This window comes from Phytoactinopolyspora mesophila, from assembly GCF_010122465.1.
Lineage (GTDB): Bacteria > Actinomycetota > Actinomycetes > Jiangellales > Jiangellaceae > Phytoactinopolyspora > Phytoactinopolyspora mesophila.
In genome coordinates this window covers 110,380-225,722 of sequence record NZ_WLZY01000005.1, presented here as the reverse complement: position 1 = coordinate 225,722, position 115,343 = coordinate 110,380, and the positions used below count along the sequence as shown (strand labels likewise).

The 115,343-nt window shown below is 66.2% G+C and carries 94 protein-coding genes, 1 tRNA gene, 1 pseudogene and 1 riboswitch (1 of these 97 running past the window's edge); of the genes and pseudogenes, 37 read left to right on the top strand and 59 right to left on the bottom strand.

The window, feature by feature from the left end; genetic code table 11:
• Both F7O44_RS15910 and F7O44_RS15905 read left to right on the top strand, forming a co-directional pair.
• Window positions 1–259, top strand: the final stretch of a protein-coding gene (locus F7O44_RS15910; protein ID WP_162451246.1) for a hypothetical protein. It extends 749 nt beyond the left edge of the window; 259 of the gene's 1,008 nt are visible here — the last part of the coding sequence; its start codon lies off the left edge, out of view; its stop codon occupies window positions 257–259.
• A 376-nt stretch (window positions 260–635) separates the two neighbouring features.
• Complete coding sequence (locus F7O44_RS15905) at window positions 636–1,421, top strand: hypothetical protein (protein ID WP_222851414.1); 786 nt, start codon at window positions 636–638, stop codon at window positions 1,419–1,421.
• Between the two features lie 135 nt (window positions 1,422–1,556).
• On the opposite strand, the gene F7O44_RS15900 is transcribed toward F7O44_RS15905, so the two are convergent.
• A complete protein-coding gene (locus F7O44_RS15900; RefSeq protein ID WP_162451245.1) occupies window positions 1,557–2,132 on the bottom strand; it encodes a hypothetical protein in 576 nt (191 codons plus the stop codon).
• A gap of 486 nt (window positions 2,133–2,618) precedes the next feature.
• On the opposite strand from F7O44_RS15900, the gene sdhC reads away from it, so the two are divergent.
• The 5 genes from sdhC (at window position 2,619) to guaA (ending at window position 7,681) form a co-directional block, all read left to right on the top strand.
• Window positions 2,619–2,996 carry a succinate dehydrogenase, cytochrome b556 subunit gene (sdhC, locus tag F7O44_RS15895; RefSeq protein ID WP_162451244.1) on the top strand — a complete coding sequence of 126 codons (378 nt, stop codon included), beginning with the start codon at window positions 2,619–2,621 and terminating at the stop codon, window positions 2,994–2,996.
• Window positions 2,997–3,000: 4 nt separating this feature from the next.
• Window positions 3,001–3,459 carry a succinate dehydrogenase hydrophobic membrane anchor subunit gene (locus tag F7O44_RS15890; RefSeq protein WP_162451243.1) on the top strand — a complete coding sequence of 153 codons (459 nt, stop codon included), beginning with the start codon at window positions 3,001–3,003 and terminating at the stop codon, window positions 3,457–3,459.
• A gap of 33 nt (window positions 3,460–3,492) precedes the next feature.
• A complete protein-coding gene (gene sdhA / locus F7O44_RS15885; protein ID WP_162451242.1) occupies window positions 3,493–5,247 on the top strand; it encodes a succinate dehydrogenase flavoprotein subunit in 1,755 nt (584 codons plus the stop codon).
• Window positions 5,247–6,011 (top strand): succinate dehydrogenase iron-sulfur subunit, encoded by a 765-nt coding sequence (locus F7O44_RS15880; RefSeq protein WP_162451241.1) that lies wholly within the window; start codon window positions 5,247–5,249, stop codon window positions 6,009–6,011. The genes sdhA and F7O44_RS15880 overlap by 1 nt, the downstream gene beginning before the upstream one ends.
• Before the next feature lie 98 nt (window positions 6,012–6,109).
• On the top strand, window positions 6,110–7,681 hold the full coding sequence (guaA, locus tag F7O44_RS15875; RefSeq protein WP_174255939.1) for a glutamine-hydrolyzing GMP synthase: 1,572 nt from the start codon (window positions 6,110–6,112) through the stop codon (window positions 7,679–7,681).
• A gap of 518 nt (window positions 7,682–8,199) precedes the next feature.
• Here guaA and F7O44_RS15870 read toward each other — a convergent pair.
• A complete protein-coding gene (locus F7O44_RS15870; RefSeq protein WP_162451239.1) occupies window positions 8,200–8,400 on the bottom strand; it encodes a hypothetical protein in 201 nt (66 codons plus the stop codon).
• The gene (locus tag F7O44_RS15865) at window positions 8,397–9,875 is read right to left on the bottom strand and encodes a PspC domain-containing protein (protein ID WP_162451238.1); all 1,479 of its coding nucleotides are present in this window, start codon (window positions 9,873–9,875) and stop codon (window positions 8,397–8,399) included. Before F7O44_RS15865 ends, F7O44_RS15870 begins: the two co-directional genes overlap by 4 nt.
• Before the next feature lie 119 nt (window positions 9,876–9,994).
• On the opposite strand from F7O44_RS15865, the gene F7O44_RS29675 reads away from it, so the two are divergent.
• The 3 genes from F7O44_RS29675 (at window position 9,995) to pcrA (ending at window position 14,530) form a co-directional block, all read left to right on the top strand.
• The gene (locus tag F7O44_RS29675) at window positions 9,995–11,338 is read left to right on the top strand and encodes a PspC domain-containing protein (RefSeq protein ID WP_162451237.1); all 1,344 of its coding nucleotides are present in this window, start codon (window positions 9,995–9,997) and stop codon (window positions 11,336–11,338) included.
• Window positions 11,339–11,390: 52 nt separating this feature from the next.
• Window positions 11,391–12,077, top strand: a complete 687-nt coding sequence (locus F7O44_RS15855; RefSeq protein WP_343073886.1) for a response regulator — start codon at window positions 11,391–11,393, stop codon at window positions 12,075–12,077.
• 98 nt (window positions 12,078–12,175) lie between these two features.
• Entirely contained in the window at window positions 12,176–14,530 is a 2,355-nt protein-coding gene (pcrA, locus tag F7O44_RS15850) for a DNA helicase PcrA (protein ID WP_162451235.1), read from the top strand.
• Between the two features lie 85 nt (window positions 14,531–14,615).
• Here pcrA and F7O44_RS15845 read toward each other — a convergent pair whose 3' ends face one another.
• The 5 genes from F7O44_RS15845 to F7O44_RS15825 form a co-directional block, all read right to left on the bottom strand.
• Complete coding sequence (locus F7O44_RS15845; protein ID WP_222851413.1) at window positions 14,616–15,545, bottom strand: ROK family protein; 930 nt, start codon at window positions 15,543–15,545, stop codon at window positions 14,616–14,618.
• Window positions 15,546–16,481 (bottom strand): carbohydrate ABC transporter permease, encoded by a 936-nt coding sequence (locus tag F7O44_RS15840; RefSeq protein ID WP_162451234.1) that lies wholly within the window; start codon window positions 16,479–16,481, stop codon window positions 15,546–15,548. It lies immediately after the preceding gene.
• Window positions 16,471–17,385, bottom strand: a complete 915-nt coding sequence (locus tag F7O44_RS15835; protein ID WP_222851412.1) for a carbohydrate ABC transporter permease — start codon at window positions 17,383–17,385, stop codon at window positions 16,471–16,473. The genes F7O44_RS15840 and F7O44_RS15835 overlap by 11 nt, the downstream gene beginning before the upstream one ends.
• 389 nt (window positions 17,386–17,774) lie before the next feature.
• On the bottom strand, window positions 17,775–19,055 hold the full coding sequence (locus F7O44_RS15830) for an ABC transporter substrate-binding protein (RefSeq protein ID WP_162451233.1): 1,281 nt from the start codon (window positions 19,053–19,055) through the stop codon (window positions 17,775–17,777).
• A gap of 67 nt (window positions 19,056–19,122) precedes the next feature.
• Window positions 19,123–20,457 carry an alpha-L-fucosidase gene (locus F7O44_RS15825; protein ID WP_281353581.1) on the bottom strand — a complete coding sequence of 445 codons (1,335 nt, stop codon included), beginning with the start codon at window positions 20,455–20,457 and terminating at the stop codon, window positions 19,123–19,125.
• A 185-nt stretch (window positions 20,458–20,642) separates the two neighbouring features.
• Between F7O44_RS15825 and F7O44_RS15820 the strand changes: the two genes are divergently transcribed.
• Window positions 20,643–21,824, top strand: coding sequence for an ROK family transcriptional regulator (locus tag F7O44_RS15820; RefSeq protein ID WP_222851411.1), 1,182 nt, complete (start codon window positions 20,643–20,645; stop codon window positions 21,822–21,824).
• Here the strand turns inward: F7O44_RS15820 and F7O44_RS15815 are convergent, their stop codons facing one another.
• Window positions 21,825–23,342: a M81 family metallopeptidase gene (locus tag F7O44_RS15815; protein ID WP_162451484.1), complete on the bottom strand. Its 1,518-nt coding sequence runs from the start codon at window positions 23,340–23,342 to the stop codon at window positions 21,825–21,827.
• Window positions 23,343–23,661: 319 nt separating this feature from the next.
• Here F7O44_RS15815 and F7O44_RS15810 point away from each other — a divergent pair, with 319 nt between their 5' ends.
• Together F7O44_RS15810 and F7O44_RS15805 are read left to right on the top strand one after the other, a co-directional pair.
• Window positions 23,662–25,395: an ABC transporter transmembrane domain-containing protein gene (locus F7O44_RS15810; RefSeq protein WP_162451231.1), complete on the top strand. Its 1,734-nt coding sequence runs from the start codon at window positions 23,662–23,664 to the stop codon at window positions 25,393–25,395.
• Window positions 25,392–27,155, top strand: a complete 1,764-nt coding sequence (locus F7O44_RS15805; protein ID WP_162451230.1) for an ABC transporter ATP-binding protein — start codon at window positions 25,392–25,394, stop codon at window positions 27,153–27,155. The genes F7O44_RS15810 and F7O44_RS15805 overlap by 4 nt, the downstream gene beginning before the upstream one ends.
• Before the next feature lie 35 nt (window positions 27,156–27,190).
• Here the strand turns inward: F7O44_RS15805 and F7O44_RS29670 are convergent.
• The 5 genes and pseudogenes from F7O44_RS29670 to F7O44_RS15780 all read right to left on the bottom strand — a co-directional run.
• Window positions 27,191–27,760: pseudogene (locus F7O44_RS29670) on the bottom strand (nucleotidyl transferase AbiEii/AbiGii toxin family protein); the annotation flags it as partial.
• 200 nt (window positions 27,761–27,960) lie between these two features.
• Complete coding sequence (locus F7O44_RS15795; RefSeq protein ID WP_162451229.1) at window positions 27,961–28,758, bottom strand: type IV toxin-antitoxin system AbiEi family antitoxin; 798 nt, start codon at window positions 28,756–28,758, stop codon at window positions 27,961–27,963.
• Window positions 28,759–28,865: 107 nt separating this feature from the next.
• Window positions 28,866–29,534, bottom strand: coding sequence for a nucleoside triphosphate pyrophosphohydrolase (locus F7O44_RS15790; RefSeq protein WP_222851408.1), 669 nt, complete (start codon window positions 29,532–29,534; stop codon window positions 28,866–28,868).
• A complete protein-coding gene (locus tag F7O44_RS15785) occupies window positions 29,518–30,153 on the bottom strand; it encodes a SurA N-terminal domain-containing protein (protein WP_162451227.1) in 636 nt (211 codons plus the stop codon). The genes F7O44_RS15790 and F7O44_RS15785 overlap by 17 nt, the downstream gene beginning before the upstream one ends.
• Before the next feature lie 104 nt (window positions 30,154–30,257).
• Window positions 30,258–31,544 (bottom strand): MFS transporter, encoded by a 1,287-nt coding sequence (locus F7O44_RS15780; protein WP_162451226.1) that lies wholly within the window; start codon window positions 31,542–31,544, stop codon window positions 30,258–30,260.
• A 116-nt stretch (window positions 31,545–31,660) separates the two neighbouring features.
• Between F7O44_RS15780 and F7O44_RS15775 the strand changes: the two genes are divergently transcribed.
• The gene (locus tag F7O44_RS15775; protein WP_162451225.1) at window positions 31,661–32,638 is read left to right on the top strand and encodes an ArsR/SmtB family transcription factor; all 978 of its coding nucleotides are present in this window, start codon (window positions 31,661–31,663) and stop codon (window positions 32,636–32,638) included.
• A gap of 4 nt (window positions 32,639–32,642) precedes the next feature.
• Here F7O44_RS15775 and mfd read toward each other — a convergent pair whose 3' ends face one another.
• Entirely contained in the window at window positions 32,643–36,266 is a 3,624-nt protein-coding gene (gene mfd / locus F7O44_RS15770) for a transcription-repair coupling factor (protein ID WP_162451224.1), read from the bottom strand.
• A gap of 137 nt (window positions 36,267–36,403) precedes the next feature.
• On the opposite strand from mfd, the gene F7O44_RS15765 reads away from it, so the two are divergent.
• From F7O44_RS15765 to F7O44_RS15740, 6 genes are all read left to right on the top strand, one after another.
• Window positions 36,404–37,210 carry an SDR family NAD(P)-dependent oxidoreductase gene (locus tag F7O44_RS15765; RefSeq protein ID WP_162451223.1) on the top strand — a complete coding sequence of 269 codons (807 nt, stop codon included), beginning with the start codon at window positions 36,404–36,406 and terminating at the stop codon, window positions 37,208–37,210.
• A 49-nt stretch (window positions 37,211–37,259) separates the two neighbouring features.
• The gene (locus tag F7O44_RS15760) at window positions 37,260–37,913 is read left to right on the top strand and encodes an SDR family oxidoreductase (RefSeq protein WP_162451222.1); all 654 of its coding nucleotides are present in this window, start codon (window positions 37,260–37,262) and stop codon (window positions 37,911–37,913) included.
• A gap of 24 nt (window positions 37,914–37,937) precedes the next feature.
• Window positions 37,938–39,230 carry an adenylyl-sulfate kinase gene (cysC, locus tag F7O44_RS31915; protein WP_162451221.1) on the top strand — a complete coding sequence of 431 codons (1,293 nt, stop codon included), beginning with the start codon at window positions 37,938–37,940 and terminating at the stop codon, window positions 39,228–39,230.
• A 214-nt stretch (window positions 39,231–39,444) separates the two neighbouring features.
• Entirely contained in the window at window positions 39,445–40,821 is a 1,377-nt protein-coding gene (locus F7O44_RS15750; RefSeq protein ID WP_162451220.1) for a Wzz/FepE/Etk N-terminal domain-containing protein, read from the top strand.
• Window positions 40,822–40,824: 3 nt separating this feature from the next.
• Window positions 40,825–41,274 (top strand): PssD/Cps14F family polysaccharide biosynthesis glycosyltransferase, encoded by a 450-nt coding sequence (pssD, locus tag F7O44_RS15745; protein WP_162451219.1) that lies wholly within the window; start codon window positions 40,825–40,827, stop codon window positions 41,272–41,274.
• Window positions 41,271–41,825: a glycosyltransferase gene (locus tag F7O44_RS15740; protein ID WP_162451218.1), complete on the top strand. Its 555-nt coding sequence runs from the start codon at window positions 41,271–41,273 to the stop codon at window positions 41,823–41,825. The genes pssD and F7O44_RS15740 overlap by 4 nt, the downstream gene beginning before the upstream one ends.
• On the opposite strand, the gene F7O44_RS15735 is transcribed toward F7O44_RS15740, so the two are convergent.
• Window positions 41,791–42,762: a GDP-L-fucose synthase family protein gene (locus F7O44_RS15735; protein ID WP_162451217.1), complete on the bottom strand. Its 972-nt coding sequence runs from the start codon at window positions 42,760–42,762 to the stop codon at window positions 41,791–41,793. The genes F7O44_RS15740 and F7O44_RS15735 overlap by 35 nt on opposite strands.
• Before the next feature lie 109 nt (window positions 42,763–42,871).
• Here F7O44_RS15735 and gmd point away from each other — a divergent pair, with 109 nt between their 5' ends.
• The gene (gene gmd, locus F7O44_RS15730) at window positions 42,872–43,885 is read left to right on the top strand and encodes a GDP-mannose 4,6-dehydratase (protein WP_162451216.1); all 1,014 of its coding nucleotides are present in this window, start codon (window positions 42,872–42,874) and stop codon (window positions 43,883–43,885) included.
• 78 nt (window positions 43,886–43,963) lie between these two features.
• Here gmd and galE (F7O44_RS15725) read toward each other — a convergent pair whose 3' ends face one another.
• From galE (F7O44_RS15725) to eat, 11 genes are all read right to left on the bottom strand, one after another.
• Window positions 43,964–44,947, bottom strand: coding sequence for a UDP-glucose 4-epimerase GalE (galE, locus tag F7O44_RS15725; protein ID WP_162451215.1), 984 nt, complete (start codon window positions 44,945–44,947; stop codon window positions 43,964–43,966).
• Between the two features lie 21 nt (window positions 44,948–44,968).
• The gene (locus F7O44_RS15720) at window positions 44,969–46,495 is read right to left on the bottom strand and encodes an oligosaccharide flippase family protein (RefSeq protein WP_162451214.1); all 1,527 of its coding nucleotides are present in this window, start codon (window positions 46,493–46,495) and stop codon (window positions 44,969–44,971) included.
• Window positions 46,492–47,742, bottom strand: a complete 1,251-nt coding sequence (locus F7O44_RS15715) for an O-antigen ligase family protein (RefSeq protein ID WP_162451213.1) — start codon at window positions 47,740–47,742, stop codon at window positions 46,492–46,494. The genes F7O44_RS15720 and F7O44_RS15715 overlap by 4 nt, the downstream gene beginning before the upstream one ends.
• Before the next feature lie 81 nt (window positions 47,743–47,823).
• Window positions 47,824–48,756 carry a glycosyltransferase family 2 protein gene (locus F7O44_RS15710; protein WP_162451212.1) on the bottom strand — a complete coding sequence of 311 codons (933 nt, stop codon included), beginning with the start codon at window positions 48,754–48,756 and terminating at the stop codon, window positions 47,824–47,826.
• A complete protein-coding gene (locus tag F7O44_RS15705; RefSeq protein ID WP_222851407.1) occupies window positions 48,756–49,199 on the bottom strand; it encodes an FAD synthase family protein in 444 nt (147 codons plus the stop codon). The genes F7O44_RS15710 and F7O44_RS15705 overlap by 1 nt, the downstream gene beginning before the upstream one ends.
• Entirely contained in the window at window positions 49,196–49,996 is an 801-nt protein-coding gene (locus F7O44_RS31910; RefSeq protein WP_162451211.1) for a CDP-alcohol phosphatidyltransferase family protein, read from the bottom strand. The genes F7O44_RS15705 and F7O44_RS31910 overlap by 4 nt, the downstream gene beginning before the upstream one ends.
• Window positions 49,993–53,610, bottom strand: a complete 3,618-nt coding sequence (locus F7O44_RS15695; RefSeq protein WP_162451210.1) for a fibrinogen-like YCDxxxxGGGW domain-containing protein — start codon at window positions 53,608–53,610, stop codon at window positions 49,993–49,995. The genes F7O44_RS31910 and F7O44_RS15695 overlap by 4 nt, the downstream gene beginning before the upstream one ends.
• A 221-nt stretch (window positions 53,611–53,831) precedes the next feature.
• Window positions 53,832–54,623, bottom strand: coding sequence for a superantigen-like protein SSL4 (locus F7O44_RS15690; protein ID WP_162451209.1), 792 nt, complete (start codon window positions 54,621–54,623; stop codon window positions 53,832–53,834).
• A 109-nt stretch (window positions 54,624–54,732) separates the two neighbouring features.
• Window positions 54,733–55,608 (bottom strand): alpha-1,2-fucosyltransferase, encoded by an 876-nt coding sequence (locus F7O44_RS31905; protein WP_162451208.1) that lies wholly within the window; start codon window positions 55,606–55,608, stop codon window positions 54,733–54,735.
• Window positions 55,609–55,718: 110 nt separating this feature from the next.
• On the bottom strand, window positions 55,719–56,507 hold the full coding sequence (locus F7O44_RS15680) for an alpha/beta fold hydrolase (protein ID WP_162451207.1): 789 nt from the start codon (window positions 56,505–56,507) through the stop codon (window positions 55,719–55,721).
• Between the two features lie 80 nt (window positions 56,508–56,587).
• Complete coding sequence (gene eat, locus F7O44_RS15675) at window positions 56,588–58,093, bottom strand: ethanolamine permease (protein WP_162451206.1); 1,506 nt, start codon at window positions 58,091–58,093, stop codon at window positions 56,588–56,590.
• A gap of 337 nt (window positions 58,094–58,430) precedes the next feature.
• On the opposite strand from eat, the gene F7O44_RS15670 reads away from it, so the two are divergent.
• The 5 genes from F7O44_RS15670 to F7O44_RS15650 are packed head-to-tail and all read left to right on the top strand — an operon-like array spanning window position 58,431 to window position 63,560.
• The gene (locus tag F7O44_RS15670) at window positions 58,431–59,795 is read left to right on the top strand and encodes a glutamine synthetase family protein (protein ID WP_162451205.1); all 1,365 of its coding nucleotides are present in this window, start codon (window positions 58,431–58,433) and stop codon (window positions 59,793–59,795) included.
• Window positions 59,776–60,564: a gamma-glutamyl-gamma-aminobutyrate hydrolase family protein gene (locus tag F7O44_RS15665; RefSeq protein WP_162451204.1), complete on the top strand. Its 789-nt coding sequence runs from the start codon at window positions 59,776–59,778 to the stop codon at window positions 60,562–60,564. The genes F7O44_RS15670 and F7O44_RS15665 overlap by 20 nt, the downstream gene beginning before the upstream one ends.
• Before the next feature lie 50 nt (window positions 60,565–60,614).
• On the top strand, window positions 60,615–61,985 hold the full coding sequence (locus F7O44_RS15660) for an aldehyde dehydrogenase family protein (protein ID WP_222851406.1): 1,371 nt from the start codon (window positions 60,615–60,617) through the stop codon (window positions 61,983–61,985).
• A complete protein-coding gene (locus F7O44_RS15655) occupies window positions 61,985–62,752 on the top strand; it encodes a 3-oxoacyl-ACP reductase (RefSeq protein WP_162451202.1) in 768 nt (255 codons plus the stop codon). Before F7O44_RS15660 ends, F7O44_RS15655 begins: the two co-directional genes overlap by 1 nt.
• A gap of 58 nt (window positions 62,753–62,810) precedes the next feature.
• Window positions 62,811–63,560: a FadR/GntR family transcriptional regulator gene (locus F7O44_RS15650; protein ID WP_162451201.1), complete on the top strand. Its 750-nt coding sequence runs from the start codon at window positions 62,811–62,813 to the stop codon at window positions 63,558–63,560.
• Between the two features lie 54 nt (window positions 63,561–63,614).
• Here F7O44_RS15650 and cysN read toward each other — a convergent pair whose 3' ends face one another.
• The 11 genes from cysN to F7O44_RS15595 all read right to left on the bottom strand — a co-directional run bounded on the left by cysN (window position 63,615) and on the right by F7O44_RS15595 (window position 74,711).
• Complete coding sequence (cysN, locus tag F7O44_RS15645; protein ID WP_162451200.1) at window positions 63,615–64,904, bottom strand: sulfate adenylyltransferase subunit CysN; 1,290 nt, start codon at window positions 64,902–64,904, stop codon at window positions 63,615–63,617.
• Window positions 64,904–65,812: a sulfate adenylyltransferase subunit CysD gene (gene cysD, locus F7O44_RS15640; RefSeq protein ID WP_162451199.1), complete on the bottom strand. Its 909-nt coding sequence runs from the start codon at window positions 65,810–65,812 to the stop codon at window positions 64,904–64,906. Before cysD ends, cysN begins: the two co-directional genes overlap by 1 nt.
• On the bottom strand, window positions 65,809–66,621 hold the full coding sequence (locus F7O44_RS15635) for a 3'(2'),5'-bisphosphate nucleotidase CysQ (RefSeq protein WP_162451198.1): 813 nt from the start codon (window positions 66,619–66,621) through the stop codon (window positions 65,809–65,811). Before F7O44_RS15635 ends, cysD begins: the two co-directional genes overlap by 4 nt.
• A gap of 252 nt (window positions 66,622–66,873) precedes the next feature.
• A complete protein-coding gene (locus F7O44_RS15630) occupies window positions 66,874–67,662 on the bottom strand; it encodes a DeoR/GlpR family DNA-binding transcription regulator (RefSeq protein WP_162451197.1) in 789 nt (262 codons plus the stop codon).
• Between the two features lie 408 nt (window positions 67,663–68,070).
• Window positions 68,071–69,297, bottom strand: coding sequence for an exopolysaccharide biosynthesis polyprenyl glycosylphosphotransferase (locus F7O44_RS15625; protein ID WP_162451196.1), 1,227 nt, complete (start codon window positions 69,295–69,297; stop codon window positions 68,071–68,073).
• Window positions 69,298–69,608: 311 nt separating this feature from the next.
• Window positions 69,609–70,196, bottom strand: a complete 588-nt coding sequence (gene pth, locus F7O44_RS15620; protein ID WP_162451195.1) for an aminoacyl-tRNA hydrolase — start codon at window positions 70,194–70,196, stop codon at window positions 69,609–69,611.
• A 24-nt stretch (window positions 70,197–70,220) separates the two neighbouring features.
• Window positions 70,221–70,853 carry a 50S ribosomal protein L25/general stress protein Ctc gene (locus tag F7O44_RS15615; protein WP_162451194.1) on the bottom strand — a complete coding sequence of 211 codons (633 nt, stop codon included), beginning with the start codon at window positions 70,851–70,853 and terminating at the stop codon, window positions 70,221–70,223.
• Between the two features lie 352 nt (window positions 70,854–71,205).
• Window positions 71,206–72,183: a ribose-phosphate diphosphokinase gene (locus F7O44_RS15610; protein ID WP_162451193.1), complete on the bottom strand. Its 978-nt coding sequence runs from the start codon at window positions 72,181–72,183 to the stop codon at window positions 71,206–71,208.
• Window positions 72,180–73,640 carry a bifunctional UDP-N-acetylglucosamine diphosphorylase/glucosamine-1-phosphate N-acetyltransferase GlmU gene (glmU, locus tag F7O44_RS15605; RefSeq protein WP_162451192.1) on the bottom strand — a complete coding sequence of 487 codons (1,461 nt, stop codon included), beginning with the start codon at window positions 73,638–73,640 and terminating at the stop codon, window positions 72,180–72,182. The genes F7O44_RS15610 and glmU overlap by 4 nt, the downstream gene beginning before the upstream one ends.
• Window positions 73,641–73,748: 108 nt before the next feature.
• Window positions 73,749–73,820 (bottom strand) — tRNA-Gln (locus tag F7O44_RS15600).
• A 48-nt stretch (window positions 73,821–73,868) separates the two neighbouring features.
• Window positions 73,869–74,711, bottom strand: coding sequence for a helix-turn-helix domain-containing protein (locus F7O44_RS15595; protein ID WP_162451191.1), 843 nt, complete (start codon window positions 74,709–74,711; stop codon window positions 73,869–73,871).
• Between the two features lie 212 nt (window positions 74,712–74,923).
• Between F7O44_RS15595 and F7O44_RS15590 the strand changes: the two genes are divergently transcribed.
• Window positions 74,924–75,961 (top strand): acyl-CoA desaturase, encoded by a 1,038-nt coding sequence (locus tag F7O44_RS15590; protein ID WP_162451190.1) that lies wholly within the window; start codon window positions 74,924–74,926, stop codon window positions 75,959–75,961.
• A gap of 185 nt (window positions 75,962–76,146) precedes the next feature.
• Here the strand turns inward: F7O44_RS15590 and F7O44_RS15585 are convergent, their stop codons facing one another.
• Together F7O44_RS15585 and mgtE are read right to left on the bottom strand one after the other, a co-directional pair.
• Complete coding sequence (locus tag F7O44_RS15585) at window positions 76,147–78,522, bottom strand: beta-galactosidase (RefSeq protein WP_162451189.1); 2,376 nt, start codon at window positions 78,520–78,522, stop codon at window positions 76,147–76,149.
• 116 nt (window positions 78,523–78,638) lie between these two features.
• Complete coding sequence (mgtE, locus tag F7O44_RS15580) at window positions 78,639–79,946, bottom strand: magnesium transporter (protein ID WP_162451482.1); 1,308 nt, start codon at window positions 79,944–79,946, stop codon at window positions 78,639–78,641.
• 353 nt (window positions 79,947–80,299) lie between these two features.
• Here mgtE and F7O44_RS15575 point away from each other — a divergent pair, with 353 nt between their 5' ends.
• A complete protein-coding gene (locus F7O44_RS15575; protein WP_162451188.1) occupies window positions 80,300–80,905 on the top strand; it encodes a TetR/AcrR family transcriptional regulator in 606 nt (201 codons plus the stop codon).
• Between the two features lie 15 nt (window positions 80,906–80,920).
• Here the strand turns inward: F7O44_RS15575 and F7O44_RS15570 are convergent, their stop codons facing one another.
• Complete coding sequence (locus F7O44_RS15570) at window positions 80,921–81,730, bottom strand: methyltransferase domain-containing protein (RefSeq protein WP_222851404.1); 810 nt, start codon at window positions 81,728–81,730, stop codon at window positions 80,921–80,923.
• Between the two features lie 153 nt (window positions 81,731–81,883).
• On the opposite strand from F7O44_RS15570, the gene F7O44_RS15565 reads away from it, so the two are divergent.
• Window positions 81,884–82,378 (top strand): MarR family winged helix-turn-helix transcriptional regulator, encoded by a 495-nt coding sequence (locus tag F7O44_RS15565; RefSeq protein ID WP_162451187.1) that lies wholly within the window; start codon window positions 81,884–81,886, stop codon window positions 82,376–82,378.
• A gap of 147 nt (window positions 82,379–82,525) precedes the next feature.
• Here the strand turns inward: F7O44_RS15565 and F7O44_RS15560 are convergent, their stop codons facing one another.
• From F7O44_RS15560 to trpS, 3 genes are read right to left on the bottom strand one after another with little or no spacing between them, the layout of a single operon-like run.
• Entirely contained in the window at window positions 82,526–83,593 is a 1,068-nt protein-coding gene (locus tag F7O44_RS15560; protein WP_162451186.1) for a YhjD/YihY/BrkB family envelope integrity protein, read from the bottom strand.
• Window positions 83,590–84,231, bottom strand: coding sequence for a 2'-5' RNA ligase family protein (locus F7O44_RS15555; protein ID WP_162451185.1), 642 nt, complete (start codon window positions 84,229–84,231; stop codon window positions 83,590–83,592). The genes F7O44_RS15560 and F7O44_RS15555 overlap by 4 nt, the downstream gene beginning before the upstream one ends.
• Before the next feature lie 4 nt (window positions 84,232–84,235).
• Window positions 84,236–85,255, bottom strand: a complete 1,020-nt coding sequence (gene trpS, locus F7O44_RS15550; protein WP_162451184.1) for a tryptophan--tRNA ligase — start codon at window positions 85,253–85,255, stop codon at window positions 84,236–84,238.
• 69 nt (window positions 85,256–85,324) lie between these two features.
• Here trpS and pgm point away from each other — a divergent pair, with 69 nt between their 5' ends.
• The 5 genes from pgm (at window position 85,325) to F7O44_RS15525 (ending at window position 91,428) form a co-directional block, all read left to right on the top strand.
• On the top strand, window positions 85,325–86,983 hold the full coding sequence (gene pgm / locus F7O44_RS15545; protein WP_162451183.1) for a phosphoglucomutase (alpha-D-glucose-1,6-bisphosphate-dependent): 1,659 nt from the start codon (window positions 85,325–85,327) through the stop codon (window positions 86,981–86,983).
• A 156-nt stretch (window positions 86,984–87,139) separates the two neighbouring features.
• Complete coding sequence (galT, locus tag F7O44_RS15540; protein WP_162451182.1) at window positions 87,140–88,210, top strand: galactose-1-phosphate uridylyltransferase; 1,071 nt, start codon at window positions 87,140–87,142, stop codon at window positions 88,208–88,210.
• A gap of 37 nt (window positions 88,211–88,247) precedes the next feature.
• Entirely contained in the window at window positions 88,248–89,213 is a 966-nt protein-coding gene (galE, locus tag F7O44_RS15535; protein WP_162451181.1) for a UDP-glucose 4-epimerase GalE, read from the top strand.
• Complete coding sequence (gene galK / locus F7O44_RS15530; protein ID WP_162451180.1) at window positions 89,210–90,313, top strand: galactokinase; 1,104 nt, start codon at window positions 89,210–89,212, stop codon at window positions 90,311–90,313. Before galE (F7O44_RS15535) ends, galK begins: the two co-directional genes overlap by 4 nt.
• Window positions 90,314–90,444: 131 nt before the next feature.
• Window positions 90,445–91,428, top strand: coding sequence for a siderophore-interacting protein (locus tag F7O44_RS15525; protein ID WP_162451179.1), 984 nt, complete (start codon window positions 90,445–90,447; stop codon window positions 91,426–91,428).
• A 49-nt stretch (window positions 91,429–91,477) separates the two neighbouring features.
• Here the strand turns inward: F7O44_RS15525 and F7O44_RS15520 are convergent, their stop codons facing one another.
• The 10 genes from F7O44_RS15520 to F7O44_RS15475 all read right to left on the bottom strand — a co-directional run bounded on the left by F7O44_RS15520 (window position 91,478) and on the right by F7O44_RS15475 (window position 103,454).
• A complete protein-coding gene (locus F7O44_RS15520; protein ID WP_162451178.1) occupies window positions 91,478–92,344 on the bottom strand; it encodes a hypothetical protein in 867 nt (288 codons plus the stop codon).
• A gap of 136 nt (window positions 92,345–92,480) precedes the next feature.
• Window positions 92,481–93,701, bottom strand: a complete 1,221-nt coding sequence (locus F7O44_RS15515; protein ID WP_162451177.1) for an NADP-dependent isocitrate dehydrogenase — start codon at window positions 93,699–93,701, stop codon at window positions 92,481–92,483.
• Between the two features lie 204 nt (window positions 93,702–93,905).
• Window positions 93,906–94,895, bottom strand: coding sequence for a malate dehydrogenase (locus tag F7O44_RS15510; RefSeq protein WP_162451176.1), 990 nt, complete (start codon window positions 94,893–94,895; stop codon window positions 93,906–93,908).
• Window positions 94,896–94,929: 34 nt separating this feature from the next.
• Window positions 94,930–95,271: a DUF3017 domain-containing protein gene (locus tag F7O44_RS15505; protein ID WP_222851402.1), complete on the bottom strand. Its 342-nt coding sequence runs from the start codon at window positions 95,269–95,271 to the stop codon at window positions 94,930–94,932.
• A gap of 2 nt (window positions 95,272–95,273) precedes the next feature.
• Window positions 95,274–96,401: a citrate/2-methylcitrate synthase gene (locus tag F7O44_RS15500; protein WP_162451175.1), complete on the bottom strand. Its 1,128-nt coding sequence runs from the start codon at window positions 96,399–96,401 to the stop codon at window positions 95,274–95,276.
• A 93-nt stretch (window positions 96,402–96,494) separates the two neighbouring features.
• Entirely contained in the window at window positions 96,495–97,379 is an 885-nt protein-coding gene (locus F7O44_RS15495; RefSeq protein ID WP_162451174.1) for a bifunctional methylenetetrahydrofolate dehydrogenase/methenyltetrahydrofolate cyclohydrolase, read from the bottom strand.
• A gap of 82 nt (window positions 97,380–97,461) precedes the next feature.
• Window positions 97,462–99,054 (bottom strand): bifunctional phosphoribosylaminoimidazolecarboxamide formyltransferase/IMP cyclohydrolase, encoded by a 1,593-nt coding sequence (purH, locus tag F7O44_RS15490; RefSeq protein WP_162451173.1) that lies wholly within the window; start codon window positions 99,052–99,054, stop codon window positions 97,462–97,464.
• A gap of 57 nt (window positions 99,055–99,111) precedes the next feature.
• Window positions 99,112–99,198: riboswitch (ZMP/ZTP riboswitch) on the bottom strand.
• A gap of 74 nt (window positions 99,199–99,272) precedes the next feature.
• Window positions 99,273–101,354, bottom strand: coding sequence for an alpha-glucuronidase (locus F7O44_RS15485; RefSeq protein ID WP_162451172.1), 2,082 nt, complete (start codon window positions 101,352–101,354; stop codon window positions 99,273–99,275).
• A gap of 149 nt (window positions 101,355–101,503) precedes the next feature.
• Window positions 101,504–102,133 (bottom strand): phosphoribosylglycinamide formyltransferase, encoded by a 630-nt coding sequence (purN, locus tag F7O44_RS15480; protein ID WP_162451171.1) that lies wholly within the window; start codon window positions 102,131–102,133, stop codon window positions 101,504–101,506.
• Between the two features lie 109 nt (window positions 102,134–102,242).
• A complete protein-coding gene (locus F7O44_RS15475; RefSeq protein WP_162451170.1) occupies window positions 102,243–103,454 on the bottom strand; it encodes a cell division protein PerM in 1,212 nt (403 codons plus the stop codon).
• Window positions 103,455–103,673: 219 nt separating this feature from the next.
• On the opposite strand from F7O44_RS15475, the gene F7O44_RS15470 reads away from it, so the two are divergent.
• Together F7O44_RS15470 and F7O44_RS15465 are read left to right on the top strand one after the other, a co-directional pair.
• On the top strand, window positions 103,674–104,189 hold the full coding sequence (locus tag F7O44_RS15470; RefSeq protein WP_162451169.1) for a SigE family RNA polymerase sigma factor: 516 nt from the start codon (window positions 103,674–103,676) through the stop codon (window positions 104,187–104,189).
• Window positions 104,176–105,603 (top strand): hypothetical protein, encoded by a 1,428-nt coding sequence (locus F7O44_RS15465; RefSeq protein WP_162451168.1) that lies wholly within the window; start codon window positions 104,176–104,178, stop codon window positions 105,601–105,603. Before F7O44_RS15470 ends, F7O44_RS15465 begins: the two co-directional genes overlap by 14 nt.
• 96 nt (window positions 105,604–105,699) lie before the next feature.
• On the opposite strand, the gene sucD is transcribed toward F7O44_RS15465, so the two are convergent.
• The 4 genes from sucD to icmB form a co-directional block, all read right to left on the bottom strand.
• Window positions 105,700–106,599, bottom strand: coding sequence for a succinate--CoA ligase subunit alpha (sucD, locus tag F7O44_RS15460; protein ID WP_162451167.1), 900 nt, complete (start codon window positions 106,597–106,599; stop codon window positions 105,700–105,702).
• 15 nt (window positions 106,600–106,614) lie between these two features.
• Window positions 106,615–107,790 (bottom strand): ADP-forming succinate--CoA ligase subunit beta, encoded by a 1,176-nt coding sequence (sucC, locus tag F7O44_RS15455; RefSeq protein ID WP_162451166.1) that lies wholly within the window; start codon window positions 107,788–107,790, stop codon window positions 106,615–106,617.
• A 247-nt stretch (window positions 107,791–108,037) separates the two neighbouring features.
• On the bottom strand, window positions 108,038–111,376 hold the full coding sequence (locus F7O44_RS15450) for a phosphodiester glycosidase family protein (protein WP_162451165.1): 3,339 nt from the start codon (window positions 111,374–111,376) through the stop codon (window positions 108,038–108,040).
• A 415-nt stretch (window positions 111,377–111,791) separates the two neighbouring features.
• On the bottom strand, window positions 111,792–112,202 hold the full coding sequence (gene icmB / locus F7O44_RS15445) for a coenzyme B12-dependent isobutyryl CoA mutase small subunit (RefSeq protein WP_162451479.1): 411 nt from the start codon (window positions 112,200–112,202) through the stop codon (window positions 111,792–111,794).
• Window positions 112,203–112,591: 389 nt separating this feature from the next.
• On the opposite strand from icmB, the gene F7O44_RS15440 reads away from it, so the two are divergent.
• Window positions 112,592–113,248: a M23 family metallopeptidase gene (locus tag F7O44_RS15440; protein WP_162451164.1), complete on the top strand. Its 657-nt coding sequence runs from the start codon at window positions 112,592–112,594 to the stop codon at window positions 113,246–113,248.
• Window positions 113,249–113,338: 90 nt separating this feature from the next.
• Here F7O44_RS15440 and F7O44_RS15435 read toward each other — a convergent pair whose 3' ends face one another.
• On the bottom strand, window positions 113,339–115,135 hold the full coding sequence (locus F7O44_RS15435) for an ABC-F family ATP-binding cassette domain-containing protein (protein WP_162451163.1): 1,797 nt from the start codon (window positions 115,133–115,135) through the stop codon (window positions 113,339–113,341).
• Window positions 115,136–115,343 lie beyond the last annotated feature (208 nt).

Here is a 115,343-nt window from a genome sequence, read left to right as displayed (position 1 = left end):
GGTAGGCAGCACCACATGCTCGCCGGCCGAAGCGGTCACAGCCTGGACAGAGGGCACAGACCCAGCGTGCGCAGTTGTCTACGAGCGGGCCTCCACCCAGTATCCCGACGGTTTCCCGGTCACCGCCGAAACCATTTGGCAGACCGGCTGGCACGGCGGGATCGGCGACGCCGAGACAGACAGCGGCGATCTCGATCCGATCTCCACCGAGGAGACGTTCACTGTCCCGGTAGCCGAGGTCCAGACCATCGTCCGCTGAGTCCACATGATTCGGTCACCGTCGGCGAGTCCCACGAGGAGCCCGCCGCGGCGGCCGCGCATGATGGCTCGCAACCGATGAAGGCCGCTCGCGAGCGGTTATCGCCTACGGTCGCACCGGCCGTTGAAGCCCCTTGATCTCGGGTACGACCCGCCGGCGGCCGGCAGCGCGAAAAAAAACGCGAGCGTACCACCCGCCGTCGCTCATCGATTCACCTACCACCCACGTTTAGCCAGGGTAGCGGCATCTACACTTGTAGCGGGTCGCATGGGATCGCGCCGTGAACACGTTCGCGGGTGTCCTTGACCTGACCCAGCCGCGGCATTAGCGCCGTAGCTGCATATCTCATGGTGAATCAATCGAAAGGAAACCTGTCATGCGTATGACGCCAACGCGTCGCATGGCCACCGCCGCGGCCGGCGCGATTCTCGCGTTCGGTCTGGTCGCGTGCGGGTCGGATGATGACGCATCCGACGACGCCACAGCAGAAGAGAGCAACGACAGCGCCAGCGAAACGGAGGAGGACGCGCCTGAGGACGACGCGCCCGAGGACGACGCCGACGCGGATGACGCAGATGAGGACGACGCTGACGTCGACGAGGCCGCCGACAGCCCGAACGGTGCCGGCGACGGCGACGCCCCCGAGTGGGCGGCGCCCGTCACCACCCCTGGTGAGCTGATCGCGACCCTCGAGGGTGACAACTTCGAGGTCGAGGTCTACCAGGTCGGCGTCACCGAGTCGCCAAAGGACGGCATGCTCGTCGACCCGGATGACAACGAGCCGGTCCTGGCCGAGGGCGACGACATCGTGTTCGTCAACTATGTCGTCACCAACACCTCGGACGAGCCCATCAACCTCAGCGCCAGCCTGGTCTCCATGAAGGCTACGTACGAGGACTGGCCGTACCTGCAGGGAATGGACAGCATCACCGACTTCGATCTCTACGATGAGATGGAGGTCAACAACAGCGGCACGGCCGACCACCACGAGGACGGCATTTACCCGCTCGGACCGGGACAGACGCTCTCCTACGGGGAGAACTTCATGTACAAGACCGACGCCGCGGTGGTCTTCGAAGCCACGCTGACGCCGGTCGATGACGACGGTGAGCTTCTCAGCGACGAACGCCAGGAAGTCGCCGCCGAGGTCACGCTGTCCTGACGTCGAACTGAGCTGTACCGGACCACCCTGCCGGTCGCTCAGCGCAGCGAAGCAACGAGCCGGGTTGATGACGCCCTATCGCCATCAACCCGGCTCGTCTTCGTGCACCGCCATACGCGGGCGGAACCGCTCACCTCAGTTCACTTGATGAACCGTTGTTTCCTGGTCAGCACGCACGACAAGGAAGCGTTCGCCACGCCCTATCTTGCGGCCAATCGGAATATTCTGCCGCCCATCACCAAGCCGCCCCGCGAATATCGGCGTTTGGTGAATTCGGTAAAGCGGATCGAGGCGGTGCAGCATTATACCAACCTCCGCCGATCGGCGCATTATCAGAACAACACGATTAATTCCTTGTTCATAAGTCGCGCTCCCAACAATTCGCGTATCACTCGGCGGAGTACTCACCGCCTCCTGAACTTGAGCGACCAACAAGGGTGGTATGGGCGCCAGCCCGTCAACCACCTTGAGCCGCGGATTCTGCGCCCGCAGCGCGACCACCAGCTCTTCTCGCTTGGCACCGCGCACCGCTCGGCCGAGCGCCAAGACGTCGACCATTGAGCCGTCGATAACATCCCGCGCCCTGGCTAAATCCGTTTCCTGGACCACTTCCATACCGAGGTGCTGAAGCGAACGGCCGAGCTCTTCGAGCACTCGGGCACGCTTTCCCACCAGCAAAACTCGTGCGACATGTACCGATTCAGCCGTCATAGGCAACCCCTGAGCGCCCTATACTCCGCCAACCCTTGACATCGATCATCGGTGTTCGTCTCTCAAAAAGTCACGACCCCATCTCTCATGCTGAGATTTCGAATCATTAACGCCGCCTTCGCCGCACTGACGCTGCTCGACATGCGCGGGTAGTGATCATCACAGAATCCCCCCGCGCCAAGATCATCGGGGTGCGGTCGGCAACTGCGGCGCGCGGCTACGCGGACAGCCTGGAGGTCCCGGCAGGAGATCACCGCCGGGCCGTAGTTTGACTCATGTCACACCGCGATGGTGACTTCCGCCACGGAAACCGCGGTGGACACACGGCTACGATGTACGCCGGTCGGAGCCCGAATGCTCCGGCTGGGCCGCAGGTGCACGAGACGGGCCGGCCGCTCCCGCGGGGCGGACTGCCATGAACGCGGATCGGATCCGCGAGCTCACTGCGCGCCCGGTTCTTAAAATTCGTGAGAAAGGTGACCTCCCGTGCCCAAGGCGCCGGCAGGCACGATCTATCGCGGCCGAGAAGGCATGTGGTCGTGGGTGGCCCATCGGGTCACCGGCATCGGTATCTTCTTCTTCCTTCTCGTCCATGTCCTGGACACGGCGCTGGTGCGCGTGTCGCCGGAGGCCTACAACGAGGTCATCGCCACCTACAAGACGACGATCGTCGGGCTGATGGAGGCCGCGCTCGTCGGCGCGATCATCTTCCACGCCTTCAACGGGGTCCGGATCATCCTGGTCGATTTCTGGGGCAAGGGCCCGAGGTACCAGCGCCAGATGCTGGCCGGCGTCGGTGTCCTGTGGCTGGTACTCATGGTCCCGTTCCTGATCCGCCACCTATCTCACGTGTTCGGGGGCTGAGTAGATGACAACCACGACTTCCATCGCCGCCCCTCGGTCGCCTCGGTCTCCACGCCGGCTCCGCGGACGAACCAACACCGAGCTCTACGCCTGGCTGTTCATGCGGGTCTCCGGCCTGTTGCTGATCGTCCTCGTCTTCGGGCACCTGTTCGTCAACCTAATGGTCGGCGAGGGCATCAACGCACTCGACTTCGCCTTCGTGGCAGGGAAGTGGGCCGATCCGTTCTGGCAGATCTGGGACCTTCTCATGCTGTGGCTGGCCATGATCCACGGCTCCAACGGGATGCGCACTGTCATCAACGACTACGCCGAACGTGACCAGTTGCGGATGTGGCTCAAGGTCGGGCTCTACACCGCGGCGGCCATCACAATCGTGCTCGGCACGCTGGTGATCTTCACGTTCGATCCATGCCCGGTCGAGGCGGCTGCGGACTTGTTGCCGTCGTTCTGCCCCGGCGCTTAGAACGACCACAAGACCGGAAGAGAGATTCAACTCATGCAGACTCACCAGTACGACGTGGTGATCATCGGCGCCGGCGGCGCTGGAATGCGGGCGGCGCTGGAAGCCGGCCAGCGAGCACGGACCGCCGTCATCACCAAGCTCTATCCCACCCGCTCGCACACCGGCGCCGCCCAGGGCGGCATGTGCGCGGCACTGGCCAACGTCGAGGACGACAACTGGGAATGGCACACCTTCGACACCGTCAAGGGCGGTGACTTCCTCGTTGACCAGGACGCGGCGGAGATCATGGCGAAGGAAGCCATCGACGCGGTGCTCGACCTCGAGAAGATGGGCCTGCCGTTCAACCGGACCGAGGACGGCACCATCGACCAGCGACGTTTCGGTGGGCACACCCGGAACCACGGTGAGGCCGCGGTGCGACGCGCATGCTACTCCGCCGACCGCACCGGTCACATGATCCTGCAGACGCTGTACCAGCAGTGCCTCAAGCACGACGTCGAGTTCTTCAGCGAGTACTACGTCCTCGACGTCATCCTCAACGAGGTGGACGGCGAGCAGCGCACCGCCGGCGTCGTGGCCTACGACCTCGCCAGCGGTGAGATCCACATCTTCCGGGCCAAGTCCGTGGTGTTCGCCACCGGTGGCGCCGGCAAGGTGTACAAGACCACGTCCAACGCGCACACCCTCACCGGCGACGGCATGGCCATCGCCTACCGCCGTGGCCTGCCGCTGGAGGACATGGAGTTCTTCCAGTTCCATCCGACGGGCCTGGCCGGCCTAGGCATCCTGCTCTCCGAAGCGGCCCGCGGCGAAGGCGCCATCCTGCGCAACTCCGAGGGTGAGCGATTCATGGAGCGCTACGCGCCGACGCTGAAGGACCTGGCCCCACGTGACGTCGTCGCCCGCGCCATGGCCAACGAAGTACGGGCGGGCCGCGGCGCCGGGCCGAACAAGGACTACGTCCTGCTCGATCTCACCCACCTCGAACCGGCGCACATCGACGCAAAACTGCCCGACATCACCGAGTTCGCCCGCACGTACCTCGGAATCGAGCCGTACACCGAGCCGGTCCCGGTCTATCCCACCGCGCACTACGCCATGGGCGGCATCCCCACCAACGTGGAGACGGAGGTTCTGGCCGACAACAAGCGGGTGCTTCCGGGCATGTTCGCCGCCGGCGAGGTCGCCTGCGTCAGTGTGCACGGCGCGAACCGGCTCGGGACGAACTCGCTGCTCGACATCAACGTCTTCGGTCGCCGCGCGGGAATCGCCGCGGCCGAATTCGCCGCGAAGGCCCCCTGGGTCGAGCTTCCGGACTCACCGGAAGCCGACACCGTGGCTTTGCTGGAAGGCATGCGCGCGAGAGAGGACGGCGAGCGCATCGCCGACGTCCGGCGGGCTCTGCAGGAAACGATGGACGCCAACGCCCAGGTGTTCCGCTCCGAGGCGACCCTCAAGCAAGCGCTGGCCGACATCGCGGACCTGCGTGAGCGCTACGCCCGGGTCTCTGTGCAAGACAAGGGAAAGCGGTTCAATACCGACCTCTTGGAAGCCGTCGAGCTGGGTTTCCTGCTCGACTTGGCCGAGGTGATCGTCGCTGGTGCCCTCGAGCGCAAGGAATCACGCGGCGGGCATTTCCGTGAGGACTACCAGAACCGCGATGACGTCAATTACATGCGCCACACCATGGCGTACCGAGTCGCAGGTGACGACGGCACCGCCCAAGTCCGGCTGGACTACAAGCCCGTCGTCATCACCCGTTACCAGCCGATGGAGCGTAAGTTCTGATGACGTTGACCACCGAGGCTCCCGTCAAGGAAACACCTGACGCGGGCGCCATCCCGTCGTTCCAGGTCACCATGCGGATCCGGCGCTTCAACCCGGAGCTCGACACGGAGCCGCGCTGGGAGAACCACACCCTGACCATGCACGGCACCGACCGGGTGCTCGACGCACTTCACAAGATCAAGTGGGAGATCGACGGTTCCCTGACCTTCCGCCGCTCGTGCGCGCATGGCATCTGTGGCTCCGACGCGATGCGGATCAACGGGCGCAACCGGCTCGCGTGCAAGACGCTGCTCAAGGACCTGCCGCTCAAAAAGCCGGTGACGGTGGAGCCGATCAAGGGCCTGGCTGTGCAGAAGGACCTTGTGGTCGACATGGAGCCGTTTTACGAGGCCTACAAGTCGATCATGCCGTTCTTGGTCACGAGCGGGAACGAACCGACGCGGGAGCGGCGCCAGTCGCCCGCGGAACGCGAGCGGTTCGACGACACCACCAAGTGCATCCTCTGCGCCGCCTGCACAACGTCGTGCCCGGTGTATTGGTCCGACGGTCAGTACTTCGGGCCGCAGGCAATCGTCGGCGCGCACCGGTTCATCTTCGACAGCCGGGACGAAGGATCCGAGCAGCGCCTCGAGATCCTCAACGATCGCGAGGGCGTGTGGCGCTGCCGCACCACGTTCAACTGCACCGACGCCTGCCCCCGCGGCATCGAGGTCACCAAGGCGATCCAAGAGGTCAAGCAGGCTCTGCTGTTCCGCCGCGTCTAACCACCCGTAGCTTGCGTCCCTGCATCCCGAGGCCTCTGGCGCTCGCTTTGCAGGACGCTACCGGCGGCGACACAGACCGGTCGGATAGGCTCGGGCAAGTGAGTGAGACCACGCATGACACCGTGCTCGTTGTCGACTTCGGGGCGCAGTATGCGCAACTGATCGCCCGCCGGGTGCGCGAAGCCCGGGTGTACTCCGAGATCGTCCCGCACACCATGCCGGTGCAGGAGATGATCGCGAAACAACCGAAGGCCATCATCCTTTCGGGCGGGCCGTCCAGCGTCTACGCCGACGACGCCCCGTCGATCGACTCCTCCCTGTTCGACTCGGGCATCGCCACGTTCGGCATTTGTTACGGCTTCCAGGCGATGACTGTCGCGCTCGGCGGCCGGGTGGCGCGCACCGGCCTGTCAGAATTCGGCCGTACCCACATCGACATCGCCAACCCCGGCGCCCTGCTGCACGGCGTCGACACGGGGTCGTCAGTGTGGATGAGCCACAACGACTCCGTCACCCAAGCCCCGCCCGGGTTCGACGTCTTGGCCACGTCCGGAGCCACCCCGGTGGCGGCGTTCGAGGACACCGACCGTGGCTTGGCGGGCGTGCAATGGCATCCGGAGGTGCTGCACACCGAGTACGGCCAGGTGGTGCTCGAGCATTTCCTCTTCGACATCGCGGGCATCCGTCCTACCTGGACCATGGTCAACATCGTCGACGACGCCGTGGAGACCGTACGCGCCCAGGTCGGCGACAAACAGGTCATCTGCGCGCTATCCGGCGGCGTCGATTCCTCGGTGGCGGCCGCGCTGGTCCAACGTGCCATCGGCGATCGGCTGACCTGTGTCTTCGTCGACCACGGGCTGCTCCGCGCTGGCGAAGCCGAACAGGTCGAGCGTGATTTCGTCGCAGCTACCGGCGTCGACCTGCACGTGGTGCATGCCGAGGACCGCTTCTTGAATGCGCTCAAGGGGGTCGACGATCCCGAGGAGAAGCGCAAGATCATCGGCCGGGAATTCATCCGCGTCTTCGAGGACGCCGCACGGGAGATCGTCGCCAAGGCGGGTGCCGAGGGCGGCGAGGTCGAGTTCCTCGTCCAGGGCACGCTCTATCCGGACGTCGTCGAATCCGGCGGCGGCGAGGGCGCCGCGAACATCAAGAGTCACCACAACGTTGGCGGGCTCCCGGATGATCTGCAGTTCACGCTGGTGGAGCCGCTGCGCTGGCTGTTCAAGGACGAAGTCCGCGCGGTCGGCGAACAGCTCGGCATCCCGGCCGACATTGTCTGGCGGCACCCGTTTCCCGGCCCTGGCCTGGCAATCCGGATCATCGGCTCGGTCGACCACGAACGGCTGGAGATCCTGCGTAAGGCCGATGCCATCGCGCGGGCGGAGGTCACCGACGCCGGCCTGGACCGCGACGTCTGGCAGTTCCCGGTGGTGCTACTGGCCGACGTTCGCTCGGTGGGAGTGCAGGGAGACGGCCGCACCTACGGGCATCCCATCGTCCTTCGCCCCGTGAGCAGCGAAGACGCGATGACGGCCGACTGGTCGCGGCTCCCGTATGAACTACTCGAGCGGATCTCCACCCGGATCACCAACGAGGTCCCCGAGGTCAACCGGGTCACACTCGACATCACGAGTAAGCCACCCGGCACCATTGAATGGGAGTAGCACTCCGCCGCCCCGCAAACCTCACCATGTCTTCAGCGCTCCCCCATGCCTTCAGCGCACCGCCATGCCTTCAGCGCTCCTCCATGCCTTCAGCGCACCCCCATGCCTTCAGCGCTTCGCCATCGTCCACCCCGCCACTTTTCGCCCTCACCCTTCGGTGATCGTCAGTGGGTTGTGGTCGCTGTCGGAACCTATTTGTCCGATTTACCGGACGGGATAGCGACCACAACCCACTGACGATCACCGAAGGTTCCCCATGGGGAATACGACGAACGCCCGCCGCGAGCGGGACTCGACGCTGCTGCGGGGATGCGGCGGTTGAATCAGGGCGTGCCGGGTTCGGACGGGCATCGGCGAGACCCCGCTGCGTAAACCAGGCAGCCCCGCCGCGACCAAGGTGCGACGAGGCCGCCGGGGAGCAGCCAGAGACTTCCTCAGGCGCTTTACGAGCCTCCCGTGGCATGCTTTTCCGCCACGGGTTGTGAGGCATGAGGAAGTCTCTGGCTGCTCCCCGGCCCCTATTCGGACCGGTCGCGCCGGAGCTTGCCGATCGACGCCATCAGCCCAGCCAGGCCGATAGATACGAGCAGGACAGGGGCGGCCACTTCGAGCCCATCAAGCCCCATGACGTCCAGCTCAACCAGCGACCACACGATGAACACTCCAAGGAAGAACAGGCCGAATACGAGGGACGAGACGTCGGTGTCGTGGCGTTTCATGGGGCCGGCTCCAGTTCCGCGCGGGTGACTTCGATATTCCCGACGCCCACCTCGAGGGTGAGTTCTATCTGGCCGCCGCCGACGCCGTCCGGGCCGAAGTCCGTGTACGTTTCGGTTCGGCCGAAGCCCGATGTGGATGTGTCGAAGATATCTTGTGCGCCCAAACCCAGTGAGCTGGTGACGACGACGTCAGCCTCCGGCGGCACGATGACGCCCACAGGACCCACACCGAGTTGCACCGTGATGCTCACGACATCCCCGTCGTCGAGCTCCAGCTCAGAGAGGTCGTAGTCGACGGGGCCCGCACCGTGTTCCACGTTCGTTGCCGGCAGGGCCGCCAGATCCGCGGACGCGACCAGCTCCACCGGCCCGGTCGCGAGGCTCCATTGGTTGGCCAGGGAGGCCGGGATCAACGCGAGAGTCAAGAGAATGCCCAGCCAGATGAGTCCGCGGGAACGGCCGTACCAGGTGCCGACCAGCAGTCCGAGACCAACGACGGCCAACGGCACCGCAACGTACATCGGGCCTGGACTCAGGCCGAAGATCACACTGGACAGGGCCACACCGCCAACGGAGATCAACGCCGCGCAGAACGTCAGGAATCCGAGTACTGAACGCTCTTTGACCACCGGCTCAGCCGCGGGTGGCGCGACTGGTTCCGGAGGCTGGTCCTGGAGGTAATAGAGGTCGCTGTAGCGCGAGGACGACGAAGCATCTCCTGCGCCCCAGTCTGGCCCTTCCGGCCACCCCTGCGAAACCGAGCCTGACGTGCTCGGCACCGGCCCGAGATCTGACGCGACGGCAGCATCCGGCGCGGTGGCGTCGTCCACCGGCGTGGTCGACTCCGGCGTTTCCGGTGCAGAGGCGCCAGCGGTGGACCTGGAGGGGACGCCGGCGTCCGGGTCGGCCACATTCGGCGGTGCATACCCGGCGGCGTGGGGCGGGGTCCAACCGCCGGTGCCGGTGGCGGCGTCATACACGTACGGCACGTCGCTGGGCATCCGGGGCGGGTGCTCGGCTTCGGGCTCCTCGGCGCCTCGTTTCAGCAAGGTGTACACCCCGATCGCCGCGAGGATCAGCAGCACTGGGCCGAACGGCGCGGAGCTGATCACGATGCCGGACGAGATCAGGGTGACCGACCCCAGGGCCAGCGCCAGCGGGATGGCGCTGGTGTCACGGACCTCGCGGCGCCCGATCGCCTGGTCGAGTATCGAGGCCGGCTCGTCTTCGGCCGGAAGCAACAGCCACGCCGCCGCGTAGAAGAGGACACCGGCACCGCCGAAGAGAACGAGCACAGCCGTGACCACCCGCAGGATCACCGGATCGATACCGAGGCGTCGACCGAGACCGCCGAGCACGCCGGCGACGACACGATCGGTGCGGCTGCGCCGCAGCATACGCAGCTCCTCGTGCATCCCTGGTGAACTTGTGTAGGTGTGCCCACCATCCGGCGGGCTCGACGGGTTTTCGGTCATATACCGATCGTGCCCTCTCGCCGGCGCCGTCACCATCGGGGAAGACCCTGAATCAACCCCCGGCACGTCGTCGGTGCATTCCAAGGGGCTTCCCGCATGGCGGGGATGAGCTCGCACGTGTGACTATCAATGTCATGGACGTCGTGCCGAAGCCGCAGTCTGCCCACCGTACGGGTGGCACAGGCACACACACGTCTGCTGATCCGCCGAAGTTTGCGCGCAGCCCGGACGGGCGCCTGGTTGCGGGGGTAGCGTCCGGGCTGGCCCGCCACCTCGGTTTGCAGCCGCTCACGGTGCGCATCGCGTTCAGCGTGCTGACCGGCCTTTCCGGGTTCGGGATCGTGCTGTATCTGGCCTTGTGGATCTTCACCCCGACGGAGCAGGACCTCGCCCGGCGAGCGGAGCAGAACGCCCCGGCAGGAATCGCCGCGGCGAGCCGGGCCGGGATGCGACGCCGTCGCCAGCTGGTAGCCCGCACCGGGGACCTCGGCCAGCTAGCTGCCCTGGTTGCTCTGGGCGCGGGCGCCACACTGATCTTCGGCCAGACCCCGCTCGGCATCAGCGAGGGCTACGTCCTGCCGATGGTGCTCGCCGCCGCCGGTTTGACGCTGATGTGGCGCAGCGCCGACTCCGAGCAGCGCGAACGCATGGCTACACTCTCTCCGCGCGTGCCGTGGCTGGGCGTCGTCGCCGCCGGTGGTGGCTGGTCGGCGATGGTGCGAATCGTGGCCGGAATACTCGTCGTCGTCATCGGCGGTGTCGTCTTCCTGGCAGGGCAGGGGCAGCTGGACGCCACTCTGGACGCGTTGACCGGAATCGCCGTGTTGCTGGTCGGGATCGGGCTCATTCTGGGGCCGTGGTTGTGGCAGCTGTGGCGCACCGCCGAGTCGGAACGACGCGAGCGTATCGTCTCTCAAGAGCGCGCCGACATGGCCGCCCACCTGCACGATTCCGTGTTGCAGACCCTGGCCTTGATCCAGAAGCAGGCCAACGATCCCCGTGCCGTGATCAAGCTCGCCCGGAGCCAGGAACGCGATCTTCGGAACTGGCTGTACGACGGCCAGAATCCCGACGACGAGTCCTCGCTCGCTGCGGCCCTGGTGCAGGCCGGCGCAGAAGTCGAAGACGCCTTCGAGATCCCGGTGGAAGTCGTCACGGTGGGCGACGCTCCCGTGGACGATCTCGGCCGGGCCCTGCTCAACGCCGCCCGCGAGGCCACTGTCAACGCCGCCAAGCACTCCGGCGCCAGCAAGATCGACATCTTTCTCGAGGCGGATGATGAGAGCATCGAGCTTTTCGTCCGAGACCGCGGCTCCGGGTTCGATCCGGACGACGTGGCGGAGGATCGGCTCGGGGTCAGGCGCTCGATCATCGACCGGATGCAGCGCCACGGCGGCTCCGCTCGAGTCCGCTCCGCGCCGGGCGAAGGTACCGAGGTCAAACTGTCGGCCAAACGTGCATGAGATCCTGAGCTGGCAGACTGGAATCACCAATGGGAAGACAGGTGGAGACGACGTGAGCGAATCGAACAGTGCCGACGGCGGCCGGCCGCGGACCACGCCGGTCCGGGTGTTGCTGGTCGACGATCACGCGATGTTCCGGACCGGCGTGCGCGCCGAACTGGCCCAGGCGTCCAACGCTGTGGACGTTGTCGGCGAGGCCGCGGACACTCAGGAAGCGATCAAGATCATCTCCGAGCTGCGGCCCGAGGTGGTCCTGCTCGACGTCCACCTGCCCGGCGGTGGAGGCGTCGAAGTGCTGCGCCAGCTGCACCCGAAGTTGCCCGATGTCCGATTTCTCGCGCTGTCGGTGTCCGACGCGGCTGAGGATGTCATCGGCACCATCCGCGGCGGCGCTCGCGGTTACGTGACGAAGACCATCACCGGCGACGATCTCGTCGACGCGATCGTCCGGGTCGCCGACGACGACGCCGTCTTCTCACCCAGACTCGCCGGATTCGTGCTGGACGCCTTCGCGGGTTCGGAAGCTCCCAGCGTCGACGACGACCTCGACCGGCTGACCCGGCGCGAACGGGAGGTTCTCCGGCTGATCGCCCGCGGATACGCGTACAAGGAGATCGCGAAGGAGCTGTTCATCTCCGTCAAGACCGTGGAGACACATGTCTCCGCGGTGCTGCGCAAGCTTCAGTTGTCGAACCGCTACGAACTCACGAGGTGGGCCACCGATCGCCGCCTGATCTAATCCGCCAACGATCACCGATTGTTGCGGCAGCCGCAGAGCCCGCCGAGTGAGTCCGGGCAGTCGAGCATGTCGGTGCAACCGCATAGGCTTGTCCCACGATGAGCGCATCCATAGAACAGCCCACATTGCTGCCCCCAGCGGCCTCCGTTCCACTGCCCGGGAAAGCGAAGGCTTCTGAAGCCCAACCGCACCCAGATGAGCGGGAAGAGCGTCGCCGTGGCGACGTCGAAGACATCTTGGACGGCTTGAACCCGCAGCAGCGGGAAGCCGTCACCCATGAGGGGCCGCCCCTGCTCATCGTCGCCGGTGCCGGCTCCGGCAAGACCCGGGTTCTCACCAGCCGCATCGCGCATCTGCTGGCGGCGCGCAATGTCCATCCCGGCTCTGTCCTCGCCATCACCTTCACCAACAAGGCCGCTGGCGAGATGAAGGAGCGGGTTGCCGATCTCATCGGGCGCCGAGCCGGCATCATGTGGGTGTCCACGTTCCACTCAGCGTGTGTGCGCATTCTGCGCCGCGAGGCCAAGCGCTTCGGCTTCACCTCGTCGTTCACCATCTATGACCAGGCCGACTCGCAACGGCTGATGACCCTGGTGTGCCGCGATCTCGACCTCGACCCCCGGCGGCACCCACCGCGCGCGTTCAGCTACGCGGTCAGCAACTTCAAGAACGAACTCATCGATCACGAGACCGCCGCGGCGCGCGCCAACAGCCCACACGAGAAGACCGTCGCCGAAGCCTACGCGATGTACCAGCAGCGGCTGACCAGCGCCAACGCGTTCGACTTCGACGACCTCATCATGACCACGGTCAACCTGTTCCAGGCCTTTCCCGACGTCGCGGAGAACTACCGCAGACGGTTCCGGCACGTGCTCGTCGATGAGTACCAGGACACCAATCATGCCCAGTACGTCCTGATCCGGGAGCTGGTCGGACGCACCGACGAAGCCTCGGGCGACACCCCTTCGGTTCAGCCTGCGGAGCTATGCGTCGTTGGCGATGCCGACCAATCGATCTACGCCTTCCGCGGCGCAACCATCCGCAACATCGAGGAATTCGAGAAGGACTACCCAGACGCCCGTGTGGTGCTGCTCGAACAGAACTATCGCTCTACCCAGACCATCCTGTCCGCGGCCAATGCGGTGATCTCTCGCAACGAAGGCCGCAAGCCGAAGCGGCTGTGGAGCGAGAGCGGCGACGGCGAAAAGATCGTCGGCTATGTCGCGGACGACGAGCACAGCGAGGCGCAGTTCATCGCCGAGGAGATCGACCGCCTCGCCGACGAGGGGCACGCCTCGACCGGCGACGTCGCCATCTTCTACCGCACCAACGCTCAGTCTCGCGTCATGGAGGAGATCCTGATCCGGGTCGGCCTGCCGTATCGCGTCGTCGGCGGAGTGCGCTTCTATGAGCGCCGCGAGATCAAGGACGCGCTGGCCTACCTTCGTTTCCTGGCCAACCCGGAAGACACGGTATCCCTGCGACGTATCCTCAACGTCCCCAAGCGCGGCATCGGTGACCGCGCCGAGACGATGGTGGACGCTCTGGCTCAGCGTGAGCGCATCACCTTCTGGCAGGCATTACGCCGTGCAGCCGATGCCCCTGGGATCGCGACCCGTTCGGTCAAGGCAATCGAGGCATTCGTCGAACTCACCGACGAGCTCCGGCTCCTGGCCGAGGACGACGCCGATCCCGCCGCGATCCTGGAGGCGGTGCTGGAACGCACCGGTTACATGGCCGAGCTCGCCGGATCCGACGACCCCCAGGATGAGACCCGCGTCGACAACCTCCGTGAACTCGTCGCAGTCGCCACCGAATACGACGTCAGCCAGGCCGAGGAAGACACCGGCGGCACACTGACCGGATTCCTCGAACGAGTCAGCTTGGTGGCCGACGCCGACGAGATCCCCGAAGGGGAAGACCACGAGGGCGTCATCACCCTGATGACCCTGCACACCGCCAAGGGTCTGGAGTTTCCCGTCGTCTTCCTGACCGGATTGGAGGACGGCGTGTTTCCTCATCAACGCTCCTTGTCCGATCCGCGTGAGCTTGAAGAGGAACGTCGGCTGGCTTACGTGGGCATCACCCGGGCGCGCGAGCGGCTGTATCTTTCCCGGGCCACCGTCCGCAGCGCCTGGGGCGCGCCCAGCCACAATCCCGCCTCCCGGTTCCTCGCCGAGATCCCGGAAGAACTCATCGACTGGCGGCGCACCGAGGCGGATCAGACGCGTTGGACCACACCGCGTGCGCCTCGGCTTGGGGGCGGGAACCGGACAGGATCGCGGCCGGTCCCCTCGCTTTCTGCCGGCGACCGGGTCACACATGATGCATTCGGCCTGGGCACGGTTGTGGCAACATCGGGCTCCGGCGACCAAGCGCAGGTCACTGTCGACTTCGGTGACGACGGACTGAAGACGCTCATGTTGCGCTACGCCCCGGTCGAGAAGCTGTGACTCCGCATCCCCTTCGAGGGCTCGACGCCGGTGGTGTCACCAGGTCTTCGAATGAGGATCCGACCACCAGGTGACAGAGCTCGGCTCAGGGGTAGACCGCTGCGGCGCGCGCTGCCGCGCCGATCGCTACGGCTCTCTCGCCGAGCATGCTCGGCATCACCGACAGCGGCTGATCGGAGACAGGAGGTTCAGCGGCGATCTCTGCCTTGATCGCAGGCTCCAGCAGATCCCACGCCCTCGCGACACCACCGCCGACCACCACCGACGTCACGTCCACGAGGGTCGCCACCATCACCGCCGCCCGGCCGACGCCACGTCCGGCCTCCTCGAACACCGCTGCCGCTATGGGGTCGCCTGCGCGAGCACGCGCGGCAATAGCTGTGGCGGACAACGGCGCGCCCGTGGCGACGCCGCGCTCGCGGTAGCGCGAGACGATCGCGCGCCCGGAAGCCAGCGTCTCCAGGTGCCCGGTCCTCCCGCACGTACACGGGCGGTCCCCGAACCCAGGAACGTGGCCTATCTCTCCGGCCGCCCCGTGCGGCCCGGTGTGGAGTTCTCCACCCAGAACCAACGCTCCCCCGACGCCCGTGCCGAGCATGATGCCCAGGACGTCGTCGAGTCCATGGGCTGCGCCGAAGCGGTGCTCACTCTCAACGAACGCGTTCACGTCGTTCTCGACGACCACCGGAACGTGCAACGCCATACGAAGGTCGCTGGCCAGCGGGTATCCCTCCCAGTCGTGGAAGGAGTCCGACGCCGCGATGATCGAGCCGTCTACCGGATCTATCACTCCGGCAGCGCCCACGCCCACAGCTGTCAATTGGAACGGGCCCGTACCAAGCGCCTGCTCGACGGCGCGCAGGGCAGCCCCGCACATTGCCGTACCGCCTGACCGGGCGGGGGTGCGGGTAGTCGCCTCGGCGGCGACCGTTCCGTCAGGTTCGACCAATACCACCGAGGTTGTGGTCCCGCCGATATCGATCCCGGCAGCCACCGGCCGCGTCGCCTGCCGCACTCAACGTCCCCCGAGGCCGGCGGTCGCGATCCCTTTGACCAGGTGTTTCTGGAGCGCGATGACAATGATCGTCGTCGGAATCATCGAGATGATCGCCGCCGCCATCTGCAGGTCCCAGCGGGTTCCGTGCTGTCCGGAGAACGACGCCAGACCGATCGGCAACGTGCCGTGCGACTGGTAATCGACGACGGTGATCAGCGGCCAGAGGTAGCTGTTCCAGAACGCCAGGAAGGTGAAGACGGCAAGGACGGCCACCGCGGACTTGGCCAACGGCAGGATGATCTGCAAGAAGGTGCGAACGGCGCTGGCCCCATCCACCTTGGCGGCTTCGTCCAGTTCGTATGGGATCCCCCGGAAGAACTGGCGCATCAGGAAAGTGCCGAACGCGGTGAAGGCGAACGGGAAGATCAGCGACTGGTACGTGTCGACCCAGCCGAACCACTGCATCACGATGAACATGGGGACGACGACGACCTCTTGCGGCACCATGAGCGTGGCCAGGAAGAGCACGAAGACGACGTCGCGTCCGGGCCAGCGCAGTCGCCCGAACGCGTAGCCAGCAGTTGTCGACACCACGAGCACCACCAACGTGCCGGCGGTAGCGACGAAGAACGAGTTGAAGATGTACTTGGCGAATGGCCCGTAGGCGAACACTTCAGCGAAGTTGCTCCACCTGAGCTCGGAACCGATGAGCCGCGGAGGCATGGAGAAGACCTCGGTGTTCGGCTTGAGCGCGGTGAAGAACGCATAGACGATCGGCGTCGCGAATATCGCGGCCGCCAGCACGACGGCCGCGTGGGCGAGTACGGTCCGCAGCCGGCCGTGTTTGGTCCCCGGCAGTCCTTCCGGGCGGGTGTTCCTGGCGCGACGGTTCCCGCGTTTAACCTGGCCAGCGCCGCCGCCCGGCAATGTCGCGGCCCCTGTCTCAGTGCTCATAATGCACCCACCGTTTCTGCGCTTTGAACTGCATGGCGGTGATCAGGATGATCAAGACGAACAGCACCCACGCCGCGGCGGCCGCCAGACCGAGATTCTGGAACTGGAAGCCCTGGTTGTAGATGAACTGGACCAGCGGCATGGTGGCGTTGCCCGGGCCACCGCCGGTCAATAGCTGCGGCTGCGCGAACACTTGCAAGGACGTGATGATCGTCATCACCGTCGCGAAGAAGATGGCCGGTGAGAGCATCGGGATGACAACGCTGCGGATCATGCGCGCTCCTTGAGCACCATCGATCCGGGCGGCTTCCATCACCGATGCCGGCAGTTGTTCCAGGGCCGCGGAGAAGATCAGCATGTTGTAGCCCATCCCCTGCCAGACGGACATCATCACGACCATGATCATGGCCCAGTGCCGGTCGGCCAGGAAGTTCGGCAACTCGACACCGAACACGGAGGTGGACACCCCGTTGAACAGTCCTTGCGGCTGCAGCATCATCTTCCAGACCAGGGCGTTCGCGACGATCGGCGTCACGACCGGAATGAAGAAGAGCACCCGGAACGCGCCGCGCCCACGGATCCGCGGCGAGAGCGCCAGCGCCAAAGACAATGCGACGATCAGATTCATCGGCACGAACAGCAGCGTGAAGACCGCTGAGTTCCGCAACGCCGGCCAGAAATCCGGATGCCGGGTGAACAGGTCGACGTAGTTTCCGAAGCCGGCAAAGGAGCGCTCACCGAAGGCGGGCCAGTTGTACAAACTCATCACGATCGACAGAACGACCGGAACGATCGTGAACACGGCGAGACCCGCCAGGGCCGGGCTGATGAAGCCCAGCGCCTGGCGCGTCTCGGCCTTGGCCAGTTCGCTCCGGCGTCGCTGTCTTCGCGTCAACGTCGGCATCACATTCCCCTATCTGGCATGAACCGCTCCCGCATTTGCGCTGCCCCAGCCCGACGCGCGCAGCCTGTGCCGACAAGCAGTTCGGCCTGGAGGCGTCGGCGGGGCAGGAGGACGGTGACGGTGTTGTCGGCCGACCGTCCGGAGGCGCCCGGCGGGCAGGAGGGTGCTGAAAGGATTCGTCGGCCGACCGTCCCACCCTCTTGCGTGTCCTCTCTCCGACGCGCACAGCCTGTGCCGACAAGCAGTTCGACCTGCGTCGGCGGGATAGGAGGACGGTGACGGTGTTCTTGGCCGACCGTCCGGAGGCGAAGGCATAAGCGCGCAAGCGCGAATGCCGCCGCCGGAGGCCAGGGAGGCCAAGAACACCGTCACCGTCCGATCCCGAAGCCTCAGTTGCCGAACTGCGCCTGCGCCTGGTCGAGCACGTCGGCCATCGATGTTTGGCCGGAGTAGACGCTGACCAGCTGCGGCTGCAGAGCGGTGTTGACCTGGTCCCAGTTCGTGGTGGAGCGCTGCCCTTCCACCTCGGCGAACGCGGCGTCGAATGCCGCCTTGACTTCGTCACGCACGTCGTCGTCGAGCGACTCGAAGTACAGCGGCTGCGAGCCGGCCCGGGCGGGGTAGCTGCGGCCGGACGCTGCCATCGCGTCCTGGGCGGCCTCGCCTACCAGCGATCCGAGCACAGCAAGGGCGGCGTCCTTGTCTTCGCAGTCCTTGGCGATGCCGTAGCCGGAACCGAGGATCAGCGCGGTGCTGCCGTTGTCCCCCGCCGGCAGGTTCACCATGCCCGCAGCGAAGCCCGTGTCGTTGCCGAGGTAGCTGACCGCGTTCCAGGTACCGTCGACGGCCATCGCCGCGTTCCCGCCGGAGTACTCGTTCTCGCCCCATCCGGTATCGGAGGCCGACGGGACCTCCGCCGCCACCGATGCCTCAGTGACAAGTTCCGCGTACCAGGTGGCTGCCTGCACGAAGTCCGGATCGGTGAGCGCGAGCTCTCCGTTCTCATCCACCGGTTGCTTGCCGGACAACGCGATCGGCAACGACATCCACTGGAATTCGCCCATACCGACCGCGAAGCCCTTGTTGGCATCGGTCGTGGCGGCTTGCGCCGCGGCTTCGAAGTCGTCGAACGTCCATCCCAGCTCTGGCTCGGCCGCACCGGCCTCGGCGAAGAGGTCCTTGTTGTAGTAGACGAGCATCGTCGCGACGTCGAACGGCAACCCATACAGCTGACCGTCGTGGGACATGATGTCGAACGCTCCTGGCGAGAAGTCGTCCTCGGATACCCCCGCCTGTTCCAGGTCCTCGGCCGTGAGCGGGTGGAACGCCTCGGCGTAGGTCGACAGCCGCTGCCCGTTCATCGACGTCACGCAGGCGACGTTCCCTGACGAGAGATTGGTGGTGAGCTTGGTGAAATAGTCGTTCCACGGCGCTGTCTGCAGGTTGACCGTGAGGTCCGGGTTCTCCTCCCGCACGATTTCGAGGGTCTCTTCGAGAGCGTCGATGTCGGACTGGCTGCCGGCCCACATGTCCCAGACGATCGTCGCGCCCGCACCGCTACCACCGTCGCCAGAACTCGTGGCTGGCCCGTCGTCGCCGGAACCACACGCAGCGAGCGACAAGCCCACAACCGAGGCGGTGCCGATGGCCAAACTCCTGGTAAAACGCATGATCGTTTCCTCTCCGTTCGTCGTGATGCTGATGTGGAGCAGCGGGGCTGAGTGTGGTGCCTTTCCGTCAGGCGCCTGGCTCGAGGAAGACCTCGACGACCGGAACCTCGACGTCCGGCCGTACGGTCGGCAGGGTCAGGGTGAGAGTTCCGGGTGGCTGCCCGCCTGGTGTGGTGTTCCACGCCGCCTGGGTGGGGTCGATCTGGGTCCGCTGAATCTCGGACCCGTCGTTGAGCAGTTGCGCGTACCGGACCTTGCCGGCCATGTCCTTCAGGTGAACGTGGCCGAAAGGCCAGGCCAGCAGATGCAGGTAGAGCCGGTCGCCGCGCCGGGTGACAACCGTTCCGGGCGGAGCTTCGACGTCGGCCGGTCCCGCGCCGTGAACGGCCCGCGCGTGCAGCCGCATCCATCGGCCGATCGCCGCCAGCGTCTCCACGTCCCGGCCGCTGATCGCCCCACGACCGTCAGGTCCGATGTTGAGCAGGAGATTCCCGTCTTTGGCGACGGTGTCGACGAGCATCCGCACCAACAGGTCCGGCGTCTTGTAGTCGAAGTTGTCGCGGTCGTATCCCCAGCTGCCGTTCAGGGTCTGGCAGGCTTCCCACACCACCCGCTCGCCGTCGACCTGCATAGGCGCGTCCGGTTGATACTGCTCTGGGGTGACGAGGTCGGCTCCGATGCCGAGCCGGTCGTTGACGATGATGCCGGGCTGCAAACGCCGGGTCAGGGCCAGTAGCTCGTCTGCGTTCCAGTCCTCGGGGTATTTCCCCTGCCAGCCGTCCCGCTCCTCGGCGTAGGTGAAGTCGTAGAACAGGTAGTCGATGGTGCCGTACCGGGTGAGCAGTTCGGTGACCTGAGCGTGCAGGTGGGCCCGGTAATTGTTCATGTCTTTTGACTCGTTCGCCACGCGAGCATCCGCGTCGTCACGGCGCGGGTGGTGATAGTCGATCGTGAAGTCCGGGTGATGCCAGTCGATGAGCGAGTGGTAGAAGCCGACACGCAGCCCTTCGCCGCGAACAGCCTCGACGAACTCTGCGACCAGGTCCCGCCCACATGCTGTCCAGGCGTTGTAGTCGCTGACCTCGCTATGCCACAGGGCGAACCCCTCGTGGTGTTTGGTGGTGAGCACCACGTACTTCATGCCGGCGTCCTTGGCCGCCCGCGCGATCCGGCGCGCATCGAATAGGTCCGGATCGAAAACCTCCGCGTAGCGCTCGTAGTCTTCGACGCTCGTGCGTTCGTGCGTCATCACCCATTCGTGCCGGCCAGCCAGGCTGTACAGGCCGAAGTGCACGAAGAGCCCAAATCGCGCTTCGGTGAACCATGCGGTGGCCGGTTCCGCGGTGGCGGAGCCGGAACTCTGCTCGGACATTCCACTCCTCGTGGCGCTCGCGTCGACCAATGTCGACCGGACATTCGCTTCACTTCATTCGCACCGGCGCCCAATGTGATTGGCCGTCGATTGAAGTTATCGAAGTAAGTGGATTGAACGGTAGAGGGGTCGGATGTTTTTCGCAAGCCCTTGCCACATCCGAAACCTTCGGAGATGATGGAGTTCGCCCTTTGTTCGATCTCGAAGGAAGTAATATGGCGCCCGACAGCATGGCCTCCAACGGTGCACCTGACCGCTCGGTCGCCTCCCGGATCATCGGCCTCATCTCGGCCGGCACGGCGACCTCGCGGGCCGACCTGGCACGCACCTTGGGAGTGTCGCCGTCGACGGTATCGCTGCACGTCCAAGAGCTGATCGAGTCTGGCGTCGTGACCGAGAGCGGGTCCGGGGACTCACGTGGAGGGCGCAAGCCACGGCTGTTGCAGATCCGCGACGACGGCGGCCACGTCCTCGTCGCCGATCTCGGCGGCACCCACGCCCGCATCGCCGTCATCTCACTCGCCAGCGAGGTCCGGGCAGTTCGGGAAATCGAGCTCGACGTGTCGGAAGGCCCGGAGCAATCACTGGACACAGTACTGGGCCAGTGGTCGGATCTTTCTGAGCCGTGGTTGCCATCCTCGCCGCTGCACGGTGTCGCGCTCGGGTTGCCCGGACCGGTTGATTTCGCCACCGGCCGCGTCGAATCCCCGGCCCGGATGCCCGGCTGGCACGATTTCGGGGTGGCGGACTACATCCGCCACCATCTCGACGTCCCTACGCTGGTGGACAACGACGTCAATCTGATGGCACTCGGTGAGCATTTCGCCCATGACGGCCATCTCGAGCACAGCGTCACGGTCAAGGCCGGCAGCGGCATCGGATGCGGGCTGATCGCCTCGGGACAGTTGCACCGCGGCGCCACGGGCGCCGCCGGAGACATCACCCACTCGAGAGTGTCCGCCGCGGGCTCCACGCCCTGCTCATGTGGCAAGCTCGGCTGCCTCGAGACCATCGCTTCCGGAGCCGCGATCACCCGTCAGCTACGTGATCGCGGAGTCGACGTCCAGTCCACCGCGGACATCGTTCGCCGCACCCGCGATGCCGAACCCGAGGTCACCGCCATGGTGCGGGAAGCCGGCCGGCATCTGGGCGAAGTCCTCGGCACTGTGGTCAACTTCGTCAACCCGGACGCGGTGTTTCTCGGTGGTGCACTGTCCACTCTCGAACCGTTCGTGGCCATGGTTCGCAGCCAGCTCTACGACGGCTGCCATCCGCTCGTCACCCAGAAGCTCCTCATCACCCGTGCTTCCACCGGTCCGGAGGCAGGCATCACCGGCGCCGGCCGGCTGATCCTCCAGCACGTACTGCCGGAGCGAGCGGTGCACTCGCTCCGGTAACTACGCGAGACGCTCCTCGTCGCCCCGCCGCCGTAGCACCGGCCGCAGGTCAGGGTCGGGCATGTCCGGGTCGAAGGGGAACATCGGCCGCTGGATGTGCGCGTGGCCCAGGCGCAACAGGTCTTGGTCGACGCCCCCCGGTGTGAGCGCAAGCAGCCAATCCGCGGCCATCTTGTAGAGCTCCGGTTCCAGGTAGCCGATCTTCACGACGACGATGTCCGCTGCGTGCGGGTCGAGCCCAAGATCGGTGAAGTCGGAAACCAGGTGATACGGCTTTCGCCGTTCGGTGATGATCGCGTGCACGGATCCGCTGCGGATGACCACAACCGTGCCCGCCACCGGGTCGCCTTCAGTAATCGAGAAGACCTCGCCGCTCAGCCGCACCGGGCCGCGTGGCCGCCCGTCGACCCGGCCACCAACCTGCACGTCGACTGCCCCGCCGACGCCGGCCCGCACGGCAGCGGCCACCGCGTCCGGGTCGAAGATCGACGCATGAATCACCGTGCGTTCCGGGTCACGGAGCTCCGGCCGGGCTAGAAGCTCGCCGAGCGTCCACGACACATCCCCGGCACCGCCGGCCGTGGGATTGTCCCCCGAGTCGGAAATCACGAACGGGGTGGCGGCATCCGGCCCGCGGCTCAGCGCTTGGTCCAGGCACTCGGCGAGGGTGCCGGTCGGTGCCACGAATGCGAAGTCTCGCCGCGCCTGCCAGATCGCGGCGGCGAACTCATGTGCCTGGCTCCCGGCGAGTACGTCGTCGTCACCGGTGACGACGACGGCAGCCTGGCAACGCGGCTCGTCGGCCCAGGCGTAGCCGATCCAGAAGGCGGCGTCGAGGACGCCGTCGAGCGCCTCGATGTCCGGGATGCGGTTGTAGAGACTGTGTGCGGGCTCGAGCCGCGTGCTGGTCTTCTCGCCTGGCAGCAGAACCGGGATCTGAACCCATGCCTGCCAGGGGCGGCGTGCGTGCGGGGCCCGGCCGTGTGGCCCGCGCAGCCGTTCGAGCAGGTTGTGCACGGCCCGTTCGCGCGTGTTCCAGGCGTCCTCGTGCGGTGCCATCCGATAGCACGTGATGAGGTCGACCGCTCTCGACAGGTCGGCCGAGACGTTGCCGTGCAGATCCATCGACGCCGAGATGAGTGTGTCCTCGCCGACCGCCGCCCGGACAGAGCCGGCGAGATCGGCCTCCGCGTCTTGCCGGCCGACCACACTCATCGCGCCGTGGATATCGAGGAAGAGCCCGTCGAACGGGCCTTCGGCGGCCAGCCGCTGCGCGATCTCATCTCGCATCGACTCGTAGACGGCGGCGTCGACGGCGCCGCCCGGCAGCGAAAGCCCGTGCAGGATGGGTACCCATTCGGCCGCGTCGCCGCGTTCAGTGCCCTCGGCGAGGAATGGGTAACGTTCACGCAGCTCCCGGCCGCGCCGGACGGCGAAGGCCTCCCAGCCGCTGATGTGCGGGGAGAACGTGGAGGACTCGATCGCGATCCCGGCGATCGCGATACGGGGTCGGGCGATCCCGCCTGGATGGACCGGTTTGAGTGGTGGCGACCAGATCGTCGACGCAGTCACAGGCACCTTCTTCGATGTCAAATAAAGTTCATTCGAATGTGCGATCAGCGCCCATGCTACTCGACCGGTGGACAAGGGGAACGGACCCGGCAGACCGTGCAGCGAGCTCAGCTACTGCCTGCGGGCAGGGTCGTCAGGGTGGACGGGCTGTGTCGTACGCGGGTCGAACGCGAACGTGGCGCCGCCCGCCGCGCGCGTTCTCAACGGCCTTCAGCGGGGGAAATTCAGGTGCGAGTGTCAGTGGTCGACCGTAGCGTGTGACAACGTGCGCACGCTCCCCTACGCCGATCCCGGCAATCCGGATACCCGATCTCCGCTGCGGTTCCTCACCTGGCTGGCCCGCAAGCAGCTCGGGGTCATCACGCTCGGCTCCATCCTCGGAACCATCTGGATGATTGCTCAGGCGGTCATGCCGTGGGCCATCGGTCAGGGCATCGACGGCATCGCCAGCGGCGACACCGGAGTGGCGATGCGCTGGGTCGCGGTGATCGCCGGGCTCGGTCTGGTGCAGGCGTTGGTGGGTATCGCCCGGCACCGGGCTGCCGTGGCCAACTGGCTGTACTCAGCGTTTCGGACCATCCAGGTCGTCACCCGGCACGCGGCGCGCACCGGGCCGGCCGTTCCCGCCAAGATGCCCACCGGTGAAGTCGCCGCCACCGCGTCCAGCGACGCCGCGCATATCGGTCACGCCTTCGAGGTCATCTCCCGGTTCGCGGGCGCCATCGCGTCGTACATCGTCGTGTCGATCATCGTGCTGACCACATCGGTACCCCTCGGGCTCATCGTGCTGATAGGAGTTCCGTTACTGGTGGCCGGGGTCACGCCGATCCTTCGTCCATTGCAGCGCCGCCAGCGACAGCAACGGGAGGCGTTGGGGAAGCTGACCGCACTCGGGGCCGACACCGTCGCCGGGCTGCGGGTCCTGCGCGGGATCGGCGGCGAAAGCGTGTTCCTCGGCCGCTACACCGAGCGCTCGGCGAAGGTCCGCAGCGCGGGGAACCGGCTGGCCGGCACCCACTCCTTGCTCGGCGGCATCATGGTGCTTCTGCCGGGGATCTTCCTCGTGCTGCTCACGTGGGTCGGCGCCCGGATGGTCCTGGACGGATCGATCCGCCCGGGTGCACTCGTCGCTATGTACGGCTTCGCGTTCTTCCTCGTCATTCCCGTGCGCACCGCTGGTGAAATGGCTTTCGTCGCGGCCCGGGCGATGGTTGCGGCCCGGCGGGTGCTCAACCTGCTCGAGATCGATCGCGACGTGCGCAGCGGAGGCGCCGAGGCCGACGGGCCCGCGGACGGCAGCACCGACGCCGGCCCGGACTGGGGCAGACTCGCCGACACCGAGACCGGTCTGGACGTCACCCCAGGCACAATGACCATGCTGGTCGCCGACGATCCCTCGTTCACCGCCTCGGTGGCCGACCGGCTCGGCCGTCTCGTCCCTGAGACCGGGGTCGCCGTGGAGGGCCGGCCGCTGGACGAGCTGCCCCTGGCCGAAATGCGCCGCCGGATCGTCGTCAGCGACCCGGAGCCGGCCTTGTTCACCGGAACGCTACGCACCAGCCTCGATCCACATGGGCGGCACGACGATGCCACGCTGACCCACGCGTTGTCGGTCGCCTCCGGTGATGACATCCTCGAGACTCTGCGCGACGGCTTGGATTCCGTCGTCGAGGAACGCGGCAGGTCCCTCTCCGGTGGACAACGCCAACGGGTCGCCCTGGCGCGCGTGCTGGTCAAGGATCCAGAGGTCTTGGTGCTGGTGGAGCCCACCAGCGCGGTCGACGCACACACCGAGGCCGCGATCGCGGGCAGGCTGCGAGAGGCCCGCGCCGGGCGAACCACCGTCGCCGCGACCGCAAGTCCGCTGATGCTCGCCCAGGCCGACGTCGTCGTCTGGTTCACCAACGGAAAGGTCGCCGCCACAGGCACCCACGAAGAACTACTGCGGACGGCGCCTGACTACCGCTGGACCGTGACCCGAGAGGAAGAGTACGTATGAGCACGCAACTACCAGTTGCGTCCGCGCGGGATGTCCGGGCCCAGGCCGGTCAGCTCTTCCGCGAGCACCGGCGCCCGCTGAGCGCGACGTTGAGCCTGCATGTGCTGGCCGCGGCCCTCGGGCTGGCCGGCCCGTACCTGCTCGGGATGATGGTCGACGGCGTCGTCGAGGGCACCACCGCCGGGCGAATCAACCTGCTGGCCGGCCTGCTCGGAGCCTTCATCGTCGCGCAGGCGCTCATCACCCGCGCGGCTATTCGTCGCTCGCTGATCCTGGGTGAGACGGTCTTCGCCCAATTGCGCGAGTCATTTATCAAACGGGTGCTCGGGCTGCCACTATCCACCGTCGAGCGCGCCGGTACTGGCGATCTCGTGGCGCGCACCACCGGAGACGTCGACGCGGTGTCGCGCACCGTCCGGTTCGCCGTGCCGGAAATCCTGGTGTCGTTGGTCACCACCGTGCTGACGCTCGCGGCGGCGGTCATCGCCGGGCCTTTGGTGGCGGCCGGAGCGATCGTCGGCGTGCCACTCCTGTACGTCGGCACCCGGTGGTACCTGAACCGGGCCCGTGAAGCCTACCTGTGGGAGCGGGCGGCCTATGCGACTCTGAACGGCGCCGTCACCGAAACCGTCGACGGTGCCCGCACCATCGAGACGCTGAACCTGGCCGACGTCCGGATCCGCCGCACGGAGGAGGATCTCAAGGACGCCTTCGCAGCCGAGCGTCGCACGTTGTTCCTGCGTAGCGTCTGGTTCCCCACCGCTGAGCTGTCCTACGTACTGCCCGTGGCGGCAACCCTCGCCTGGGGCGCCTGGCTGGTGGGCGAAGGCCATGCCACCATCGGCCAGGTCACCGCCGTCGTGCTGTACATGGTGCAGATCGTCGACCCCGTCGACCGGCTCGTGTCATGGTTGGACGAACTCCAGGTGGGTACCTCATCGCTGGCCCGCATCTTCGGCATCTCGCGGGTGCCAAACGATCGCGAGGCGAGCGGGGAAACTCCTGATGGCGAAGACATCAGCGCAGATGAGGTCCGTTATGCGTACGTCGATGGGCAGGACGTGTTGCACGGAATCTCGCTCGACCTGCGGCACGGCGAGCGCCTCGCCATGGTCGGGCCGTCCGGCGCCGGAAAGTCCACCTTGGGCCGCCTGCTCGCCGGGATCCACCCGACTCGCGCTGGACGGGTCGACGTCGGGGGCGTGCGTCTCGTCGATCTCGAGCTGGAACGGCTGCGCCGCGAGGTGGTCCTCGTGACGCAGGAGCACCACGTCTTCGTCGGCACCATGCGGGACAACCTCGCGTTGGCGGCACCAGCGGCGCCCGACGACGAATTGCGGCGGGCCCTCGAAGCGGTCGACGCACTCGACTGGGTCGACGCGCTTCCGGAAGGGCTCGACACCGTCGTCGGCTCCGGCGGCCACCCCATCGGACCGGCACAGGCACAACAGATCGCGCTCGCGCGTATCGTGCTCGCCGATCCGCACACCCTGGTGCTCGACGAAGCCACGTCCTTGCTCGACCCCCGGGCCGCGCGGCATCTGGAACGTTCCCTGTCCGCGGTGCTCGAGGACCGGACTGTCATCGCCATCGCGCATCGGCTGCACACCGCACACGACGCCGATCGCGTTGCCGTGGTCGAGGACGGCCGGATCAGCGAACTCGGTAGCCACGACGAGCTCGTCGAGCACGGCGACGCCTACGCGGCGCTCTGGGAGTCCTGGCACGGCCGCCCGGCCAAGCCCGACCACGCCCCCTAACTACATGCGCCTACCGTCACGTGTCCCTGAGCCGTCTACAGCCGGCGGAGCAATTCTTCGGTCACCAACTGCCCAGCGACATCGATGTCGTACCCGTCAGGCACAGCCACGAGGAGAGGATGCAGATCGTGGCGGAATTCAGCGTCATCGAGCTTCGCTTGTAGATTCCTCTCCGCGACCGCGGATGAGAGCCCTGGCGGACGGTAGACGGCGAAAACTCTCACGATCTCGGCCGGGCTCAACTCCAGTTCGGTCAGCGCAAGCCAGAGATCGAACAGATCACGACCCTTGGAGCGCTGATACAGTGCTCGGATCTTCGTCGCCATGAGCTCAGTCGGATCGCAGGTGAGGACATCCGCACCACCGGCCCACCATCCGGACTCCACCTCGTGACGGACCCGGAGCGGGGCCAGTTGAGGTTCACGCTCGCGCGTGTTGACCTCGATTTTGATTCGCACTGGGCTTCCGTCGATGGCATCCGCCCGCCACAGCACTTTGGGATAGGTGCCGATCTTGGTCGACACTTTGAACTCCATCGCATTGCCAAGCTCTGTTAGCGCTTGGGTTAGCTTCCCGATTCCGCCATCGCTACAGCGAACATAGTCGAGGTCTTCGCTCTAGCGCCACGGCCGGTCAATGTGCAACTTGTGTAAGGCAGTTCCTCCGCGAAATACGAGTTCCTTGCCCAGGTATGGATGCTCGGCGATAGCGCAAATTGCACGCGACAGCAGGAGATCCTGCTCAATCTGGGCCTGCTGCGGCCACGGATGATCAACCGACCACGCCGTGACGAAAACCTCCGGAATCACAAGTCCGGCTCCACTTCTGTATTCATGCGGACGTGCCAACGGGTGTCGACCGCACCTCGTGCGGGTCGGTCTGGCCTGAGCAGGCTCGGCGTTCCGGACCGGTTCTGCAGGGCATCAGCCAGCGGGTCGGTGTCCAAGTGAGGGGCAACCAGGTCCAGCAGCCAGCCCGCCCGCCGCCCCGTGGCAGCCGGGAAGACTTGGCTGACACGCCCGAGCTCGTGCACATCTAGCTGATCGTCCTCAGCCAACTCCGCCAAAACGGTCGCGGCGTTCGACAAGCCAGCAGCCCGAGGTAACTCGTCGCATAGATCAAGTACGGTCAGTTCACGCGTAGCCACCCGCACGAACCCGGTAGGCACCGGATGCCGTACCCGCGGCAGGTTGGCTACGCCGGCCCGTAAGGCGAAGTCGAACCGCGTGCGACCCACTGTCCGGTTGCCGACTCGGCCATCGACCGCCACCTGAAACGCCTGTGGCCGTTGGTGAGCAGCGCCATGGATCTCGGCAGCTGAGAGCCAGCCTACGTAGTATTCACGGCTCAGATGCCGCATCAGGTCATCAACGAATTGAACCCCTGGTGGGGCACCCCAAGTCCGGTATTGAGCCGGGACGGGGATCCACAGCCCGCGAGCCGCGCTCACCAACTCATGGCGTTGCGCCACCGCATATAGCCGAGTCCGCACTTGGCCGCGTGGGACGCCAAGCAACTGTGCAGCTTCGTCCGTGTCGACCGAGGTCCGGCCATGCGCAAGCAGCCAGTCGGCCAACGCGTTGGCGGGAACCCGATCTGCCACCACCTATCCTGACCTTCGATGCTGCTAAAGTTACGAATTTCGTAACTTTAGCAGCACCAGAGCCATTCCAGTCGCAACAACCGACCTTCGTTCAATTCACGAACCGGTCAGGTGGTGGTTTCGGCCTCGTGGACGGCGGCGATGTAACGGCGGCTGGCGTCACGCAGCGCTTGCTCCGGGTCCACACCGGCAGAACGGGAGGCGGCCACCACCGCCATCAGGTGGTCGCCGACCTCGTCGGCATTGGTCAGCTCCGGCACATCGGCCGCGGGCAGGGCGACATCGACGCCGGAGCGTTCCACCCGATTGATGAGCTTGGCCGCCAACGACAGCGCCGGCTGGGCCAACGGCACTCCATCGACCGCGGACGTGCGTTGCTTTTCGACGCGCTTCATCGCTTCCCAGCGACCCTCGACGTGCGCCGCGGTCGGGGCGTCGACGTCGCCGAACACGTGCGGGTGGCGCCGGATCAGTTTCTCGGCGATACCACCGGCGACGTCGTCGATCGACCACGGATCGGTCTCACGTTCCTCGGCGATCCGGGCATGGAAGATCACCTGGAGCAGCAGGTCGCCAAGCTCCTCACGCAGGTCGGTGTCATCGCCGGATTCGATCGCCTCCAGCGTTTCGTAGGTCTCCTCGACCAGATATGTGGCGAGACTACGGTGGGTCTGCTCGGCATCCCATGGGCAGCCGCCCGGAGAGCGGAGCCGGTCCATGACGGCTACCAGCTCCAGCAACCTGCTGCCCGCCGGGACGCTAGTGGGAGTGTCCAATGTCTGCCAAGGGGTCGTCCTCGAACGGGTGGGAGACCGAACCGCTGGCAGCCACCAGCCCTTCGGCATCGGCCCACGTACCGTATCTCGGGTTGATGTCCACGCCGGCCTCCTGCGCCGCCTCACCGAGAGCGACGCTCAACGCCTCCGGCCCCTCGGTGGCAGCCACCTGCTGGTTGATCAACCCGAGACGGACTTCATCGCGGAGCATGTCCTCGGTCCATCCCTCTTCGACAAGGAGAGGAGTAAGGTCGCCATCCGGCAATTGGGTCGCGTATTGCTCGAGGAAATCGTCGATCTCCGCTTCGCTGATGTGGATGCCGAGATCCCGCGCGGCTCGCTCGCCCAGTCGATGGATGACCCAGCTGTTCAGCACGTCTCGCTGCAGGCCGGAAACGTCACGGCCGGGGTCAACCGGCGGCATCGGCAATTCGAGCGTCTCGATGGCATCGTTGCGGAACTCGACGATCTCGGTGACCTGATCTTGCAGTTCCGACACGCTCAGGCGGTCGTCGCCGACCGTCGCGGCGGTGCCGATCTGGTCAGGGTCGCACGCAGTCAGCATGGCAACGGCCGCCGCTGCGGCGGACACGGCGAGGATGCGCTGGTAGACCGACACAGGTGTTCCTTTTCGACATCGATGACAGACCATCCGCATCCTACCGGCCGCCGCGCTGCACATTCCGCCCGCCTCCGGCGTCGCACGCCGCGCCGGCCGTGAACTCATCCGCGTTCTGGGCCTGCTTCAACAGCCGTCACGTCGGAAGCCGCCGGCAACGTCCGCAGGTTACGGATAGGTGAGAAGAAGAGCGGAATCCAGGCCAAGGCGAGAATGACGGTGCCGGTCCACAATGCCGCCCGCGCCGAGACCAGCTCACCCACCACACCGGCCAGCGCCGCACCTACCGCCAAGGCACCTGTCAGCAGGAATCGCATGGTGGCGTTCTGGCGGCCCAGCAGCCCGTCCGGGGTGACTCGCTGCCGGAAACTGACCAGGACGACGTTATCCACACCGATCTTGAAAGCCACGATGCCCCAGCCCGCCATCGCCAGCCAGAACCCGGCCCCCCGGTCGAGCATCGGCACCAGGAACGCCGCGGGTGCCACCACCAGGCCCAAGACCCACAACATGCGCCCCATGCCCAGCACACCCCCGAGACGCTTCGCCGTCAGCGCGCCGACCAGCGCGCCAACACCGCCGGCGGCCAGGAACAAGCCCAGCCTGCTCTCCGGAAGCGCCAGCCCGGCGATCATCACCACCGGCAACATGGTGAGGCTGAGCTGCATGCCAAGGTTCGTCGCCGCGCCTGCCAGGGCGGCAGGACGCAGTATGCGATGCCGGAGGACGAAACCGAGTCCTTCCCTGATCTGTGGCCACAGCCTGCGCTCTCCCGGCCGTGGCGCCTCAGGCTCCCGGCGGCGGATGCCGGACAAGCACAGACCCGATATGAGATACCCGCCAGCGGTCACGAGCAAGGCGACAGGCGCCGTGACCCATTGGATGAGATATCCGGCACCACTACGACCGGCGATGTTGGCGATCGCATCGAAGCTGTGCAGTGCCGAGTTGGCCTCGACCAGACGCTTCCGGCCGACGACGTGCGGCACGTAGCTGAGCCCGGCGACGTCGAAGAACACTGTCGCGAACCCGGCCAGGAAGACGACCACGTACAGCTGCGTCAGAGTCAGCGCGTCGACGGCCCACGCCATCGGAACCGACCCCAGCAACGCGGCCCGGACCACGTCCGCGGCCACCATCACACCCCGGCGCCGCATCCGATCGATCCAGGCTCCGGCCGGAAGGCCGATCAGCAAGAAGGCGACAGTGCTCAATGCCGCCAGCAATCCGACCTGGCCGGGCGATGCGTCCAAGGCGGAGACGGCCACCAGTGGAATAGCCAGGTAGCCGACCTGGACGCCGAGCTTGCTCACCGCGGTGGCAGCGAAGAGCAGCCGGAATTCTGCATGCCGGAGTAACTTCGGCTGCACCGTGGTATTGACGTCGACCATGGGTCTTACCTTGCGTGGCGGTGCAGCTTAGCGACATTGATTTAGACTCAGCTAAATCCTCACCCACGGTTCTCGATGCTTACGGCCGGTTCGACTCTCTCCTCGCCTGGATTCCGATGCTCCAACTCGCGTTCTCGCCGCAGGACGTGGCTCTGACCCGTCTGGCGTTCTCGCCTCTATGGGAGGCGGTGGCCAGCGTGCGCGTACTGCAAAATCCCGCCGCGCACACCCTCCATCTGCCGTGGGTAAAACGAGTGCGCCCGCTCTTGGACGACGCCCGTGCCGACCTGTCGTTGTTCACCGGGCTCACATCGCCCTATCCGCAGTACCTACCGGGCTTTCTGGCACCCACACCGACGACGCCCACTCCGGACCTGGCGACCGAGCTTGCCTCGCTCCGGGAAACCGACCCGCATGACGTGCGCCAGGCCGTCGCGTCGCTGCGCAACGTGCCGGCCGCAGCCACCCTCCTCGATGATCCTGCCGCCGGACTCAGGCGGCTCAGCACCGCCATCGAGTCCTATTGGGAGCTCGTGCTGGAGCCCTGGTGGCCAAGGATCCGCAACCTTCTCGAAGGCGACGTGCTGTATCGAGCGCGTTCGATCGCCGACGGCGGCGCACACGGCCTGCTCGACGATCTTGATCCGGCCATCCGCTGGCGGGAGGGCGTTCTCTCGGTCGCCCACGCGTCGGTCGCCGACACCCGTCAGCTCGCGGGACGAGGGCTGGTACTGGTGCCCTCGGTGTTCGTGTGGCCTCGGGTGGCCTCCAAGACCAGCCCGCCGTGGCAGCCGGTGCTGCGATATCCGGCGCGTGGTATCGCCACCTTGTGGGAGAACGGCACGGGCACGCCCGGCTCGTTGTCGGCGGTTGTCGGCCGGACCCGCGCGACGCTGCTCACCGAACTAGCCGCTCCCGCCTCCACCACCGAGCTCGCGCAGCGCACCAGCCTGTCGGCCGGCGGCGTGTCGCAGCATCTGAGCGCGCTTCGGGCTGCCGGCCTCGTGGCCGGGCACCGGGTCGGGCGCACAGTCCTCTACGTCCGCACCCCACTGGGTGACGGCCTCGCCCGGCCCGGCGACGCCATGCCGTAGCGAATCAGGCAGGTTGAGGCTCGTGGGCCAGGACCTCATCCACGACGGTGTTCACCCAGGCCAGCAGCTCCATGCCCCGCACCGGCTGGCCTCCGATGGTGGCCGGAACAGGACGCGGCACCAGGATGCTCTGCACAGCATCCTTGATCAGCGACTTCGGGTACAGCCGCTGAAGCCGGACGCGCTGCCAATCCGCCAGCTCGATCTGCGCGAACCGGACGTAGTTGCCCTGCATGGTGACCTCGGTCAGCCCCACCCGGCGCGCCTTCGCCCGGAATCGCGCGATCGCCAGCAGATTCTCCACCGGCTCAGGCGGCATACCGTAGCGATCCTCCAGCTCCGCACGCACGGCGGTCACAGCGTCGTCGTCGGTGGCCTCCGACAACCTGCGATACGCCTCGAGTCGCAGCCGCTCACTGGCGACGTAGTCATGCGGGACGTGTGCATCCACCGGCAGGTCGATCCGCACCTCGGCCGGTCCCGAATCGGTGTCACCGCGGAACTCCGCCACGGCCTCGCCGACCAGCCGGACGTAGAGGTCGAATCCGACGTTGGCGATGTGCCCGGACTGTTCTCCTCCAAGCAAGTTGCCGGCGCCGCGGATCTCGAGATCCTTCATCGCCACCTGCATACCGGAGCCCAGGTCAGCGTGCTGGGCGATGGTGGCCAGGCGCTCGTGTGCCTCCTCGGTCAGCGGCGACTCACGGGGGTAGAAGAAGTACGCGTAGGCGCGCTCGCGCCCGCGGCCGACGCGCCCGCGCAACTGGTGCAGCTGGGACAGGCCGAGCCGTTCGGCGCGGTCGACGATCAAGGTGTTCGCGTTGGAGATGTCCAGTCCGGTTTCGACGATGGTGGTGCAGACCAGGACATCGATCTCGCGCTGCCAGAACGCAGCGATCACTCTTTCGAGGGCGTGCTCGCCCATCTGGCCGTGGGCGGCCTCCACCCGCGCCTCAGGTACCAGCTCGCGCAGGTGGGCGGTCACCTTTTCGATGGTGTCCACCCGGTTGTGGACGAAGAACACCTGGCCTTCACGCATCAGCTCTCGCCTGATCGCCGCGCCGACCTGTTTCTCGTCGTACCCGCCGACGTAAGTGAGTACCGGGTGCCGCTCCTCCGGCGGGGTGGCGATGACGGACATGTCGCGGATGCCGGTGATGGACATCTCGAGTGTTCGTGGGATAGGTGTCGCGGACATGGTGAGCACATCGACGTTGGCGCGCAGGTGCTTGAGCTTCTCCTTGTGTTCCACACCGAAGCGCTGTTCCTCGTCGACGATCAGCAGCCCGAGGTCCTTGAACCGCACGTCGCCGGTGATGAGCCGGTGGGTGCCGATGACGACGTCGACAGTGCCCTCGGCAAGCCCGCGGATGATCTCCGCCGCCTCCTGATCCGTCTGGAACCTCGACAGCGCCTTCACATTGACCGGGAACTGGGCGTAGCGCTCGGCGAAGGTCGCATGATGCTGCTGAACCAGCAGCGTGGTCGGCACGAGGACACCTACTTGCTTACCCTCCTGAACCGCCTTGAACGCCGCCCGGACCGCGATCTCGGTCTTGCCGTACCCGACGTCGCCGCAGATCACCCGGTCCATCGGCACGGAACGCTCCATGTCCGCCTTGACCTCGTTGACGGTGGAAAGCTGGTCTACGGTCTCGACGTAGGGGAACGCGTCCTCGAGTTCACGCTGCCACGGCGTGTCTGGCCCGAACGTGTGCCCGGGCGCGGCTTGCCGGGCCGCATACAGTTTGATCAACTCCGCCGCGATCTCCTTGACCGCCTTACGCGCCCGCCCCTTGCGCTTGGCCCAGTCCGAGCCGCCGATCCGGTCGAGGCCCGGGGCGTCGCCGCCGACGTACTTGGTGACCTGTTCCAGCTGGTCGGTGGGGACGTAGAGCCGGTCCGGCGGCTGGCCCCGTTTGCTCGGCGCGTACTCGACGACGAGATACTCGCGCATCGCACCCTGCACGGTGCGGCTGGTCATCTCGATGTAGCGGCCGACGCCATGTTGGTCGTGCACGATGTAGTCGCCGGGCTTGAGCTGGAGCGGATCGACCTGGTTGCGCCGACGGCTCGGCATCCGCGCCGCGTGCTTCTCCGACGCCCGCTGGCCGGTGAGATCGTCCTCGGTGAGCACCGCCACGGCCGCGTCGTCGGCGATGAACCCGTGCTGCAAGGTGGCTGTGGTGACATGAACGACGCCCGGGTCCAGCCGTGCTGCCAGGTCCTCGACCAGCCTGGCCGGCACCTCGGATTCCCCGAGCAACTCCACAGTGCGCTCCGCGGTGCCGTGTCCACCGGTGACGACGACGGCCCGCCCGCCCGTTCCCACCCAAGCTCCGAGATCGGCGGCCGCACGAGCAGTGTCTCCGCGATAGGCCTGAGCCGGGCGAGCAGCGATCTCACGTGTCTCCACCGCGCCGGAAGAGACGATCTCGTCGCCGAGATCCACGGCGTACAGCGCAGCATCCAGATCCTCGCCGTCACGCTCGGGCGGTTCTGTCTCGCTCCCGAGACCGAACGAGCTGATGCTCCACCACGGCAGCCCGAGTTTGATCGCATACTCCCGGATCTCGGCCAGTGTGCGGTAGGCGGCCGAGCCGAGATCGATCGGAGCGGTCCCTCCGCCGGCTGCCGCGGCCCACGAGGCGTCGAGGAACTCCTGGCTTGTGGCCACGAGGTCGTGGGCACGCGAGCGGATGCGCTCGGGGTCGCAGGCCAGCACGTGGGTGCCCTCCGGAAGCAGATCGACGAGGAGCTCCATCTCGTCCACCAGCACCGGCGCGAGCGACTCCATGCCTTCGACGGCAACCCCGGAGGCGATCTTGTCGAGCATCTCCGCGAGTTCGGGATGGGCTACCGCCAGCTCCGCGGCCCGCTGCCGTACCGCTTCGGTGAGCAGCAGCTCACGGCAAGGCGGCGCCCACAACCCCTGCTCGGCGATGCCGGCGGAGCGCTGATCGGCCACCATGAAATGACGGATCTCTTCGACGGTGTCACCCCAGAACTCCACCCGCAGCGGGTGTTCCTCAGTGGGTGGGAAGATGTCCACGATGCCTCCGCGCACCGCGAACTCACCGCGACGCTCCACCAGATCCACCCTGGTGTAAGCGGCGGCGGCCAGCTGCTCGACGAGATCGTCCAGCGCGATGTCGTCGCCGACGTGCAACCGAACCGGGCGCAGCTCCGCCAGCCCCGCCACCTGTGGCTGCAGGACACTGCGGACCGGCGCCACCACGACTTTGATCTGCTCGTCGCCCTCGGCCGGGTGCACCAACCGGCGCAGGACGGCCAGCCGCCGGCCGACGGTGTCGCTGCGCGGCGAGAGCCGTTCATGCGGCAGCGTCTCCCACGCCGGGTATTCGGCTACGGAGTCCGCCGGCAGCAGGCAGCGAAGTGCCTCTACCAGGTCCTCTGCCTCCCGTCCGGTAGCCGTCACGGCCAGCAACGGGCGTCCCGCACCGAGAGTCTCATCAGCCAGCGCGGCGGCCACGAACGGACGCATGGACGGCGGTGCGGTGAGATCCAGCGCAGTGACCGAACCCGCTCGCGCGTCGGAGACAGCTGAGCGCAATGCCGCATCGCCGTCGTCGTCAAGCAAGGTATGGAGGAGACCGGTGAGCGACATGATCCTCTTCCATCGCAGAAAACACCTGATGAAGCGGGTGCGCGAAACACGCGCACACGCAAGTTCGCCCCCAACCGCGCCGCGGAGGGGGTGACCCGTCCTATCCTACGCGCGCAGTTGTAGGTGGAGAATGCAGTATGCAGCGATTCGACGGCAGGGTGGCGCTCGTCACCGGGGGTGCGCACGGGATCGGCCGGGCAACGGCCGCTCGGCTGGCGAGTGAAGGGGCTTCGGTGGCGATCGCCGACCTCGACACCGAAGCCGCTCAGAAAACCGCCGACGAGCTCACCAGCGCAGACCAGATCATGGCGTTACCGTGTGACGTCACCGATCGCGAGTCGGTCGATGCCGCCATGGCAGCGGTGGTCGAACGCTTCGGTGGTCTCGATGTGCTGGTGAACAACGTCGGCATCAACGGCGGTCCCCAGTTCGAGGACATGGACGAAGCCGAGTGGTACCGGCAGCTCGATCCAACCCTGTACGGCGCGGTGCGATGCATCAAAGCGGCGCTTCCGATGCTGCTGGCCGCGCGCGACGGCGCGTCGGTGGTGTCGATCGGATCGGTCAACGGCATCGCCGCCTTCGGTAATGAGGCTTACTCCGCGGCCAAGGCCGGCCTGGTCAACCTGACCGAGAACCTCGCACTGCGATATGGCCGGCACGGCGTGCGGTTCAACCTCGTCGCGCCCGCGACCATTCACACCCGGCACTGGCACCAGCAGTTCCGAGACGATCCCGAACTACTCGAGATGCTCGGCGATCTCTACCCGCTCGGCAGGATCGGGCAGCCGGAGGACATCGCCGCCGCGGTGGCTTACCTGGCCTCCGACGACGCCGCCTGGGTGACCGGCACCGTATTGCGGGTTGACGGCGGGATCCTCGCGGGCGCGCCGTCGTTCCTGGCCGCCATGCGCGGACACGCCGAACGCCGGAACGGCCGCTGAGTACTCTGCCGGGAAGCGCTGATCGCCACGGTGTCATACGGTATTGCGCATGCGAGTTGTGATTGCCGGTGGACACGGTCAGATAGCGCTGCGGCTCGAACGGCTGCTCACGCTCCAAGGCGACGAAGCGATCGGCCTCGTACGCAACCCAGACCATGCGGCGGACCTGGCCGACGTAGGGGCCACGGCCGTCGTTCTCGACCTCGAGTACGCGACGGCTGCCGATCTCGCCTCCGAGCTGCACAGCGTTGACGCCGTGGTGTTCGCGGCCGGCGCCGGGCCGGGCAGCGGCGCTGAACGCAAGGACACGGTGGATCGCGCCGCAGCCGCGCTGCTGGCGGACGCCGCCGAGCGCGCCCGCGTCCGCCGCTACATCATGATTTCCAGCATGGGAGCCGGCGCCGAACCACCGGCTGGCACCGACGATGTCTTCGCCGCCTATCTGCGCGCCAAGGGGGCAAGCGAGGAAGACCTGCGCGCCCGCACTCTGGACTGGACCATCCTGCGCCCCGGCCGGCTCACCAACGATCCAGGTACCGGGCTGGTCCGGCTCGACCCCTCGGTAGAACGCGGCGCTGTCCCCCGAGACGACGTCGCGAGCGTCGTGCTCGGGCTGCTACACGAGCCGCGAACCGCCGGTTCGACTCTGGAACTGGTCTCCGGCGACACCCCGATCGTCGAGGCCATCGCCTCGGTGGCGTGACATGCCGGACACTAGGCTGACGTCGTGACCCATTCGCCGTCGCCACAGCCACCCCGTTTCACACCTGACGCTGTGACGCTGGCTGAAGTGGAACTGGCTCGGCTGGGCATCGGCCCGGCCGAGATCTCGATCAACGTGCCGGCAGACATCGGTTCGAAGGCCCGCGCAGCAGGCCGGCTCGTGGTGACCGACCGCGAAGGCGCCCCTGCCGGCACCCTGGACATCCACGGCAGCACAGCCGAGGCCACCGGTGATGACCACGGAACCGTGGCGGTCAGGGGAACGGTGGGCACCGGGGACGCCGACGAGCCACGCGGGCCGCATTCGTCCTTGCGGGCGCATCCCGGCAAGACACGTTTCGACGGCTGGTCGGCGATCGTCAGCCACGACCCCCCGGACACGTATACCCTGCGAGCCGCCGGCACCGATCGCCCGCTGCTGTTCATCGTGCTCGACGGCCCACGGGAACGTCCGGGCCCCGAGACAGCCGTCACCATTCGCGCCGTGCTCACCCTGCGCGAAGAGCTGCGCGACACCGGACAAGTGGCCGACGTCGTCCTGGTTCCCGCACCGCACTACGGCGATCACCGCGACGACGCACTGGCTGTCGCGATAGCCGAATCGTTCGGCGCCGATTTGGTGCGGCCGGCTCTGCGGGCCGATCATGCCGCCTTACAGGAAGGCCTCGACGGCGGCGGCCAGCTACCTGCGGCCGAGTGGCCGGCTCCCAGTCTCGAAGCGTGGCGGCGCTGGCGGCCACCGCGGCATGAACGCGGGCTGGTGGTGTTCTTCACCGGGCTGTCCGGCTCGGGGAAGTCCACTGTCGCCCGGGCCGTCGTCGACCGCCTGAACGAAACCACCGACCGTACGGTCACGTTGCTCGACGGCGATCTGGTCCGTCGCAATCTCTCCGCGGGACTGGGGTTCTCGCGAGCTGACCGGGACCGCAACGTGGAGCGCATCGGCTTCGTGGCGGCCGAGATCGCCCGTCACGGCGGGCTCGTCGTCTGCGCACCGATCGCGCCGTTCGCCGCGACCCGCGCGCGGGTACGGCAGATGGTGTCAGCGACCGGGGACTTCGTCTTGATTCATGTCGCGACGCCGGTCGAAGAATGTGAACGACGGGATCGCAAAGGTCTCTATGCGAGGGCGCGGGCGGGCGAGCTCCCTGACTTCACCGGCATCTCCAGCCCGTACGAGACACCACGCGACGCCGATCTCGTCCTCGACACCACCCACGTGAGCGTCGACGAGGCCCGCGACGCCGTTCTCGGCCTGCTGACCGAAGGCGGCTGGCTCCCTCCCCACCCCACCTAGATGATCATGTTTGGTGGGTTTCCTCGCGCCTCAACAGGGCTGCAGTCATGGTGGCGCAAGGGAAAACCCACCAAACATGATCATCTAGGGAAGGTGGGTCCGGCGCTGAACTGACCGTTTCTCGACAAATGTGCGACCATTTAGACTCCTAGGTACACACGGTGCTCTGACTCAGCAGGGGGGCTTCGGGCTCATGGCGCCTTCTCAACCGCCTATGCGTTTGACAGAGGTGGGCGAAACCATCCGGCGGCGATGGCGGGTAGTCGTCGCCTCAGTTCTGGTTGCCCTCATGGGCGCAGCCGGGCTGAGCTCCCTCTGGCCGGATGAGTACACAGCCACTGCCATCGTCTCGGTCTCCCCCATCACACCCAACCCGTTCGGTGGCACGTCCGCTCCGCAGCAGCTCAATATGAATACCGAGCAACAGGTCGTGCGCTCCACCGAAGTGGCCACGGCGGCCGCGGAACTGCTCGGCAGCACCAGGTACACGCCGCGGGAGCTCACCACCCGGGTGTCGGTGACCTCGCCGTCGGACTCTCAGATCCTGCAGATCGCCTTCACGGCCAACACCGGGGCCAGGGCCGCCGCGGGCGCCAACGCCTTCGCCGCCGCCTACCTCGACTCTCGCGTCGCGGGCGCCGACGAGCTCGCGGAACGCCTCATCAGCGCCCTCGAAGATCGCATCAACGAGCTCATCGAGCAGCAGGACGACGACGCCTCGGAGTCGCTGACCGCCGTTGCCGTCCAGCAGCAGATCATCGAATTACGCCAGCAGCAGAGCAGCCTGGTGACCGTGGCCCTCAATCCCGGCCGGATCATCGAGTCGGCCACCGCTCCCGGTTCGCCGTCTTCGCCCGGGCTGCCGGTGACGCTCATCGGGGGCCTGGTGGGTGGTTTACTGGCGGGCATCGCGCTCGCCCTGTTCCGCGACCGTCACGACCGGCGGATAACACACGCGGCACGGCTGCGAGATCTGCTCGGCGGCAGCTTGGTCATCGACGGAACGGTCGAATCCGATCGCGATGAGCCGTATCGGCACGCACTGCTGGAGCTGACCCGTTTGCATCCCCGGTCCGGCACCGACGGGCCCGTACTGGTCGCGTTGGCCGGCCCGGCCGACGGCCAGGTTTACGAAGCTGCCACCTGCCTGGTCGAAGTCGCACATAGCCACCGGATGCGGGCCCGTTTGATCGATTCCGATCGGATGGACATGTCAGCCGTCGACGCCGGCTGGCCCGGTTCCGCCGATGTGCTGTCGGATTGGGCGAGCGACGACCTCGTCGTCCTCGACCTCACCATGATCACCAGCCGGACGCGCCGGATCGCGCTGGCCCGGCGCTGCCACGCGATCATGGTCGCGGCCACGAAGCGCAGCCGGAGGAAACCCGTCCAAGAGTTCGTCGGTCAGCTCGCCGTCGCCGAGCGGGAGATCGACCTCGGAATCCTGCTTCCCGCCGAACGTCGTACGTCAGCTCGTGAATTCTCCGGGCCGAAAGCGGGCAGCGACGGCATGCACGCCCGGCGCCCCGTACCCGGCGACGCAGCAGAACGTTCCACCGGCTGGCCGGCAACCATCCGCCCCGGGCGCTGACCGGTGAAGCTACTGCTGATCGCCTCGACCGGCGGGCACCTCGCCCAACTAGTGGCGCTGCGGGATTGGTGGCAGGCCCACGAGCGGCGCTGGGTGACGTTCCGCAAACCGGACGCCCTAGGTGCGCTGGCCGACGAAGACGTCACGTGGGCTTACCATCCGACAACCCGGCACATCGGCAATGCCGTCCGTAACCTCGGATTGGCCATCGTCACGCTGCTTCGGCATCGCCCTGATGTCGTGGTCTCCACCGGCGCCGGAGTGGCACTGCCATTCTTCGTCGTCGCGCGGCTGCTGCGCATCCGCACGGTCTACCTGGAGGTGTTCGACCGCATCGAACAGCCCACCTTGACCGGCCGGCTCTGCTACCCGCTGGCCGATGCGTTCTGCCTGCAGTGGGAGGAACAGCGGGCCATGTACCCAGAGGGAGTCGTCGTGGGACGGACGCTGTGAACGCCCGGCCGACGCTGTTCGTCACCGTCGGCACCGACCACCACCGGTTCGACCGGCTCGCCGAATGGGTGCAGGGATGGCTGGAGAATCAGGGCGACGCGGTCCGATGCCTTTATCAGGAGGGCGCCTCGCGGGCACCCCTAGGCGCTCAGGCACTCGGAATCGTCAGCCGCGACCAGCTCCTCGAGCACATGACGTCGTCGACGGTGGTCCTCACTCAGGGTGGGCCGGGCTCGATCCTCGACAGCCGCGGTTGCGGTTTCATCCCCATCGTGGTGCCCCGACTGGCCGCGCTGGACGAGGTGGTGGACGACCACCAGGTGGCGTTCTGCCGCCGGCTTGCCAAGGACGATCAGGTGATCCTGGCCGAGTCGGAGCAGGATCTGCACGCCGCCCTGGACGCGGCCTTCGAGAAGCCCGAATCGGTTCGCCGCCCGCCTGATCCGTCACCCGCCGCCGACACCGCGGCGCGGCTCGCCAAGCTCGTGGACGAGGTCGCCGCACGCCGGCCGGCATTCATCTCCTGGCGGAGGCTGCGCTCTTTCCGGTAGGCCTACCTGCTTCCAGCCACCACTTGTAGGTGGCGGCTATCCCGTCGCGCAGCCCGATACGTGGAGCCCAACCGAGTTCGCGGATTCGGCTGCCGTCCATGAGTTTGCGCGGGGTACCGTCCGGGCGTGCGGGATCGAATGAGATATTGCCCTCGTATCCCACCACCGCCGCGACGGTCTCCCCGAGTTCACGAATCGTCAGATCGGTACCCGAGCCGACGTTGATGGGACCGTCTTCGTCGTACGTGCGCAGCAGCACGACACAGGCCTCCGCGAGATCGTCGACGTGCAGGAACTCACGCCTCGGAGTGCCGCTTCCCCACAACACGACCTCGGGCTGACCGGCCTCGCGAGCATCGTGGAAACGGCGGATGAGCGCCGGCAGCACGTGCGAGTTCTCCAGGTCGAAGTTGTCACCCGGCCCGTACAGATTGGTCGGCATCGCCGAGATGTAGGCCCGGCCGTACTGGCAGCGGTACGCGTTGACCTGTTCGATTCCGGCGATCTTCGCGATCGCGTACGGCTGGTTCGTCGGCTCGAGCGGTCCGGTCAGCAATGAGTCCTCGCTGATGGGTTGCTCGGCCAGTTTCGGATAGATGCAACTGGACCCGAGGAAAAGCAGGCGGTGCACCCCGGTGGCATGGCTGCCGGTGATGACGCTCAGCTGAATTCTCAGGTTGTCTTCGAGGAAGTCGACCGGATACCTCGAATTGGCCATGATGCCGCCGACGGTGGCCGCGGCCAGCACCACGGCGTCCGGAGCAGCTTCTTCTAGAAATTCATGTGTCGCGCGAGCATCACGCAGATCGAGTTCGTCCCGGCCACGAACCACAACCCGGTATCCATCGGCTTCGAGACGGCGAACGATCGCCGACCCCACCAACCCTCGATGACCAGCAACAAAAACGCGCGCGCCCAAAGGCAGCAAAACCCCCATGGCGCCTCATTGTCGCACGACTTCGGCTTTACGTATGCAGCTGAAAGACATAAAGTACCCACAATGGGCGCAAGGGGGCTTGCGTCGCCTGAGCAGGGGGGCTTGCGCGATGGCGAAGAATGCTGTCATCACTGGTATCACCGGGCAGGACGGCTCATATCTAGCCGAATTGCTGCTGGAAAAGGGCTACCAGGTCCACGGTTTGATCCGCAGATCGTCCAGTTTCAATACCGACCGCATCGATCACATATACGAGGAACCACACGATCCGGACCGGCGGCTTACTCTGCACCATGCGGATCTGTCCGACGGTGTCGCGCTGGTCAATTTGCTCCGTGACATCCAGCCGGATGAGATCTACAACCTCGGTGCGCAGTCGCACGTCCGGGTGTCGTTCGACGCGCCGTTGTACACCGCCGATATCACCGGCACCGGACCACTGCGACTGCTCGAAGCCGTCCGGGCCAGTGGCGTGGCGACCCGGATCTACCAGGCGTCGTCGTCGGAGATGTTCGGCTCCGCACCGCCGCCGCAGAACGAGCAGACCCGTTTTCACCCCCGCAGCCCTTACGGCTGCGCCAAGGTCTTCGGCTACTGGACGACAGTGAACTACCGCGAGGCGTACGGCATGTACGCCGTCAACGGGGTCCTGTTCAACCATGAGAGCCCTCGTCGTGGCGAGACGTTCGTCACCCGCAAGATCACCCGTGCCGTGGCCCGGATCAAGGCCGGCCTGCAGGAAAAGCTCTACTTGGGCAATCTGGACGCGGTCCGCGACTGGGGCTACGCACCGGAGTACGTCGACGCGATGTGGAGGATGCTCCAGCAAGACGAGCCCGACGACTACGTGGTGGCCACCGGCGAGGCCCACACGGTGCGCGAATTCTGCGAAGCGGCGTTCTCGGCCGTGGGTCTCGACTGGCGCGAGTATGTCGCCTACGACGCTCGCTACGAGCGCCCGGCCGAGGTGGACGCGTTGATCGGCGACCCGTCGAAGGCCGAGCAGGTGCTGGGCTGGAAGCCGACAGTCATGTTCGACGAACTCGCCCGGATCATGACGGAGGCAGACATATCCGCCCTGGACGACGAGCTGAACGGCCGCACGGTACGTGTCGACCGCTGAGAACGGCGTTCAGGGCGAGCCGGCCGCCGCCCCGGGCGGGCCGGCCCTTCGACGTCTTGTGGACGGCGGCGTAAAGGCTCAGGAAGTCAAGACCCTGTCCGGTACCCGCAAGCAGGCTTCCCACGCGGAGGCGATCATGTCGTCGAGTGTACGGACTGCCTTCCATTGGAGCTCGCGGTGAGCCCGCTCCACAGCCGCCACGACGGCCGGTGAGTCTCCCGCACGGCGCGGCTCGACCACGGGTGCCACGTCGCTCCCGGTGATCGACATCGCCACCTCGACGACCTCCCGTACCGACACACCACGTCCGGTACCGATATTCAGCGCACGACCGGACGAGAGGTCACCGTTCTCGAGCGCCTGAGCGGCGGCGATGTGCGCGTCGGCGACGTCGGCGACGTGGATGTAGTCGCGCACGCAGGTGCCGTCGGCCGTCGGATAGTCGTCACCGAAGATGCGCGCCGGTCGTCCCCGCATGACAGCGTCGAGCACAATCGGCACCAAGTTCGCCAGATAGGTATCGGCCAGTCCCGGCGAGGCAGCGCCGGCGACATTGAAGTACCGCAACGCCGTGGTGCGCATGCCACATGCCGCACCCACGCCATGCACCAGCCACTCCCCGGCCAGCTTCGTCTGCCCGTACGGAGTGGTCGGCAGGCACATGACGTCTTCGTCCACCACCGTCGATCCGGGATTGCCATACACCGCGGCGCTGGAGGAGAAGAGGAAGTTCCGCACACCCGCCCGGGCACACTCGTCGAGCAGGATGCGCAGCGCTTCGACGTTCTCCCGGAAATAGACCGACGGCTGCCGCAAGGACTCGTCCACACGCTTCTTCGCCGCGAGATGGATGACGCCGGTGATGTTGTATGCGGTGAAGATCTGCCGCACCGCGGCCTGATCCAACAAGCTCACGTTGACCACCGGAACGCCGGTGGCTACCCGCGAAGAGTCGCCCGTCGAAAGGTCGTCCACGATGACGACGTCCATCTCCGCCGTGACCATACTGGCCACCACGTGCGCACCGATATACCCGGCGCCCCCTGTCACAAGCCAGCTCATGTTCCCCCCAATGTCCGAAACTCACGACGCCGGCACGCTCAAACGACGCCGACGCAACGACGACACGATCGTGTCGATTCCAAGCCGGCGCCTGAACATCCAGCACAGGCAGACGTAGACAACTCCCCCGGCAAGGAGCATGATGACCACGCCCGATAGGCCGTCGCCCACCATCGCGCGCAGCGCAAGACCGCCCGCGCCGAACACCAATAACGGCAACGCCGCCGGCAAGGCCAAGCTCGCCGGTGACACGTGGACACCCATGCCCTTGTGTACTTGCCACGCGGCGAGCGATGTGTCGACGGCCACGGTGACCGCCCAGGCAACGGCGGCGCCGACGACGCCCCAAACCGGAACCAGTACCACGTTGAGGCCGACGTTCACTCCGAGCGCCGCCGACTTGTCGGCGAGCTGCCAACTGCTTTTCCCACCCATCAACAGCACGGTCTGCACCATCCCGGCCGCGGCCGCCAGTGCCATGGTGAGACTCATGATCGTCAACGCGTTCGAGCCTTGAGCGAAACCTGGTCCGAAGATCGACAGTATGCCTGGAGCGAAACAGGCCAGCATCAGATAGAACGGCCAGGACATCAGCACCATGGCCCGGGTGACGACGACGAACAGCCGGCGCGCCTCGGCCACATCGTTGCGAGCCAGTGCAGCACTGACCATCGGCGCCACGGCCACCCGTGCCGCCTGCTGGACCACCTGTCCGGCCCGGACACTGCGGCTGACCACGGCATAGATCCCGGCTTCGGCGGGCGACAGGAATGCGGCCACGATGAGAACATCAACCCATTCGAGGAGGATCTCCACGGCGGCTGACACACCCCTGGCGCTACTGAACCCCCAGAACCGCCGCCGCAGAACACGAGTTGCCTCGTGGTTCTCTGGTACACCTTCAAGACGACCTCGAGTGCGGCGCGCCAGCTGACGCGCCAGGATTGCTACCGCGATGACGGCGACGATCGGCAGCGGCACGATCCACGCCTTCAGCACGTCGACGAGCCCGGCGCCGGCCAGCAGCGCTATCCCGATCAACACGAAACGCCCAACCGGCAACGCGACGTTCTGCAGCACGGTGAAGGTGGCGACGCTACCGAGGCCCCGAGTGGCTCCCAGCACAACCGCCAGCAAGGAGGCGAGCACGACAAACGGCACCAGCATCCGGACAATCTGCTCCGTTGGCACGTCCGGCGATGCCGACAAGAAGCCGGCCAGCTGTGGTGTCAGCATCCATGCGGCGGCCGTCAGCACGGCGCCGACACAGACCACAGGAACGATCGCGGTGCGGACCAGCGGGCGCAGTTCTCCGTTGCGACCGGTCGCTACCGACCCGGAACAGAACCGGACCAGGCCCGTATCCGCACCCAGCTCCAGGACATTGGCGAGAATGATGAAGACCGCGATGACCTGGAAGAACGTCCCCGTACCGTCGGTACCAAGCCCGCGCCCGACGATGATCCCGATACCGAAGTTGACACCCGCGCCGGTGACGGCGCCCACCAAGCTGATCAGGCCTGCCCGGGCCAATCCGCCGCGGCTCACGTTCGGACCTCATCCGCACCGTAACGTTCCCTGAGGAGAAGGCCGGCCACTAGCACAACAGCCAGCATCTGCATCGTGTCCAGTCCGTAGAAGAAGATCAAAACCGATGCTGTCACCAGGCAGCTGTGCATCCAGAGCCGACCGGTGTCACAGGCAGAGAACCAGGTCCGAAGCGTCGCCCCCCAGAGGAAAAGCAGGAACAAGGCCAGTCCGACGAATCCGTAGGAGAACATCACCATCCAGACGTGCCCCTGGGTCCCCACCGAGATCCCGTGCACAAGCGATGGACGTGGCGCGCCCCAGCCCAGCAACGGTGACTCCAAGGTCCGGGTAAACGTCTCTTCATACAGCGACGCCCGCCCGCTGGTGGTGTCGCTGTATTCCTGCCGCGTGGCGATCGAATCGAGCAGCCCCGCATACACGAACACGCCGACGACGAGGCCGCCGGTGCTGACGACCGCAAGCAGTGTCTTGACCTGGCCCCGTCCGGCGAGACGGAGGACGACATAACCCACCGCGATACCGAGCCCGATGAACATTCCCCGGTTCGACGATGCCAAGGCCGGAGGCACAAGAGCCGCGAGTCCCACGACGATCAGTCGGCGGGCACCTTTTGAGCGGAAGAAGCGCAGTCCCGCGATAGCCAACGGAGTGAGCAACACCACCGCTGTCCCCCAGCTGTTCGCATAGGGGAAGGGCGCAGCCGGGCGGACAAACGGCTCCGGCGCCCCCCATGGCCGCTGCACCTCAGCGAACGGTGGGAAGACCAGATCCTGGACATACTCGTTACCCGCAAGCGCCCCCGGAAGCAACAAACCGGCCGGCGTGCTCAGCCGCACGTCCGGCCATAACGTCCCGAGATAGCCACCCACCACGACGGTCAGCCACACGACGGTCAGCCCGGCGAGCACCCGCCGGATACTCAACTGTTCCCGAGCGCTCACGACGTAAAGCAGCACCACGGCGATCGCGGCCAGATTGGCGAAGCGCAGCCCATAACCGAGCAGGCGCAGCGGCGAGTCCAGCATCTGTGCAGCCGGCACGATCCAGAGCACGAAGGCGAACCACGGCAGCATCCCGGGCACGATCGTCTCGCCTCGCCGCACGATCATGAAGCCGGCCATGATCATCGCCAGCCCGATCGGCGCGAACGGCGAGAGCCCGAGTAGCCAGAAGACCGGGAATCCCCAGAGCAGCACGTCGACCGGCCACGCCGGCAACGGCCGGCTACCGTCACTCGGTGCCACCCATGGCAGCCTGGAGGGGCGCGCCACTCTTGCCGAGCCGGATGATCTCGGACGCCTCGGCAACACAAATGCGGTGGACATCTACAGTCCTCGTCCGCGCTCCTGGACCTTGTCCAGCAGCCACTGCGCTTGGATCACACCGGCGGCTACAGCGACGGCACCGTAGGCCCGCAACTGGCTCGGGTCGTGCGCGAGTGCGCGTCCGGCCCAGCGTAACGCCGGACGACGACGCGCCCGTGCCGCGTGGGCGAAGGCGATCTGCCCCTCTATGCGGGCAAGCCCACGCCGCTCACCCGCGAACTCCGGCACCTGGTCCAGGATGTAGGCAAGCCCTTCACTGATCACATCCCATTTCCCGGCGAAGTACGACGGACGGGCCCAGTCGATCTTCACCAACGGCTCCGGCACGGCCACGACGTCTCCCAGCCTGGACGCCCGTAGCAGCAGCTCGTAGTCCTCGCCGTAGGATCCCGGCAATGCCTCGTCTACCAGGCCGATCCGGCCGCCGTCCAGGTCGGTCCTGCGGAACAACAGTGAAGAGGGGTGGATAGCCGTGACCCGGGAACGCAGCAGATCACGGAACGTCGTGCGCTCCGGCGCCGTCCGTTCGTGTTCCCCGTCCTCGTTGGCGATCACGATCCCGGTGGCCACGCAGCTGGCCTCGGGTTCCTCCGCCCACAGCTGAACCTGGCGGCGCAACTTGTGGACCAGCCACTCGTCGTCGTCATCGCAGAACGCGACCAGCTCACCTGAGGCTGCCCGGATACCGGAGTTCCGCCCACCTGCCAGCCCGGGCGTGCGGCTGTTGCGGATGAGTTCGAGTTTGCGGTTGTCCGCGACCGGCACGTCCACCGGGTGCGGTTCGCTGCGATCGAAGACAACGATGCACTGCACAGGCCCGGCGTAGTCCTGCTCGAGCACGGCCGAAACGGCTCGGCGCAACAGTTCCGGCCGGTCGCGGGTAGCGATCACCACGGTGACGGCCGGTTGATCGGCCGGTTCCAGGCGGCTCATCAGGCGCCGCCGACCGCGGTAGCAAGGTAGGTCCGCAGCAACGTACTGGAGGTGCGGATCGTGTACGGAAAATAGACGACTTCCACGCCGAGCTCGCTCATGGCCTGCTCCAGCCGCGTGCCCTTCTGGGTGCCCCGCCAGTCGTCACCTTTGAAGATCACGTCGAAGGGGCGTGTCCGCCACGCGACGGTCTTGTCCGGGGACGTGTCCGGCACTACCTCATGGACGTACTGAATGCTGCCGACGATCTGCATCCGCTCGTCGAATGGCACCACCGGGCTGTGATTCTTGACCTCCTCGACGACCTCGTCCGTCACCACCCCGGCTACCAGGTGGTCGCAGTACGTGCTCGCCTGCCGGAGGATGTTGAGATGGCCGATGTGGAACATGTCGAACACGCCGGGTACATATCCGACCCGTTTCGTCGCTGCCTCGTTGGTCACGAGACCCCCCTTGTGATTGTTGCGTCGTGCAGTGCTGCCTGCAGGTGCCGCATCTCGCGGAAGCGCCGCACCAGTGAGGCGAGCGCAAGCAGCATGTTGGCTCCCAGCAGGCCCGCATACACCCAGACGAACACCCACGGCCAGGCCAGGAAGACGAAGACCAGGTTGATCACACCTGGATCGGACGGAAGCTGAATGATCGAGCGGCCCTTCTGGTCCGTCTGCGCATCCGCTGGTGACGGCATCGGCTCCCGCCGACGAAGTTGCTCAGCCAGCATCTGACCGAAGAACCGGACCATGGTGGTCAGCAGGAAGAGCATCGGCAACAGCAGGACCCAATCCGGCAGGTCGGCGAACCGGTAGAGGGAGATCAGCAGCGCTAGGTGCAACGCCGGGTTCCGGGCCGCGTCCACGACGTGGTCGAGCCATTCACCGGCCGGCCCACCCGACCCGGTCAGCCGGGCCAGCTGACCGTCGGCAGAGTCCAGCGCGTAGCCGATGACCAGCAAGACGGTCGCGGTCAGGGCCAGCCAGAGCGCCGGGCTGACTGTCACCACCAGCGCGAGGGCCGCCGCCGAACACAGTGCGCTGAGGCCGGTCACCTGGTTCGGGGTGAGCCTCACCGTGTATGCCCAGGCCGCGGCGTAGCGACCTAAGCGGCGGTTCACGTACCGGGTGTACAGCGGGACTCCGGCCTGACTCTTCTGGGCTCCGCTCAGTTCGTTGAGCGCAGCGCCGAACCGCCCACGCCGGCGGTGCGCCGGCGCGGGTGGGTCGGCATGGTCCTGCGCCGTCACTGCGCGGTGCCGAGGCCGAGGTCGAAGCTGATGTCCGGAGTGCTCCGATAGTTCAGATGAACCTCGGCCGCGACCACGTTCGTCCCTTCGACCAGCACGTCCGCCGGCAATGTCACCGTCACCGGGTTGTTGACCGCCGTATTAGTTCTCGGCGCCGCCGTGGCGTAGGTCCCCCCGGTGATGGTGCCGGACGGCATATTCCACCGGCCGATCTCCTCGCCGTTGACATAGACGACGACGCCGTCGTCGGCCCGGGTCAGCATTTCCAGCTCGTCCAGCGCTTCTGGATCATCGACATCGAACTCGTGCCGGAAGTACGCCGCCAGCGGCCGCGTCTCACCCGACGGCACATCGATGTTCGTCTCTATCGAAGCCGACCCCCAGCCCAGAACCGCCGGCCCCTCGTTCCACGACGACGCGTTGAAACCAGGCTGTGCCCACTCGGCATCGACCGCGGCCGACTCGTACCGCCAGGACCAATCCGCCCCCTTCTCGACGAGCACGACCGGCTCTGGAGGTGGCGGTTCGCCCTCGTCCGTACGAGCGCTGACAACGGCCGGCTCGGACGTCCGCCCGAAACCGTCGACCGCGACGATTTCCCAGCTGTACTCCGTGTCCGGTTGCAGCCCTTCGACCAGGTAGGAGAGCTCCGGCATGTCGACGTCGACGTCCGTGGCTCCGTCCCGGATGATCCGGTGTTTGACAACTGCCTCGTCGTCGGGGTCCTCCCACTCCAGGAGCACCTGGTTCTCACCCTGGACCGTCGCCGTGGCGGCCGGTGCCGTAGGTGGCGGCACCTCGGACTCGTTTTCGGTGAGAGACAGGTCGAAGCTGACGTCGGGTGTGCTGCGATAGTTCAGGTGAACCTCGGCGGCCACGACGTTCGTGCCGTCCTCCAGCACATCGCCCGGGATCGTCACGGTGACCGGGTTGGCCCTGGCGGTGTTCGTCCGCGGTGCGGCGGTGGCGTACGTCCCCCCGGTGATGGTGCCGGAAGGCATGTTCCACCGGCCGGCTTCTTCACCGTTGACGTATACGACCACGCCATCGTCGGCCCAGGTCTCCAGGTCGAAACTACTGATGGCGTCGGCGTCGTCCACGTCGAACTCGTGCCGGAAGTACGCCGCCAGCGGCCGGGTCTGCCCCGATGGCACATCGATGTTCGTCTCCACGGCTGTCGAGCCGAACCCGAGGATGGCCGGGCCTTCGTTCCACGACGAGGCGTTGAAACCAGGCTGTGCCCAGTTCGCGTTGACCGCTGCCGTCTCATAGCGCCACGACCAGTCCGAACCGTATTCCACCAGCACGCCTGGCTCCGGCGGCAGTGGATCGCTGAGGTCGAGCACGGTTGTGCTCGCCGAGCGGTTGCCGGTGCTGTCCACTGCGCGGACGAAGAACCGGTCGTCGTCGCCGGCCGCTGACGGCACCTCCAGCGTCGTGTCAGGTGTCACGAATATGACCTGGCCACCGCGCATGAGCTCGTATTCCACGTTACTCGACGACGACGCCTGCCAGCTCAGCCGGACGGTGTCGTTGTCGATGCGCTGGCCGCCGAGATTGCTCGGTGCCGAGGGCGCAGTGGTGTCCCGTTGCGCGAAGCGTGCAAATCCACCCACCCATTGATTGCCACCGCTGGCGTTGAGGCCGGAGATGAAGTCGCCGCCGATCCACACCGTGCCGTTGCTGTCGCCGAAGATTCCCCACGCCCCGTGCCCACGATCCGTACGCATGATCGGATTGAAGTCGGGAATGACGTCGCCACTCTCCGAATCCCAAGCCGAGACCCAGCCGATCTTGTCGGCCTGCGTCCAGTCCGTGCCGACGCCGGGCCAGAAGAAGGCGTTGGAGTAGTTCCAGTCGTCACAATGGCAGCCGGCATAGACAACACCGTCGACAACAGCCATCGCCTGGAAGTCGCCACCCGCCTTGGTGATGTTCCCGGACAGCCGGTCGAACGTCGCGGTGCTGAAGCTGAACACCGAATGCTCGGCGCCGCCGACCCACACCCGGTCGCCGGACTCTCTGATCGCCTGCTGGTAGTTGGTCCGGTCCGCGGGCCTGCTCCAGGTCGGTGTCCACGCAGGTGTAGCCAGCGGGGCACCCGCCACGGTCCGCACAGCCGCGGCGCGAAGTGCGGGCTCGCCGTTGGAATGTCCGAAGTAGCCGGCCGCGTACAGCCGGGACCCGTCGTCGCTGGCGTCGATATCGACCGCCGTGCCGTCGAAATTCGGGTTCCAGTTGGCGTCCGGAGTTCCGTTGGCCACCGAGAACCGGGCGCCCGATCGGGCGTAGATGGGGCTGGAGACGCTGCCACCGGACATGTGCGTGAACGCGCCACCGGCGTACAACCAATCACCCTTGACCGACAGACTGCGTACGCTCAAAAAGCCGCTGGTCAGCCGGTTCTCCATATCGACATGCCATGAGCTGTCCGTAGCCCCGGTAGTGGGATTGAGCGCCACCATTCCCCGGGCTGTGCTGCCGTTGACTTGGCTGAATTCGCCCCCGGCGATCAGCCGACCATCCGGTAGCACGGCGAGCGCCTTGACCTGGTTGTTGAAGGTGGGCCGGAATCCGGAGATCCACTCGCCGGTATCCACGTGGAACGCGGCGAGGTAGGACTGCTCGACCCGGCCGGCCCCGGCGGCATTGCGCTGCACCCACCGGAAGTTGCCGGCGACGTACACGTAGTCACCGATCTGGACGAAGTCCTGTACCTCGGTGGCCAGCTCGCTAGTGCTGCCATTGGCACGCCCTGCCACGCCCCAAGGCTGCGGCAGCACACCGTTTTCGATGATGCCCGGCAGTTCTTCGGCCGGGCTCCCGGCGTCAGGAACGTCCGGGAAGTCAAGGTCTTCGAGCTTCAACCGTGGCCGCAGGAACACCTGGGTGAAGGGACGCGCCTGGCCGGTGCCGATGGAGTTGGACCACAGATAGCTCGTCGGCGAGGTGGATCCGGAGACCAGGCTGCCGAAAGCCCAGCCGGCCGTCCAGCCTTGCGCCTGGGTCTTGGTGGTGATGACCCTGTTGAACTGCTGGTTGGTGCCGAAGCTACTGGTCTGGCCCCCGGAGCCGGTTGTGGTACCGAACCGGAAGGAACCCACACGGTGTTCAGCCGGGAACGTCCACACCCAGCGATCGCGGTTGGCGAAGTTGAACCGAGCCTCTTGCCATTGCGTGCCACCGGTGTTCATCGCCCGGCGCAGCCGGATGCCGTCGGGCACCTGGTCGACTCGTCGGCCATCCAGTAGACCGTCGATGACCTGCGACGACAGCTGCCGCGGCTGGAACGCGTCCGGCCCGTTCACGACGGAGCGCACCTGCGCTGTTGTGCCGAGCCCTTCGTAGGTATTGCGCCAACCCTCACGGCCACGGCCGATGAGCACCCAGCCGCCGCCATCGGTGGTCATGTCGCAGTAAAACTGTTCTGGCGCTTTCAGCGTGGGCGTGACCAGCCAGTACACACCGTCTTGCGCGGACGGCGTGTTCTGCTTGATCTCCCAGCAGGACGCGGCGGCAGTGAACTGACTCTGCCCATCCGGTGGCTCGGCCGCGGCCGATGCGCCGGACGCCATGACGAGCGTTGACGTGACTAACGTAGATACAGCGAGCACGCGGGTAGCACCCGCGAACACCCGCCGTCGCCGGCGGATTCCCATGACTTGCCCCCCAAGCCTTTCCTCACCCTCGCGGCGTATGCTATCCCATTCCCGCGCACTTGTCGCCGTTTCGGATTATTGGATTCATTTATTCGGTTTTATGTTCCTTGCTAGAGCTCTGCGTTAAAGCCACTTTGAGCTGATCTTCCACACCCAGGGCGGGCCTGCCGGACTCGTTAGCAATCCGCATCATCCGGGAAGGTGTGATCGACCACCATCCACTGCCCGTCCACGTGCTCGACGCGGTATTGATGCAGCGTACGACTGGGCCCGTCGTCGACTGGCCCTCGGACGGAGTCGCCGGACTTGTCGACCAGATCGATATCCGCCGTGTCCAGACAAGCGGATAACTCGACCGACGCCGGCGATGCCGAGACGTCCACATCGCCCGGACGGAACTCGACGATGTCAACGGTGCCGCTCTGCCGCCATTCGACGCTCTCCAATTCGGTGACACCGGCCTGGACCTCGCTGTAGGCGACGCCGCCGGCAATCTCAGCCAGCGCACTCAGATCCGCCCCCGGGTCCTGATACGCCGCATCACTTTCGGCAAGGAACTCGGCGAGCACCCGCTCGGCCTCGCGGACAGCCTCGTCAGGATCGATCTCACCGTCCGCCGGAGGCGATGTCGGCTCCGACGTGGCGTCGTCATCGGCGACGTCATCATCGTCATCGTCCGGCGCGGCGGTCGGTTCCGTTGTCGTCTCCGGATCGGGCGACCCGTCGTTCGGAGTCGGCTCCGGAACCGGCGTCTGATCGTCGTCCGGCGTCGGAGTTCCGGTCTGCTGCGCCGGCGGCCGCTCAGCCGAGCGCGGGTCTTCGTCCGAAGATCCCGACGTCGCCAGCATCACCCCGGCGACAATGACCGCTGCCACACCGATACCCAGTGCCGCAAGGCCTCGCGGACGTCGCCACCACGGCTGCCCGCTGCCCGAGCTGTTGTCCGGCTCGCCGTCGTCGATTGTCACGTCGTCATCCACGGTGTTCCCCCCTAAATGGCCCAGCCGTCAGGCCGGCCCACCCGTTTGCTCTACCGGCTACACACCGGCCGTCGTTCAGCCGCAAAGACCACTGGTCCTAGTGCCTCGTCCATGTAGCCGGCACCAGGTCGTCCGCCGACGTGTCCGCGTCGGCGAACCACTGTGCCGGCGCCACCACCCCTGAGTCATTGCGCCCTAGCCACCCTGCCCACCAGCTGAATGAGCTGTTCGCAATGACACGTGCCGAGCATGCCGCCATCAGAGCGATCTCACCTGCGGCATCACGGGTGACGCCGGCAGGACAAACCTCATCATCCGGAGCCGCGAGATGTTGCCGGACCCACGGCAAGTCGTCGCTGAACCAGATTCGACGAGTGTGCCCCCACTTGGCCACCGTGTCCAGGGCCTGTTGGTAGTAATGCGTCCCGAGCACGCCGTGATGGGCGGCGGCCACCGGATTGCTGACGTAGTCACCCCGGCGAACATGCAACGCCACACTGGACGGGTCGTCGGCCAGTTCGCCCTGAAGGTCCCGCCCAGCCGGCGTGAGGTGGCCAGCGAGAAAGTCGGTTACCTGCCGTCTCACGTCGTCGGCGATGTCCTCGAAGTACTTGTACGACTGAAAATAGCCATACAAGTAGCTCCCGCCCATTCCTCCCTCGAGCACTCGAGGACGCAGGGACTTGTCGTAGCCGAATCGCTCTTCTTCGACCAGCCTCGGAATGACCCCGCCACGCAAGGCGCCGGCCCGTTGTGCGGCAACCAAGGCCAGGCCGGCCGGCCGCGGAATGCGCCGAATACCCTCCGCCAGCGAGCCGAGCGCCATCGGCCGGGATCCACGGCAGCGCACCGTGTCCAGCCGAAGCCGGATTCCCTGCCGTCGCAGGGACGTGGCGAATGCCCACTGGAACAGCTGGTTGCCCAGCCCGCCCTGCAGGGCGAGTATGGCTCGGGAGTTCGAACGCCGAAACACAGAAGAACCATATCCGGCAATTCAACATTTGGCGTCCTGGACGACTGCGCCCACTTTCAGCACCGAGCCGAAAACGGCTAACCGCAGGCGATCACCTACGACCTAGGGTCCTATTGCGCCCATTGTTCTGGATCGCGCAGTTTGGGTGGCAGCCGTTGATCAATGACCCAACTTCGCACCATTGCGTTGAACAGTTCCGGCCGCTCGGCGTTCCAGTGCTGGCTCGCATCCGGCACGTACTTGGCCCGGCCAGCGGCGAAATGACCGGCCAATGGCCGCAGCGAGCGAAGGACCAGCCGGTTCTCGTGTTCACCCGCAACAGCCAGCATCGCGCAATCGATCTTCTTTCGTCCGTCCGGTAGGTCGAAATTGACGATCTCACTGACGATTTTCATGACCACCTGCCGCGGCACCGGCCGGGACCAGGCCCGCGAGCCCGCATCGTCTTCGGCCGCTTCGCCGTCGTGTTCGCCGGCCGTTGGCGAGGAGGTGAAACTGCTGTACCTGGCCACTAGCTGGCCACGCTGCCACACACGCGCGCTGAACGACGCCGGCAGAATGCTCACCCCGGAAGCGATAGCACTGGTGACCAGCTCCGGGTTGCGCATAGCCAACCGGATCGCGACACAGCCACCCAGCGACAGACCCACGATGCCGGCCGGACCACCGATCTTGTTCCGGATGAACTCAGCAACCTGATCAGCGGTGTCGTTCAGCGATGTCCACGCTACCGTCGAGCTGCCGGTGTGGCCTGGCAGGTCGACGACGTAACAGCGCATGTCACTGGACAGATCCCGCACCTGCGGTCGCCATATTCGCCCGCCGTCGGGCGAGGCACCGTGCAGGAAGACCACCGGACAGCCTTCCGCCAGCCCACTCTCCGCGACGTACAAGCCCACAGAACAGAAGCGTAGCGATCAAGCAGCCATCCCAATACCCCGAACGCGAGACATCCTGTTCAGCGTGGCTGGCCTGCCGGTCACTCCACATCGAGCGTGTGTGCGCCACCGGCCAGCTCCGCCTCGGCTCGCTGGATCGCTTCGAACTCCTCCTCCGGAGCGTTGGCCACCAGGCGGTGGCGGGAGTAGAACCAGAAGTAGGCCAGGGCGGCGACGAAGATCCCCGCCACGATGGCCGCGGCCGTGAGGTCCACCAGAAACACCGCGATCAACGCGGTGGCGGCAAGGACCAGCGCGACGCTGGTGGTCACGGTCCCGCCGGGCGTCCGGTAAGGCCGCTCCATCTCCGGCTCCCGCCTGCGCAGCACGATGTGCGCCACCATCATCAGCACGTAGGATGCCGCGGCACCGAACACCGCGATCTGAATCATCAGGTCGCCGGCCTGGGTGATCGAGGCCAGGGCGAACCCCACCGTGCCAGGAATGATCAGCGCGAGGTACGGGGTGCGACGACGACTAGTAACAGACAGCCAGCGCGGCAGGTACCCAGCCCGGGACAACGCGAAGAGCTGACGCGAGTACGCGTAGATGATGGAGAAGAAGCTGGCGATCAGTCCGGCGAGGCCGACGTAATTGACGAAGTCGGCGAGGAAGTTGTTCCCGCCGTACGCCTGCCGTACCGCCTCCGGCAGCGGATTGTCGGAGTCCATGAGCGCCTGCGCTCCGGCGCCGCCCGGCGCCATCACCAGTATCATCGCCGCGGTGACCAGCAGAATGGTCATGCCGACGATGATGCCTCTCGGCATGTCCTGCTTCGGATTGCGTGCCTCCTCCGCGGCAAGCGGAACCCCCTCGATCGCGAGGAAGAACCAGATTGCGAAGACGAGAGCGCCCCAGACGCCCATGATGCCGAAGGGCAAGAAGGAGCTGGCGCCGAACGAGTCGGTCATCGGGATGTCGAACAGGTTGTCGACATCGAACTGGCCGGCCATACCGATGACGAAAACGACGAGTGCCACCATCGCGAGCCCGGTGATGACGAACATCAGGCGCAGCGCTTCGCCGACACCCCAGAGATGGATGCCGACGAAGACCGCGTAGGCGGCGAGGAACACCGGCCAGCCGCTGGTGAGACCAAACAGACCAAGGGCTTCCACATAGCCACCGATGAACACCGCGATCGCCGCCGGCGCGATGGCGTACTCGATCAGGATCGCGGTGCCGGTGGCGAACCCACCCAGCGGCCCCAGGGCCCGACGGGCGAAACCGTAGCCAGCGCCGGCAACCGGCATCGACGCACTCATCTCGGCGAGCCCGAAGACCATACACGTGTACATGAGGGCCATGAGGACGGTGGCGATCAACAGGCCGCCCCAGCCGCCCTCGGCCAGGCCGAAGTTCCACCCCGCGAAGTCCCCGGAGATCACATAGGAGACGCCGAGACCGGCGAGCAGCACCCAGCCCGCTGCTCCTCGGCGGAGCTTCCGGCGCTCGAAATACTCGGTGCCCTTCGTCTCGTACTCGACGTCCACACCGTGAAGATGCTGGTGACTTGCGTGAAGATCATGTTGATCGCCCGTCGTCATCGGAGCTCCCGTCCTCAGCTGATGGGTCGAGCCGCGCTCGCCTGCGGGCCGGCCACGAAGCCACGGCTAATGGAATAGAGTCAGTCCATTGAGCCATTGATCGCAGGATCATGGCACGCACCACGGAGCACGGTCAAGGGTCCGCCCCCGACCATCACGCGAGCCGCGCAAGCGGTGGGCGTGAGCCGGATCCTCGCAGCGCACGATCATCAATTGACGTTCCGCACCATCACTGCTTACATCTTGACTCAAAGGGCTATTCTTAGACCTTTAAACGCTACGATCCACATCCGCCACCATCCATGGCCCCGGAAACGCGGCAGCGAAAGGAGAGGCCATGCCTCCGTCCGATGGACTGCTCAGTCTCGACGAATTGCGCGCGCTCGTGGACAACGGCCAGATCGACACCGTGCTGGTTGCGGCCACCGACATGCAGGGACGGTTGCAGGGCAAAAGATGCGCCGCGCCGTATTTCCTCGATGTGGTAGCGCCACACGCAGCGGAGGCGTGCAGTTATCTGCTCGCCGTCGATGTCGACATGAACACCGTGGACGGATACGAGATGTCGTCATGGGACAGCGGCTACGGCGATTTCGTCCTGAAGCCGGACTTCACCACACTCCGACTGGTGCCGTGGCTCGAGGGCACCGCCCTGGTCCTTTGCGACCTGCAGTGGGAAGACGGCACAGACGTCGTCGCGTCTCCACGACAAATCTTGCGCAAGCAACTGGAACGGCTGGCGCACACCGGCCTCGAGGCCTATGTCGGCACCGAGCTGGAGTTCATCGTCTTCAAGGACAGCTACGAGACCGCCTGGCAGAAGGCCTACCGCGGGCTCGAGCCCGCCAACCAGTACAACGTGGACTACTCGATGATCGGCACCGGCCGGATCGAGCACCTGCTGCGCAGGATCCGCAACGGGATGACCGGTGCCGGTATGTACGTCGAGTCCGCCAAGGGAGAGTGCAACCTCGGTCAGCATGAGATCGGGTTCAGGTACGACGACGCCCTCACCACCTGCGACAACCACAGCATCTACAAGACCGGCGCGAAGGAGATCGCCGCGCAGGAAGGCATGAGCCTGACGTTCATGGCCAAGTTCGACGAGCGCGAGGGCAACTCGTGCCACATCCACATGTCGCTGCGCTCCACCGGCGGCGATCCTGTGCTTGCCGGTGAGCAGCCGTACGGCTTCTCCCCCCTGATGGAACACTTCCTGGCCGGCCAGCTGGCTTGCCTGCGCGACTTCAGCCTCTTCTTCGCCCCGAACGTGAACTCCTACAAGCGCTACGCACCCGGGAGCTTCGCGCCCACGGCAGCCGCATGGGGCCCGGACAACCGCACCTGCGCGTTGCGTGTCGTCGGCCACGACCTTGCCCTGCGGGTCGAGAATCGGGTGCCCGGCGGCGACGTCAACCCCTACCTCGCGGTGGCCGCGATGATCGCATCGGGCCTTCACGGCATCGAGCGTGAACTCGCCCTGGAACCACCGGTGATGGGCAACGCCTATGCGTCCGACCAGCCACACATGCCCACCACGCTGGGTGAGGCCGCACAGTGCCTGGAGGAAAGCAAAGTGGCGGTTGCGGCCTTCGGCGAGGACGTCATCGCGCACTACCTCAACGGTGCCCGGATCGAGCTGGCCGCCTACGACTCCGTGGTGACCGACTGGGAGAGGTTCCGTGGTTTCGAACGGCTCTGAGCGCAGGCCGCTGATCGGTCTGACCACCTACCTCGAACAGGCGCAATGCCAGGTATGGGATACCGAGTTCGCGCTCCTGCCCAGCACATACGTCACCGCCGTCGCCGCTGCCGGAGGCGTGCCGGTGCTGCTGCCGCCGGCCGGCGCAGGCGCCGCGGAGATCGTGCAATCCCTCGACGGCCTGGTGATCTCCGGCGGCGCGGACATCGACCCGTACTTGTACGGGGAGCGGCCCCATCCCAAGACCACCGGGAGCCGGCCCGTCCGCGACGCGTGGGAGGTCCGGCTGCTGAACCTGGCGCTTGACCGTGGGCTTCCGGTGCTCGGTGTGTGCCGCGGGATGCAACTGCTCAACGTCGCGCTCGGCGGCAGCCTGACCCAGCACCTGCCCGAGACGGTCGGGCACGACGCACACCGCCCGGACCCCGGCGTATTCGGAACCACCCCTGTCCAGATCCGCGAAGGCAGTCGCGTGGGCCGGATCCTGGGTGGCCGCTGTGCCGTGCCCTGCTACCACCACCAGGCGCTGGGCCGGGTCGCCACGTCGCTCGAGGCGGTGGGCTGGGCCGAGGACGGCACCGTCGAGGCAGTAGAACTGCCCGGACCGGCGTTCGTCGTCGGTGTGCAGTGGCATCCGGAGCAGGATTCCAGCGATATCCGGCTGTTCCAGGCTCTCGTCGACGCGGCAGAGGCCGCCGCCGCACCGGCGGCCAGCGACGACACACCCACCACGTCCCGGGCACCCGTACAACACGCAGCCGAAGGATGATCCGTGCGAAACGAGGCGGCAGCGCCCAGCACATTCGAGGAGGAACCACGGTGAACACCACCTTCGACGTGATCAACCCCGCGACGGAACAGGTCGTCCGCACGGTGCCGTTGGCCACCGTGGCCGACACGGACGCGGCGATCGATCGGGCCGCAGCCGCCCAGAAGACGTGGCGTGAGCTGGCGCCGGCCGACCGAGCCCGGTTGCTCCGTAGCTTCGCCGAAGCGGTGGACGCGGACCTCGAGAACCTCGCCGCCCTCGAGGTGCAGAACGCCGGGCACACCCTCACCAACGCGCGAGGGGAAGCGGCAAACGTCCGCGACGTTCTGCACTACTACTCCGCCGCGCCCGAGCGGCTGTTCGGCCGCCAGATTCCGGTCCAGGGAGGTGTCAGCGTCACCTTCGCCGAACCCATTGGCGTCGTCGGTGTCATCGTCCCGTGGAACTTCCCGATGCCGATCGCCTCCTGGGGATTCGCACCTGCGCTCGCCGCGGGCAACACGGTCGTGCTCAAACCGGCCGAGCTCACCCCGCTCACGGCGCTCCGGCTGGCCGAGCTGGCTCTCGAGGCCGGGCTGCCACCGGACGTGTTCCAGGTGATTCCCGGCAAAGGGTCGGTCGTGGGCGAGCGATTCGTCACCAACCCGGCCGTTCGCAAGGTGGTCTTCACCGGGTCAACGGCCGTCGGCCAGCAGATCATGGCCGGCTGTGCTCGGCAGGTGAAGCGGGTGACGCTTGAACTGGGCGGCAAGAACGCCAATATCGTTTTCGCCGACGCCGACATCGAACGTGCTGCCGCCACCGCGCCCTACGGGGTGTTCGACAACGCCGGTCAGGACTGCTGCGCACGTTCGCGGATCCTGGTCCAGCGCAGCGTCTTCGACCGGTTCATGGAGTTGCTCGAGCCGGCCGTCAAGGGCGTCCGGGTCGGCGATCCGGCGGATGCGGACTCCGAGATGGGACCACTGATCTCGGAAGCACAGCGCCAACGGGTCACTTCATTCGTCCCGGACGACGCGCCGATCGCGTTCCGGGGTAGCTGCCCCAACGGACCGGGGTACTGGTACGCCCCGACCGTGTTGGCCCCCGTCGAACCGAACTCTCCGGCATGGACCGACGAGATCTTCGGCCCCGTCGTAGCCGTGATGCCGTTCGAGGACGAAGCCGAGGCGATCCGCCTGGCCAACGACACCAACTACGGGCTCGCCGGTTCGCTGTGGACCCGCGACGTGGGACGCGCGCTGCGGGTGGCGCGAGGGGTAGAGATCGGAAACTTGTCGGTCAATTCGCACTCCGCGGTGCGTTATGCCACTCCGTTCGGCGGATTCAAACAATCCGGCCTGGGCCGGGAACTCGGTCCGGACGCTCTCGAGGCGTTCACCGAGACCAAGAACGTGTTCATCGCGACAAAGGAGCAATGATGGGTGAGCGACTCGACAACAAGGTAGCCGTGGTCACCGGAGGTGGCAGCGGCATCGGGCTGGCCTCGGCCAAGCGGTTCGCCGCGGAGGGCGCCAAGGTCGTGATCGCCGATATCGACCCCGCGGCGGGCAAGGCAGCCGCCGACGCCACCGGCGGCACCTTCGTGCAGACCGACGTCACCAGTGAGAACGACGTCGCGAACCTCTTCGCCACCGCACACGGCACGTACGGCTCGGTGGACATCGCGTTCAACAACGCCGGCATCTCGCCACCCGATGACGACTCGATCCTGACCACCGGCATCGAGGCGTGGCGCAGAGTGCAGGAAGTCAACCTCACCTCCGTCTACCTCTGCTGCCAAGCGGTGGTCCCGTACATGCAGCGGCAGGGTAAGGGCTCGATCATCAACACCGCTTCGTTCGTCGCCGTCATGGGTGCGGCGACATCACAGATCTCATACACCGCGTCCAAGGGCGGCGTCCTTGCCCTGTCCCGCGAGCTTGGCGTTCAGTTCGCCCGTGAGGGGATCCGGGTGAACGCGCTCTGCCCGGGCCCGGTCAACACACCCTTGCTCAAGGAGCTCTTCGCGAAAGACCCGGAAAAGGCCCAGCGCCGGTTGGTCCACGTCCCCGCCGGCCGGTTCGCCGAACCGGAAGAGATCGCCGCGGCGGTGGCGTTCCTTGCCAGCGACGACGCGTCGTTCATCACCGCATCGACGTTCCTCGTCGATGGCGGCATCTCCGGTGCCTACGTCACACCGCTGTAGCGCACCCGCCGCGCTCGGAGACGATGTAATAGCGTGAGGGCGGATCCAGGAGGGCGGCTTGACTAGTAGCAGCGAGACGGCAACCGACCGGACGGGCTCGGCTGACGACGCGCTGTTCCGTCCGGTGCGTGCCGGCAACGCTTTCGAAGAGACCGTCGAGCGCCTGCTCCAAACCGTTCGGCTCGGCGTCGTCGCCCCCGGCGACCGGCTGCCGACCGAACGTGAACTCGCCGCCAAGTTCAACGTCAGCCGGGTCACCCTCCGCGAGGCGATCCGCGCATTACAGCAGGCCGGCTACGTGGAGTCGCGCCGCGGCCGTTACGGCGGGACCTTCGTGGCTGAAAGCCTGCCCCGGCCAGATCGCAGGAGCCTCAAGCGGTTGGCCCAGCAGATGGGCAGCGGGCTGGACGACGCGCTGACGCTACGAGACGTACTCGAGACCGGCGCCGCGGAGGCCGCCGCCAAACGGGACTTGTCCAGACACGAGCGGGAGTACCTGCACCGCCGCCTCGAAGCTACCGCGACTTCCAACCTGGAGAATTACCGGCGCCTCGACTCCAGGCTGCATCTGGCCATCGCGGAGGCGACGGGTTCGGCGTCCCTGACCTCCGCCGTCGCCGACGTCCGGATGCGGATGAACGAACTGCTCGACGCCATCCCCCTGCTCTCACGCAACATCGAACACTCAAACCAGCAGCACGCCGCCATCATCACGGCCATCCTCGACGGCGACGCGGAGGCGGCGCGCCAGGCGATGGCCGAGCACGTGTCCGGAACCGCCTCACTGCTGCGCGGGTTCCTCGCCTGACCGACCTGCCCGGTACGACCCTGGCCGTTGCGACGGGCTGGGCCCCCGCCGTGCTCAGCTGGCGGCGGTGATCATCCCGGCGCCGACGGTCCGGTTGGTGGATTCGTCCACCAGGATGAACCCGCCGGTGATCCGATTGCGCCGGTATTCGTCGGCGAGCAACGGCGCGGTGGTCCGCAGGCGCACTCTGCCGACGTCGTTGAGGTCGAGCTGCGTGGCGGATTCGTCCCGGTGCAAGCTGTTCACGTCCAGCTTGTACTGCATCTCTTTCACCAGCGCCCGCGCGGATCGGGTGGTGTGTTTGATAGCCAGCTTCTGGCCGGGGACCAGTGGGGTGTCGGCCATCCAGCAGATCATCGCGTCGATGTCCTGAGCCACTGCGGGCCGGTTGTGCGGGCGGCAGATCATGTCGCCCCGGGAGACGTCGAGCTCATCTTCCAGTCTCACGGTCACCGACATCGGAGCGAACGCCTCGGCCACCGGGCCATCGGCGGTTTCGATGGCGGCGATCCGCGATGTCAGGCCGCTTGGCAAGACCATGACCTCGTCACCCTTCTTCAGCACGCCGCCGGCGATCTGCCCCGCGTACCCGCGATAGTCGGCATGCTGTAGTGACTGCGGACGGATGACGTACTGAACAGGGAAGCGAACGTCCACCAAGTTACGGTCGCTGGCGATGTGCACGTGCTCGAGATGATGCAGCAGGGACGAACCCTCGTACCACGGTGTGTTCTCCGAACGGCTGACGATGTTGTCGCCGTGAAGGGCTGAGATGGGAATCGCCGTGAGGTCGGGGATCGCGAGCTTCGAAGCGAAAGCGGCGAATTCGTGGGATATCTCTTCGAAGACCTCCTCCGACCAATCCACCAGATCCATCTTGTTGACCGCGAGCACCAGGTGCGGCACTCGAAGCAGCGACACGATGAACGCGTGCCGACGGCTCTGCTCGACGAGCCCCTTGCGGGCGTCCACCAGGACGATCGCGAGATCAGCTGTGGACGCCCCGGTCACCATGTTGCGGGTGTACTGGATGTGCCCCGGGGTGTCGGCGATGATGAACTTCCGCCGTGGTGTCGCGAAGTACCGGTAGGCGACGTCGATGGTGATGCCCTGCTCCCGTTCGGCCCGCAAGCCGTCGGTGAGCAGCGCCAGGTTCGTGTATTCGTCGCCGCGTTCCTGGCTGGTGCGCTCGACGCTCTCCAGCTGGTCGGTGAAGATCGACTTGGAGTCGTAGAGCAGCCTGCCGATCAGTGTCGACTTGCCGTCGTCCACCGATCCGGCGGTAGCGAACCGGAGCAAGCCCATGTTGTGCGTCATCGGTGCTTTGGTGGCCACGGTGTCCATCAGAAGTATCCCTCTTTCTTCCGGTCCTCCATCGCGGCCTCACTGACGCGGTCGTCACCACGGGTGGCACCGCGCTCGGTGAGACGAGTGGCGGCCACCTCTTCGATGATCTTCTCGATGGTGTCGGCGTCGGACTTCACTGCCGCGGTGAGGGTGGCATCGCCGACCGTTCGGTACCGGACCTTCTCGATGAACGTCGCCTCGTTGTCGCGCGGGCGGCAGAACTCGTTCGCCGCGAAAAGCATTCCGTCGCGTTCGAAGACCTCACGTTCGTGGGCGTGATAGATCGAAGGAACCTCGATCTGTTCCCGGGCGATGTACTGCCACACGTCCAGCTCGGTCCAGTTAGACAGCGGGAACACCCGGATGCTCTCGCCCAGATGGATCCGGCCGTTGTAGAGATTCCACAACTCAGGACGCTGGTTCTTCGGATCCCACTGCCCGAAGTCGTCTCGGAACGAGAAGACACGTTCTTTAGCCCTGGCCTTCTCCTCGTCCCGGCGCGCGCCACCGAACAGGGCGGTGAACCGATTCTTCTCCGCGGCATCGAGCAGCACCGGGGTTTGGATCCGGTTGCGTGAGCCATTCGGCTCTTCGGCCACGAGCCCACGGTCGATGGCTTCTTGTACCGATGCGACAACCAAGCTGACACCCAGCTCGGCGACTCGACGGTCCCGGAACTCCAGAACCTCGGGAAAGTTGTGCCCGGTGTCCACATGCATCACGGGGAACGGTATGGGCGCCGGCCAGAAGGCCTTCTCCGCGAGTCGCAGCATGACGATGGAGTCCTTGCCACCCGAGAACAGCAGGGCCGGCCGCTCTAGTTCAGCGGCCACCTCCCGGATGATGTGGACGGACTCGGACTCGAGGATGTCGAGCTGGCTGAGTTGATAGTCGTGAAGCGTCATGGAGTTGACCTCAAAGCGGCGGTTACCGGATCGGGAGGGTCCTCGGAGCAGGCGGCCACAAGAACGGCGGCGAGCTCGGGCCGGGCGACCAGTAGATCTGGAAGATACGGATTGACGTTGTTATAGCGTAACGGCGAGCCGTCTAACCGGCTGACATGCAGCCCGGCAGCCGCAGCGGCGGCCACGGGCGCGGCGGAGTCCCACTCGTACTGTCCTCCTGCGTGAACGTAAGCATCAGTCTTCCCCCGGATAACCGACGAGACCTTGTAGCCGGCGGATCCCATCGGCACGAGCTCTGCCCCCAAGGCGTTGGCCGCACGCTCGGCGACCGCCGGCGCACGGGTCCGGCTGACGGCGATCCGCCACGGCGGAGGCGACGCGGCGCCGGGAGGGGTGACCCGTGGCGCCAGCGTTGCCGTATCGGAGCAGAGCGTCGTCTTCTCTCCGGGCAATGCCACGGCCCCGGCCATCAGTCGCCCATGCCGCTGATCACGCTGCCAGAGCGCCACGTGCACAGCCCAGTCGGACCGGTGCTCGGCGAACTCCCTGGTGCCATCCAGGGGATCGACGATCCATACCCGCTCTGCTGTGAGACGCGAAGGATCGTCCGCGCCCTCTTCACTCAGAACGGCGTCGGATGGTCGCTCGGCACTCAAGGCTTCGACCAGGAACTCGTGAGCCGCTCGGTCAGCAGCGTGACGAAGATCGGCACGGCTGGCACCGGCGCTCCACGACTCGCGCAACGCGAGCAGAAGCCCGCCCGCCTCGTCTGCGAGGCGGGCGGCCAGGGCCGCGTCGGCGTTCGTCAAGAATCTCCTCAGCTTCGCGTCGACACTCAGGCATTCACACAATCAGGGGTTGCACCGGAGGCGGGCCTAGACGGTGCCCGCCGCCCCTGATCGCGCGCTCCCAAGCCTAGGTGCTATAGCCAACGTAACCGGCAGCTGTTCACATTCCGGGACACTTTGTCCACTATGTGGACGCTCGCTGGTTGAGTTGATAGCTGCGCGAAGGTGGATCCGCCCCCGGCGCGGCGACCGGATGTGCCACAAGACCGCAGCTCAGCTGGGCCGCTCGGGCCCTGGACGCACAAGGCGGACGTCTGCCACCTTCTCCCGGAGCACCTTCTGCGCCTCTTCGGGGAGATGCTCGTCGGTGATGACCACGTCAGCATCCTCCAACGCGGCAATGGTGCTGATCCCGACGGTGGCCCACTTCGTGTGATCAGCCAGCACCACCAAACGACGCCCCGCGGCGACCAAAGCCCGGTCGGTATCCGCTTCGAGCAGATTTGGCGTAGTGAAGCCGGCGATCTCATCCATTCCGTGGACACCGAGAAACACGGCATCCAGGTGAAGCTGACCCAACGCCGACACCGCGATCGGCCCGACGAGCGCGTCGGACGGGGTACGGACGCCGCCGGTCAGTACGACATTCTGCCCGGAAGAGTGCCCAGCGTGTAGCACGTCGGCGACTCGCATCGAGTTGGTCACCACCGTGAGATCGCCGACCTCCCGCAACCTGTGAGCAAGGCTCCAGGTGGTGGTTCCCGCCGACAGGCCCACGGCGCTGCCCGGCGTCACCAGTTCGGCAGCGGCAGCGGCGATGGCCTCTTTCTCGGCCGGTTGCCGAAGCGACTTGGCTTCGAACCCCGGCTCCTCGGTACTGGTGGACCGGCGCGTAGCACCCCCGTGCACCTTGTCGAGCTTGCCCTCACGAGCAAGAGTGTCGAGGTCACGCCGGACCGTCATCTCGGACACGTCAAGGATCTGGGCGAGCTCGGCTACTCGGACAGCTCCCCGCCCGTGCACTTCACCCAGAATCTTCGCGTGTCTCTCTGCAGCGAGCATCTCGCACCACGTCCGATCTACCCGGAACGGCAACCTAGATTCCTGCACCCGTACGGTGATCACGCTACGTATGGCCCCACCAGCCATCAAGGCATGGACACACAAAAGCCCAAGAATGAACATGACCCTAACATCCCGATGGCCCCGACCTGCCTCTCAAGCCAACAGAGCGCCTGGTTAGCCCGCGCGCATTGCCATCTGGGCCAGGGACCGGCACTCAACTGTGGCGATCTGGGCTCGGACAGCACTTCCCCCGGCGCCCTGAACGTCTACGACACGTCGGCAGCAGCCATCTTGCAGATCGTGTGCCGCTCCAGCGGCGCGTCCGGTTGCCGAGCCGGCAACAGAGGCGGTCTCACGTGTCGCGTTCTCAAATGTTCGTTTTGCCGGAAGCAACGGGGTGAGACATCAATAGGCGCCGGTTCCACGCACCACGGCCCGTCCCGTGCGCCACAGAACGTGTGCGTCCATACCCAGCGACCAGTTGTCCACATAACGAAGGTCGAGCCGCACGGTCTCTTCCCACGTGAGGTTCGAACGGCCGCTCACCTGCCACAGGCCCGTCATGCCAGGAACCGCCAGCAATCGGCGCGCCTCCGTCCGGTTGTACTGCTCGACCTCTTCCGGCAGGGGTGGGCGTGGGCCGACGAGCGACATCTCGCCCCGCAGCACATTGATCAGCTGAGGAAGTTCGTCAAGAGAATACCGGCGCAGAATGCGTCCGATGCCGGTGAGACGCGGATCGTCGCGCATCTTGAACATCAGACTGTCTCCGCCGTCGTCGACCAGCTCCGCACGCCGCGCATCGGCGTCGGCATGCATCGTGCGGAACTTCAGCATCGTGAACGTCCGGCCGCCACGCCCGACCCGTGTCTGCCGATAGATGACCGGACCCGGACTGGAGCGCCACACGGCGAGCGCCACTCCAAGCAGCAGCGGGGCCGCAGCCACCAGTAGGCATCCCGCCGCCAGCCGATCCACGAACCGTTTCGCCAGGTGTCGGGCGCCGCCTAGGCGCACCGCGCCGACGTGCAGCAAAGTGGCGGCTCCGGCCCGGCGAGCAGTCATCCGCCGGGTGTAGACGTCCACCGTGCCGAGTTCGCTGACCAGCCGCATGCCTCGTTCGCTGACCGCCCAGTTCAGCAACCGCATGCGGTCGCCACTGAACTGCGATCCCGGCGCGAGACAGACGACGTCAGCGCCTACCTGTCCGGATGCGTCGAGGACCATCCTGACCAGAGTCTCGTCGTCGACGGACTCGAGTTCTGCTCCGGTCGCGGGCAACCGCGTCACCTGCGGCACATCCTCGACGAGCTGGTGTTCACCCTCAATACAGGCCCCGACCACCACATACGGGTGCTCGGTATCCGTGGCCAGCCGATCCACCAGCCCATTGACCTGTGCCCCTGGCCCCACCGCGAGGGTCCGGTAGACCGCGATACCACTGCGGCGCAGAGCTTTGAGCCGCCTGCGCGCCGCTTGCCGGACGGCGAGCGACAGAACCAGTACCAGGGCCGAGAACCCTACGAACTGCACGTGGTCGGCATACGGCCCGCCGCGCCCGGTGACGATACTGAGCAGCAGGAACGCACCCATGGCCCAGGCCGTGCCGATAGCAACACTCTTGGCCACCACAGTGCTGATGTTGATGACTCGCTGATACCCCGGAATAGGCCAACCCGCCGGCACTTCCCCGGCTGGTGGTCTTCCGCGGTCCCCTGTCCTTGCATGCCGGTGCCCACGCAAGCGAGCACCGGTCGGCGAAACGCCGACCGTAGCCATGGCCCCCCCAAGGCTGAAAGTCAGCCACCGATCTTCCTTGCACGAAATCGGTGCAGCTTTTGGGAACTATACGGGCCGATTGTGCTGAACGCCAGCCTAAACGTCGCTGGCCTGTTGTCCTGTGTCTTACCCGTGTCCCAAAAAGACACCTGGGCCGGCGAACGTCAGCCGTTGTAATGATTCTGAGCGTAGATCAAACCGTCGACGACAACTGCTTCCACCGCGTCGGCGCACCGATCGATCTCGAACTCCAGATTGCGGCGTTCAGCTGCGGAAAAGGGCTTCAGGACATACCCGGCCGGATCCATCCGGCCGGGCGGGCGGCTGACGCCGAAGCGGACCCGAACGTAGTCACCGCCGCCGAGTGCGGCGCGAATCGACCGTAGGCCGTTGTGACCACCATCACCGCCGCCCTTTTTTACGCGAATGGTGCCAAATGGAAGATCAAGTTCGTCATGGACGACTACCAAACGGTCGAGGTCTGTCTTATAGAAGTCGCGGAGAGCGGCCACCGGTCCGCCCGATTCGTTCATGTACGAGCGTGGTTTTGCCAGTACCGCACGGACTCCCGGCGCGGCCCCGAGACGGGTCTCGGCTATATCGGCACGGCGGCGCCGGGCGGCCTTGAACGAGGCAGCAGCGCGCGCGGCTAACAGACTGACTACCTCGGCGCCGACGTTGTGCCGCGTGTCGGCGTATTTCGGGCCGGGGTTCCCCAGCCCGACAACAAGCCACGCATCGTTGGAGTTCACCGCGTTTACCGCAGCGAGCCGAACTCAGGACTCGTCAGATTCCGAACCGGAGTCAGCGGCTGGCTCGGCAGCCTCGGCCTCGGCAGCGGCGGCGGCCTCGTCTTCCTCGGCAGCGACGTCGTGCGACGCGGTGATGTTCACGATCAGCGTCTCAGGATCGGCAGCGAGTGAAGAGCCCTTGGGCAGAACCAAGTCGCTGGCGTGAATCTGGGTGCCGATGTCGAGACCCTCGATGGACACGGTGACACTTTCCGGCAGGTGTGTCGCCTCGGCCTCGATGGAGATGGACGGACTGTCCAAGCTGACCATGGAACCGGAGATGGCATCGCCCTCGAGCAGCACCGGGATGTCGACGGTGACCTTCTCGCCACGCTTCACGAGCAACAGGTCTACGTGCTCGATGAAGCCCTTCAGCGGGTCACGCTGCACATGCTTGGGCAGCGCCAGCTCGTTACCCGCGCCCGAGATGTCCAGCGTGATCAGCACGTTGGGGTTCTTGAGCGCCAGCATGGTGTCGTGCCCTGGAAGCGCCAGGTGAATCGGATCGGTGCCATGTCCGTAGAGGACCGCGGGCACCTTGTCGGCGCGACGCAGGCGGCGCGCGGCGCCCTTACCGAACTCGGTACGCAGCTCGGCGGCAATCTTGACGTCGGACACGGTGAAACTCCTCCAGGCGAGTGTTCGATCTCAAAGTGAGGTGGCGTTCGGCGACGAGCGCGCCAGAAGCGCACCGCGTCGATCACGGAGCTCAGTTCAGAGCGCCCTCGCCGAGGCAACCACGCGATTCTACTCGCCCGGCCGCCCTCAACGCGAACCAGGTGGCTGGTCCGCCTCATCCAGCGTGTTAGAGGTCGCGCAGAATGGGGCGCCGGATAGCGAGCGGGGGCGGGCGCCTGGAGGGCAAGGCGGAGGAAGGAGTCGCACTGGGTTTGTGCGTCGACTGACGACAACGAAGCCCTCCAGGATGCCCGGGCACGCGAGCCCGGCGACTCCCATTCTGCGCGACCTCTTAGGTGTTTCCGTTAAACAGACTCGTCACCGAGCCGTCCTCGAAAACCTCACGGATCGCCCGCGCCAGGAGCGGCGCGATGGACAGCACGGTAAGGGTGTCGAAGCGACGTTCGTCGGGGATCGGCAACGTGTTGGTGACGACTACTTCGGTGATGCTCGAGTTCTTCAGCCGGTCGACCGCCGGCCCGGAGAGCACCGCGTGGGTCGCCGCGACGATCACGTTCGCTGCTCCGTTGGCGATGAGCGCCTCAGCGGCCTGGGTGATGGTGCCGGCGGTGTCGATCATGTCGTCGACCAGCAGGCAGGTGCGGCCGGCGACATCACCGACAACCTCATGCACCTTGACCTGATTGGCCACATTGGGATCGCGGCGCTTGTGGATGATCGCCAGCGGTGTGCCGAGCCGGTCCGCCCACACGTCGGCGACCCGGACCCGGCCGGCGTCCGGCGACACAACCGTCATGTTGGATGTCTGATAGTTCTCCGCGATGTGTCGAGCCAGGATCGGCAGCGCCCACAGGTGATCAACCGGCCCGTCGAAGAATCCCTGGATCTGTGCGGTGTGTAGATCCACCGCCATCAGGCGATGCGCGCCTGCCGTCTTGAACATATCCGCGATCAACCGGGCCGAGATCGGCTCGCGGCCCTGATGCTTCTTGTCCTGACGTGCATATCCGTAGAAGGGCATCACCACAGTGATCCGCTTGGCCGAGGCACGTTTCAAGGCGTCGACCATGACCAGCTGTTCCATGATCCAGTCGTTGATCGGAGCGGTGTGGCTCTGAACCACGAATGCGTCGCATCCGCGCACGCTCTCGTCGAAGCGGACGTAGAGCTCGCCGTTGGCGAACTCGTGCGCCCTCATCGGGATGAGCTCGACCCCGAGGCGTTCGGCCACTTCGGCGTTGAGCTCGGGATGCGCCCGGCCGCCGAACAACATCAGCGTCTTCGTGCCACTGGCCCGTAGACCGTTCATTGGTCGCTCCCCTCGACGACGTCACTTCCAGTCTGCCTCGCCCGCGCACGACGCGCAGCCTCGAGTGTTGATGTACCCGGCCGTCGACGATCGACCCAGCCCGACACGTTCCGCTGCCGCGCACGGGCAACGGCCAAATCGCCAGGCTCAGTGTGAGATGTCACCGTGGAGCCGGCCGCGACGTAGCTTCCGTCAGCCAGCTCCACAGGAGCGACCAGCACCGAATCGCTACCGACGAAGGTGTGGTCTCCGACAGTTGTGTGGTGCTTATGAACGCCGTCGTAGTTGGCGACTATGGTGCCGGCCCCGATGTTGACTCCGTCGCCGATCGTGGCATCACCCACGTACGAAAGATGCGGAACCTTCGATCCCTCGCCGATCTCGGCCTTCTTGGTCTCGACGAAGCCGCCGATCTTGCCCTTCTTGCCCAGGCGGGTACCGGGTCGCAGGTACGAGAACGGCCCGACGTTGGCGTGCGGTCCGATCTCCGCGCCCTCGGCGTGTGTCCGGATCACCACCGCGCCTCGGTCGACAGTTGTGTCGCGCAGCGTGCTGTCCGGGCCGATCTCGGCTCCTTCGTGGATGCGGGTGGAACCATGGAGCTGGACGCCGGGCCGCAGAACGACGTCGCGCTCGAGTGTCACCGTGACATCGATCCACGTCGTGGCCGGATCGATGATGGTGACACCGGCACGCATCCATTGCGTGGTGACCCGCCGGTTCATCTCACGGTTCAGCGCGGCGAGCTGGGATCGGTCGTTGACCCCTTCGGTCTGCCACGCATCCCCGGTCACCAATGCGCCTACACGCCGTCCGTCAGCTCTGGCCAAGCCCAGCACATCGGTCAGGTACAGCTCGCCCTGGACGTTGTCCGCGGTGAGCCGGGCTAATCCGGAGCGCAGAACGTCGGCGTCGAATGCGTAGATCCCGGAATTCATCTCGGTGATCCGCCGCGTTTCCTCATCGGCGTCCTTGTGCTCGACGATCCGGAGAACGGCGCCGTGCTCGTCACGGACGATCCGGCCATAGCCAGTCGGGTCCGCGACGTGCGCGGTCAGCACCGTGACCCCATTGGAGTCGGCCTCATGCTGATCGATCAGCGCACGCAACGTGTCACCGCTCAGCAACGGCACATCTCCATAGGTCACCACCACCACGCCGCTCAGTTCCGGCAGCATCGCGAGTGCGCACTGGACGGCGTGCCCCGTTCCGAGCTGCTCTTCCTGGATCGCGGTGGTGACCGCTGGCGCGGCATCAGCGAGGTGCGCTGTGACCTGGTCGCGGCCGTGACCGACCACTACGCTCAGGTGTTCAGGCTCCAAAGACTGGGCCGCGGCGACCGCATGCCCGACAAGGGATCGGCCGGAAAGCTCGTGCAGGACCTTAGGGATGGACGACTTCATCCGAGTGCCCTCGCCCGCGGCGAGGACGATAACGGCTGCGGGACGCGTAGTCACGCGGGCTCGCTCCTGAGCATCGGTGGGGCGGGAACGTGCACGACGATACTCCCCCGTCGCGAGCGGCACGAACCCCGACGTCACATCTACGCCAGGATTCGAACCAAGCTCCCGGGAGAGGATTCGAACCCCTACCTACAGGCACCAAAAGCCCGCGTGCTGCCATTACACTACCCGGGATTGTGGCCCAAATTTCAGCTCTAAGACTGAAGGCCGCACCCGAAGAGTCTACTGTATCTGTCGCACGGCCCGGCAGATTCCCCTCCACATGCCGTCCATCCGGCGATACTCAGCGGCCCCCTTCCGTGCGCAGATGACCAAGCATCCGTAATAACCCTCGGACGTGTTCTTACGCACCGTCTTCGGATTGTGCTTCTTCAGTGTCGCGCGTGCGAACCTGTCGACGGATACGCCGACAACGTCGGCCCAGTATCGTTCAGCGGCCTGCACATCGGCAGACTCGTGAATGTGCACCCTGAATGTCAGCCGCTCATCAGCCACGCCGAGCCGACGGAGCCAGGCCCTATATAGCAGAATCACGTCAGGATCGCTGTTGATGAAGCCGAGCCACTCAGTAGGGTTCCATGGCTTCGTTTTCGACCCTTCCGCCCAGTACAAGACGGCACCGATCAACATCAGCTCACGATCACTCAATTCGCCAACCCAGGCAGCCGCCTCACTCACCGCTTGCTCGCGCTCTTCGGCCCGGCGCGCGGTTTCTCGGTCCCAGCGCATCCTGGCGGCGCGTTTGGCGCGCTCCTTGGATCCTGGCGTCGGCTTCCACGCGACCTCTTTGGTGATCGCCCAGGCGCTGCTCTTCGCGATACCCAGCTCACGAGCGATCTCCGGTACCGACTGACCTTCCCGCCGCAGCGCGAGCGCACGGGCGCGCACGTCGTCGGAAATCGTAGGACGACGCCGGCCTTTCCCATAGACGCCAAGAACGCGACTAATGGTGCTTGCGCCAACCTGCAATTCGGTCTTGATCTGCGCGTACGTCGCGCCGGATTCACGCATGGCGTGAATCTTGCTCACCAATTCGGCGTCATCGACATGTCGCAACTTCGTCATGACCTATATATTACCTGGCCATTAACTAGAATTCAAACGCATGTTCTAGTCCGCACTAGACAGTGATACCCCTACCCTCGGAACGGATGACGTCCAGAGATACCGAGACTGGCATGGACGCAAACCGGCCGGCATTGCAAGATTTCAAGACCTACGTCGTCGTAGGTTACGGTTGCGTAGGAAAGGTATCCCTAAGCACCGGAGGACCGTCCATGGCTCCCACCGAGACTCTCAAGCAATCCGCAGGCCAGCCATCGGCGCCCGAGGCAGACGCAACCCCCGACCAAAAGGGCGATGCGCCCCTCACCTCCTTCGGCACTCACGAGGGTGATACCCCGTCCGCCGGGAAACGGATCGTTCTCGCGATCTTCATCGGACTCCCGTTCATCGCCTTACTGGCAGCCATCCCCTTCGCGTGGATGGGCGGGTTTCTCAGCTGGCTCGACGTGGTCCTGGCGGTGGTGATGTACCTGATCGCCGGTCATGGCATCACTGTCGGATTCCACCGGCATTTCACCCACCGGGCTTTCAAGGCGAATCGCGGACTCAAGATCGCGATGGCCGTTTCCGGCAGCCTCGCGATCGAGATGCCCGTGACCAACTGGGTCGCCGACCACCGCCGGCACCACAAGTACGCCGACAAGGAAGGCGACCCGCATTCGCCTTGGCGCTACGGCACCAGTGTTCCGGCCGTGGTCAAAGGCATGGTCTACGCGCACATGGGTTGGATGTTCGACAACGAGCGCACTGACCAGCAGAAGTATGTACCCGACCTGCTCAAGGACAAAGACATCCGCCGGGTCAACCAGTTGTTCCCGCTATGGGTGGCGGTCTCCCTGTTGCTCCCGCCGGTGATCGGCGGCCTCGCCACCTGGTCGTGGCACGGAGCACTGACGGCCTTCTTCTGGGCGACACTCGTGCGTATCGGCCTGCTGCACCACGTGACGTGGTCGATCAACTCGATCTGTCACGCGATGGGCGAGCGCCCGTTCGAGAGCCGGGACAAGTCCGGCAACGTATGGTGGCTCGCCGTGCTGTCCATGGGCGAGTCCTGGCACAACCTCCACCATGCGGACCCGACGAGCGCCCGGCATGGCGTGCTCAAGGGCCAGATCGACTCCAGCGCCCGCCTCATCAAGATTTTCGAGAAGCTGGGCTGGGTGTGGGATGTCCGCTGGCCGAGCGAGGAGCGCATCCAAGGCAAACGGGTCGACGACTACGGCGGCGAGAAGAACCTCATCGCCCCCTGACCTCGGAGCCTAATGAGGCTCTTCTGACGTGTCCGTGTGTGGGCGGCAGGTGGAGGCACCGATCCCCGCGAACCTGAAGCCGGCCATCGCCCGCACGAGAACCGAGATCACGGTGGCAAGAATGCCGACCACCGCCCAGGATCCCGCCCAACAGTCATATCTACTACGGAACTCCTAGCAGCAACTCATAGCCGGATGCCGACGCTGGCCCGTTGGCGCAGCGACACACTACGCAGCGCGAGGGCGATCCCGTCGACATACACGGGCTGGACCTCTGGCGAGAGGTAGATCGGCGCCGTCTCAGACAGCGGGAGAATCTCGAGCCGGAGTCCTTCATCGAGCACGTCTCCGAACCGCCGCAGCCCCACCTCCCAGGGACGCCCGTAGAAGAAATGGTCGGCCAGCAGCTGGTCCCCTGCGTACAGCCGGGCGGCATCGCCGACGTAGTCGATCCGCAAGAGCACCTCGCGGTCATCGGTGGTGTGCGCGACGAGCTGTCGCGGAAGGTCGAGCGTCCACGCCGCGGCCCCTGCGAAATCGGCATCGGTCGGGGCGGACGCACGGTTGAGTGGTCCGCCGCGAGGGATGTCCCGCGCCCGACCTGCTCTGCGGTTGGAGGTGCAGGCAACATCGACCGCCGGCTCCGCGCCCTCCAGCTGACTGCTGAACCAGTCGCCCTCCTGGTACCGATGGACCCGCACCGTGCGGGCTGTCGTCACGGCGGCAGGACCGTCGCCGAACACCACGACGGGTGCCTCGGACACATACAACTGACCCTGTGCGACGCTGACATGGCGTCCCTGGTCGGCCCGCAGGATCAGGACCCGCACCGTGCCCGCGGGACCGCTGATGGTGACCGCGCAGTCCAGGCCAGGACGGAGATCGCGCAGAACCGACATGCCGTCTTCGTTCGTCATGGTGACGCCTTGGGGCGCCTGATCAACCGTTCCGTGCTCGACCTGGAGTTCGACCGGTATCCCTTCGACCTCGGTGAGGACCAGCGCCGACGTAGAGCCCCCTCCGAGGCGAGTCACGACCTGAGCGGTCGCCGAGACGCGAGCCCCCGCCGCATCCAGGCGCAGCGGCCACGCGAAGAATGCGCCCGGAGCGATCGAGCACTCCACGGTCGGAATCCTCAGGGCTCCCTCCCCGAGTCCGTGGATTTCGAAGCCGACGGCCTCATGCCGCGGCAGGCTTTCTACTGGCTGGTGGTTGTTGACGAAGAGGTAGCCGGAGTCCCCGTCCGACCTCAACACCCATCGAAGTGTGGAGTGGTCATCGACGTCCGTGGGGCTGTCGTCAGGGAGTGTCATCTGCATCCGGGCCAGCCGTGGTCCCTCAGCTTCGATCCAGAGCGCCTGCTGCCGGAGCAGGCAGTAGGACGGACGGACCTGGCCAAACTCACCCAGCGGTGCCTGGAAGTCGTAGGACAGAACCGGGCAGTCATTCGGGTAGCCAGTGGCATGCGACTCCTGAGTTGTGGTCAGTTCGCCGATCACCTGAGTGGCCCCGTGGTACATGTAGTAGCCCTGCCAAGTGGAGCCCGACCCGAGCTTGACCAGTGAGATGGCGGCGACGTCCTCGGCCTCCACGAGTGGCCGTCGGTGGTAGGCGGTGTACATGCCACCGCCCAGCTCGCAGGTTGCGAACGGATAGCGCTCGAGCTCTGGCCCCAAAGCACCTTCCGCATCGCCTCCGATCGCCCCGCCTCCGTCGTCGGACCTCGACCCGGATTCCGCGTCAGCGTCCTGGTGGAGGTCGGACCCGATGGTGAAGTCGTCTCGCACATGGGTGAAGAAGAAGTGCAGCCGGCTCTGACGGGCCCAGCCTGCGTCGTGTTCGTCCCAGGCAGCCTCCGGGTAGCCTCCGAAGACGGGGATGAACTCGTCGCGCGGGATGTCAGCTCGTCCCCAGCCGGTGACCGTCCACAACGGCACCGAGAACCCAGCCTGCTGGGCCATCCGCTTCAGGGTGAGCAGGTGGTCCGGTTGGTCGTGGAGCTCGTTCTCGATCTGTACCGCGACGACGGGGCCGCCTTCCGTCCAGAACAGCCCCTCGAGCTGCTGGGCGATCTCGCCGTACCAGGGACGGACGATGTCGAGGTACTGAGAATCGTTCGTGCGCGTGTCAAGATCGAGAGCCATCACCCATTCCGGGAACCCGCCGTTGCGCGCTTCGCCGTGACCCCACGGGCCTATCCGGGCGACGATGTCGAGCCCGACGTCGGCGCACAGCTCCGCGAACGCGCGAAGGTCCCGGTCCCCGTCCCAGCGGTAGTGACCTCGGCGCTCCTCGTGAAGGATCCAAAAGACATAGGCTCCGACGACCGTGATGCCGCCGGCGCGCATCTTGCGCAGCTCGGCGTCCCACTCGGCACGCGGATAGCGTGCGTAGTGGAACTCGCCCATGACCGGGAACCAAGGTTCTCCGTCGCGCCACAGGCTCTGACTGTCGACGCGAATCTCACCGCCGGCAGCCGACCGGCCACCAAGCCGGAGGTGTCCAGTGAGCGGGGCCGCCGGAGCATGCGCGGCGAGAACGCGGCGCTGACCTGTGTTCATCGCACGCTCTCCATGAACTCTGCGTCGACCTCCTGTTGCAGGGGCACATCAAGCCCACATCGGGTGATACCGACGAGAGAGATCGTCGGCCGGGCGAACCCGTCGTCGAATAGACGCTAGATACCGAGCACCGCCCGGGCGGTCAGGAAGTAGATGATCAGCCCCGTAGCGTCGACCAGTGTCGCCACCATGGGCGCCGAGACCACGGCGGGGTCGATCCCCAGCTTCTTCGCCAGCAGCGGCATACAGCCACCTACGATCGCCGCCCACGTACACACCACCAGCAGCGATATCGCCACCACGATCGCCAGCTGGAAGTCGGCGAAGAACGTCGCGATGCCGATCCCGACGATCGCGAGCGCCACACCGAGTAGCGCACCGACACGTGCCTCACGCCACAGCACCAGGGGCAGGTCGCGCGGCCGGATATCGCCGAGCGCCAGCGCCCGGACCACGGACGTGGCCGACTGCGATCCCGTGTTACCACCCGTACCAGTGATCATCGGGATGAACAGTGCCAACGCGGTGACCTCAGCGAGGTTTTCCTCGAAGAAGTCCAGCACGTTGATCGTCATGATCGCGGCGATGAACAACAGCATCAGCCAGGGCGCCCGGCGGCTGGCCAGCAACCGGATCGTCGCCAGCAAGTAGAGACCGCCCAGGGGTTCCGAACCGGACTGCCGGTATGCGTCCTCGGTGTCCGCGGCTTCGATCAGCTCGACGGCGTCATCAATGGTCAGGAAGCCGAGCAGGCGGCCTTCGCTGTCGACGATCGGCAAGTCGAGCAGGTTCGCGTCCCGCATCAGCCTGGCGGCATATTCGGCGTCGTCGGTGGCTCGGGCGGAGACGTACTCCGTCTCGGCGATGTCTCCGACGCGCCAGTCGGTCGGAGCCGTCACCAGGTCACGTAGCGAGGCGACCCCGATCAGCCGGCGGCCGTCGTCAACGACGGCCAGGGTGTAGACGGTCTCGGCGCTGGCACCTTTGGTGCGGATCACGTCCAATGCTTCGGCGACCGACAGGTTCCGGTGCAGGGCGACCACCTGTGGCGTCATCCGCCGCCCGACCGAGTCCTCCGGATACCCGAGCAGCGCGGCGGTCATCTGCCGTTCGTGTGGGCTCAGCCCGGCGAGGACCCGCTTGGCGACTTTGGCCGGAACCTCGTCGATGAGCCGGGCGCGGTCGTCGGGGTCCATCCCCTCGACCAGCTCACGAAATGCGCGGTCGCGCATGCCCGCAAGGATCTCTTGCTGATCGGCGGGGTCGAGTTCTTCGAATACGGCCAGGGCCTTGCCCTTGTCCAACAGCCTGAAGACCAGTGCCATGCCGGCTGAGTCGACCCGGATCAATTCGTCGGCAATAGTGTGCGGTTGTTGCATACTCAACCATTCCTTCAGATATTGAAGGTCATGGTCTTTCAACATGTCGTTCAGCTCATGGCCGCTCACGGTCTCACCGCCTGGCGTGTATTCGGGCGCCACCGTTCGCTCGGGTGCGCCATGGACATCTGCTTGCGTCGAACCACCTGACAGGAGCCGGACTCACCGGCTGCGAGAACTCAGCCCAATCCGACGCGCGCCGGTTTGGTCTCATCGCTCCCGCCCATGTCTGCTGGCCGCCCTAGTCAACTGCATCAGGTGCCGCCGGGCGCCAGCAGGGCCAGGTGCCGGACTCGCGCCCGGAAGCCTTGCAACCATCTGGGCGTCCGGACCGGCATCATGGACCGGTGGACACTGATGGTGCACCCCCAGCACGTACCACGGGTAACCGGGTACGCATGACGGGTAAACAACGTCGTGAACAGCTACTCGACATCAGCCGAACGCTATTCGCCGAGCGTGGTTTCGACGGCACATCTATCGAGGAGATCGCCGCACGTGCGAAGGTCTCCAAGCCAGTAGTGTATGAGCATTTTGGTGGCAAGGAGGGAATCTACGCGGTCGTTGTCGATCGCGAAATGGAACGCCTGCTCAACAGCATCACTACGGCACTACGTTCGGCGAGTCACCCGCGTGTCCTGCTCGAACGTGCCGCACTGGCGTTGCTCGACTTCATCGAGACGTCGACCGACGGGTTCCGCATCCTGGTCCGCGACTCGCCAGTCGCACAGTCTGCCGGTGGATTCTCGAGCCTCATCTCAGATGCGGCCAGCCAGGTCGAGTACCTTTTGGCCGCCGAGTTCACCTCCCGCGACTTCGACGCCCAGCATGCTCCCATGTATTCGCAGATGCTGGTCGGCATGGTCGCGTTGACCGGGCAGTGGTGGCTGGAGGAACGCTCGCCGGACAAACACGAGGTGGCAGCACATCTGGTCAACCTGGCCTGGAACGGCCTCACCGGTTTGGAGCCGAGCCCAGCTCTCAACGGCACCAAAGACGATTGACCAGGTTTCGCGCCATCAACCCGGGCGGTGCGCGACGACGAAGATGCGCCGGTAACGCAGCACCGTTCCGTGCGGACCTACCGGGTACACGCCACGCAGGCGGGCCCTGTACTGCTCGGCGAACTCACGGGCCCGGAGCTCGTCGAGCTGGCCGACGACTTGCCCCAGGGCTGAGCCACGCAGCCATTCGAGGACGCTGTCGGGGCCTTCGAGCATGTGGAGATAGGTCGTTTCCCACACCTCGGTGGTGAATCCGAGATCGAGCATGGTGCTGAGGTAATCGACAGGATCGTGCGCCATCGGCCAGCTCACGTCCAGCAGCTCGTTCCACGGCGGGGTCGCCGCCAGCTCACGTAACTGCACATGGGCCGGTTCACCGAAGTTGCCCGGCAATTGGAAGGCGAACCAGCCGCCGGGGGCGACGAATGACGCGAGCTGCGGCAGCAGTTCCATGTGCCCGGGCACCCACTGCAACGTGGCATTGCTCAGCAGGACGTCCACTGGGCGGTCCGGCGCCCATTCACGCAGGTCAGCCTGGATGAACTCAGCTTCAGAGTGCTCCCGCGCACGTTGGATCATGGCCGCCGACGAGTCGACGCCGACGACGCGAGCTCCGGGCCAGCGGCCGGCCAGGCCAGCGGTGAGTTCACCGGGACCGCAACCGAGATCGGCGACGAAGCCGACCTGTTCGGCGCGCACCCGTGCCACCAAGTCGTGGAAAGGCCGGGCGCGCTGATCGGCGAACACCAGGTACTGCTGTGGGTCCCACATCTCTACTCCTACTCGATCGACCGGCGTGAGGACCGGATTCCGGAGCTGACTCATGTGCCACGCTCGGCCGGGCCATCAGAACACTTCTGCCGAGGCAAGATCGTCCGGAAAGAACCACCCACAAAAGATTTATCTTGACTTCAAGATAAATCTTGTCTCACCCACTACCTTGACGTCAAGATTCTTATTACCCCGTACAGTTGCGATATGGCGACTGACGAAGTGGATCGACTGGTCGAGGCCTGGCAACGGGAGCGGCCCGAGCTCGACGTCAGCCCGATGGAAGTGCTTTCTCGTGTCACTCGGCTCGCTCGATACCTCGATCGGGCTCGGCGTTCCGCCTTCGCCGCACACGGCCTCGAGACCTGGGAGTTCGACGTTCTGGCAGCATTACGTCGTTCCGGCCCGCCCTACGAACTCTCACCGGGCACGCTGCTCGCTCAAACGCTGGTCACCAGCGGCACCATGACCGCCCGCGTAGACAAGCTGACGGCAAGAGGGCTGGTGACCCGCCGGCGAGACGAACACGACCGGCGTGCGGTCCAGGTCGCGCTGACCGACAAGGGACGCGCGGCCGTCGACGCCGCGCTCGACGGCCTACTCGCCCACGAGCGGGAGATTCTCGCCGGCATCGGCGTGGCGGACCAGAGCGCGCTGGCGACGCTCCTGCGCGGTCTCGTCCTGCCCTTCGAACACCAATGACCCTGGCTTAGTGGCCCCGAGGAATGGATCTCTCCTCGCCCAGCAGACTCGCTCGGAGAGAGGCTTCGCCATCGCCCTCCCTCGCTGATGCCCACCACTCCATGGAGAGACTCCATTCCCCGGGGCCACTAAGGGAGCCGCGCCAGGTCAGGTGTTGTCTCGGCGCGAGAACGCCCCCAGGGTCCGCGCGGCCCGCCGAACGAGCACGGCGAAACCTGTGCCCGCGGCCCCCAGCACCACCCCCGCGGCCACACCGACCGAACGTGCCTGCCGTGCCGACGGGCTCAGCGTGACACCGGGTCTCTTTTCAGCAGCGGCCGGCGCAGGCGAGTCGCCGTCGTCGCCCTCCTCTCGCGCCGACCCGGCGGTGCGCTCGTATTCGTCGAGGTGATCGATCGCGCTCTCGGCGGTCAGCGCGGCCAGCACCATGAGCAGCCGCGTGACGATGTAGATCCACGCGATCACCACCAGCGGGATGGCGAATGTACCGAAGGCGTCAGCTCTGCCCGCACCCACCACGTACTCGACCAGGAACGTCTTCAGGATTTCAAACGCCACGGCGCCGAACAACGCGGTCATGGCCTGATGACGGAACGGAACGGTGATCCTGGGCAGGCCCACGAGGAGGTAGGCGAAGAGCAAGGTGTTGACGCCAACGGAGAGCACCCAGCTGAGCACCTCCAGAAAACCCGTGGACACGCCGTTCTCGACGCCCAGTAGGTCGATCAGGTATTCGGCCATCCGGCGCACGACGACGCTGGTCGCCCACGAGGCCGCCAGCAACAAGCCCAATCCGGCCAGCGACGCCATGTCCAGCAGCTTGCGGACAACGAAGTTGCCGGGTTGGTCGTCCATGCCCCACATCGAGCGAACAGCTGCCCGGACCGCGTCGACCCAGCGCAGGCCGGAGAAGATCAGGAACGGCACGCTGATCGCACCGATCGTGTCGGCGCGCTCGTAGAACCGGCCGACGTTGAGGTCAAGGCCCGGAAAATTCTCGTTCACGAGACTCTGCACAGTCTCGATACCGGCATCGCCGGCGATCCGGCTGGCGATGGCGGCCGAGATCAACAACAGCGGGAACAACGACACGAACCCGTAGAAGCTGGCCGCGCCGGCCAGGCGATCTCCCCGCAGATCGCCGTATCGATTCCACGCCCGGACAGGCAGAGTCGGCTGCAGGCGTTCCCAGAGCGCCCGGAGCCGTGCGATCACCCTGGCGGCCCGTCGCCCGGCGGACCGCCAGCCAGCCGCCGCATCGCCTCCAGCCGCCGTTCACCTCCGGGGCGTTCCGCGGCTACGTCGCCCTCGGCCGCCAGCTCGAAATCACGTTCACGTCGCCAGAAACCATCGGCTCCGTGCTCATAGAGGCTGAACGCGACGGCGTCGAAAACGGCCTCGTACCCGGCGAGAGTCTTAAAGGCGGTCTTCATCGCTTCGTCAGGCAGGTAGTGCGCCACCGTCACGTGCGGGTGATAAGGAAACGAGAGCTCGACGGCGAGCGGTCCGGTGCGGATAGCCATGGACAGCCGCTCACACGCCGAGATGCCCTCGGCCAGCGCCACGAACACAACGGGCGACACCGGCATGAACGTAGCAGTGCCCCGAAGGTGTACGCGGAATCTCGGGAATCGTTCCGCAATCCCTGCCAAGTGATCCTGGACGTCGCCGTAGCGGTCGTCCGGTCCGGCGTCGAGTGCCGTAGGCGGGACCAGGGTGATGTGCGACGGGATCGCATCGGCCAGCGGGTCGCCGAAAGACCGGCGCCAGTCCTGCAGTTCGGTGCCGTACGGCTCTGGAATAGGCAGTGCGACGCCGATGGTGCGACCGCGATTCTCCCCTTCGGCACTCACCGTCTCACCGCGCCGTCTCGGGTTCGAGGAAACCGATCCGGTCGTAAACCTGGCGCAACGTATGCGCGGATACCTCCCGCGCCTTGGCCGCACCTCTGGCGAGCAGCGCGTCGAGTTCCGCGGGGTCGTCCAGCAGCTCCCGGACTCGCTGCTGGAACGGCAGCACCGTTTCCATCACCGCTGACGTGACCTCCTTCTTCAGATCACCGTACCCGCGTCCGACGAAGTCCTGCTCGATATCGGCAACCGGGCGTGCGCTCATGGCGGACAGGATAGTGATGAGATTGGCCACGCCGGGCTTGTTCTCACGATCCGCCACAATTTCGCGGCCGGTGTCGGTCACTGCGCTCTTGATTCGCTTCTCGATCGTCTTGGGCTCGTCCAGCAGTTCGATGAGCCCCGATCCGCCGACGCTCTTGCTCATCTTGGCGGTGGGATCCTGCAGATCATAGATCTTGGCGGTGGCTTCGGGGATGTAGGGAGACGGCAACGTGAACGTTGGGCCGAAGCGGGAGTTGAACCGGCCGCCCAGATCCCGGGTGAGTTCGATGTGCTGGCGTTGGTCCTCACCTACGGGCACCTTGTCAGCGTGGTAGAGGAGAATGTCCGCAGCCTGCAGCACCGGGTAGGTGAAGAGCCCCACCGTGGTGGCATCGGCCCCCTGGCGCGCGGCCTTGTCCTTGAACTGCGTCATCCGGCTGGCTTCACCGAAACCCGTGATGCAGCTGAGCACCCACGCGAGCTGGGCATGCTCCGGCACATGGCTCTGAACGAAGAGCGTGCTGCGTTCCGGGTCGACCCCGCCGGCGATGTACTGCGCGGCCGTGACCCGGGTGCGTTGACGAAGCTGATCGGCATCGTGGCCGGCCGTGATGGCATGCAGGTCCACGACGCAGTAGAACGCGTCGTAGTGATCCTGCATGGCCGCCCATTGCCGCAATGCGCCGAGATAGTTGCCGAGGTGCAGAGATGCGTTGGTGGGCTGCATTCCCGAGAACACGCGGGGGCGGCGGTTGGTGGTCATGATGCCTATTCTGGCAGGACCCCGAGATTGCCTAGTGTCTAGTCCGGCTAGAAGACAACGGAGCACCTGATGACAGACCGATCCCGCGCCGGTCGCCCTGCCGAGCCAGCAGACCTCGTTGACGTCGCTCGCCTCGTCACGGCGTACTACTCCGTCCGCCCCGATCCGGAGGATCCGGGTCAGCGGGTGGCCTTCGGCACGTCAGGGCACCGGGGTTCCTCGTTCAACGGTGCCTTCAACGACGATCACATCGCGGCCACCACCCAGGCGATCTGCGACTATCGCGCGCGGCACAACATCGACGGACCGTTGTTCCTGGGCAAAGACACCCATGCTCTGTCCGAGCCGGCCTGGGCCACGGCGGTTGAGGTCTTCGCCGCAAACGAGGTCGTTCTGCTCATCGACGCGGCCGACCGCTACACACCCACACCAGCCATCTCGCACGCGATCTTGCGGCACAACACCAGCGTCGCCGGGAGCAGCGGACACGCCAGCCGGGCCGACGGCGTCGTCGTCACGCCGTCGCACAACCCGCCACCGGACGGCGGGTTCAAGTACAATCCGCCCGACGGAGGGCCCGCAGGCTCGGACATCACCAGCTGGATCCAGAACACAGCCAATGGCTACATCAAAGCCAAGATGGCAGGTGTGCGCCGGATGCCGCTGCGACGGGCCCGGTCAGCGGACACCACATCCACCTACGACTTTCTCGGCCACTACGTCGACGACCTCCCGTCCGTCGTCGACCTCGACAGCATCCGGTCGGCCGGGGTGCGGATCGGCGCCGACCCGCTCGGCGGGGCATCGGTGGACTATTGGGCGGCCATCGCCGAGCGGCATCGGCTCGACCTGACCGTGGTCAACCCGCTTGTCGACCCCACGTGGCGGTTCATGACGCTCGACTGGGACGAGAAGATCCGGATGGACTGTTCGTCTCCGTCGGCGATGGCCTCCTTGATCGGGCGCCGGTCCGAGTTCGACGTGGCCACCGGTAACGACGCCGATGCCGACCGGCACGGCATCGTCACGCCAGACGCTGGTCTGATGAACCCGAACCATTTCCTGGCGGTGGCGATCGGCTACCTGTTCGACCGTCGCGACGGCTGGCCGGAAACCGCCGCGGTGGGCAAGACGCTGGTCAGCTCATCGATGATCGACCGGGTTGCCGCGGCGCTGGGCCGGCGGCTGCTCGAGGTCCCGGTCGGCTTCAAATGGTTCGTGCCCGGCCTGCTCGACGCCTCCGTCGGTTTCGGCGGCGAGGAGTCGGCCGGTGCGTCGTTCCTCCGCCGCGACGGCCGGGTCTGGAGCACGGACAAGGACGGCTTGATCGCCTGCCTGCTTGCCGCCGAGATCATCGCGACGACGGGCAGCACACCGAGCGAGCACTACCGAACCCTCACCGAGCGCCATGGCGAGCCCGTCTACGCACGTATCGACGCGCCGGCCTCGCGCGAGCAGAAAGCGGTCCTGGCGAAGCTGTCGCCGGATCAGGTAGCCGCTACCGAGCTGGCCGGCGAACCAATCACCGTGAAGCTCACCAAGGCCCCCGGAAACGACGCTCCGCTCGGCGGGCTGAAAGTGGTCACCGAGTCCGGCTGGTTCGCTGCCCGCCCTTCTGGCACCGAGGATGTCTACAAAATCTATGCCGAGAGTTTCCGCGGCTCCGAACACCTCGAACAGATCCAGACCGAAGCCCGATCCGTCGTCGATTCCGCCCTCGGGGAGTGACGGCGTTCGGCGAATCGCGGCCGGCTTCCGGGATCATCGCCCGGGCGTTCGAATGAGTTCAGATCGGCGGGACACTGGCACAAGCTCCGGCCAGAAATGTGTGATAATGTTTGAGAACGGTTGGTCTTGTTCATCCAGAACATAGGGACAGGCGCGGTGAAACGTACATCGACACGGCTCTCGGACGGCCGCGAGCTCTTCTATTTCGACCACGATGACGGCGCCGTCCGGGAACTCACCGATCCGCGCCAGCTCCCACAGGTCAGCACCGCGTCCCGAATGCGCCACGATCCGCTCCTCGACGAGTGGGTGGTGATGGCGTCGCACCGGCAGAGCCGGACGTATCTGCCCCCCGCCGACCTGTGCCCGCTGTGCCCGTCCGGTGACGGCAAGGAAACCGAGATCCCGTCCAGTGACTACGACGTCGCCGTTTTCGAGAATCGCTTCCCCAGCCTGTCGATGGGGGCAGCTTCGGATGAGACCGGCACACCTTTGGTCTCGGTCCAGGCCGCGGCCGGCCGATGCGAAGTCGTCTGCTTCAGCAGCGACCACGCCGCGTCATTCGCTAGCTTCCCCCCGGAACAGGCCAGGCTTGTGCTCGAGGCGTGGGCCGACCGCACCGCCGAGCTCTCCGCACTTCCCGGCGTGGAGCAGGTCTTTTGCTTCGAGAACCGGGGCGAGGAGATCGGCGTCACCCTCTCGCATCCGCACGGCCAGATCTACGCCTACCCGTTCGTGACCCCGCGCACCAGGCGGATGCTCGACGTGGCCCGGCGGTACTCGTCCGAACACGGCGGCAACCTGTTCGCCGACATTCTCGCCGAGGAGCGTGCGGGAGAACGCGTCGTCGTCACCTCGCGGCATTGGACCGCATTCGTGCCTGCCGCCGCCCGGTGGCCCGTAGAGGTCCACCTTTACCCACATCGCCAGGTGCCGGACATCCCGTCACTCACCGACGACGAGCGCGACGATTTCGTCGCGATATACCTCGACGTGTTGAGCCGCTTCGACCTGCTCTATGCCTCACCGCTCCCCTATATCTCCGCGTGGCATCAAGCCCCCGTGAACACCGACCGAGACGTGGCCTACCTGCATCTTCAGCTTTTCTCGATCCGAAGGGCGGCCGACAAGCTGAAGTACCTTGCGGGGTCGGAGTCGGCCATGGGAGCGTTCATCACCGACGTCCTGCCCGAGGACGTGGCCGAACAGTTGCGACGAGTCCGATGAAACCAGCCACACCAGACCGGATGGTGGGAGGAGAACGGTGAAGCTACTCGTGACCGGCGGTGCTGGATACATCGGCTCCGTCGTCAGCGCCCAGTTGGTAGCCGCGGGCCACCACGTCGTCGTGCTGGACAATCTGTCCACGGGACATGCCGATGCGGTGCCGGGCGGGGCTACGTTCGTCAAGGGCGACATCAACGACGCCGGCGACCTGGTGGATTCATCCTTCGACGCAGTGCTTCACTTCGCGGCCAAGTCGCTCGTAGCCGAGTCCGTCGCCAAACCCGAGCTGTATTGGTGGAACAACGTCGTCGGGACGTTGCGCCTGCTGGATGCGATGCGCTCGCACGGCATCCGCCGGCTGGTGTTCTCATCGACGGCGGCTACCTACGGCGAGCCGGAGACGACGCCCATCCGCGAAGACACACCGGCCGTGCCGATCAATGCGTATGGTCAGAGCAAGCTCGCCATCGACCACGCGATAGCCAGTGAATCCGTCGCGTATGGGCTGTCGGCCGTGAGCCTGCGCTATTTCAACGTCGGCGGCGCGCTCGAGCGCTACGGCGAGCGACACGATCCGGAGTCCCATCTGATTCCGAACGTGCTGGCCGTTCCGGCTGGCCGGCGCTCGGCGGTCGATGTCTTCGGGACCGACTATCCCACCCGCGACGGCACCGCCGTCCGCGACTATCTGCACGTGGAAGACTTGGGCCGGGCGCACCTGCTGGCGCTCGACTGGACCGGACGGCCGGACGCGGCGGGCGTACATCGCACGTACAACCTCGGCACCGGGACCGGTTACACGGTGCGCGAGGTGATCGAGGCCGCTCGGCGGGTCACCGGACACCCGGTGCCGGCCAACGACCAGGCCCGCCGGCCGGGCGACCCACCAGTCCTGGTCGCCTCAGCAGAACGGATCGCCGCCGATCTCGGCTGGCGGGCCGAACACGACCTCGACCGGATCGTGGCCGACGCCTGGGCGTTCCTGGGGGGTATAGGCGTATGACGAAATCGGTTGTCGGGTCGGCGCCGGGGCGCGTCAACCTGATCGGCGAACACACCGACTACAACGGCGGCTTCGCACTACCGCTGGCTATCCCACAGCGGACCACGGCGACAGTCACCGCCCGCAACGACGATCTGGTCAGCGCGTCGTCACGCGCATCCGGCATGGATCCTGTCGAGTTCAGCGTCAACACGGCACCCGGCGACGTCACGGGCTGGGGTGCATATGTGGCAGGGGTGTTCTGGGCGCTGCGGCAGGCCGGGCACGAGGTTCCGGGCGCCAACCTGCGGGTCGACAGCGACGTGCCGACCGGTGCCGGGCTGTCGTCGTCGGCCGCCCTCGAATGCGCCGTGCTGGTGGCGCTCGACACCCTGGCCGGCCTCGAACTGGAGCCCAGCACCATGGCGCTGCTCGGGCAGCAGGCGGAGAACGGCTACGTGGGCGCTCCAACCGGCGCCTTGGACCAGATGGCATCGATGCACGGCAGGGACGGCCACGTCGTCCTCTTCGACGCCGCCCGGGGCACGGCCGAGCCGGTGCCCTGCGACCTCGACGCCGCGGGGCTCACCTTGCTGGTCATCGACACACAAGCGCCGCACCGTCATGCCGACAGCGAGTACGGCGCCCGCCGCCAGACGTGCGAAGCCGCGGCGGAGGCCCTCGGTGTGCCGAGCTTGCGTGAGGTCCAGCAAGAGCCCGCCGAGACGATCCTGGCGAAGCTGGACGACGACGTCGCGCGCCGGCGAGTGCGACACGTGCTCGGCGAGAACCAGCGCGTGTCCGAGACGGTGGAGCTGCTGCGTGCCGGGCGGATACGCGATATCGGCGCGTTGCTCACTGCCTCGCATGTATCGCTGCGGGACGACTACGAGGTGACGGTCCCGGAGCTCGACGTCGCCGTGGACGCCGCGCTGGAAGCCGGAGCGCTCGGCGCCCGGATGACCGGAGGTGGTTTCGGCGGTTCCATCGTCGCCCTGGTCGACACGGCACGGGCCAGCCTCGTGGGTGATGAGGTCCATCGAGCCTTCGCCCGGCACGGCTTCACCGCACCACATGTGTTCACTGCCATTCCGTCGGCGGGCGCCTCGGCTACGGCCTGAGTGGCAGCGGACCGGGATCGCCGGAACGTGTTGCCAAGTCCCCTTCTATACGGTTAGGCTCGCCTAAGTTAGCTTCGCCTATGCTGACGAAAGCCTACTTTGAACGACGCCATAGCTCGTACGGGGACACCATGACGATCACCGCCACGGATGCGGACACAAGCACGTCAGGCACACTCACCACCGATCCGGACGCGCCGCCGTGGCGCCCGTTCCGCGTCGTGGTCGCGCACCTCACCCGGCTCAGCCCGGCGTTCCTCCGGATCACATTCACCGGTGACGACCTCGATCAGTTCGGTCACGACGGCCCCGATCAGCGCATCAAGCTCTATGTGCCACGGCCCGGCCAGAGCATCCCGGACTTCTCGCCTACCGACTGGTACACCCAATACCGCAACTCAGATCCCGACGTGCGCGGCCACATCCGCACGTACACGATCCGCGCAGTACGCCCCGAGCTACGTGAGCTCGACGTCGATTTCGTCTTGCACGGACACGCGGGGCTGGGTCCCGTCGGACCGGCCGCGTCGTGGGCGGCCGATGCCCGAATCGGTGACGAGCTCGCTGTGATCGGCCCCAACCGCGTTTTCCCGCATGACAGCCGTGGCCACGAATGGAACCCTCCCCCAGGCGCACGTGACCTCATCATCGCCGGAGACGAGACCGCCGTACCCGCCATCAGCGGCATCCTCGAGACCTTGCGCCTTGCCGGGACCGCCGCGCGGGTACGGGCATTCCTCGAAGTCCCTGAGCCCGCCGATGTGGTCGAGCTGTCGGCGCCCGGACACTCCGAGATCACCTGGCTGCCCCGTCACCGGCCCGACGGCACGGCTGTGCCACACGGCCAACAGCTTGTCGACGCAGTCAGATCGGCTACGTTCGAGGCTCCCGCCGCCGCGAGAGACGACACCTCTGTGGTCGACACCGTCGACATCGACCTGGAGATCCTCTGGGAGGTCGCGGCCAGCGCCACCAGCCCCGTGTACGCCTGGGTCGCGGGTGAGGCGGGAGCGGTCAAGGCTATCCGCCGGCACCTCGTACGTGAACGTGGTGTCGACAAAGGCGCGGTCACCTTCATGGGCTACTGGCGCCTCGGTCGCTCGCTGGATGAATAGCGAACCCGCACACCTGGTAGCGGTGATCGTCGGCGCGTTGTAGCCGCGATCACGGCGGAGAGCCGGCCCCGAACAGGGTCTCCGAGTACTCGGCGTCGACCTCGCCGATCACGACCTCGAATCCCTCTCCGTCGCGGTCGCCGCCGATGTCACGCAGGCTCACACAGATACCGGTGTGGCGGTCGAGCTTGACCCGGTACGCTTCGGCGAACACCGGCAGCGGTGGGGGCAGCGGCGCGCCTTCCTCTCGCATATGAGCGGCGCTGACCGCGCTGAACAGCAGCGGACAACATGAGCACCGTGGGCTGTACGCTCGTGTCGGCAACACCAACGCCTCGATCGCCGGCCGGCCATGGTGTTCGGTCTCGGACAACTCGATGACATCGACCGCCGCAGGGTGCGAGGCCAGGGTGGATGGGTCAACGCTTGATCCACCGGTCAAACTCTGGGCATCGTCGGGTTCCGTGCCGTCGGCCAGCTCGACCGGATCGAGCATGGCCACCCACTGATAGTCCTGGTACATGGGGTCGTCATAGACGACGGTGAGGTCGCCCGGCCGCTGCGCCACCAGTCCGTCGGCCCGCCACACCGGCTGTGGCGCCAGTGGGTCCTGCGGCGTCCGGAACGTCGGCTGGTTCAACTCGGACGCGCGCCCGCGTCCGAGTATTTTGCCGAGAAAACCCGGCCGGGCCGGCATCGTCATGGAAGTGCCGCGCCCGCCCGAAGACTCGTCGGCCCCGTTGATCACGACAGCGGGGGCGTCGTCGGGTTCGGCCCGCATCATCCCGGGGCGGCGGATCCATGCCTGGACCCTGCTCCGCTCGCCTTGACGGATCGTCGTCCGCGAAAAACGGACCGACGTCCACAGCCACGGCGACGAGCGCGCCAGCGCCCTGAAAGTCTCGGTGTCGGTCATCCTCCGAACGTTACTGATCCGCACCTCGTCGTCCAACGTATTTAGAGCCGAACGGCGTAAGCACGGCATGCCCACACGAATGTGCGCCTGACCGCCCCGGTGGAGGCGATCAGGCGCACAAACGGCGATCAGATGACTAAGAGGCCAACCGGGCGGCGAGGTTCTCGTCGAGTGCGGCCAGAAACTCCTCAGTGGTCTTCCACTCCTGGTCCTTGCCGATCAGCAGCGCTAGGTCCTTCGTCATGACACCGGACTCGACGGTCTTGACGACGACGTCTTCGAGAGCCTCGGCGAAGCCGGTGACCTCTGGCGAGTTGTCGAGCTTGCCCCGGTGCCGGAGTCCGCCGGTCCACGCGAAGATCGAGGCGATCGGGTTGGTCGAGGTCGGCTTACCCTGCTGGTGCTGACGGTAGTGCCGGGTGACCGTACCGTGTGCGGCCTCCGCCTCGACCGTCTTGCCGTCCGGGGTCATCAGCACCGAGGTCATCAGGCCCAGCGAGCCGAAGCCCTGCGCCACCGTGTCGGACTGCACGTCCCCGTCGTAGTTCTTGCAGGCCCAGACGTAGCCGCCCTCCCACTTCAGCGCGGCAGCCACCATGTCGTCGATCAGCCGGTGCTCGTAGGTCAGGCCGGCGGCCTCGAAGTCGGCTTTGAACTCGCGCTCGTACACGTCGGCGAAGATGTCCTTGAAGGCGCCGTCGTAGGCCTTGAGAATCGTGTTCTTCGTGGACATGTAGACCGGGTAGCCGCGCTGCAGCCCGTACGACAACGAGGCCCGAGCGAAGTCCTCGATGGACTTGTTGAAGTTGTACATTCCCATCACGACGCCGCCGTCTTCCGGCATCTTGACGACCTCGTGCTCGATGGGCTGCGAGCCGTCGGCCGGGGTGTAGGTGATGGTGACCGTGCCGGCGCCGGGGACCTTGAAGTTGGTGGCGCGGTACTGGTCACCATGGGCGTGACGGCCGATGATGATCGGCTTGGTCCAGCCCGGGACCAGCCGCGGGATGTTCGAGATGATGATCGGCTCCCGGAACACGACACCACCGAGGATGTTCCGGATGGTGCCGTTGGGCGAGAGCCACATCTTCTTCAGGCCGAACTCCTCGACCCGCGCCTCGTCAGGCGTGATCGTGGCGCACTTCACGCCTACGCCGTGCTCTTTGATCGCGTTGGCGGCGTCGACGGTGACCTGGTCCTCGGTGGCATCCCGGTGCTGAATGGACAGGTCGTAGTAGCGCAGGTCGACGTCCAGGTAAGGGTGGATCAGCCGTTCCTTGATGAATGACCAGATGATTCGGGTCATCTCGTCGCCGTCGAGTTCAACGACGGGGCCGGCTACCTTGATCTTCGCCATACGTCAACGCTCCTGGGATCCAAGTTTTCTCTCGACGTCAAGATATCAGACCCTGCGGGCCCGCCCTCCCCGCGGGATCCCGTGATCGAGAGCAGATACCAGCTCTCCTACCCCGTGATCGAGAGCAGAATCGGGTCGTCATAGCGACCATATGTTGCTCACGATCACGGGTATGAAGGCGAAAATCTGCTCACGATCACCGGTTCAGATGAGGCCCAGCGACGAGACCGCATCGCGCTCCTCGACGAGCTCCTGGACCGACGCATCGATTCGCTGCCTCGAGAAATCGTTGATCTGCAGACCCTGAACGATCTCCCATGCACCGCCTCGCGAGACAACCGGGAACGACGAAACAAGCCCCTCCGGCACACCGTACGAGCCGTCGGACACCAGACCTGCCGACGTCCAGTCACCCTGCGGCGTACCCAGCACCCAATCACGCACGTGGTCGATGGCCGCATTGGCCGCCGAGGCCGCGGACGACGCTCCGCGCGCCTCGATGATCGCCGCGCCGCGCTTGGCGACCGTCGGGATGAAGGTGTCGGCGAGCCAGGCCTCGTCGTTCACCACTTCGGCCGCGTTCTTGCCTGCGACCTCGGCATGGAAGATATCCGGGTACTGCGTGGCCGAGTGGTTTCCCCAGATCGTCAGTTTCGTGATATCGGCCACTCCGACGCCCGTCTTGGCTGCCAGCTGGGACAACGCACGGTTGTGATCAAGCCGGGTCATCGCGGTGAACCGGTCGGCCGGAACGTCGGGCGCGTGGGCCTTCGCGATCAGCGCGTTGGTATTGGCCGGGTTCCCGACGACGAGCACGCGCACGTCGTCCGCGGCCCCGGCGTTGATGGCCGCGCCCTGCGGTCCGAATATGCCGCCGTTGGCCTCCAGCAGGTCGCCGCGCTCCATACCCTTGGTACGTGGCCGGGCCCCGACGAGCAACCCGACATTGACGCCCTCGAACGCCTGGTTCACGTCATCGGTGATGTCGATTCCACGCAGCAGCGGGAACGCGCAGTCGTCGAGCTCCATAGCTGTGCCTTCGGCCGCCTTGACCGCCTGGGGAATCTCCAGCAGACGTAGCTTCACCGGAGTGTCCGGGCCGAGCAACTGCCCCGACGCGACCCGGAAGAGCAGCGCATAGCCGATCTGCCCGGCAGCGCCGGTGACGGTGACGGTGACAGGGGCATTAGCCATGACAATTTTCTCCTTGGGTCGCGTGTTCCGAGGGTCAGCTCGGGGGCGGAACGATGAGCGCGGCAATGAGCGTACCTCCACCGAGCAAGGCGAGCGTCAGGACGTCGAGCAATCTCGAGCGCACCTTCAGCAGCCCCGCGCGCTCCGACGGAACCACCAGGCGCAGGAACGCTGCCACGCACACACCACCGGCAATGATCACCGTCCCGCGCTTGAAGTGGTCGTTCGCCACGACCACGATGCCACCGATGACGATCCCCAGCCCGATCAGGAACGGCCATTGGCGGAAGACGGCCTGGAACCAGCTGGCCGGGGTCAGGCGTCGCTCTGCCGCCGCAGCCCAGCGGCTGCGTTTACGGGGCGGCGCCGCGTTCACCGTCACCTTTCGGCGATATCGGTCCAGCGGCGATCCCGCGGACCGGTGTATTCGCTGGCAGGGCGGATCAGCCGGTTGTCTTCGTGCTGCTCGATCACGTGGGCTGTCCAGCCGCTCATCCGCGAGATGGCGAAGACCGGCGTGAAGAGGTCTGTGGGGATACCGAGCGCGTGATAGACGCTGGCGGCATAGAAGTCGACGTTCGGATACAGGCCCTTGGTGTCGAAGACGACCTGTTCCATCCGTCGCGAGAACTCGTAGTACCGGCGATCACCCGCTAGCTCGCTGAGCTCTTCGCTCATCTTCCGCAGGTGCGTGGCGCGCGGATCCTCGGTCTTGTAGACGCGGTGCCCGAAGCCCATGAGCTTGCGGCCGGCCGACAGTTCGGCCCGTACGAACTCGTCCACGGCGTCCACGTCGCCCTCGATGGAGGCAAGTGTGTTCATCACGGCTTCGTTGGCACCACCGTGCAACGGCCCGCGCAACGCTCCCATGGCGCCGGTGATGGCGGAGTGCATGTCCGACAGCGTCGCCGCGATCACCCTGGCGGTGAAGGTCGAGGCGTTCATGGTGTGGTCGGCGTGCAGCACCAGACATGTGTCGAAGAGTTCCTGGACACGATCCGACGGGTACTGCCCGGTGATCTGCCACAGGAAGTTGCCGGCGATACCCAGGTCCGGATCCGGCTCCACAGCTGGACGACCGTTGCGCTCGGCCTCGTACCGAGCCACCAGGATAGGCAGTTGCGCGACCAGCCTGGTTGCCTTGCGGCGGTCCGCCTCGACCGACGAATCGGCTGCATCGGGATCGTCCGCGGACAGGGACGAGACCAGGGTCCGCAAGGCTTCCATCGGGCTGGCGTTGCGGACCACGTGCGGCAGCAACGCTTCAGTAGTGGGCCCGATCTGGCGCGATCGGTTCAGTTCGTCTTCGAAATCGTCGAGATCCTGCTGTTGCGGTAGGTCACCACGTTGCAGGAGGTAGACGCACTCTTCGAACGAAATGCGGCCGGCGATGTCATGGATGTCGTAGCCGCAATAGAAGAGACGGCCATTCTCGCCGTCGATGTCCGAGACCGACGTGGTGGCAGCCACGACGTCGGCCAGGCCACGCGAAGACTTATCGGCCATAAGGGTCGGGACCTCCTCGTCTCTGGAGTGGTTACCCTACCCAACAGTAGAACTCACCACTCGTCGGCCCCGGATACGTCAGGCAGCTCCTGTTCAGAGGTCGTGCATCCTGGTCGCGCTCTCGACGACATTCGCCAACAGCATCGCTCGTGTCATCGGCCCCACACCACCCGGATTCGGCGAGATCCACCCAGCGACGTCATGGACGTCGGGGGCGACATCACCAACGATCCGCGACTTCCCGGTAGCCGGGTCCGTGGTCCGGCTGACACCGACGTCGAGAACGACGGCACCCGGCTTGACCGCATCGGCGGTCACGATCCCGGGCACCCCCGCTGCCGCGACGATCACATCGGCGCTGCGCAGGTGCGCGGCCAGGTCAGTGGTGCCCGTATGGGTCAGCGTGGCGGTGGCATTCACCGCCCGCCGGGTCAGCAGCAGCGGCAGTGAGCGGCCAACGGTGACCCCCCTGCCCACCACGACGACATGCTGCCCGGCGAGAGAGATGCCGTTCCGGGACAGCAACTCGATGATGCCGTTCGGCGTACACGGCAGCGGTGAGTTGAGCTCGGTGTTGACCCCGAGAACCAGACGGCCGAGGTTCGTGGGGTGTAGCCCGTCCGCGTCCTTGGCGGGGTCCATACGCTCCAAGATGGCATCGGTGTCGATATGTGCCGGCAACGGAAGCTGCACGATGTATCCGGTGCATGCCGGGTCGGCGTTGAGCTCGTCGATGATGTCCTCGAGCTCGGCCTGCGTAACCGTCTCCGGAAGATCGCGGCGGATCGACGTCATACCCACCTGCGCGCAGTCGCGGTGTTTGCCGTTGACGTACCACTGCGAGCCAGGGTCTTCGCCCACCAGCACCGTTCCGAGCCCTGGTGTGTTCCCCGCGGCGGTGAGCTTCGCTATCCGCTCGCTGAGCTCGTCCTTGATCGTCGACGCCGCAGCCTTACCGTCCAGAATCTTCGCACTCATGATCAGTCCGTCCTCGCAAGAGTGTCGTTTGCGTCCTGCAGATCGTGCGCCCCAGACCTCAGTCTGCAGGACGCAATCGGGGTCAGTGGAAGAAGTGCCGCGCGCCGGTCAGATACATCGTCACGCCGGCGGCTCGCGCGGCCTCGATCACCTCGTCGTCCCGCACCGAGCCCCCTGGTTGGACGACGGCACGCACACCACCGTCGATGAGCACCTTCAGCCCGTCGGGGAACGGAAAGAAGGCATCCGATGCCGCGACCGAGCCGGTTGCTCGCTCGCCGGCCCGGGAAACCGCCAGCCGCGCCGAGTCGACCCGGTTGACCTGTCCCATCCCGACGCCGACGGCAGCGCCGCCCGACGCCAGCAGAATCGCGTTGGACTTCACCGACCGCACGGCCCGCCAGGCGAATGCAAGGTCGGCCAGCGTCGCATCGTCGGCCGCGTCGCCGGCGGCAAGGGTCCAGGTCGCCGGATCGTCGCCCGCTGCGTCCACGCGGTCGACCTGCTGCAGCAGCAATCCACCCGAGATATGGCGGGTCTCCACGGGCGGCGCCGCGCCGGGCCCCACACGCAACAACCGGATGTTCTTCTTCTGCGACAAGGTCTTCAGCGCCTCGTCATCGAAGCCAGGAGCGACCACGACCTCGGTGAAGACCTCCGCGATCTGCTCTGCTGCCGTCCCCGACACGGGCCGGTTCACCGCGATCACGCCACCGAACGCGGACACCGGGTCCGTGGCATGTGCTTTTCGATGGGCTTCGGCGACGTCCTCACCTACGGCGATGCCGCAGGGGTTGGCATGTTTGATGATTGCGACGGCAGGCTCGTCGAAGTCGTGGGCCGAACGCCAAGCGGCGTCAGCATCCACATAGTTGTTGTAGGACATCTCCTTGCCGTGCAACTGCTCGGCACCGGCCAGGCCGCTCGGCACCACTCCAGAGCGGTAGAGCGCGGCATTCTGGTGGGGGTTTTCGCCGTAGCGCAGCACCGCGGCCCGCTCCCACGTGCCACCCACCCAAGCCGGGAATCCACTGCCGCCGGACGAGTCGGTGAGCACGTTGCCCATCCACGAGGCGACCGCGACGTCGTACGTGGCGGTGTGCACAAAGGCGTCGGCGGCGAGCCTCTGGCGCTCAGCCAGGGTGAACCCGCCCGTACGGATCGCCTCGAGCACCTCGCCGTAACGAGACGGATCCACGACGACCGCCACGCTGGCATGATTCTTGGCCGACGCCCGGACCATCGACGGCCCGCCGATGTCGATCTGCTCGATCACCTCGTCCGGGCCGGCACCGGAGGCCACTGTCGCGGCGAAGGGGTAGAGGTTGCACACGACCAGCGTGAACGGCTCGATGTCCAATTCGGCGAGCTGTCCACGATGGCTGTCCAGCCGGAGGTCGGCGAGCAGGCCGGCATGCACCTTGGGGTGCAGCGTCTTGACGCGGCCGTCGAGGCATTCCGGGAATCCGGTGAGGTCCTCGACCCGGGTGACCGGGATACCGCCGTCGGCGATACGCGCCGCGGTGGATCCGGTCGACACGATGGCGACGCCGGCCTCGTGCAGGCCGCGTGCCAGCTCGTCGAGCCCGGTCTTGTCGTAGACGCTGATCAGTGCGCGGGTGATCGGAATCTGCCCAGCCGGCGAACCAGGCGCGGAGGTATGGGTGGCGCTCATTTCTCTCCTCAGCGAGCGGCGGTGTCCGCGCAAGGCTAATCGCGCGGGCTCTCGTGTGGCTCGGGCCCAGGCGTCCGACCCGATGTCCGCTGCTGTTGTCGCTCCCCGGTGGTCATCCACCCAGCGCCAGTTGCGACGCGTCCAACTTTAACACCCGCAGCGTCCTGCCACCTGCGGCTTCCGGCCCCGTTTCGGCGGGACACATGACGCAGAACCCGTCAGAAGATCGTCCGCCCGTACGCGTCGGGCACACCGGACTTGCGGTAGAAGTAGGCGCACACCTGATCCCGCCATTCGCGAGCGCACCTGAGCTGTTCCCGCATTCGTTCGGAAACCCGCTCGAAAACGGTGTCCGGGATTCGCCCCCTGAGCGTCTCCCACGCAGCCGTCATCGCCTCGACCGCCTCGGCCCCGGCGAAATGGGTGTCGTAAATGTGCTGGATGACCGTTGGTCCGCTGTGCAGGACGTGGTCGTACGGCACGTGGTGGAAGAAGAGGAGCAGTTCGTCGGGACAGTCCGACGCGGACTCGTAGACGTCCCGCCACGGGGGCGGGTATTGACCGGTGAAACCGGTGCCGGTTGCCCGCGTCCGGTCCACGCCCACGCCGTCGCGGTCGGCGAAGTGGTAGGTGCCCCACGGCGTGTACTCGTATCCGTCGACGTCGGGGCCGTAGTGGTGGCCGGGCCGCACCATGAACCCCACCCCGAGGGGCGCGGTGTAGTCCTCATAGGTGCGCCACGAACCGTCCATGATGTCGTGCAACGTGGCACGCACGACATCGTCGGCAGCGGGGAAGCTCAGCCCGATCCACTCGTCGAGCACCTTCACCGGGTCCAGCGCCGGCTCCCACGCCAGCCGCCCGAAGGCATAGAGATTTGCCTGCGCCAGCGGGTGACCGGTCCAGAAGGGGTCGTCCCCGACGTTGGAAACGGCCGCGAGGCCTCCGTCCGCGGCGTCGGACACCGTAGCGCCATCCGGGCCCCACGGCTGGAAACGCAGGATCTCGCTCCACGCCGGCGCGAGATAACACACGTGCTGCTGCTGGCCGGTGTACTCCTGAGTCACCTGCAATTCCACGGCTAAGCGGGTCCCCGGCATCGCCGCGATCACCGGCGACACCGGCTCGCGGACTTGGAAGTCCATCGGGCCGTGCTTGACCTGCACGATCACGTTGTCGTGGAACCGGCCGTCGAGCGGAGCGAAATGGTCGTAAGCGGCGCGTGCCCGGTCGGTGGAGCGGTCCCGCCAGTCCTGCCGATGGTTGTAGACGAACGCGCGCCAGTGCACGACGCCGCCGAACGGGGCGAGCGCGCGGGCCAGGAGGTTCGCGCCGTCGGCGTGGTCGCGCCCGTACGCGAACGGCCCCGGCTGGCCTTCCGAATCGGCCTTCACCAGGTAGCCACCGAAGTCCGGGACCGCCTGGTACACCCGGGCCGTGGCTTCGTCCCACCATGCCCCCACGTCCGGATCAAGCGGGTCCGACGTCCGCAGCCCGCCCAGGATGATCGGGGAAGCGAAGTTCACCGCCAGATGCACCCGGATCCCCCATGCGCGGAACACATCGGCCATCCGGACGACCGCGTGCAGATCGTCGCTCAACAGCCGCGCCTCGCGCGCATGCACGTTGACGTTGTTGACGGCGACGCTGTTGATCCCGATGGACGCCAGCAGCCGGGCGTAGCGCTCCACACGTGACAGGTCGGCACGGACCTCGCCGTCGGCGTAGAAGATCGAACCGCCCGAGTAGCCACGCTCCACCTGCCCCATCACCGGGTGTACCGCGATGTTGTCCCAATGATCGAGCATGCGCAGCGCGTGGCGAGGTTCGTATCGCTGGGCCGGCTGGTCCGGCCCGGACACACACCCAGGGTGGCGCAACAGGTGGAACATGCCGTAGAGCATCCCGGGGGCGTCGGCGGCCACTATCGCCGTGTGTCCGTCCCGGCGGGCCACCACGTAGCCTTCGGCTCCGAGCGCCCGCACCGCCGGGTCGCCAGGCGTCGCCAGCGCCATGGCTTCTGCTATCGCCGGCGCAACGGCATCGCCCCGGCCCGGGCCACCGTCGACGGTCGTGAGAGTCACCTCGTCGGGTTCCTGGGAGCCGGTCTCCGATCCATCACCAGGCTGCCTGACGATGTTGCCTCCGTACAACGCCACCGAACGCTCGAGCTCATGACCAACGGTCTGCACGAGAGGCGCCTCACCCACGACACGTATCCGCTTCGAGCCGAGAACACCGAAGGCGGCGTCCGGCAGCCAGGCCGGATGCTCGAACAGGTCGACGTCGCTGTCTTTCATGGCGCCCTTCCCCGAACCCACATAAGACCATCATCCGAATCGCCCGGAAATTTTCGGTCGATTTCCGATAATTTCCGATTCAGGAGGCTAGGTCGAGAGCAAGGTCACCGTCAACCGCTTGACTCTGACATCCGGCGGGCCGTGACGCGCTACGGCACGGTGACGCTGCGGCCGCTGAGAGTCCAGCCTTCGCGCGCCAGGCGGCCAACCCACTCGACGAGCTGGGCCCGCTCGGCGACCTTGATCCGCTCAGTGAGCGTCGCTTCGTCGTCGTCTTCCATCACCGGCACCGCCACCTGGGCCACGATCGGACCGGTGTCGACACCGGCATCCACGAAGAAAAGGGTGGCGCCGGTGATCTTCACGCCGTAGGCGAGTGCGTCCCGCGGGCCGTTCATCCCCGGAAACGCCGGGAGCAGCGTGTTGTGGGTATTGATGTAGCGACCGCCGAAACGCTCGAGGAACGCCGGGCCGACCAGTTTGAGAAAACCCGCTGATATCACCAGATCCGGCTCATAGGCGGCGACCCGTCCGGTCAGTTCTTGATCCCAGCTGTTGCGATCGGGATGGTCCCTCACCCGTTCGACAAACGTCGGGATCCCGGCTTCCGCCGCGATCTTCAGCCCGCCAGCGCCGTCGCGATCAGCGCCGACGGCCACCAGCGTGGCGCCGTACGCGGGGTCAACACATGCATCCAGCAACGCGGCCAGGTTGCTGCCAGTGCCGGAGAGAAGCACGACCAGCCGGAATGACCGCCCTTCGGGGGGTCGATATCGCACTCAGCTCTCCTCGGATCGGAATCTGTCTAGCACCCGCAATGCGAGGATAGCGGTGAGCGGCCACGCGAAACCCGGCGACTCCTCCCGCAAGTGCGCTCGGCCGCGTTCACTATTCGGGAGCGGACTGCCGCCAGGCCAGCAGCGCGGCGGTGATCATGCATGGCACGCCGACGGCGACGAACGTCATCGCGGCCACTTCCCATGGCACCGGCCCTACCTCGGAAAGGCGCGCGGCACCAACCGAACCGCCCGAGAGCAAGGCCAGCACCGACATTCCCAGCGCCGCCGCCGCGCCCGCACCGCCGGCCGCGAGGATCACGATAGACATCGGCTCTTCGTGTGGCCGGAGACGACGTTGCACGAGCACACCGGCCAGAATCCCCGCGGCGACCGGCCCGGCGAGCACCGCCCAGATGACCGCGCCAGGCAGATCGGCCGGCAACGCGCCCAGCACGGGGAGGGCCGGAACCATACCGAGCTCCACACCGGCCGGCGCCACAACCGTCTCGGTGCCGACAACGAACCCCGGGCCGAGCGCAAAGCTCGCCGCCCAGATCATCGCGTTCGGCACGACCGCGCCACCGCCCAGTGCCAGCGCGATATTCCCCACGGGTCCGGCATCCAGCGCGTCGGCCAGCATGCCGATCTGCGCCGAGTTCGCGGCCGCGGACATGACGAGCAAGGTGGCACCGAACAGGACCAGACCGGCCACGGCCGCAGCGCTGCCCGCGAGCGCGGCGCGCACCTCTGGAGCGATCCGGCCCAGCCACACTTCGTCGAAACCGGTCTCGTGCAAGACCCCGACGGCAAATCCACCGAGCGCCCACAACCCGGCCCACCCGGCCGCTTCAAACGGTGAACTCGAAACACCGCCCGACGACGCGAACGCGGCCAGCAAACCCGCGCCGATCGCGTACAACCCCACAGCCGGCCCGACTACCATCACGATGCCTTTGGGCGTGGCGGTCCCGGCTTGATGCGCCGCCCATCGTCCGGAGCGATACATGAGGAGCACGAAGAGAATGGTCAAGCCCAACGGGACGAAGACGAAGCCGGCGCCGTCCACGTCCAGCCCCACCCGGTGGGAGAGCAGCCACAGGCGCGCACCGAAACGCAGCGGACCGGACAGCGGCCCGTCTGCGCCGTCGGAGATCCAGACAGCCACCCCTGGAAGCGCGCTCATGGCCAGGGTGGCGACCAGTACCCACCCGGACGCCAGGACCGAGGCGAACCACGGCACCCGTGTGCCCCACGCGGGGTCTTCACGGCGGAGCAAGGGTCGGGTGAGCAGGTCCGGCACCTTCTCATGTTCGCCGGTCAAGGAGGAAAGCGCCGTTTCCCACGCCGATGCGCGCGCAGATCGGCCCTGAGAGTCGCGACACTCTTCGGCCGCACGGCTGGACCCTCGGCCGGCCGTCATGCTCCGCGGCATCTCAGTTATTTTCCATGCAACCCGCTCGCTGGGTTGCGCGTCTTCCTGATTGGAAGGCGGATGCGCCGGTGTTCCGGCCATCGCTCGAGAAGACAGGCGAGGGGCGCCATGGATGTAGCGGATTTCGACGCGTTCTACAACGCGTCGAACCGCCGCGTCCTGCACCAGATGTACGCCATGACCGGCAACCTCGCCGACGCCCAAGAATGCACTCAAGAGGCCTATGCCCGCGCTTGGCAGCGCTGGAAAACCGTCAGCCAAGCCGACAACCCCGAAGCCTGGATCCGCACCGTCGCCTGGCGCATCGCCGCCAGCCGCTGGCGCAAAGCCAAAAACGCCGTCACCGCCATCAGCCGGTACGGCGCACCGGAAACCACCGCGCCGCCCAGCCCCGATCACGTCGCCCTCGTCACCGCGCTGCGCCAGATCCCCGAAGCACAACGCCGCGCCATCGTCCTGCACCACCTGGTCGGAATGACTGTCGATGAGGTAGCCCACGAGACCGGCGCACCGTCAGGGACCATCAAGGCCCGCCTGACCCGAGGCCGCGCCGCGCTAGCCGAACTACTGACCGACGACGACGGCCGGCCAACGAAGGGAGGCGACAGCCATGAACGGCTTTGACGACCAGCTTCGCAACCGGCTGAACGCCCTCAGCGGCGCCATCGACGACGTGCACCTCGCCGGAGCGGAGGCTGCCCGGCACCGCGCCGCGCAACGCACCCGTCGCCAAGTCGCTGCGGTGGGCCTCAGCGGTGTGGTGATCGTCGCCCTGGGTGTCCTGGCGATCGGCCAGGGCCAGCTGCTCACCGCGCCGGAACCGGCACATCCGACGCAGACTCAGTCCCCCACGGCGGTCCCGACCACGCCGGATACCCCGGACGGCACCGCCGATCCGGACCGGCCGGATCGGGCGATTCTCACCGCCGCCTTTTTGACCACCGAGGACATCACCCCTGATGGCGAGCCTGGTGACGTTCTTCCCGAGTGGTCAGAAGTCTCCACGGCGCAGACGCCCTTCGATTGCGCCCCTACCGCTGAGGACGGCGCGGAGTACGTCGCTTATGAGAACACGCAGGACGGGCAGGTAGGCCATTTCCTGCAGTTCATCGAGGAGACGGGCGAGCCGGTCCGGCGGTTCTCCGAGATCCGTGCGGGGTTTGAGCGCTGCGTCCGGGACCGGGAAGCCAGCGCAGAGGACACCTACACCGGATTCAGCCAAATCTGGAATGTCGGCGGCCTCGGCGACGAGGCGTGGATGGCGACCTACTTCGATGCCGCCGAAGAGCCGGCTGATGAGTTCATGGAAACCAATGTCGTGCACGTCCAGATGGTGCGGACCGGCAATCTCATCAGTGTGGTCGTCAACGGCGGCCCCGGCCTGGACGACAACGTCGACATGGATCCTGACTTCTTGGTCACATCGGCTGACCGGCTCTGCGGGGCGTTCGGGACCGAATGTGTCGGTGACGTGACACCCGAGCGGACCGATCGGCAGCCGATCGGTGACATCGACGGCTGGCTGACGCTCGACGGAGTCGTCCAGGCGACCGGTCTCGACCAGCTCGTCGAGGGCAGTGAGCCGATGAAAGCCAACGACGGTGCCGGCCCCGCGGGGTGGGCGCTGACCTACCTGCCGCTCGACCCGGAGGACGACGGCGCCACGTTCTTCCAGCGCCGGTTCTACCAATCGGCGGACCCGGGTTATCTCGGAGTCGATCAGGAGATCGCCGTTTTCCCGGACGACGACACGGCGCGGGCACACTACGAGGACCTCATCGCGGCCGCCGCTGCCTACAACGAGGGAGGACGCGAGGTCGACAACACCGGCTCGGTGGACGAGGGCGACCGGGCCATCACAACCTGGCGCGAGAGCGACGAGGAGTACGGCATCTCGTTTGTGTTCGGCATCGCTGTGCGCGACAACGCCGTGACCGTGGTCAATCACGGCATCGACAGCGCCGCCGGCCACGACGTCACTGCCGATCAGATGATGGATTTGCTATCTCGCGCTGCCGACCGCCTCACCACGTCGTGATGTATCGCCGCATGGATAGGTTCGTGGCCTGCCGTAACGGATAGCTCTCCTGTTGCGACGAGCCAAACGTTACGGGAGGCCACGAACCTCGAACCGTCAGCTGTTCTGAATGACCTCACGCATCAGCCGTGCCGTCTCGCTCGGCGTCTTGCCGACCTTGACCCCTGCGGCTTCGAGGGCTTCCTGCTTCGCTTGTGCCGTACCCGACGAGCCGGAGACGATAGCGCCGGCGTGGCCCATGGTCTTGCCCTCGGGCGCGGTGAAGCCGGCCACGTAGCCGATGACCGGCTTGGTGACGTTGGCCTTGATGAATTCGGCAGCGCGCTCCTCGGCGTCGCCGCCGATCTCACCGATCATGACGATCGCCTTGGTCTCGGGGTCGGCCTCGAACGCCTCCAGGGCGTCGATGTGCGTTGTGCCGATGACCGGATCGCCGCCGATGCCCACACAGGTGGAGAAGCCGATGTCACGCAGCTCGTACATCATCTGGTAGGTCAACGTTCCCGACTTGCTGACCAGGCCGATCGGACCCGACTCGGTGATGTCGGCCGGGATGATGCCGGCGTTCGACTTGCCTGGGCTGATCACGCCGGGGCAGTTCGGGCCGACGATGCGCGTCTTGTTGCCGTTGCTCTGCGCGTAGGCCCAGAACTCCGCGGTGTCGTGTACCGGGATCCCCTCGGTGATGACCACCAGGAGCTCGATACCCGCGTCCACCGCTTCAATAACAGCGTCCTTGGTGAACTTGGGCGGCACGAACGCAACCGACACGTTCGCGCCGGTCTTCTCCATGGCTTCGGTCACCGACCCATAGACAGTCAGCACCGCGTCGGGGTTGAACTCGGTGAAGTCGAGTTCCTGCCCTGCTTTGCGGGCGTTCACGCCTCCGACGACGTGCGCGCCCGCCTTGAGCATCCGCTGTGTGTGCTTGGTGCCCTCGGCACCGGTAATGCCTTGGACGATGATCTTGCTGTTCTCGTTGAGGAAGATGGCCATTGTCGTCGCCCGTCCTTACTTCGCCGCTGCGAGCTCAGCCGCGCGGCGCGCGGCACCGTCCATGGTGTCGACCCGTTCGAGAAGCGGCAGGTTCGCCTCGTCGAGGATCTGGCGCCCCTTGTCGGCATTGTTTCCGTCGAGGCGCACCACCAGCGGCTTCGTGATCTCGTCACCACGGCTGTCCAGCAGCTCGAAGGCATGGACGATACCGTTCGCGACAGCGTCGCACGCCGTGATGCCGCCGAAGACGTTGACGAAAACGCTCTTCACGTCTGGGTCGGAGAGAATGATCTCCAGCCCGTTGGCCATGACCTCGGCCGACGCTCCGCCGCCGATGTCCAGGAAGTTCGCCGGCTTGGCCCCGCCGAACTCCTCACCCGCATAGGCGACCACATCGAGGGTCGACATCACCAAGCCCGCGCCGTTGCCGATGACGCCGACTTCGCCTTCGAGTTTGACGTAGTTGAGGTTCTTCTCCTTCGCCCGCGCTTCCAGAGGATCGGCCGCGGACTTGTCCTCGAATGCGGCATGCTCGGGCTGGCGGTACTCAGCGTTCTCGTCGAGTGTGACCTTGCCGTCCAGAGCAACGACCTTGCCGTCGGGCGTCTTCACCAGCGGGTTGACCTCGACGAGCGTCGCGTCTTCGGCGGTGAACACGGTCCACAACTGCTGAAGGACGTCCACCACCTGGTCGCGGACGTCCGGACCGAATCCTGCGGCGTCGGCGATCTCCGCGGCTTTAACCGCGTCCACCCCGGCGATCGGGTCCACCGGAATCTTCGCCAGCGCCTCGGGCCGCTCGACGGCCAGCTGCTCGATCTCCACGCCGCCCTCGACGCTGGCCATCGCCAGGAACGTCCGGTTCGCTCGGTCGAGCAGGAAGGACACGTAGTATTCCTGCGCGATGTCGCTGGCCTGTGTCACGAGCACCCGGTGAACGGTGTGCCCTTTGATATCCATACCCAGGATGGCCTGCGCCTTCTCCTGGGCCTCAGCAGGGTTCTCGGCTAACTTGACGCCACCGGCTTTGCCACGGCCACCAGTCTTCACCTGGGCCTTGACAACTACCTGCCCACCGATCTCTTCGGCGATCCGGTGTGCCTGCTCGCTCGTCTCGGCGACCGAGCCCGGCAATACCGGGACGCCATGCTTGGCGAAGAGGTCCTTCGCCTGATACTCCATCAGGTCCACGCGTCTACATCCTTTGCCGTGTGTCGCGGTCCGTTTGTGGTCAATCGTGCCGCTAAGGCCAAGGTGCAGACTATCGGCGCACAATGATCGCAGCGTATCCGCCCCTTACACGCCATCCCTCTCCCCGGTGATCGTCAGTAGGTTGTGGCTGCTGGTCGACAACCACAAACCACTGACGATCACCGGATCACGACCACAGCGTCCTGACGATCACCGGGGAGTTGGCGACGGGAGCGGCGGGGCCGAACTACCCGCGGCCCGCGACGACCGTCTGAGTGGCGGCTTCACCGTTCACCGTCACCGTCAGCCGTGCGACACCGTTGCGCAGCGCCGTCAGGGTCCCGGCCTGCGGATCGAGCGCGACGACGTCGCGGGGCGCGGCGTCCTCCGGCGCACCGATGTGCACGCCGCGCCCAGACCATTCGGCGCTGGCCGGCCATGCCACCGGCACCGTGCGTCCCTCGTCCTGATCGACGGTCGCGGCCACGGGCGCGGTAGCGCCGACCGCGAGCCGCTCCGGAGCCTCCAGCGACACCGAATCGACCCTCGGCAGCACCTCGGCGCTCAGCCAGGCCCGCTCTTCACCGGCCGAATGCACGCCACCACGTCCGGGCGCGTCGCCGCTGCGTCCCGGCCGGCCGGGGCCCTGGGCAAGGCCGGGCTCGACACCCAACATCATCCAGCCGGTGAATCCCCCGTTGTCCGGTGTGCTGGCCGGGCCTTTCCCCGAGTTTCCGACCACGAGGTACGGCACGCCCTCGACCGACGATGCGTGGAAGACGCCAGCGTGCCCGGCGACGTAGGCCGCCGGCTTGCCGGACTCGGCGCGGAAATCGGCCAGCCACCTCTCCAGCATGACCGCCTCGCGACGGTCGGCAAGCTGGCTGTTCGCCGTGGGCAGTGGATCGTTCGGCGGGTGATGGCCGGCGATGAGGACGCCGGTGACCGATGGGTCGGCCGCGGCCTCGTCCAGCGCCTCTCGCAACACCGCGATCTGGTCGAACTCCCGGCCGCCCGCCCGCAGGGTGCCGTAGGCGGTGTTGAGTGTGATCACATTGGTGCCGTCGAGATCGAAGACATGCTGGGTGTCGCCGAACTCGTCAATGAAGTTCTCGATCGGGCCACCCTGGATCTCATGGTTCCCCGGCACGTAATACCAGGGGAAGCTCACGTCTCCCAGTTCCTCGTCGAGAATGCGCCGGGCCAGGGCGAAGTCCTCCGGCGCTGCCTCGTCGACGAAGTCGCCATTGATGATCAGCACATCGGGATCGGCAGCCACGATCTCCCGCAGCGTACGGCGAGCTGCCTGGACGATGTCGCTGTCCGGGTCCCGGCCGACGAACTGCGAGTCGTTCATCACGGCGATGCGCTGGGTTGCGTCGTCGACCGTGCCGTTGGTGAGGATGACCGGATCCTGGAATCGCTCCCGGACTGGGAACTCCACATCCGGCGCGACCTCGACGGTGATGTCGCTGAAGGATGTCTCACCTTCATACCGCGCGTCGCCCCGTGGTTCGACCGAATAGATGTCGTGGAACCGCAGCGGGTATTCCGTGCCTTCCGGAACCTCGAAGGTCAGTTGTTCCCAACCGGTGTACGTCGTGTATCCGCCGTTGAGCGTGATGAGCGTGCCCTGTGAATCGTGCGCGCGCATCCGGATCCATGACCCGTTGCCATCGCCTCGCACCCAGGCCTTGACCGTCTGCGGCTGCCCCGGCAGGTCAAAGGGCTCCGGCGGCGCCGCGTAAGCCGCCCTGGTGTTTGGACCGGTGAAGTCGTAGGTCAACCGCACACCGGAGCGGCCGTCCGGTCCTTGCGTGGTCTCGATGTCCCCGGTAGCCCGCGCGAAGCTGATGGTCCAGTCGCTCGCGTCGGCGAAATCGGCGGCCATCTCCTCGACCAGTCCGATCGTGACCGCCACCTGCGTCTGAGCCCCGGCCGCCTCGAGAGTGAGCAATACCGATGCGTCGCCGGTGAGTGGTTCGACCCGGAAGCCGGTGCCGTCGGGCACCAGATCCACCACGCCTTGGCCACCACTGACCTCTACGTCGGCCGGCTCGAGGGGAGCACGGTAGCCCGCCGCGTCGAAGCCGGTCAGTTCGATCCGGCCGGTGCTGTCCTCATCGGATAGAGATAGAAGGGTGGTGTTCGGCGCGATACGCGCCAGCTCGTCCAGTACGGTGATGTCGATCTCCTCTCGGATGTCGCCCTCAGAAGCGGCGACCGTTGCCGTCCCGGGCTGCACGCCGGTGATCGTAGCGATCTCCTCGGCTCCATCGACCTGGGCGGCGTCGCCCTCAGCCGACCATGTTGGCGTCGCCGGCACGGGATCGTGGGCGTCGTCGTGGCCCAACGCGGTGACGGTACGAGTGAGACCGGGAAAGACGCGGGAGCTGTCCGCGGCCGGGAGGAGGCGGAACCCTTCGAGTCGCCCCGATCCGTCTCCGGTGAACACCGCCAGCCCGTTGGCGACCTCACGTTCTACGCCGTCCGAGGGACTGTTGACGACGCCGTGGTCGACGGTCGCAGGCTCTCGTACCACCATGGTCGACGACCCGCCGCCGTCGACGTTGAGAGCCTCGTGGGCCCCGAGGCCAACCATGAACTCTCCCAGTTCGGTCAGGCTCATGCCGCGGGCGTGCGCCTGCCGTCCGTCGATCACCGCGAGAAAGACCTCGCTCCCGTCTTCGCTGACACCGACCGCCGTACGCGGGTGCACGGCCTCGTCGGTGAATGTCTGCGGGACCCCGTCCCGGACCAGCACGTGGCTGCCACCCACTGCCGCCGCGATCTCCCCGACGTCGGAGCGAGGTGCGTAGGTGACTTCGACCGATTCCCCGATCTCGAGGTCGAGCAGCGCTTTGGCGCCCGCACCGCCACCGACCAGGACAAGCGTGCCGGTATCGATAGTTCCGGAGCCGACATCCTCACCGACTTCGGTGACGACCCCATCCACGATGGAGACTTCCGCGGTCTGCTCGGCCGCGGCCACTGAGGCGGCCCGCGTGTACTCACCCCATAGCGGCGTGAACACACCGATGCCGTCGGCGGGGAGCCGGAAAGTGTTGACGCCGTCCAGGTCCAATGCCGGGCCGTCCTCGACCCGCACCTCACCTTCCAAGAAGATCTGGGCCAGCTGTACCGCACCGTCTTCGGTGACCGCAACGGCCTGGTGACGCCCCTGCGTCGGCGCGTTGATCAGACCGTCTCCCCGGCCTATACCGGGGCCCAACGGGGCGTCGGAGTTATTGATGTCGAAGAAGTCCGCGTTGATCGCCGCGACGGCGCCGGTACGCTCGGCGCCGGTTCGCACTGTCTCGCGCTCGGTGACCGTGCCGGAGTACTGATAGTCGAATGTCACGTCGGCATCGACGTCTACGGTCAGGATCGAGCCTGAACTCCAGCCGTCAGCCTCCAGGCTGCCGAATGTGGTCAGCTCCAGGCCTGGCGCGATCGTGCGCTGATCATTCTCGAAAGGTACGGACTCAGCCGGCACCATGACGGCCGGCTCGTTGTCTCCGGTGTGTGCGCCGGCCATGGGATGGGCCAGCAGCGCCGCGCCGATCAAGCCGGCGACAGCGATCAAGCTCTTCCTCCGGCGTTGCGCCGCGCGGCCGGGTGCGCGGCCTGCTCGGGACGGAGAGAGTTCGTGTTCGGACGGGACCTGTGCCGGTAACGGTTGTCGGTACACCAAGTCACCCCACTCATATCGATGGTGGGGCCATTACACACGAGAGGTCTAGACCTTTGATAGACCCTGGAGCGCCCAGTCCGTGAACAACACGCAAAGACAGAGGTCCCCCGCCCGGTGATCGTTGGCGATTTCTTGCCACAAGACCGCATCGCCAATCCGCCAACGATCACCCAGCAGCAGCAAGAACCCGCCAACGATCACCTTTGGGGGCGGGCGGGTGGTCGCGAGGGCGCGGGCGTGCGGCGCCGAGGGGCGGACCGAATAGCTGGACCGCGAAGAAGGCTTCTCGGTAGCGCGGCGCGCGGCCCTAGCTGGCCTGCGCGGCGCGCAGAGAGTTCACCCAGTTGACGATGTCTTGCGTGCTGGCACCCGGAGTGAAGATCTTCGCCACTCCCATCTCTTCGAGAAGCGGGAGGTCCGCATCCGGGATGATGCCGCCGCCGAATACGACGATGTCGCGCGCGTCCCGTTCGGCCAGCAACTCGAGCACTCGCTTGAACAGCGTCATGTGCGCACCGGACAGAATCGACAGACCAATAGCCTGCGCATCCTCCTGAATGGCCGCTTCCACGACTTGCTCCGGCGTTTGGTGCAGCCCGGTGTACACGACCTCGACGCCAGCATCTCGCAGCGCACGCGCAACGACCTTGGCACCTCGGTCGTGTCCGTCCAGTCCGGGCTTGGCGACCACGACGCGTAGCGGGCGGGCATCTGTCACCGCTGTTATCGACTCCTCCACACCTGCAGGTTATCCGAGGTGTGACCAGGAGCACTATGCCCGAGAGAGGAGAGCTATCCAACAGTGTGACGAAGATCACACGTCATCGAATCAACCGGACAAAAGTGACACACCTCACACTGTCCATCCCGTCCGCGCAGGTCACGGCATGGTCACAGGAAGGGTCATTACCCAAAAGAGGCAACCTCACTGCATATACCTCGGATGAACTTCGTCGAGTCATTTGAGATGGCGAGTAACAACCCGCTATGGTCCCCAAGTCCGCAATCCCCGTCGGAAGGTTCACAGGCGTGTCGAGACGCTCCGGTAGCGGTCGTCACCGTCGCCGCAGGCACCTCACCGTCCCCTCCGTTGTGGGATCGGTGACCATGGCTGCAGCGGCATCTGGTGCACTAGCCATGCCGTCGGCCTCGGGCTCTGACGGCTCGGACCGGCCTTTGGAAGCGGTGCCTGAGCGCCCGCTCACATCGGTCTCCGACACAGGCGCCCTGGACACCATCTCCGCAGCGGGTCAATCACTGACCTCTGAGGCCAGCGAGACGGCCAACAGAGCGCACAGTGGAATCGTCGAGCAGCAGCGGCAAGAGGCCGCTGAGGCAGCGGCGCGGGCCGAGCGTGAAGCCAAGCGGTGGGTGAATCCCGTGGGCGGCAACTACCGCGTCACCGCCGGGTTCGGTTCCACCGGCCGGATGTGGAGCGCCGGACATGAGGGCATCGATCTGGCCGCCTCGCAAGGCACGGAGGTCAGGTCCCTTTCTCGCGGCGAGATCATCTTCGCCGGCTGGGACGGACCCTACGGGCAGCGCGTGGCCGTCCGGCACTGGGACGGCACCGTCAGCTGGTACGCCCACCTGTCCCGCATCGTCCAGGAATCAGGCACAGTAGAGCCCGGAACGGTCATCGGCCGAGTGGGATCCACCGGAAACAGCACCGGCCCCCACTTGCATCTCGAAATCCGCCCCAACGGCGGTGACACTCCGGTCAACCCCCGCACCTGGCTGGCCGAGCGCGGTCTGGATCTCTGACCGCCCGCGGCGCTCTGCCTTGTAGAGCGTCCGAGGTGCATCGGTGAAGCCGCGGGCGCGTGCTGCTTTATCGCATGCTGCCGGCTGAACTCAGCCGACGTCCTCCGCAAGCTCCATCCAGCGTGCTTCCAGTGAGGCTCGCCGCGCTTCGACTTCCCGCAGCGCAGCGTCGAGTTCCAGCATCTTCACGTGATCGGTGGAGTGCTCAGCCATCTGTGCTTGGAGACCCCCCGCCCGCTCGGTCAGTTTCTCGACCTCACGCTCGACCCGAGCGAGCTCCTTGCGAGCCGCCCGGGTGTCGCCCTTACGCTCTCGCGATGTGCCGGACGGCGCCAGCGCGTCGCTCGCCGTTGCTTCGACGCCGGCCGCGCCAGCACCTGGGCCGGCCTCAGCCGCCCGCCGGCGTCCGAGGTACTCGTCCACCCCACCCGGCAGGTGCAAGAGCCGACCGTCGCCCAGCAGCGCCCAAATGGTGTCCGTGGATCGCTCGAGGAACCAGCGGTCGTGACTGATCACCACGAGCGTGCCCGGCCACTGGTCCAGGACGTCCTCGAGGACCGTCAGCGTCTCCACATCGAGATCGTTGGTGGGCTCGTCGAGCAGGAGCACGTTCGGCTCGCCCATCAGCAACCGCAGCAGTTGCAGCCGTCGGCGCTCACCACCGGAGAGTTCCGCGACCGGAGTCCACTGCCGCTGGCCGGCGAACCCGAAGCGCTCCAGCATCTGACCAGCCGTGGACGACTCGCCTGAGCTCAGGCTGATCTCGCGGCGGACCTCCTCGACGGCCTGCAAGACCCGAATCGAAGGATCGAGTTCGGTCACTTCCTGGGACAGGTGGGCGGGGACCACGGTCTTGCCGACCTTCACCCGGCCCGAATCTGGCGCCAGGCTGCCTTCCAGCAGCCGGAGCAGGCTGGTCTTACCGGAGCCGTTGACGCCGACGACGCCCACCCGGTCTCCCGGGCCCAACCGCCACGTGACGTTGTTGAGCAGGGTCTTTCCACCGAGTTCGAGGTCGACGTGTTCGACGTCGTAGACGCTTTTGCCCAGCCTCGTCGTCGCCATCCGCGCCAGCTCGTAACGGTCCCGCGGCGGCGGCTCGTCCTCGATCAGCGCGTTGGCCGCAGCGAGGCGGAATTTCGGCTTCGTCGTCCGCGCCGGCGGACCGCGTCGCAGCCAGGCCAGTTCCTTACGCAGCAGGTTCTGCCGCCGGGATTCGTCAGCCGCGGCGATCCTGGAGCGCTCCGCCCTAGCCAGGACGTACGCCGAATACCCGCCCTCGTAGGCGTGTACGGTGCCGTCGGTGACCTCCCACGTCGAGTCACACACCGAATCGAGCAGCCAGCGATCGTGGGTGACGACGACGAGTGCACGGCCGGCCGCGGCCAGGTAGCCGGTCAGCCAGTCGATCGCTTCGACGTCAAGGTGGTTCGTGGGCTCGTCGAGCAAGAGCAGCCCGGTGTCGCCGATCAGCAGCTTGGCCAAGGCGATCCGGCGGCGCTCACCACCGGACAACGGCCCGACGACCTCGTCCATGGGAATCTGCGGCAACAGGTGGGCCAGCACGTCGCGGATGCGCGCATCGCTGGCCCACTCGTGGTCCTCGAGCCCCCCGACGACGCTCTGCCGCACCGTCGCCGCAGGGTCGAGGTCGTCGTGTTGTCCCAAATGCCCGACGCGCAGACCGCCCGTGTGCGTGACACGCCCGCTGTCAGGCTCCTCGGCACCGGCCAGCAGCCGCAAGAGCGTCGACTTCCCGCCACCGTTGCGGCCGACGATTCCGATCCGTTCTCGCTCGGCGACCCCCAGTGAGACGGCGTCGAAGACGCGGCGCGTGCCGTACGCGAGGGAGACGGACTCGAGGTTGATGAGATTACGCGGCGCCATGACAGCAATGAGTCTCTCACGGCCCACTGACAGCGCCGATTCAAGGGACCTCGGCCGTGCAACCCGATCCCGTCGCCGGCCCGCCATTCGTGCCAACCGCCCCAGGTCGACGCACCGCAACGAGGCTATCGTGACCGGCAGCAAACACCTATAATGCACCGAGTAAACCGAGCTATGACGCGGCTCGCCGGGGCTGGCCGCGAACGAG

Coding starts and splice junctions, on each gene's coding strand:
- F7O44_RS15905 (WP_222851414.1), top strand. CDS start 636: ATGCGTATGACGCCAACGCGTCGCATGGCCACCGCCGCGGCCGGCGCG.
- F7O44_RS15900 (WP_162451245.1), bottom strand. CDS start 2,132: ATGACGGCTGAATCGGTACATGTCGCACGAGTTTTGCTGGTGGGAAAG.
- F7O44_RS15890 (WP_162451243.1), top strand. CDS start 3,001: ATGACAACCACGACTTCCATCGCCGCCCCTCGGTCGCCTCGGTCTCCA.
- sdhA (WP_162451242.1), top strand. CDS start 3,493: ATGCAGACTCACCAGTACGACGTGGTGATCATCGGCGCCGGCGGCGCT.
- F7O44_RS15880 (WP_162451241.1), top strand. CDS start 5,247: ATGACGTTGACCACCGAGGCTCCCGTCAAGGAAACACCTGACGCGGGC.
- F7O44_RS15870 (WP_162451239.1), bottom strand. CDS start 8,400: ATGAAACGCCACGACACCGACGTCTCGTCCCTCGTATTCGGCCTGTTC.
- F7O44_RS15865 (WP_162451238.1), bottom strand. CDS start 9,875: ATGACCGAAAACCCGTCGAGCCCGCCGGATGGTGGGCACACCTACACA.
- pcrA (WP_162451235.1), top strand. CDS start 12,176: ATGAGCGCATCCATAGAACAGCCCACATTGCTGCCCCCAGCGGCCTCC.
- F7O44_RS15840 (WP_162451234.1), bottom strand. CDS start 16,481: ATGAGCACTGAGACAGGGGCCGCGACATTGCCGGGCGGCGGCGCTGGC.
- F7O44_RS15835 (WP_222851412.1), bottom strand. CDS start 17,385: ATGCCGACGTTGACGCGAAGACAGCGACGCCGGAGCGAACTGGCCAAG.
- F7O44_RS15830 (WP_162451233.1), bottom strand. CDS start 19,055: ATGCGTTTTACCAGGAGTTTGGCCATCGGCACCGCCTCGGTTGTGGGC.
- F7O44_RS15820 (WP_222851411.1), top strand. CDS start 20,643: ATGGCGCCCGACAGCATGGCCTCCAACGGTGCACCTGACCGCTCGGTC.
- F7O44_RS15805 (WP_162451230.1), top strand. CDS start 25,392: ATGAGCACGCAACTACCAGTTGCGTCCGCGCGGGATGTCCGGGCCCAG.
- F7O44_RS15780 (WP_162451226.1), bottom strand. CDS start 31,544: ATGGTCGACGTCAATACCACGGTGCAGCCGAAGTTACTCCGGCATGCA.
- F7O44_RS15775 (WP_162451225.1), top strand. CDS start 31,661: ATGCTCCAACTCGCGTTCTCGCCGCAGGACGTGGCTCTGACCCGTCTG.
- mfd (WP_162451224.1), bottom strand. CDS start 36,266: ATGTCGCTCACCGGTCTCCTCCATACCTTGCTTGACGACGACGGCGAT.
- F7O44_RS15765 (WP_162451223.1), top strand. CDS start 36,404: ATGCAGCGATTCGACGGCAGGGTGGCGCTCGTCACCGGGGGTGCGCAC.
- F7O44_RS15760 (WP_162451222.1), top strand. CDS start 37,260: ATGCGAGTTGTGATTGCCGGTGGACACGGTCAGATAGCGCTGCGGCTC.
- F7O44_RS15750 (WP_162451220.1), top strand. CDS start 39,445: ATGCGTTTGACAGAGGTGGGCGAAACCATCCGGCGGCGATGGCGGGTA.
- F7O44_RS15735 (WP_162451217.1), bottom strand. CDS start 42,762: ATGGGGGTTTTGCTGCCTTTGGGCGCGCGCGTTTTTGTTGCTGGTCAT.
- gmd (WP_162451216.1), top strand. CDS start 42,872: ATGGCGAAGAATGCTGTCATCACTGGTATCACCGGGCAGGACGGCTCA.
- galE (WP_162451215.1), bottom strand. CDS start 44,947: ATGAGCTGGCTTGTGACAGGGGGCGCCGGGTATATCGGTGCGCACGTG.
- F7O44_RS15710 (WP_162451212.1), bottom strand. CDS start 48,756: ATGAGCCGCCTGGAACCGGCCGATCAACCGGCCGTCACCGTGGTGATC.
- eat (WP_162451206.1), bottom strand. CDS start 58,093: ATGACGACGGGCGATCAACATGATCTTCACGCAAGTCACCAGCATCTT.
- F7O44_RS15670 (WP_162451205.1), top strand. CDS start 58,431: ATGCCTCCGTCCGATGGACTGCTCAGTCTCGACGAATTGCGCGCGCTC.
- F7O44_RS15655 (WP_162451202.1), top strand. CDS start 61,985: ATGGGTGAGCGACTCGACAACAAGGTAGCCGTGGTCACCGGAGGTGGC.
- cysN (WP_162451200.1), bottom strand. CDS start 64,904: ATGGACACCGTGGCCACCAAAGCACCGATGACGCACAACATGGGCTTG.
- cysD (WP_162451199.1), bottom strand. CDS start 65,812: ATGACGCTTCACGACTATCAACTCAGCCAGCTCGACATCCTCGAGTCC.
- F7O44_RS15630 (WP_162451197.1), bottom strand. CDS start 67,662: ATGCTCGCTGCAGAGAGACACGCGAAGATTCTGGGTGAAGTGCACGGG.
- F7O44_RS15610 (WP_162451193.1), bottom strand. CDS start 72,183: ATGAACGGTCTACGGGCCAGTGGCACGAAGACGCTGATGTTGTTCGGC.
- F7O44_RS15595 (WP_162451191.1), bottom strand. CDS start 74,711: ATGACGAAGTTGCGACATGTCGATGACGCCGAATTGGTGAGCAAGATT.
- F7O44_RS15590 (WP_162451190.1), top strand. CDS start 74,924: ATGGCTCCCACCGAGACTCTCAAGCAATCCGCAGGCCAGCCATCGGCG.
- F7O44_RS15585 (WP_162451189.1), bottom strand. CDS start 78,522: ATGAACACAGGTCAGCGCCGCGTTCTCGCCGCGCATGCTCCGGCGGCC.
- mgtE (WP_162451482.1), bottom strand. CDS start 79,946: ATGTTGAAAGACCATGACCTTCAATATCTGAAGGAATGGTTGAGTATG.
- F7O44_RS15575 (WP_162451188.1), top strand. CDS start 80,300: ATGACGGGTAAACAACGTCGTGAACAGCTACTCGACATCAGCCGAACG.
- F7O44_RS15570 (WP_222851404.1), bottom strand. CDS start 81,730: ATGAGTCAGCTCCGGAATCCGGTCCTCACGCCGGTCGATCGAGTAGGA.
- F7O44_RS15565 (WP_162451187.1), top strand. CDS start 81,884: ATGGCGACTGACGAAGTGGATCGACTGGTCGAGGCCTGGCAACGGGAG.
- trpS (WP_162451184.1), bottom strand. CDS start 85,255: ATGACCACCAACCGCCGCCCCCGCGTGTTCTCGGGAATGCAGCCCACC.
- pgm (WP_162451183.1), top strand. CDS start 85,325: ATGACAGACCGATCCCGCGCCGGTCGCCCTGCCGAGCCAGCAGACCTC.
- galK (WP_162451180.1), top strand. CDS start 89,210: ATGACGAAATCGGTTGTCGGGTCGGCGCCGGGGCGCGTCAACCTGATC.
- F7O44_RS15525 (WP_162451179.1), top strand. CDS start 90,445: ATGACGATCACCGCCACGGATGCGGACACAAGCACGTCAGGCACACTC.
- F7O44_RS15520 (WP_162451178.1), bottom strand. CDS start 92,344: ATGACCGACACCGAGACTTTCAGGGCGCTGGCGCGCTCGTCGCCGTGG.
- F7O44_RS15515 (WP_162451177.1), bottom strand. CDS start 93,701: ATGGCGAAGATCAAGGTAGCCGGCCCCGTCGTTGAACTCGACGGCGAC.
- F7O44_RS15510 (WP_162451176.1), bottom strand. CDS start 94,895: ATGGCTAATGCCCCTGTCACCGTCACCGTCACCGGCGCTGCCGGGCAG.
- F7O44_RS15500 (WP_162451175.1), bottom strand. CDS start 96,401: ATGGCCGATAAGTCTTCGCGTGGCCTGGCCGACGTCGTGGCTGCCACC.
- F7O44_RS15495 (WP_162451174.1), bottom strand. CDS start 97,379: ATGAGTGCGAAGATTCTGGACGGTAAGGCTGCGGCGTCGACGATCAAG.
- purH (WP_162451173.1), bottom strand. CDS start 99,054: ATGAGCGCCACCCATACCTCCGCGCCTGGTTCGCCGGCTGGGCAGATT.
- F7O44_RS15485 (WP_162451172.1), bottom strand. CDS start 101,354: ATGAAAGACAGCGACGTCGACCTGTTCGAGCATCCGGCCTGGCTGCCG.
- F7O44_RS15470 (WP_162451169.1), top strand. CDS start 103,674: ATGGATGTAGCGGATTTCGACGCGTTCTACAACGCGTCGAACCGCCGC.
- F7O44_RS15465 (WP_162451168.1), top strand. CDS start 104,176: ATGAACGGCTTTGACGACCAGCTTCGCAACCGGCTGAACGCCCTCAGC.
- sucD (WP_162451167.1), bottom strand. CDS start 106,599: ATGGCCATCTTCCTCAACGAGAACAGCAAGATCATCGTCCAAGGCATT.
- F7O44_RS15440 (WP_162451164.1), top strand. CDS start 112,592: ATGGCTGCAGCGGCATCTGGTGCACTAGCCATGCCGTCGGCCTCGGGC.
- F7O44_RS15435 (WP_162451163.1), bottom strand. CDS start 115,135: ATGGCGCCGCGTAATCTCATCAACCTCGAGTCCGTCTCCCTCGCGTAC.